We start from the raw sequence: 114,278 nt of genomic DNA, 5'->3' as shown, positions 1-114,278 counted from the left end.
GATCACGGCTCCGCGGGGGCGGATGAGGTGAAGGGGGAAGCTGTCATGGCCGGTCTCGACGGCGTCGCGAAGCTGCTGCATCTGGCGCGCGGTGGGGAGGTCGGGGAACCCCACGAAACCCCGAACACCGTGCTCGAGGACGCGCCACATCGTCAGTTGCGGCGCTACGGCAGCGTCGAGCAACTGACGTCGGCCCGCCGGTCGTCGCAGCGACCGGTGCTGCTCGTCCCGCCACTGGCGGTGTCCACGGACTGTTACGACCTCGCGTCCGGCCTCAGCGTCGTGGAGTACCTGCTGTCCACTGGCCGGGTGCCCTACGTGCTCGACTTCGGGGACATGAGCCGGGACGACCGGCACCTCGGGTTCGCCGACTTCTTCGCCGACATCGTCCCCGGTGCGATAGCCGCGACCCTGGCGGATTTCGACGAGGGGTCATCGGGCGGCGGCGGTGTGGACCTGCTCAGCTGGAGTCTCGGCGGCACCATCTCGTTCCTGACCGTCGCCGCCGACCCGGCTCTGCCGGTGCGGTCCATCACCGCGGTCGGTACCCCGCTGGACTATGACCGCGTCCCGCCGTACCCGCTGGTGAAGACGCTGATGCGGCCCCTCGGGCCCAAACCGGTGTCTCTCGCGCTGCGGGCTCTGGGCGGTATCCCGGCCCTTCTCGTGCGTACCGCCTACCGCGGTACCGCCTGGCAGCGCGAGCTCAAGAAACCCGGCTACATCATCCGCAACGCCGACGACACCGAGGCCTTGACGAGGATGAAGGCCATCGACCGCTTCCAGGACACGATGCCCGGTTACCCCGGCAAGGCGTCCGAAGAGATGTGGGAGAAGTTCATCATGCACGGCGACCTGGCCCGCGGCGTGCTGACCTTCGACGACGTCACGGTCGAGTTGTCGAAGGTCGCGGTGCCGGTGCAGCTGTTCGGCAGCCACCGCGACGCCATCGTCAGCTGGGAGGCCGCCCACCACGGCGTCGACCTGTTCACCGGGTCACCGCGCGTCGAGTTCACCACCGTGGAGACCAGCCATCTCGGGCTCATCGCCGGATCGGCCGCCGTCGAACAGACGTGGCCGCGGATCGACGAGTTCCTGTCGAGCCTGGACTAGGGGGCGACGCTCAGCCAGTCGGCGAAGCCCGACGGGTCGTGACGGCCGAGCGCGCCGTGCTCGAACAGGCCCCAACCGGTTCGGGTCGTGCCGTCGCCTTCCCGGCAGGTCGCCCGTCCGACGTGGTCGATGACGCCGAACGGCATGCGCCCGATGATCTCCGGGCTGGTCATGTCGTAGGTGAGGCGCTCGGTGAAGTCCTCACCGCGCCAGACGCCGTGGAGCCAGTCGGGATCGCCGCCGTACCCGCCGCCGACGTGGATCGGGACGGGCAGCAGTGACTCCGCCTCGAACGTCACCACCGACCCGTCCGATGCGGTGGCGGAAATGGTTGCACCGGTGGGAATCCGGGTTCCCGAGGCGTAGTGCACCGAGATCCTCGGCCAGCCGAGTTGTTCGACGCGGCCGTCCTTCCACACGCGGGAGCAGTCGTTGAGGGTGCGGAACCCGTTCGGGTCCTCCTGCACGATGAGGACGAGCTGGAAGTCGTCGAAGGCCATCGGCACGTACAGCCACCACATGCCCTCGAAGGGCGGATCTGCCGGTCGCCCTGCGGGTTCCGGTTCGCCCACCGGCCGGATGCCCCAGGACCGGTCGCGGGTCCCGATCCACGTCGACGGGTCGACCGCGATGTGTTCGCCGTCGACGGTGATGGACCCGCGCCAGGTGCCGACCTGGGCGAAGCGTTGCGCGTCGAGCGTGACCTTGGTGCCCTGCCTCATGATGTGGGGTTGCTCCAGGAGTGGGTCGAACAGGCCTTCCCAGTGCAGGTCGACGGCGATGCCCTCGGTCTCGGCGAGCGTGAGATGCAGTGTGCGCAGGGGCTCGTCGACAGACAGTCGGTACGCCCCGACATGCTGGTCGAGTCGGTCGCCGTCGATGGCGTCGGACAGGTGCACCGCGGTCTGGGTGTCCGGGCCGTCTTCCTGCCGGCGTCGGATCAGGACGAAGGCATCCTTGACCCCGAGGTTCGGGTAGTAACCGATGCCGGTGATCAGGAAGATGTTGCCGCTGCGATCGTGGGCGTTGAGATAGGCGCGGTCGTAGAAGTTGCGGTCGGAATTCGCCGGCCAGGCGATCGGTTGCGGCAGTTGATGAATCGGGAACTCGTCGAGTGGTCCGAGACCGGACATGGGATCAGCCTTCCTCGAGCAGACGGTCGAGCAGCGGACGGTGGTAGAAGAGCGTGCCGTCGACGTCGTCGGGCCGCTCGAGTTCGCCGAAGTGCACGCGTCGGGCGCCGGTGCGCATGAAGACGCAGCACCACTGCACGGCGGCGTAGACGTAGAACCAGCGCAGGTCGCCGAGTTCGGCCCCGGTCCGTTCCCGATAGGTTGCGCGGACGTCCTCCTCGCGAAGAAGGTCGGGGAGGCCGGGCAGCCCGGCCATCGTGGCGAGCTCCTCGAACACGCTGTGCGCGAAGATCACCCACGCCACATCGAGTTCCCGCGGGCCGATCTTCGCCATCTCCCAGTCGAGCACGGCGGTGGGTTCGAAGTCGACGAACATCATGTTGCCCAGGCGGGAGTCGCCCCACGACAGCACCGGGTCGGCGGAGGCGGCGTCGTCGGGGAAGTTCGCAGTGAGCCACTCCAGCGCCCGTTCGACGAGGGGCGAGCGGCCGATGCCCTCGACCGAGAGGTCGTACCAGTCCTGCAACCAGGCGAGCAGTCGCGCCAGGGTCGAGTCCCCTGCGGGCAGGTCATCGAGCAGGAAACCGAAGTGCTCCGCCGCGTCGGGGATGGCGTGCAGGTCGGCTATGACGTGGACCGCGGCGTCCTGCGCACGGCGTCGATCGACGGGAGTCGCGTCGGCAAACCAGTTGTCGCCGAACGTGTACGGCATGACGTCGGGCGGCACGTCGCCCTCCAGACGGTCCATGAGGAAGAACGGTGCGCCGAGCAGCGATCCCGTCGGCTCGAGGTGATGCACGCGCGGGACCGGGACGTCGGTCAGTTCGGCGACCTTGCGCATCACCTCGAACTGATGGTCCATCCGGTAGGTACGGAACACGGGGATGTCGCCGGCGGCGGGTGCCATCCGCATCACCCACTCGCGGGTGTCCGAGCCCGGCCAGGTCGCGGTGACCGGGATGGTCTCCGACGACATGCCGTTGGCGTCGCCGCCGGCGGCCACCGTCACCTCCGGAGTGGTGTCGGGAGAGTCGGGTTGTTCGGCGAGCCAGGACGCGAGGACGTCCGGAACCGACGTTCTGTCCCTGCTGGAGCGTTGTAGATGGTCGATGTGTTCGACGGCGGGCTCGGTGGCCACGGGCACCCCCAGGATTCGCTACGGTGAGTAGCGTAATGACAGCAGACAGGTCGCGGACCCCGCAGCGACTTCGGCAAAATCGCGACTGCGACGAGAGTTGGTCTCATGGACGCTGGACCCGACGGGGCTGGTCTCGCCGCCGGCCTCGACGGCGCGGGACCGGTCGAGGCGACAGCCGGGCGGCCCCGCGACGCGCGGATCGACTCCGCGGTGCTCGACGCCGCGGCCCGACTCGTCGTCGAGGTGGGTTATCACCGCCTGACGATGGCCGCGATCGCCGAGCGGGCGGGCACCACCAAGACGGCGCTGTATCGGCGATGGTCGGGTAAGGCCGAGCTCGTACACGACGTGGTGTTCGCGCAGATGACACGTCTACCGCCGTCGAGCGGCGAGATGGAGGCCGATCTGCGGTTGATGGTCGACGCCGCTCGAGACCTGTTCGCCCGACCGGTGACCCGTGTCGCGCTGCCCGGCCTGATCGCGGACATGTCCGCTGACCCGGCTCTCGCCGCCCGCGTCCACGCCGGTTTCGCCGCGGTGTTCGGGGGTGTGCGCGAGAGACTGGTGGTCGCGGTCGAGCGCGGCGAGGTGCACCCCGACGTCGACCCCGACCGTCTCATCGAGGTGGTGGGCGGATCGGCGATGCTGCACGTACTTCTGCTGCGGGACCAGGATTTCGACGACGACTGGGCAGAACGATTGGTGGCCATCGTCCTTCACGGCGTGATGCGCTGACCCATCCGATCGCCGGTGACGTGGCAAATCGTCCGGCGTGGGCACCTACACTCGCTCCATGGCTACCCAAGACTCCGCCGACACCCGCACCACGGACGAGATCGTCGAGAAGATCCTGTCCACCTACGACACCATCACGGTGGTCGGTGCCAGCGCCAACACGGCCAAAGCCGCCAACGAGGTACCCGCGCACATGAAGCACCTCGGGTGGCGGATCATCCCGGTCAACCCGACCGCCGACGAGATCGTCGGCGAGAAGGTGTACCGGTCGCTCACAGACATTCCCGAACAGGTCGGCCTCGTCGACGTGTTCCGCCCCGGACCCGAATGCGCCGACGTCGCGCGCGCCGCGGTCGAGGCCGGCGCGACCGCGCTGTGGCTGCAGCTCGGAATCCGCTCCGAGGAGGCACGCAAGATCGCCGAGGACGCGGGACTGCTCTACGTCGAGGACCGCTGCTTGATCATCGAGCAGCGGCGCACGGGCATCGTGCCCGCATGATGAGGAGTGAATGAACGGTGGAGTTCCTCGATGATCTGACCCATCAACGACTTCCACTGTTCCTGCTGTTCGCGTCCTTCACGGTGACATTCGTCGTGACGCGGGTGATCACGCGCCTGATCCGTGCAGGCAAGGGGCCGTTCAAGAACAACGTGTCCGATGGCCTCCACGTCCACCACATGGTCCCGGGGCTCGCCCTGATGATCGTCGGGGCGTTCATCTCCGTCGGCGTGAACGGCGTCGAGCCGGGTGCGTCGATCAGTGCTGTCCTGGTCGGGATCGGCGCATCGCTGGTGCTCGACGAGTTCGCGCTGATCCTCCGTCTCCAGGACGTGTATTGGTCACGCGAAGGCCAACTCTCGGTGCAGGTCGTCGCCCTGACGGTGGCCGCCCTGGGGATGGTCATCCTCGGCTTCAACCCGTTCAACGTGGAGGCGGACGTCGAGTTCGGCCCCATCGCGTTCGCCCTGACCGCACCGATCAACATCGCCGCCGCCATCTTCTGCGTCGTCAAGGGCAAGTACTCGACCGCGATCGTCGGCGTCTTCATCCCGATCTTCGCCTGGTCCGGCGCGATCCGACTGGCTCGACCGAAGTCCCCGTGGGCGCGTCGCCGGTACTCACCGGAGAAGTTGGCGAAGGCGACTGCTCGGGCGCAGAAGTTCGACCATCGTTGGGGCCGACGCGGATTGAGCATCGGCGACTGGATCGCGGGCGCACCCACCGATGATCCGGTGGACCGGGCCGTTCGGGAGAAGCCGACGGACGAGACCGGGGACGCGCTGGCGAGCTGAGTCCGCCGCGTCAGCCCGGACCGAGGCCGAAGGCCTCGTGGGCGACGTCGACGAACCGTCGCGTCGCGGGAGACGGATCGCTTCTCCACAGGAAGCCGAGTCGTGCGCGGACGTCGACGCCCTCGATCGGCAGGCCGGTCACCCGATCGTCCGCCGCGGCGATGGATGCACTGAGGATGCCGGTTCCCATGCCGCCGCACACCAATTCAACGATCGCGTCGGGAGACGACGCCTCGATCGCGGGTCGGATGGGACCGCCCTGCGCGACTGCGGCGTCGTCGAAGACGGCCCGGATACCCGCGCCGCGCGGCAGGCAGATGAGAGACCGTTGGCGCAGGTCCGCAAGCCCGGTGGAGGCGCTGTGCTCGACGTCGGCCGGGACCACCGCGACGACGGGTTCGGCGATGACGGTGAGTGATTCGATGCCGCGCGGCAGCTCGTCGCCGTAGCCGGCCAGCGCCACGTCGAGACTGCCGTCGACGACCGAGGAGACCAGTCGATCCGATGGGGCTTCCTGCAGGCTCAGAGCGACTTTCGGATGGGCGGAACCGAAGGTGCCCAATGCGGCGAACAGCGGTGCGATGGTGCACCCCTCGACCATTCCCACCGACAGACTCCCGCGGAGCAGGCCGCGAACCTCTGAAACCGCATCGGTCACCTCTCGGGCCGCAGCCAGAGCCGCGCGAGCTGCGGGGAGGGCGGCCCGCCCGGCATCGGTGAGCCGGACCGACCGTGCGGAGCGATCGAAGAGCGCTGATCCCAGCTCGCGTTCGAGGCCGCGGATCTGTGCGCTGATGTTGGGTTGCGTGGTGTGCACCCGCTGCGCCGCCGCGGTGAAGCTCTCCTCGTCGGCCACGGCGACGAAGTACTCGAGCTGCCGCATCTCCATAACCGAGGATGATACCCGCCATCAAAATCATCACTTGGACTTATTCATGCTGGCGACGCATGGTGAAGGAGCCTTGGAAAGTACCGTTGAAAGGAAGCCATGACCAACCGCGAAACCGCCCGCACCCCCGAAGACCTCACCCGACTCTTCGTCGAGTTCTCCAACGCCGGCGATGCCGACGCCGTCGCCTCGCTCTACCACGAGGACGCGGTCATGGCCTTCCCGCCGGGGCAGGTCACCCGGGGCAGGGCGGCGATCCGGGACCTCTGGGCCTCGGTGCTCGAACACCGGCCGACCTTCGTCGCCGAACCCCCGCTGCCGACGCTCGTCTTCGGCGATGATCTGGCCTTGACCTCGACCCCGCCGCGCGACGGCGCAGGTGCTCGCGCACAGGTCGTCACCCGACGATCCGACGGATCCTGGGTGCGCATCATCGATCAGCCGGAATTCCAGACCCCGGCGCGCTGACGCCGGGCCACCGCGGCCGTTTTTCTGACAGTGGATTCAGCTTCCGTGCTAGCTTCGCTGTGTCGGGGATTACACCGGCACAGCAGTCGATCGGTGCGCGAAGGGACGGGTCTGCGTGGGAGTGCCTGAGGCCGGCGAAGTGGCCGCACGAGTCGCCGAACGGCTCAGCGCGACGCGAGGAACCCCGGTGTCGGTCGAGGCCGCCCGACAACTACCTGCGGGCGCGAGTCGCGCGACCTACGCCGCGTCTCTGGTAGACGCTGCCGGCTCACCCGAACCGATCATCATCCGCGCCGTTCCGGCCGCCGAGGATGACGGCGGACTCGGTGCCGAAGCCGAGGTCCTGCGTGCTGCCGCCGATGCCGGGGTCCCGGTGCCAACAATCCTCGACGCCGGTCTCGACGACGACAGCGTCCTCGGGTTTCCCTATTTGGCAATGAATTTCATCGGTGGCGAGTCGATCCCGCGGCGGATCCTCCGCGACGACACCTATGCCGCAGCGCGCGGCCGGTTCGTCGAACAGTGTGGCGGGATCCTGGCGCGCGTCCACCGTATCGACGCCACACAGACGCCGGGGCTCGAGGAACTCGTCGACCCGGTCGAGGCGCTGCACACGCTGTTTCCGCGTGAGTTCGACGCGATGCCGGCCGGGCTGGTTCTCGCGACCCAGTGGCTCGTGGCCAACCCACCGCCGGCGTCCCCCGGTTCCTGCGTCGTGCACGGTGACTTCCGGCTCGGCAACCTTCTCGTCGACGCCGATGGTGTTGCCGCAGTGCTCGATTGGGAACTGGTTCACATCGGTGACCCGGTCGAGGATCTTGGCTGGCTGTGCGCCAAGGCCTGGCGTTTCGGCGGTTCCGCCCCGGTCGCCGGGATAGGTGGTCGCGCTGCGCTTCTCGATGCCTATGCCGAGGTGGCCGGGTGGCGTCCCACCGAAGGAGCACTGCGCTGGTGGGAGCTGTACGCCACGGTGAAGTGGGGTCTGATCTGCGCGGTGCAGGCCAATCGGCATCTCGACGGCGTCGAACGGTCCGTCGAACTCGCCGCGATCGGACGACGAAGTGCCGAACAGGAATTCGACGCTCTGCTCGATCTCGGGATCGTCTCGCCGGAGGTGGTGCCGGACCCGCTGGACGGTGACACGCCTGGTTCCGACGAGGAGCCGCACGGGTCCCCGTCGTCGCTCGAATTGCTCGGCGCACTCGCCGGATTCCTCCGCTCCGACTCCGTGACCGCCGAGATGTCACCGCAGGTCCGGTTCCACACCCGCGTCGCCGGCAACGTGGTGGACGTCGTCTGGCGCCAGATACTGCTCGGCGCGACCCACGCCGCGGAGTCTGCTCAACGCCTGGCCGCGCTGGGTGTCGCCGATCAGCGCGCCCTGTGCGACGCGCTGCGGACCGGCGAACTCGACGGCGCCGACGAGAAGGTGCGTGCGGCGATCGCCGCCGACGTCCGCGCGCGGTTGCTGGTCGCCAACCCGAAGTACTTCGCGGTCCCGCATCCGTGACCGCGCACACCCGACCGAGAAGGATTCACCGTGGACTTCGCACTGCCCGAGTCGCTGAGCGACTACCTGGAGGAACTCGACGCGTTCATCGAGGCGGAGATCAAGCCGCTCGAGCAGGCCGACGACAACATCCGGTTCTTCGACCACCGGCGTGAGGACTCGCGCACGGACTGGGAGCGCGGCGGTCTGCCGAACGCGGAATGGGAGGCGCTGCTCGGCGAGGCGCGCCGGCGGGCCGACGCCGCGGGCCACTTCCGCTATCCCTTCCCCAAGGAGTTCGGTGGCCGCGACGGATCGAATCTCTCCATGGCGATCATCCGCGAGCACCTCGCGTCGAAAGGGCTGGGCCTGCACTGCGATCTGCAGAACGAGCACGCCATCGTCGGCAACAACATCGGTCTGCTCCTGATGCTGGAGTACGGCTCCCCCGAACAGCAGGAGGAGTGGGTCGAGGGTCTCGCCGCCGGTACCAAGTTCTTCGCCTTCGGAATCACCGAGCCGGAGCACGGTTCCGACGCGACGTACATGGAGACGACCGCGGTTCGCGACGGTGACGATTGGATCATCAACGGCGAGAAGACCTGGAACACCGGTATTCACGCTGCCCACCGCGACATCGTCTTTGCCCGCACGAGCGGCGAACCCGGTGACGCGCGGGGCATCACCGCGTTCCTCGTCGACCCGCAGGCGCCGGGTTTCGCCGTCGAGGAGTACCTGTGGACGTTCAACATGCCCACCGATCACGCGCACATCAGCCTGCGCGATGTGCGGGTGCCGGACTCGGCGGTGTTCGGTGAGGAGGGCGCCGGCCTGCAGGTGGTGCAGCACTTCTTCAACGAGAACCGGATTCGGCAGGCCGCGTCGAGTCTCGGTGCTGCGCAGTACTGCGTGAACCGGGCCGTGGAGTACGCGAACGAGCGGGCGCCGTTCGGCAAGAAGCTCTCGACCAACCAGGCGATCCAGTTCCCGCTCGTCGACCTGCACACCCGCTGCGCGATGGTCCGCGCGCTCATCCGGGAGACGGCGTGGAAGATGGACACCCACGGCAACTTCGCCGCGTCGGCCGAGGTGTCGATGTGCAACTACCAAGCCAACCGGTTGTGCTGCGACGCCGCCGATCAGGCGATGCAGGTGTTCGGCGGCAAGGGGTACTCGCGGCACGAACCATTCGAGCACATCTACCGTCACCACCGCCGTTACCGCATCACCGAGGGCGCCGACGAGATCCAGATGCGACGGGTCGCCGGGTACCTGTTCGGTTTCATGTCGGGCAAGGCGCCCAAGGGAGTGGGCTCGGCCTGAGTAGGCTGGGCATCATGCGAGATCGTGTGCGAACCGTGCCGAATCGGGTGATCCGGCCATGATCGCGGTCATCATCATCGTCGCGACCGTGGTGGTCGCACTGTTCGTCCTGGGCGGTGCGGCGTGGTTCGCCTGGGACTCTGACAAACGGGTGCGCAACTTCGCGCGGTCCACCGACCTCATCCCGGGTCGGCCCGGGCGCGCACCGGAGAGCTGGACCACCGACAACAGCCGAGAAGCTCTGCTGCATCGACGTGTTCGTTATGCGATCGCCGACGTACACGCCAACCCCGCCATCCCCCTCGATGAGGAACTGGTGTCGGCGCGGGACCGGTTGGACGACGCGGTGTTCGAACTCGACGACCGGCTCATCGCTGCTGCCGGCGCCGGGGGCGACGAGGCCACCGAAGTCCTCGACCGCGCCGAATCGGCGGTCAAGGCGCTCGAGGCGTTACCCAAGAAGTTGTGGGAGGCGCCCAAGTCGGACCAGCTCGCCGACCTGGACCGTGTGACTCGGGTCCTGTCGCGCGGCTGACGCTCAGATGACGGTCGGGCGCGGCGGCGGGTCGGGCGCGGGCGGCGTCGGTTGTGGATCCGGCACCGGCGGGGGCGTGGGCGTCGGGATCGGTGGTTCCGGCGGTGGTTCGGGTATCGGTTCCGGCGCCGGCATCGGGTCTGGAGGCGGTGGGGGCTGAGGTACCGGCTGGTTCACGAGGGACTCCTCTCGACGTGCGCGTCTGGCGTCCAGTTCTCAACGCTACGCCCACACCGATCGTCCGGCCAGGCTCGTCAACCCTTGGTGAGGTCCAGCAGTTTTCGCACGGTGCGCAGGTTGCGGCCGGTTCCCTGCACGCCGAGTCCTCGGGCGATGGCGGGCGCGGTCAGTTTCGACTGACCCGCACCCTCGGCGTAGCGGATGTGGAGATCGGAGCCGATCACGCGCCGGACGTCGTCGCCGAAGTCCTTCTCCTCGAAAGCGGCAGCCTTGTCGGCATCGGGTTCGGCGGCGAGAAAGTAGACGTAGGAGTACCTGTCGTCGATGACCTCGAAGGGGTGCGCGTCCAGTGCGGTCCGTACCTCGGCCGGGGTGCGGCTGATGACCTCGCGGAAGAACCCGTAGCGCTTCTCGATCTCGCGCTCGAGTGCGCGGTCGAACTCGGCAGGGTCGCCGGGCGGTGAACAGAGCAGGTTGCCCGACGCGATGTACGTCGAGACGTTCGTGGCCCCGAGTTCGGTTGCGATCGCGCGTAATTCGGCCATCGGCAGCTTGGCGCCGCCGACGTTGATCGCTCGGATGAGGACGATGCGTACCGCGTCTTTGCTGCTCACCGCTCCATGATGGCAGCGGCCTCACAACTTGGACAGGTCGGTGCGCGCCAGCATCACGTTGTAGTCGTCCCAGCGGGACACCACGAAGTACAGGTTCTTTCCGCTCGATCGCGGATGAATGTAGGGCGTGTACAACCCGTTCGATTGTTTGTTGGAGATGAGGACGCGTTCGCCGCTCCATGGACCGACCGGGGTCGGGGAGCTGCGCATCATGACGGTGCCGGCGCGCTCGGTGAGCATGACGAACTTCTTGAGGTACGTGTTGTACGCCACCGACATCTCGCTGACCGGCCGCCCGACGATCGGCGTGGCGTCCGCCGGGTTCGGCGACCAGGCGTTGCCGCCCCGGAAGTATTGGTAGCGATTCAGATTCAGGATGTCGGCGGGCCGGAAGCGGGCGACGAATGCCGATCCGTGCCGGCCGTTGGGAGTGCCGTACTGGTAGATGTAGTCGCCGCTGCGCAGGAAAGCGCCCATCTGGAACCGGCTGTGCCCCTGCGCGATCTGGGGAACGCCGGGCACGGTCAGTTCGAGGTTCGCCCGAATCGTGTTGTTGTCGACGGTCCAGGTCTGACCGTTGTTGCGCGACACCGCGATCGCCGAATAATTGGTGGCCCATCGTCCCGGACCCAGCCACTTGTGGATCGACATGAAGCTCAGGAATTGGATGCCGTTGATCGAGATGCCGCCGGTCGGGATGCGTCCGACCTCGGTGTTGCGGACGCCTATCGCATTGAACATCGGCTGCGAATAGGTGGGATGCGCGGGCGTGACCGAGGCGCCGGAGCGGACCGATCCGGGGATGGCGGTCGGGAAGCGGATGGCCTTGTCGAGATTCGAGTTCGCGTCGCTGCGGAGCATCGTGTTGTGTCGCCACACCATCTGGCCGGCGCATCTGCCCCAGGTGTCGCCGAAGGCCAGGAGGATCTGACCTGAACCGTTGTCCCAGGGCACGCCGACGTCGGTGGCCGTGATCCCGAAGCGGGCGTCGGTGCGTTCGGGGCTCCGTGGCCCGGTGACCCACGAGACGGCCGTGGTGGAGCCCTTGAGCTTGGGCAGCGGCCCCTGCGGTTTCTTGCCGTCGGCGCGGTAACTACCGAAGTCGATGCTGCCCCAGCCGAGATCGCTGGACCCGGAGCTAACCTGTGCTGCCGACGTCGCCTCCCGTGATGCCGGTGACGTTGCAGACCGCCCCGGCGGCGGGGGAGGCCGTCGCCGAGAGGAGGCTCGCGGTCAGTCCAACGGTTACGCCACCGATCGCAAAGGCGCGCGAGAGCGGGCGCAGGCGTACACGGCTGCGTCGGGACATGCGGACCCCCTGTGGCTACGGCTGATGTCAGTGTTGCAGAAGTGACGGGTCCGAGCGGTGGAGGCGGCCAAAGCTTGACCGGGGCGTGACCTGGGAGCCGCTAGTGGCGCGTGGCGACCGCGAAGGCGCGTCGGAACGGCATGAGGGTGCCCCAGTCGTGCCGGGGGTAGGCCTCGGCGAGCCGTCGCTTGAGTTCGGTGACGAACTCCTCGCGCAGGTGGGTGGGCAACGCCTGCAGGTACGGCCGGGCGCCGGTCCCGGAGATCCAGTCGAAGACCGGGTCGTCGCCGTCGAGGACGTGCAGGTAGGTGGTCTCCCAGGCGTTGACCCGGAAACCACGGTCGAAGAAGAACCTCAGATAGTCCTCGGCGTCGAGGCGGGGGAGCTGTCGGACTTCACTGAGTGACTCCGCGAACGGGTCGGTGGCGGCGAGCTCGGCCAATACCTTGCGGAACGGGGCGTCGTGACCGTTGGGGACCTGGATCGCGAAGGCTCCGCCGTCGGAGAGATGGCCCAGGAGGCGGTCGATGACGCCGAACTGGTCGGGCACCCACTGGAACATGGCGTTGGAGATCATCAGGTCGAATGTGCGGTGCGGCGTCCAGTCGATCACGTCGGCGACGTCGAAATTCGCGCGCGGATCGAAGTTGTCGCTGATGGCACGGTCGATCATCGCGGCGGACTCGTCGATGCCGAGGATGTCGGCTGCCGGCCACTGCGCGCGCAGGTGTTTGGTGAGATGCCCCGGTCCGCATCCGAGGTCGACGATGAACGACGGGTTGGTGGGTATCTGAGCGATCAGGTCGAGAAAGGGTCTCGACCGGTCGTCGGCGAATTGCAGATAGCGTGCTGGATCCCAGACAGCCATGCGTCCACAGTAGGGGCCGGCGGTGGTGGTGTCACGGAGAGTCGAGATCGACGCAGCGTGGTTTCGTGACGCGATCGCCTCTGATGGGGTGGTCACGGTGCTGACGTAGGCTTCCGTGCGTGACAGATCCCGTGAACCCCGCTCCCGAGAACCCGACCGGCCCCGACGACGCGGTCGTGGAGATCTCCACCGACGGCGCCTGCCTCGGCAACCCCGGCCCCGGCGGGTGGGGTGCGGTGCTCCGGTACAAGGGCAACGAGAAGCGGATCTCCGGGTCGGACCCCGACACCACGAACAACAAGATGGAGCTCACGGCGGCCATCGAAGGGCTCGCCGCGCTGACCAGGCCGTCGAAGGTGATCATCTACACCGACTCCACCTATGTGCGGAACGGCATCATGAAGTGGGTCGCCGGCTGGCAGGCGAACGGCTGGAAGACCAAGGACAAGAAGCCGGTGAAGAACGCCGACCTGTGGCGCCGCCTCATCGAGGAGGAGAAGCGTCACGAGGTCGAATGGCGCTGGGTCAAGGGCCACGCCGGTGACCACTTCAACGAGATCGCCGACGAACTCGCCACCACCGCGGCCCGGGCGGTCTCCCGATGACCGCTGTTCACGTCGCCGTCGAGCCCACCCACGACGAGCATCTCGTCGCCGCGGTCGAGGGCGCCGGCGGGAAGATCGTGGGGCTCGACGACGCGCGGGTCCTGGTCTGGATCGGCCCGCCCGCCGAGTTCCCCGAACTACCGGATGCCGTCGAGTGGGTCGCCCTCAAGACGGCGGGTATCGAGGACTTCCTGAATGCCGGGCTGCTCGACGACCGCCGGGTCTGGACCAACGCCTCCGGCTTCTACGCCGAGAACGTGGCCGAGCACGCGCTCGCGCTGCTTCTCGCCGGACTCCGGCAGATCAACACCGCCGTCACGCGACATTGGGACAAGGAACGGATCGACACCTCCGTGCGGTCGCTGCACGGCTCCACGGTCGCCATCGTGGGTGCGGGCGGCATCGGCGCGTCGCTGGGCCCGCGGCTGAAGGCCTGCGGTGCCCGCGTCGTCGCGGTGAACCGGTCGGGCCGCGAGGTGCCCGGTGCCGACGAGGTTCGGCGCTCCGCCGAACTGGACTCGGTGTGGTCCTCGGTCGATCACGTGGTGCTCGCCGCTCCGTCGACGCCGGAGACGCGGCACATGATCAATGCCGAAAGCCTTGCCGCGCTGCCGGATCACGCATGGATCGTCAACGTCGCGCGCGGCCCGCTGGTCGACGAGGAGGCCTTGTACCGGGCGCTGGTCGGCGGCGAGATCGCCGGTGCGGCGCTCGACGTGACCGATCCCGAACCGCCGGCCGAGGATCACCCGCTGTGGTCGTTGCCGAACGTCATCATCACCCCGCACGTCGCCAATCCCGCCTCGGGCCTGACACGCGAGATGGCGCCGTGGCTGGCCGAGAACGTGCGTCGCTTCGCGGCCGGCGAGGAACTGATCTCGGTGGTCACGCCCGGCCGAGACTACTGACCGGGACCATTTTCTAGAACACGTTCTCGTTTTGCGGCCGTTCGTGGCAGAGTCGGGGAGTGATTCTCGACAGATTCCGTATCGATGACCATGTCGCCGTCGTCACCGGTGCCGGTCGCGGCCTGGGTGCGGCCATCGCCGTGGCCTTCGCCCAGGCGGGTGCCGACGTGGTGATCGCGGCGCGCAGCGAATTCGACCTCGACCAGGTAGCCGGACAGATCGCCGACGCCGGGCGTCGCGCCCGCGTCGTCCCGGTCGATCTCAGCAACGCCGACGCCACGGCCGCGCTCGCCCAGACCGCGGTCGAGGAGTTCGGACGGCTGGACACGATCGTCAACAACGTGGGCGGCGCGATGCCGCGCCCGCTCCTCGACACCACCCCCCAACACCTCGTCGATGCCTTCGACTTCAACGTCGCCAACGCGCATGCGCTCGTCGTAGCCGGCGCCAAGCAGATGCTCGCGACGACCGGTCACGGTTCGATCATCAACATCACCTCGGCCGTCGGCCGGGTGCCGGGTCGCGCGTATGCCGCCTATGGAACCGCGAAAGCCGCTCTGGCGCACTACACCCGGATCGCCGCGATGGACCTGAACCCGAAGATCCGGGTCAACGGGATCGCGCCCGGGGCGATCCTCACATCGTCACTCGAGATCGTGGCCGGCAACGACGAGATGCGGACCGCACTCGAGAACGCCACCCCGATGCACCGGCTCGGCGACCCCGAGGACATCGCTGCCGCGGCCCTGTACCTGGCCTCACCGGCGGGTGCCTACGTCACCGGCAAGATCCTCGAGGTCGACGGCGGGATCATCGCACCGAACCTGGAGCTGCCGATCCCGGATCTGTAGGGGTTTCTTGTCGCGCAACCACTCTCGCCGCTCGTCGAGGGTCTCGGCGACGAGCTGATGCGCGCCCGGATCGGCCGTGCGTTCACCCTGATCGCGGGCGGTCGGTCTCGGTACAGTTGACCTGTGACGGGCATCCTCGAGTTCGCGAGCAACAACTGGTGGTTGATCTTCCCCATCGGTGGCGTCGTCGGCGGCTGGGCCGGGTCGGTCGCGAAGTACAACGAGAAGCGGCGCAAGGACAAGATCGAACTGGCCCGGATCAAGGCCGCCGCCCAGACCGAACAGCTGAAACTGACCACGACGTCCGTCGAGCAACTCCGCAAGACACTCAAACAGCACGATGCACTCAACGAGAAGTGGTTCGCCTACGAGCTCGACCTGGCCACGCTCATCGAGTACCCCCTCATGACCGACATGCGAGAGCCACTCACTCTCGCCTTCCATCGCGCGCGGGTCCACGCCGACGACCTGCGCCCGGAACCCCCGCGTGCAGGCGATACCGAGACGACTCTCGCCCCGGTCGACTTCGCCGACTACCGCGAGGCGGTCGGTGACTATGCCGCGGCCTTCGACGCGGCCGAACGCGAGGCACGACGCCGCAAGCAGGCCGGGTTCTCCCCGATCGAACGCGAAGCGCTCGACCGCGCCCGCAAACTCATCAACATCGCCTCCGACTCCGGTGCCACCGCAGCGGAACGCCAGGCCGCCTACAAGAAGGCGCGGTCCGAACTCGACGGCCTCCTCGACGTCCCGCCCCTTGCCGCCGAACGCCTCGAACGCCAGATCGCCGGTGCGCTCGAACGGGGTCGCGGGGACTGAGCTCCTCGCACCTCAGCCGGAGATCCATCCCCGTCAGCAGTCTTCGAGGGCAATATATGCCCTCGAGCGACACTCACGGGGACGGCGATCATCGACGGTCCGCCGAAGTGAAGTCGCATGCGACATCGCTTAGGATGTACGAGCTCGATCGAGGTCGTGCCGACGGGTTGATGTCGCACGCGACTTCATTCCGACTGTGGTTGCGTAGCAGGGTAACTCGCCAGCCCTTCGAGGCTCGTCGCTAGCGCTCCTCGCACCTCAGGGAGCAGGGGGGCTGTCGCTCCTCGCACCCCAAGAAGCGAGGGAGTCGGCGCCAGCGCATCGCAGCGTGGGGCTCAGCCCGCCTCGATCGCCGCGGTGAACTGGCTCTGGTACAGCCGGCAGTACGCGCCGCGCGCGGCGAGGAGTTCGTCGTGGTTGCCCTGTTCGACGATGTGGCCGTCTTCCATCACCACGATCACGTCGGCGTCGCGGACCGTCGAGAGACGGTGTGCGATCACGAAACTCGTGCGATCGGTGCGCAGGTTGGCCATCGCCTTCTGGATGAGCAGCTCGGTGCGGGTGTCGACGGAACTGGTCGCCTCGTCGAGGATGAGGATCGTGGGCCGGGCGAGGAACGCCCGGGCGATCGTGATGAGCTGCCGCTCACCGGCACTGACGCCGCCGCCCTCGTCGTCGAGGACCGTGTCGTAACCGTTGGGGAGAGTGCGGACGAAGTGGTCGACGTGACTCATCCGGGCGGCCTCGAGGACCTCTTCGCGGGTGGCGGAGGGGTCACCGTAGGCGATGTTGTCGTAGATCGTCCCGCCGAACAGCCACGAGTCCTGCAGCACCATGCCGGTGCGCTCACGGAGATCGTCGCGGGTCATCTCGGCCGAGTCCACGCCGTCGACACGGATGGTTCCGGAATCGACGTCGTAGAACCGCATGATCAGGTTGACCAGGGTGGTCTTGCCGGCGCCGGTCGGTCCGACGATCGCGACCATGTGTCCGGGACGCGCTGTCAGGGTGAGGTTCTCGATCAACGGCTTGTCCTCGACGTAGCGGAACGAGACGTCGTCGAACTCGATGAGCCCGTTGTCGACCGGCGGCGTCTTCGGGTTCGCCGCGTCCGGGGTCTGCTCCTCGGCGTCGAGGATGTCGAAGATGCGCTCGGCGGACGCGACGCCGCTCTGCATCAGGTTGATCATCGACCCGATCTGGGTGAGCGGCTGCGTGAACTGGCGGGAGTACTGGATGAACGCCTGCACCTCACCGAGGCTCAGCGAACCCGACGCCACCCGCAGGCCACCGACCACGGCGACGGCCACGTAGTTGAGGTTCCCGAGGAACATGATGGTCGGCATGATGACGCCGGAGATGAACTGCGCCCGCCAACTCGACTGGTACAGCTTCTCGTTGCGCTCGTCGAAGGTCGCCTCGATCTCCCGCTGACGACCGAAGGCGGTCACCAGTTCGTGTCCGGTGAAGGCTTCCTCGACCTGGGCGTTGAGGGCACCGGTCGACGCCCACTGTGCGGAGAAGTGGGGCTTGGAACGCTTCGCGATGACGGCGGTCGCGATGATCGCCAGCGGCACGGTCGCCACCGCGATCAGCGCGAGGAGCGGCGAGATCCAGATCATCATCACCAGCAGCGCGACGACCGTCAGCACCGAGTTCACGAACTGGGCGATGGTCTGCTGCATGCTCTGTGACAGGTTGTCGAGGTCGTTGGTGACCCGACTGAGCAGCTCACCGCGCGGCATCGTGTCGTAGTACCGCAGCGGCAGGCGGTGGACCTTCTCTTCGACCTTCGCGCGTAGGTCTCGGATCGTCTCCACGACAATGATGTTCAGCAGGTAAGCGGCCAGCCAGGCCAGTCCCGACGCCACGACGTACATCACCAGGGTCAGAAGCAGGACGCGGCCGACGTCGCCGAAATCGACCCCGACACCGGGCGTCACGTCCATCGACGAGACCATGTCGGCGAAGGTGTCGTCGCCGCGGTCGCGCAGGCCGGCCACCGCCTGGTCCTTCGACTGCCCGGCGGGCAGCATCCGGCCGATGACGCCGTTGAAGACGAGGTCGGTGGCGTGACCGAGGACGCGCGGTGCGACGGCCAGCAGGATGACCGATCCGACGATCGAACCCAGCGTCACGGTCATCAAGCCGCGGTATGAACCGAGTTGGGCGACAACCCGTTTGATCGACGGCCAGAACGAGCGCGGCTTGGACTCGGGACCGCCGGCGGCCATCGGTCCACCCGGGCGGGTCATGCGCGCTCCTCCATGGCCAGCTGGGATTCGGCGATCTCAGCGTAGGTGGGACACGAGGCCAGCAGGTCGTCGTGTGTGCCGATGCCGACGATTCGGCCGCGGTCGAGGACGACGATCTGCTCGGCGTCGACGATGGTCGAGATGCGTTGCGCGACCACGATCACCGACGCGTCGCGGGTGGCCGGTCGCAGCGCCGCCCGGAGCTTGGCGTCGGTGGTGAGGTCGAGCGCCGAGAACGAGTCGTCGAACAGGTAGACGGCGGGGCGCCGGACGAGTGCACGGGCGATCGCGAGGCGCTGTCGCTGTCCCCCGGAGACGGTGGTGCCGCCCTGGGCGACGTGGGTGTCGAGGCCGTCGGGCATGGCCGATACGAACTCGTCGGCCTGGGCGATGCGCAGCGCCTCCCAGATCTCGTCGTCGGTGGCGTCGGACTTGCCGTGCAGGATGTTCGACCGGATGGTGCCGGAGAAGAGGTAGGGGCGCTGCGGGACGAGGCCGACCACCGAGCGCAGTTCGTCGGGGTCGAGTCGCTTCACGTCGGTGCCGCCGACGCTGACCTTGCCCTCGGTGGCGTCGATGAGCCGGGGTACGAGTCCGAGGAGTGTCGTCTTGCCGGACCCGGTCGATCCGACGATGGCCGTCGTGGTCCCCGGTGTGACCTCGAAGCTGATGCCACTCAGCACCGGGTCGTCGGCGCCGGGATAGCGGAACTCGGCTGCGTCGAACTTCACGGTGCCGGGATGGCCGGCGAAGCCGATCGGGTCGACGGGGGGATGCACCGAGGTCTCGGTGTCGAGGACCTCGGTGATGCGCTCGGCACAGACCGCGGCGCGCGGCGCCATCATGGCCAGGAACGACGCCATCATCACCGACATGAGGATCTGCATGACGTAGCTCATCAGCGCAGTGAGAGCGCCGATCTCGACCGTGCCGTCGGAGACGGCGTGACCGCCGAACCAGATGACCGCGACGATCGTGACGTTGGTGATCACCATGACGAGCGGGAACATCAGCGCCATCAGCTTGCCCACCCGCAGCGTGGCGTCGGCGAGGTGGTCGTTGGCGACGGCGAAACGCTTGCGCTCGTGCTCCTCCCGCACAAAGGCGCGCACCACGCGGATTCCCGTGATCTGCTCGCGTAGAACACGATTCACCGAGTCGATGCGTTCCTGCATGGCCCGGAAACCGGGGATCATGCGTGCGATGACGAGGCCCATCGCCAAGCCGAGGATCGGTACCGCGATCGCGATGACCCACGACAACGCGGGGGCCTCCCGGATGCCCATCACGATCCCGCCGATGCACATGATGGGCGCCATCACGAGGATCGCGCTGCACATGACGATCAGCATCTGCACCTGCTGGACGTCGTTGGTGGTGCGCGTGATCAACGACGGGGCGCCGAACGTGCCGACCTCGCGGGCGGAGAACGAGTTGACCCGGTGCAGCAGGTCGCTGCGGATGTCGCGGCCCACCCCGAGCGCGGCCCGAGACCCGAAGAACTGGGCGATGATCGTCGCCACGATCTGCACGATGCTCACCAGCAGCATCCAGCCGCCGATGCGCATGATGTAACCGGTGTCGCCGGTCGCCACCCCGTTGTCGATGATGTCGGCGTTCAGGCTCGGCAGGTACAGCATCGCCGCGGTGGCGACGAACTGCAGCGTCACCACCAGGACGATGTTGATGCGGTACCGCTGCAGGTACGTACTGATGAGGCGGGTCAGCATGGCACGATCACCTGCGCCAGACTAGTTGCCTCGGCTAAAAGGCGTACGTCGGTCTCCCGTCGATCAGCCGCCGAAGAGGGCGACGGCTGCCTCCCCGGTGTGGGTGAGGTAGGTGAACGATTCCTGGAAGTACAGATTCACCACGTCGGCGTCGTGGGAGTCGTAGCCGATCGACACGTCCTGGCCGATGGTCAGCTCGAAGTCGCCGCCGCGGGTGCTCATGACGAATGCGCCGCGGATGGCCGGCGCCCAGACGATGTCCCCGTCGAGGAGCCGCTGGATGTGCTGGCGGATGGGGTAGCCGTGGTTCGACGTCTCGTTCACCTGTGTGTACACCTCCGCCGACATGGCGACGGAGTACGGCCCGTCGACGGAGGCGAGCCGCAGAGTGGTGAGTGCCTGGCTGACGGCTTCGGGGTAGTCGCGGACGTCCTCGGGCAGCTGGATCGGGGTCGCCGTGGCCTCGGCGCGGATACCGCTGATCGATGCGGCGGCGTAACCCTCGAAGATCGCTCGGTCCTCGGCGAGCGCGAGTTGGCGCGCGGCTTCGACGACCGGATCCCAGTCGGAGTCCTGAGCGCCGCGGTCGACGTCGTCGATGGCCTCACGGGAGACGGTGAACGGTACCTTCAGCTCGACCAGCGACTGGGTTCGGCGGATGAAGGCCTGGATGCCGTCGGCCGGGGAGTCGATCTTGCTGCGGTGGCCCAGGGTGACGGCTGCGGTGTCCTGACCCATCGGTCCCTTCACGTCGACGAGTCGGCGACCGGCGATGTTCCGCTTGAACGACCGGGTGGCCTCCTCCTCGATCTCTGCCCAGGCGGCCTCGGAGATGGGGGCGAGCTCGCGGTGCAGGTTGTTCATGGGGGCCTCCTGGTGCGGTGGTGTCGGGCGGTGGTCGGTCTGTGGCGGGCTAGTGCAGGGAACCGATCCCCAGGGATCCGTCGGCGCGGCGGACCGGGGTCTGGGCGGCGGGTTCGGCGGCGCCGGGTGCGGGCGGCAGGTCCTCGAGGAAGTCGAGGGTCGGGGTGAAGAACTGCGACCCGGTGACGGCGGTGGTGAAGTCGAGGAGGCGGTCGTAGGTTCCCGGGGGGTCGCCGATGAACATCTTGCGCAGCATCTCCTCGGTGACGTCGGGGCCGGCGGAGTAGGCGATGTAGAAGGTGCCGTTCTCGCCGTTCCCGGAGACATCGCCGTAGGGCATGTTGTCGCGGACGACGTCGATCTCCTCGCCGTTCTCGTCTTCGACCTTGTTGAGGGCGATGTGGGAGTTGGGCGGTTTCACGTCGTCGGACATCTCGACGTTGTCGAGCTTGGTGCGTCCGATCGCGGCTTCCTGCTCGCTCGTGCTCAGGTCGTTCCACGACGACAGGTCGTGGACGTAGCGCTGGATGGCGACGTAGCTGCCGCCGGCGAAGTCGGGGTCCTCGTCACCGACGGTGATGGCGTCGATCGCGGCCTGTCCGACGGGGTTCTCGGTGCCGTCGACGAAGCCGATGAGATCACGCAGGTCGAAGTAGCGGAAGCCGTGCACCTCGTCGACGACGGTCACCGCGTCGCCGAGGGCGTCGGTGATGAGGCGGCCGAGCTCGAAGCACAGGTCCATCTGGTCGGACTTGATGTGGACCAGCAGATCCGCGGGGGTCGCCGGCGCGGTGTGGACCGCGCCCTCGTAGGGGACGAACGGCCGCAGCGAACGCGGGCGGGGGCCGTCGAACAACCGGTCCCAGGCGTCGGAACCGATCGAGACGATGCCGGCCAGCGCGGCCTCCGGGGCGCGCGAGGACACCGCATTGTTCAGGCCCGGGATCTCCTCGAGCACATCACGAACCGTGTCCTCGCCACCGTCGTCGATGGTGAGGACGAGAAAGATCGCCGACTTGGTCTTACGCGTCAGGATCGTCTGCGGCACGGGCACGCCCAATACCCTAGCCGACGCATGTCCGAAATGGGATCGCGGACCGTGCCGTGAAAAAGTAGGGCAGGCAACCCTTTTCGGACCGTCTCGAAGGGCGTGTCCGGACGCCGAGATCAGCTGCGCGCGACGGCCCGTCCGGCTGCACGCCCGGAGAAGATGCACCCGCCCAGGAAGGTGCCCTCGAGGGCGTTGTAACCGTGCACACCGCCGCCACCGAAACCCGCGACCTCGCCGGCCGCGAACAGGCCGTCGAAGGCGCTGCCATCGGGGCGGAGCACCTGTGAGTCGAGGTTGGTCTCGAGGCCGCCGAGGGTCTTGCGGGTGAGGATGTTGAGCCGCACCGCGATCAGCGGACCGTGCGCGGGGTCGAGGATGCGGTGGGGCTTGGCCACTCGAACGATCCTGTCGCCGATGAACTGTCGCGCGTTGTTGATCGCCATCAGCTGGGCGTCCTTGGAGAACTTGTTCTCCACCTCGGCGTCGCGGGCCGAGATGACGCGTTCGATGAGCGCGAGGTCCAGTTCAGGGCCGCGTGCGATCGCGTTCATCCCGCTGACCAGTTCGGGCAGGTTGTCGGCGACCACGAAGTCGATGCCGTTGCGCACGAAGGCATCCACCGGTCCGGGGGCCCCCTTGGCGAGTCGGCTCTTCGCGGCGAGCTTCAGATCCTTGGAGGTGATGTCGGGGTTCTGTTCGGAACCCGACAGCATGAACTCCTTCTCGACGATGGACTGGGTGAGGATGAACCACGAGTAGTCGTGGCCGGCGGCGAGGATCGCCTTCATCGTCGAGTTCGTGTCGAAGCCGGGGAAGTTCGGCGGTGCGAGGCGGTTGCCGTTCGCGTCGAGCCACAGCGACGACGGTCCCGGGATGATCCGGATGGCGTGGTCGGGCCAGATCGGGTCCCAGTTGTGGATGCCCTCGGTGTAGTGCCACATGCGGTCGCGGTTGACGATGTTTGCGCCGGCATCCTCGCTGATCTCCAGCATGCGGCCGTCGACATGCGCCGGGACGCCAGAGATCATCGTCTTCGGTGCAGGACCGAGACGGTCGACCGGCCAGTTCTTGCGGATGAGGTCGTGGTTGTGGCCGATGCCGCCGGACGTCACGATCACCGCTCCGGCACGAATCTCGAAGTCGCCCACCACATCGCGGTTCGACGCCTTGCCGCGATCGAGGTCGGTCGGCGCGAGGGTGGCTCCCCGCACGCCCACGGCGGCACCGTCTTCGACGACCAGTTCGTCGACCCGATGCCGGAACCGGAACTCGACCAGCCCACGTTTTTCGGCCTCGAGGACCGGTTCGGCGAAGATCCGGACCACTTCGGGTCCGGTGCCCCAGGTGAGGTGGAAGCGCGGCACGGAGTTGCCGTGTCCGTCGGCGAAGCCGCCGCCGCGTTCGGCCCAGCCGACGATCGGGGTGATGCGCAGCCCGAGATCGTGCAGATACTGCCGCTTCTCGGTGGCGGCGAAGTCGACGTAGGCCCGGGCCCACTGACGCGGCCAGTAGTCCTCGTCGTCGCGGTCGAAGCCCGCCGACCCCATCCAGTCCTGCAGAGCGAGGTCGGCGGAGTCGGTGATGCCGAGCCTGCGCTGTTCGGGGGTGTCCACCATGAACAGTCCGCCCAGCGACCAGAAGGCCTGTCCGCCAAGATTTCTGCGGTTCTCCTGATCGACCACCACCACGCGTCGGCCCGCCTTGGTGAGCTCGTATGTCGCGACCAGACCCGCCAGACCCGCACCGACGACCACCGCGTCGGCCACCTGCTTCGTCACGACAACTCCTCACCGTCGATCTGCCGCGTGCCCCCACCCGGACATGCGATCCCGAGAGAACATTAGCGCCGCGTCACATCGAGATGTCGGCGTACCGGTGGAACCACGGCGCGGCGTCCTCGAGGGATGCGGCGAGAGCCAGGAGGTCACCGTCGGCGCCCAGACGGCCGACGAACTGGACGCCGAGCGGGAGCCCGGTCCCGGTCCAGTGCAGGGGCACGCTGATCGCCGGACGTCCGGTCATGTTCGCCAGCTGGGTGTAGGGCACCCAGCCGAGATTCTCCTCGACGAGCTGGTCGACGATCCCCACCCGCGACATCACCTTGCCGATGCGGGCGCGGGCCGCGAGCCGCGCCGCCTGCTGGAGGAGCGGCGGGGTCGTCATCGACCCGACGGCCGGCGGCGGGACGGCGAGGGTCGGGGTCAGGAGCAGGTCGTGGGTCTCGTGGAAGCGTTCCAGAGCACGAACGTGGTGGTTGACGTGGTCGAGCGCGCGGAAGAGCGGCACCACCCCGGCCGCCCGGCCGATCTCGGCGAGGGCGAGAGTGTCCGCCTCGAAGTCGGCGTCGCCGGCACCGGACAGGCGCCGCGCCTCGTCGACCTGGGCGGCCGCCTTGGCGAACCAGATCTCGAGGAAGTCGCGGGCAAGCTCCGCATCGTCGTGCGGCGGGTCCACCTCGTCGACCTGGTGGCCGAGTTCGGTGAGCAGTTTCGCGGCGTGTTCGACGGCCGCCACCGCTTCGGGGTGCGGTGCTGGGTTGATGGCCGAACGTGTGGTGTAACCGATCCGCAGCAGCCGCGGTGGAGAGGCGATCCGCGTCGTGAACGACTCGGTGTGGAGGGGGGCGGGATAGGTCGACGACGCGGTGGGGCCGATGATCGCGTCGTAGAGGGCGGCCGCATCGCGCACCGTGCGGGTCACGACACCCTCGACGCCCATCCCGAAGAGCGGCTCGCCGGTGGCGGGCCCGAACGGCATCAGGCCGCGTGACGCCTTCAGTCCGACGAGCCCGGTACATGCCGCCGGGATGCGGATCGAGCCGCCGCCGTCGTTCGCGCCGGCCGCGGGCACGACGCCCGCGGCCACGGCCGCGGCGCTGCCCCCGGACGAGCCGCCGGGGGTCACGTCGAGGTTCCAGGGGTTGCGCGCCGGACCCCACAGGACGGATTCGGTGATCGCCTTCGAACCGAACTCCGGGGTGTTGGTCTTCCCGAAGACGACCAGACCCGCATCGAGGAATCGCCGGACGACCGTCGCGTGCTCGGTGGCGACGTGCCGCGCCAACGATCGAGAGCCACGCGTCGTCGGATAGCCGCGGTAGTCCTGGGCGAGGTCCTTGATCAGGAAGGGGACGCCGGCGAACGGCCCGGTCAACTCCGTGCGGGCCCGGTGGTCGGCCTCGGCCTCGATCGGGATGACGATGGCGTTCAGGTCCGGGTTCACCGCGGCGGCACGGGCCCGGGCCAGGTCGAGGAGTTCGGCAGCCGTGACCTCACCCGATGCGACGAGTCCGGCGAGGGCGGTCGCGTCGGCGCCGAGGTATTCACCCATGTCCACGGCCCCGACCCTAGTGAGTACGGGGTCGGGGTGCGGCCTGGTTGGCCGATACGACCGCCTCGGAGATCGAACCGATTCCCACATCACCGTTAACCACCCCAAACGAATAACGGTGCGGTCGCGGCAATTTCGTCCGTTCGGAGGGCAGAATCGGACAGTTGTGCCGCGCATGGCCCATATGGGCTGTTCACAACGGGGCAAATGTGACACGCACCACTACCCGTATGCGTCACGAAGGTCAGTCCAGCCTTTGCCGCGACGTTATCGTGCCGTTACACTTCTCGACGACGGGTACCGCTCCCGACGGGGATCAATAGAATCCCCCTACGTACGACTTCCGCAGTACCCGGTAGGGAAGACCCAGAAGCGGCCGACTCCGGCCGAGATCCAAAGGAAAACTGACGAATGCTGACTCGCGCCCGTAAGCGCCTCGTCGCCGGACTCGTGGCTCTCGTGGCCGTGTCAGGTGCCACGCTGGTCGCAGCTCCGCCGGCGTCCGCAGCCAATGGTTGCAACGTCGAATACGTCCGCTCGAACGCCATGAACCGGACCGTGCCCGTGTGCATCGTCTCGGCCGGCGGCGGCGGACCGAAGCCGACGCTGTACCTTCTCGACGGCCTGCGTGCCCCCAACAACAACAGCGGTTGGCTGATCAACACCGATGTCGCCCGCTACATGGCCGGCAAGGGCACGAACGTCGCCATCCCGTTCGGCGGCGGCGGCAGCTTCTACACCGACTGGCAGTCCTACGACCCCAAGCTCGGCAACAACAAGTGGGAGACCTTCCTGACCCGCGAGCTGCCGGGGTACATGGCCGCCCGCCATGGCAGCGACAACCGTCGCAACGGCATCGCCGGCCTGTCGATGTCGGGCACCTCGGCGCTCAACCTCGCGTCGCGCCACCCGAACTTCTACAAGGCAGTCGCGTCCTACAGCGGGTACCCGACGGTGACCCTGCCGGGCTTCACCCAGGGCATCCAGGCCTCGGTCATCGAGATGGGCGGCAACCCCAGCAACATGTGGGGCTTCTACCCGGCCGGCAGCTGGTTCCAGAACGATCCGTTCCTGAGCGCGGGCAACCTGGCCGGCAAATACGTCTACGTCTCGTCCGGTAGCGGCGTCGGCAGCAAGTACGACTCGTCGGTCAACCCGACCAGCGCCAACTTCGACCCGGTCAAGTTCGCGCAGATGATCCCGCTCGAGGTCGCCGCCTCGACCAGCAGCCAGCTGTACGTCGGCCGTGTCGCGCTCGTCCCGGGCGTCAAGCTCACCACCCGGATCACCCCGGACGGTGCGCACTGGTGGGACTACTGGCAGAGCACCTTCAAGGAGTCGTGGGTCAAGACCTTCCGCCCGGCGTTCTTCTGAGCCGAGCAGACGGTCTCGCAACTCCATAGAGACAACGGCAAGGGCCGGTGACCTTCGGGTCACCGGCCCTTGTTGTGTGTGGCCCGGGGGGCTCCGTGCGCCGCAGGAGGTGGGTGGCACTCATGCCGCGCGAGGGGGCGGCGCCCCGTCGGGTGGCGCGCGTGCCGCCCGTCAGGGGCGCCTGCAGGGTGGGTCGTCCCCCGGCCGTCGGGTGTCCCGGGACAGCTGTAGCGGATCGTGTCGCCCACCCGACACCTTCCGCGGCATCTGAGACCCAGACGAAAACACCGCGGGCGCATCCGGTGAATCCGGATGCGCCCGCGGTGGTCGTTGTCAGCAGTCGGGCCTACTCGGGCGGCGGCTGCTTGCGGAAGGAGCGGGTCGACGAGCCGTCGGCCGGCGGTTCGCCGCCGTCGACCTTCGGGATCTGCTCGGTCGGACGCTCCCACGGGTTGCCGGCCGACGAGGCGGTACCGGCTGCCGGTGCGTCCCGCTTGATCACGGAGGTTCGACGCTCATCTGCGGCGGGCGCGGTGGCAGCCGGGCCTGCGGTGGCCACGGCGGCGTCGTCGTCGCGGCGTCCGCGGAGGAACATGAAGACCGCCAGTGCCAGCATGATCACACCGAGCACACCGAGCACGATCGGCAGCCAGAAGCCCAGGAGGTTCAGCTGCGTCACGTAACCGCTGGCGATGTCGGTCTGCTTGGTGACGATCCCATCACTCCACTTGAACGTGCCCTTGAGCGCGTCCATGCGGAAGTTGCGCACGACCTCGGGGTTGGACTCGCTCTGGTCGGGCGACTTGAAGTACTGGTGCTGATCCTCGCGGCCGTCGACGATGGTGCCGGTGATCGGCTCGACGTAGACGTGGCGCACGGCCGACGCGTGACGGTGCATCGTGATCGGATCGTTCGGGCGGACGCCCGGACCGCTGATGCCCCACCACTTGGCCGGCATCGTCAGCATGGTGCCGAGGGCGGCTTCGCCCTGTGCGTTCGGCAGGCTCGAGAGGTCCTTCTCCGGGACGTCGCAGGCGAAGTGAAGGGTCTTGACGCCCTTGATCTCCACCTCATCCTGGAACTTCGCGTCGCAGTCCTGGCGGGTGTTGAGGTCGTAATACAGGTAGTCGCGCTGCTGGACGTCGAAGCCGAACTTGTACTGGAAGCCCTTGCGGTTGTCGAGGGCGACCGAGACGTCGTTCACGTTGCCGCCCGGCGGCACGGCCTCGAGCTGCAGCGAGCTCACGGCACCGTTGGGTACCGACGTCTTACGGTTCACCGACACGCGGTCGATGGTCGCGGTGAGCAGGCCGTCCTTGCAGGTACGGGCCTCGCCTGCCGCGGCGACGGTCGGTTCGGTCTCCTGACCGTCGGCGTCGCGGATGCGGTCGATCAGGACGGTCTGCGCGGACTGCACAGTCGCCTGGCGGCTGTCCGACGGTTCGATGATCACCGATCGGCGCTGCTGCGTCAGATGTGCCTCGAAGGTGCGGGCACGATCCTCCGACACCGAGCAACGATCGAAGATCACCGCCGGGAACCGGTCACCGGTGGACCCGTCGGCGGCGACGGTCGTCGCATCCGAGGTGATGTCGAGGTCGAGCGGCACCACCTTGAGCGTCGGCACCAGGTACAGCGGGATGGCAATGGCGACCGCGAGGAACGCGGCACCAAAGAAGGCCAGCAGTGCCGGCACGAAACGTCTCATGTGTGACTCCTGTGAATCAGCAGCGTAATCGGTATCACCCTAGCGGGCGTCTCGCGTTCCGTACGCGTCAGTAGGCCCGACATGCCGGGATTTGCGATCATGCATCAGTTCGTGCGGGTCCGATCGGCGCGCCGATCGCGTTCGGCCTCCTTCAGGATGCCGGCCATGTACCCGTAGATCTCTTTGTCCGACATGGCTTTCCACCGCGGGGCGAGGAGCTTCATGTACTTCTCGACATACAGCAACTGCTTACCGACGAGGACCAGCTCGCGGGGGAGGCGGGCATCGTGGGCCTTGGCCACTGCGGCGAGCTGTCGGCCCAGGTCGGTGTAGGACATCGAGCCCAGGTCGGTCGTCGACAGCGGGGTCGTCACCTTCTTGATGTCCTCGGCGCCCTTGGCCGTCGATCCGGGTTTGTGCACTGCGCCGAGCAGGAAGATGGCGCGACCTGCGGATTCGTAGTCCGCCCGAACCACCAGGTCGACGACGAGCTGACGAAGTATGCGACGGGTGCGGGGGGTGAACCGCCCGACGATGCCGAAGTCGAGCAGCACAATCTTCCCGGCATCGTCGACGAGGACGTTCCCGGCGTGCAGGTCGCCGTGGAAGAGGCCGCCGTGGAATGCCGAGTCGAGCAGTGAGAGCAGCAAGTTGCGGCACAGCGCGACGCCGTCGTGCCCGGCCGCCCGCACCGCCGCGGCGTCGTCGATCCGGACTGCGTGGATGCGCTCCATCGTGAGCACGCGTGGCGTCGTGAACTCGTCGTAGACCCGCGGGACGCGGACGCGGTCGCCGAAGGGGCCCGGTTGCAGGCACTCGAACCACTCGCGCATGGTGTCGGCCTCGATCCGGAAATCGAGTTCGGCGTCCAGACCGGCCGCGAAGTCTTCGACGACGTGCCGCGCACTGAGCATTCGGCCGTACTCGGAGATCTCGACGAGTCCGGCGATCCGCTCGAGGATCGCGACGTCGGGTGCGAGGCGGTCGGCGATCCCGGGCCGCTGGATCTTGACGACCACCTCTTCGCCGCTGTGCAGGGTTGCGGTGTGGACCTGCGCGATCGACGCCGAGGCGATCGGCACCGGATCGAACCGGGCGAACACCTCTTCGGGTGGGCGTCCGAGTTCGGCGACGAACTGTGCGCGCATGGCGTCGGGATCGGCCGGCTTCACGCGGTCGAGCAGCGTCTCGAACTCCGAGGAGAGAGCGTCGGAGAAGACACCGGGGCTGGATGCGATGAGCTGCCCGAGCTTCACGTAGGTCGGGCCGAGATGTTCGAAGGTGGAGCGCAGTTCGTGCGCGGCGCGCGCAGCACTGGGTGCGCGACCGCGAAGAGCGTCGCCTGCCGTGTGGAGGACGAACCGTCCGAGGCCCGCAGCCGCGTGCGCGGTGGTCGTCCCGAATCGCGTGACCTCGGCGATGGGCGACACCGGATGCAACTGCGTGCGCCGACCGTCGTCGACCGAGCTGTTGATGGTCACCGTCGGCCATTGTAACGATCATCGATGTCCGATCCAGTGTCTCGACGGGCTGAGTCGACCTCCCGGCGTGCGCTTGTGGCGGAGATGCGCAGACGACGGCAGACTTGTGCGGTGCCGACCCATGCGCTTTCGTGCATCGGTCCTTCGACCGCGAACGTTGTCGACACCCCGAACACCCACACCTAGGAGATTCCCGTATGCCCACGACGGTCAACGCGTACATGGCCACGGCAGCAGATCGCCCGCTCGAACCGGCCACGATCGAGCGGCGCGACCTCGGCCCGAACGATGTCGCGATCGCCATCGCCTACGCCGGCATCTGCCACTCCGACATCCACACCGCGCGAAACGAGTGGAACGGCACCACGTTCCCGGTGGTGCCGGGGCACGAGATCGCCGGCACGGTCTCGGCGGTCGGTGACAGCGTCACCCGCTACGCCGTCGGCGACCGCGTGGGCGTCGGCTGCTTCGTCGACTCCTGCCGCGAATGCGAGCCGTGCCGCCTCGGCGAGGAGCAGTACTGCGAGCGGGGTAACACCGGAACCTACAACGCGGTCGGCCGCGACGGGCAGCGCACCCATGGTGGATACAGCACGTCCATCGTCGTCGACGAGAACTATGTCTGCCGCATCCCGGAGGGCATCGCGCTCGATGTGGCGGCTCCGCTGCTCTGCGCAGGGATCACCCTGTATTCGCCTCTGCGGCACTGGGAGGCGGGCCCCGGTAAGAAGGTGGCCATCGTCGGGCTCGGCGGCCTGGGGCACGTCGGCGTCAAGATCGCGCACGCACTCGGCGCGGAGGTGACGGTGCTGTCGCAGTCGCTGAAGAAGATGGAGGACGGCCTGCGTCTGGGCGCCGACCACTATTACGCGACGAGCGATCCGCAGACCTTCCGTGAGCTGCGGGGGCGGTTCGACCTCATCCTCAACACCGTTTCGGCCAACCTCGACATGGGGAAGTACCTCGGCATGCTCGCGCTCGACGGCACGCTCGTCGAACTCGGTCTGCCCGAACATCCGATCGAGGTCCCGGCCGGAGCCCTGATCGGCAAGCGCCGCAACTTCTCCGGTTCCATGATCGGCGGGATCGCGCAGACCCAGGAGATGCTCGAGTTCTGCGCCGAACACGGTATCGGTGCCGAGATCGAGGTGATCTCCGCGGACCAGATCAACGACGCCTACGACCGCGTGGTCGCCTCGGACGTGCGCTACCGCTTCGTGATCGACACCGCCACACTCTGATCACACTCTGTCCGACGACGCGTCTCGGCCCGGCCCGCTCATCCTGCGGCCGGGCCGGATGTTTGATGTACTCGTGGCGGGGAATCCGATCGGGGAAACTTCCCGCACCAACCTCGAGGAGGCGGCCGCGCATGACGTCAACGGAACTCGCGCCGGTCGAGCAACGTACCGATGCGCCGCGACACGTCCAGCTCCCCAGCACGCACGAGGGGGCCACCACGGAGCTGATGGCGCCCTGGCGCAACGTAATCCAGCACTCCAGGCCCTCGACGATCCTTCCGAATCGTCGAGGAGCAGATCGAATCTCAGAACACCATGGCGATGAGTCCGATGATGATCACCACCATCGCGATCACCAACAGCCCGACACCCCAGAAATGCGCCGACCCCGCCGGCCGGGAAGCGTTTGGTCCGATCGGGTTGTTCATGCGAAAGGCCTGACGTCTGAGGGGTGTCGGGAGGTGTGTCGCCGGGGGCGACGCCGCCACCGGCCTCGAGGTCGGGTGTCTCTTCCGGTGCCGGGTCCATGGACCCGCGTGGTTCATCTGACATGACGGTCGCATACCCGGGTCACCGCCGGCCCACACCTCGGCCGCAATCGCAGGTCTGTCGTGCGGCGTTTGGAAGCCATCCCCACCGGGAAACCGGACATCTGACGGATACCCGAAACGGATTGGTGGTGAACGCCCTACATGTCCGAAGAGCTACCGATGGAGCCGGCTGAGACCGGCACACCGGACCAGACCCCCGACGACGCGCGCCGCAAGGTCGACGAACTCGAGGCGGAACACGTCGATGAACCCGACGAGAAGGGGGCGTCGGCCGAACCGAGCTCAGCATCCGACGACGAGGACGACCTCGAGTCGCCGGCCGCCGGAGACCCCGAGCCGCCGGACTGACGTCGCCGAGGAGGTCGTCGTTGGATCCCACAACCGTCGAGCGCCAGGAGGGCAGGAGTATCCCGAGTCTGCGCATGGTGGCCGAACACGGATTGCCCGAAACCCTGATCACCAACGGGGAAGAGCGAATTCGCGGCATCGCCGAGCGGTTCGGTATGGACTACCGCGGAGTCACCGTCACTCATGACACGACACTGCAGATGACCCCGCGCGGTGATCTGGAGACCGTCTGGGGATCCGACCGCATCCCGGACGAGGTCGTGGTGTTCGTGACGGAGATGCCCCGTCTGTTCAGTGGGCGCGGCGGTCCAGGACGTTCCCGGGACAGCGTCGTGCTGGCGGAGCTCGACCGGGAACGTGGTGCCGCGGTGATCTCCCTGCCCGCCCTCGGCCCGTCGCCCCGCCGACGTCTGGGCAAGCTGATCGAGACGGTGGTGTCCTCACTCGAGGATTCCTCGACCGAGCCGTTCGAACTGTCTCGCGGTCTGCGCGTCGAACGGGACGGCGAAACGGAATACGTGGTAAGCGAAGGTGTTTACCCGCGTGTGTTGCTGACCGCGGGGATGGTTCGCGGCAATCGGCCGTGGCGTTTGATCCCGACACTCACGGGCATGACGGCGGCAGCTGCTGCGGCGGCGTCGTTCGGTGTCTTCTTCTCCACCATCTGGTCGATGGCCAACGCGCTCAGCCCATGGCGTCTGGCCGCCATCTCGATACTGTCGATGGTCCTGGCTGCACTCTGGCTGATCGTCAACAACCGACTCTGGGAACGGACCACCGACACCTACCGGCCCCGCGCCCGCCTCTACAACATGGCCACGGCCTGCACCGTCGTCTTCAGCGCGGTGGTCCTCTACGTAGGTTTGTTCCTCGCTGTCCTCGTCGCCGCGATGACCGTCATCGACGAGACATTCCTGTCCTCGCAGCTCGGATTCGAAGCGGGTTTGCACAATTACCTCAAACTGGCCTGGCTGGCGACCTCGATGGGGATCTTCGCCGGTGCGCTGGGGTCCAGCGCCGACAGCCACGACGACGTGCTCCGGGCGACGTACGGCTATCGGGAGCGCCTGCGACGCCGTGCAGCGGAGTCGTCGCAGGGCGGCGAGATGAGCGAATCGAGCTGAGCCGCTGTCGGTTCCGTTGAGATAGTTCAGCCGGGCTGGCGTTCGGCGAGCATCGCCAGGCGGGTCAGGCACTCGTTCAGTCGCGGCGACATGATCGTCTGCTGGATCACCGGAGGAATCCACTTCAGCGGTGCGGTCTCGACGAACTCCTCCATGCCGATGATGGAGCCGTTGCCGTTCTTCTCGATCGTCATCCTGATGCGGGCTCGCCCGAACGGCCATCCGGCCGCGGACAGCTCCAGCAAACCGGCCTTCGATTCGCGCGACTGGGTCTCGTCGTTCAGCAGTGCCGGCCAGATGCCCACCGAGTGGTGGATCTTCGACCCCGCCTGCGGCCAGGTGGGGTCGACGTCGCGGATCCGCGATGCGCCGACCACCCAGGAGGCGTAGAGCCAGCCATCGGACAACACCGACCAGACCTGTGCCGGGGTGGCGGACGTGTGGCGTTCGACGCGATACATCGGTGCTCCGTTCATTCGTGATCGGGTGCGTGAGATCTCAGGTGTGGCCGGGTGTGTCGGTTCAGCTGTCGGAGGAGTCCTGCGAGAACAGTTTTCGAGTCGCAGGGCCTTCGAGAACCTCGCCGGAATGGCTGAACCGGGAGCCGTGCAGCGGGCAGTCCCAGGACTGCTCGGCGTCGTTCCAGCGAAGCACGCCGTACAGATGAGTGCACAGCGGTGCGACGGACTGCGTCTGTCCCGCCACGGTGCACACGCCCTTGGGCGAGATTCCGGAATGCCCGACGCTGCCGTCGCCCTCGGCGGGTGAGGAGTTCGCCGGCTTCAGCAGACCGAGGTAACCGCCCACCATGTACGCCGCGACCTGTGCGTTCGCCGATGCCGCCGACGCGAGCGATCCGGGCTTGGTGATCTCGGAGGAGCGCCAGGGTCGAACGGTCTTGGACCAGTGGGGTTCCGAGCCGAGGATGCGCCCGGTCATCGACAACGCTGCCGCGACGCCGTTGGTGAGTCCCCACTTCGCGAATCCGGTGGCGACCTGGACGCTCTCCATCGTGGGCAGAAGTGGTCCGACGTAGGGCACTTCATCGATCGTCGTGTAGTCCTGTGCCGACCACCGCGCCACCATGCGGGCGGTGGGGAAGTGCTTCTCGGTCCACGCGATCATGTCCAGGGCATGCTGCCGTTCGGATTTCGTGCGGCCCACCTCATGTCCGAAGCCGCCGACCAACAACAGCTCGCCGTCGTGGCCCGGGCGGGTCGCGGTCCGCAGCGAGACCGACGGGTTGTCGGCACCGAGGTACATCTCCCGCGGGATCTCCTCGTCGACGGTGAAAGCCGCCGCATACGAGCGTTGTGGATGCACCCGCGCGAAGAACCCGCCGCGATCGAGGAACGGGACGCCGGTCGCGATCACCACCGACTCGGCCCGGACGTCACCGGCATCGGTGGTGAGGGTGTGGGGCGTGCCGTGGCGCAGACCCTGCACGCGGACTCCCTCGTACAGATGGCCGCCGTGGCCGCGCAGGTCGTCGGCGAGTGCGCGGAGCACCACCATCGGGTCGATCTGCGCCTGACCCTCGAGGCGGATGGCCGTCTTGACGTCGAACGGGAGTTCCGGGACGTCGACGTGCTCGACCGGGATGTCATGCGCTCGGCAGGCCTCGAACTCCTTCTCCACGGTCTTCGCGCCCGACTCGGTGGCCGCGAACGTCAGCGCCGCGCGCTCGTCGACGTGCAGGCCCCGGTGGGTGAGGTAGTGCCGGAGCCAGGCCTGTCCCTCGCGGTTCGCGTCGACGTAGTCGCGCACCGCGGACTTCCCGTGCCGGCTCGAGATCGACGACAAGCGCGTGCCCTGCAGCAACGACAGCTTGCCGGTGGTGTGGCCGGTCGCGGCGGCGCCGATGTGGCGCGCCTCGAGGACGGCGACCTTCTGTCCGGCCCGGGCCAACAGGAGTCCCGTGGTCAAACCGGTGATGCCGCCGCCGACGACGATCTGGTCATAGGTGTCGACGGTGCCGAACGGGGTGGTCTCGGGGCGCACGTCGGGGAGTCCGGCGTGATCGGAGTCGTTCGCCGGGTCGAACCAGAGCGTTTTCATGCTGGTCGGGGTTTCCGCGGACATGTGTGATCAAACATTTCGCCGGCGGGAGCTGCGGGGTAGGGTTTTCGACTGGGAATCGAAAACACCTCGCCGGAGTTGAGGGAGTACGACCGGCGAAAGGCGGATGACATGAGTACGTCCACATACGGACCGGGCGCGGACGAGGCTGTCGCGGATCGTGCCGATCTCGTCGTGGTCGGGGCCGGGATCGCAGGTCTGACCGCCGCACTCTGCGCCGCGGAAAGCGGACTGTCGGTCGTCGTGGTCAACAAGGGCCCCAGCTGGCGTCCCGACCGCGGGGAGCAGCCGACCTCGACGTTCTACGCCCAGGGTGGCGTCGCGGTGGTCATGCCCGATGTGCGCTCGACCGGCCCGGACGACGTCGATTCGATCGATGCGCACCTCGCCGACACGCTCGCCGCCGGCGGTGGCCTCACCGACCCCGCGGCGTCGCGCCCGATCCTGGCCGACGGGTGGTCATCGGTGTCCACGCTGATCGGGTGGGGCGCCGACTTCGACCGCGACGCCGACGGCCGACTCCTGCGCACGCGGGAAGGCGGTCACTCGGTACGACGGATCATCCATGCCGGCGGTGATGCGACGGGCGCCGCCATCCAGCGCGCGCTCAACGACGCCGTCGCCAAACGGGAAACCGGCCCCGGGCAGTTCATCCGCTTCCTCGACGACGCGATCGTCACGGAGGTCAGGGTCGTCGACAGCCGGGTCACGGGGGTGGCCTATCTGCAGAACGACCGGTTGGGCTCGGTCGACGCGCCGACGGTCCTGCTCGCCACCGGCGGTGCGGGCCATCTCTACGCGGCGACGACCAATCCGTCCGGTGCCACCTGCGACGGCATCGCGCTGGCACTACGAGCGGGTGCGCACGTCGCCGACCTCGAATTCATCCAGTTCCACCCGACGATGCTCTACACGCCGGGGGCCCGCGGACGTCGAACGCTCATCAGTGAGGCAGTGCGGGGGGAAGGCGGTCGGCTCGTCGACGTGCACGGACGGTCGGTGACCGACGGCGTGCACCCGATGGGCGACCTCGCGCCCCGCGATGTGGTCGCGAACGCCGTGGAGACCGCCATCGAGCTGACCGGACACCCCTGCGTCTACCTCGACATCAGCGGGGTGCCCGACTTCGAGCGGCGATTCCCGACGGTCAGCGCCGGAATCTGGGCGGCCGGCCTCGACCCGGCCGACAACCGCATCCCCGTCGTACCGGGCGCCCACTACCTCTGCGGTGGCGTGGTGACCGACGACGAGGCGCGCACCGCCGTCGACGGTCTCCTGGCCGCCGGGGAGGTCGCAAGGACCGGCCTGCACGGGGCCAATCGGCTGGCATCGAACAGTCTGCTCGAAGGCCTGGTCATGGGCCGGCGTGCCGCGACGGTCGCCGTCGGACGACGTGACCTGCGGCCGGACGGGCGTCCCGTCGCGGCGCCCGGGCCGGTGCCGATCCTCGACCGCGATCTGCTGCAGGACACGATGTCGCGACGGGTGGCTCTGCGCCGATCCGCCGCCGGGTTGTCACACGCGGCCGAGACGATCGCGAGTGCGCCGCGGCGGGTTCCCACGACGGTGCGCGAGGTCGAGGACGCCGCACTCACGCTGACCGCGTCGGCGGTCATCGCGGCGGCCACCGCTCGCACCGAGTCACGTGGCGCTCACGTCCGAACGGACTTCCCCCTCACGGTCGAGATCGGCGAATCCCACACGTTCCGCCTCGTCGACGGCGAGATCCAACAGTTGGGATTCGCCGGCATCGCGGTCTGAGCGCAGGCCCGCGCCGCGTACTCGAGCGCACAAGTGGATGCGGTTGTCGGATTCCAGCGATACATTGGCGCCGATGACCCAGAGCTCACCAGACGCGCGCGACGCCGAACCCCACGCCGACTCCGACGCCGCCGACGCCCCGCGACACGAGACCATCGACCTCGGTCACATCACCCTCCACGCGCTGGAGTGGGGTCCGGTCGACGGCCCGGTTGCGGTGTGCCTCCACGGTTTTCCGGATTCGGCGTGGACGTGGCGTCTCCTCGCCCCCGAACTCGTTGCCGCCGGGTACCGCGTCGTCGCACCGTTCACCCGCGGATACGCACCGTCGGACATACCGCGCGACAGGGACTTTCATGTCGCGGCTCTCGCCTACGACGCCCGTGAGATCCATCGGGCGGTCGGCGCCGGACCCGACGCGGTACTCATCGGGCACGACTGGGGTGCGCTGACGGTCAACGCCCTGTCCCACCGCTCGGACAACCCGTACTCGGCGGTGGTCGCGATGTCGGTTCCGCCGATACCCGCGATCCGGAGGGCGGTCGCCGAGGGGCCGGGTGCAGTTCGACTCCTGGCGCGGCAGGCGGCCATGAGCTGGTACATCGGATTCAACCAGTTGCCCTGGCTGCCCGAGCGGAGTCTCGGCTGGTTGATCCCCCTGCTGTGGCGCCGCTGGCGGTTACGGCGCCCCGGGACGCCGCGACCGAACTACGACCTCGACGTCGACCGTGCCCTCGCCGCGCTACCGACGCGCGCGCATCGCGCTGCCGTCCTGGGTTACTACCGTGCCATGCTCCGGCCGCGGGTCGACGCGCGCTACGCGGACCTCAGCCGCGACTGGTTGCGTGAACCCCGTTGCCGCACCCTGTATCTGCACGGTGCCGACGACGGCTGCATGCAGTCGAGGTTCACCGACCACGTGCGCGGCGTGTTGCCCGACGGCAGCGCCACCGCGGTCATCGCGGACGCCGGACACTTCCTCCACCTCGATCGCCCGGAGGAGGTGAATCGCCGGATCGTGATGTTTGTCGCCGGGACGCGCGGAGGCCAACAGGGTGACACCGGACCGGCCTCCTTCGTAGACTGACGCCCGGGATCTTCACAGCACCGCGGCCACCGGGGGCGCCGCGGCGCTTTCCGGGGGGGCGAGCCGTGATCGGCACGAACACTCGAGAACCACTGCGAAGACCGGCGTGGCATGGCCGGGACGGCGCGCATAGACGTGAAGCACTGCAGGTATGAAGGGGAGTCCGTATGAACGGCGAAGGCTGTTGGTCGACGGTGGTGTGCCGACCGACCGAACGGGCGGCGCTGGGACTGTCGGGTGACTCCGATTGGTTGCTGCAGTGTCGTCTCGCGATCGGCCATCGCGGGAATCACGCGACGGATGCGAGCACCCACCCGCGGCACGACCGCCGCCTCTGGCTCGAGTGGAACGACTTCGACGATCGCGCGCAGTCACTCATCGAACGCAACCCGTGCCCGGTCCCGTCGCCGGAAGGTGCCGGGTGTGTCTTCTTCGTCGGCCACGGCGGACCCCACTTCTTTGCACACTCGAACGGGCACGCGCCATCGGTGATGTCGGGTGCCGGAGCAGGCAATCATCAACGACCCGCGTCCGGTCCCGGCCGGACGGGTCTGCAGCCCCCGACCCCGAATCCCCAGCGGATGGGGTCACACCGGTTGCCGGACTCGGATCAACCGCCCGCTCCGCTGCCCCCCGCCGGTGGGCCGGCGTCCGGGCCCGCTCACGGTGCGACGCCGGATCCCCCTCCAGAGCCGGGATACCGCGGTGGCCGCCGGTCCACGAACGCCGAACCGCTCGTTTCCGAGGACTATCACGGCCAACGCCACCGGTCCGACGCCCCGGGCCAGGCCGCTGCCGGCCAGGCGGTGCCCGATATCGCAGCACCCAACCCGGCATCACCCAACCCGGCAGCCCCCGGGCCGGTGGTGCCGAAACCGGCGCAGACAAACCCGGCGACACCGGCTCACGCCGTGCCGGCGCTCCCGGACGTCCCGTCGCCGACGGGTGCCGTCCTCCCGCCCGTCGGTGTCCCGGATGCACAAACAGATGCTGCCGACCACGCCTCGGCGCCGATCTCCGAAGCGGAATCCGCACGTCGCGCCGAGATCAGCGCGGCCCTCGACGACGTCGCCGTCGCCCTGGCGCGCCTCGCCGCAGCCCTGCGGCCGTAGCTCCCACTGGTCTCTGAGCCCCGCGCGGCGGGGTTTCGTGCTGTTTGCGTTCCGGCCACCGGGCCGGAACCGCATACGGTAGGGGGGTACCGTTGTCGCTTGGATGCTGGTATACCTGATGGCGCATACCCCTGAGGGGTACCCGTCACAACAGGAGCGACATGGACGAGCACCAGCACGGCTACATCGGCCGCAAGGACGACTACCTCAAGCGACTTCGCCGCATCGAGGGTCAGGCACGCGGACTGCAGCGCATGGTCGAAGAGGACTCGTACTGCATCGACATCCTCACCCAGGTGTCGGCCATGACCAAGGCCCTGCAGGCAGTCAGCCTGGGTCTGCTCGAGGAGCACATGGCCCACTGCGTCGTACACGCCGCGCAGGAGAGCGACGCCGCCGGCAAGGAGAAGGTCGACGAGGCCATGGCCGCGATCGCCCGACTCGTGAAGTCCTGACGTCGACCGAAGAACCACACCACGAGACAGAGCAAACGGAGGAGCACCGATGAGCACCACCAGCACCTACACCGTCACCGGCATGACCTGCGGCCACTGCGTCGCCTCCGTCCGCGAGGAGATCGAGGAGATCGCCGGCGTGACCAGTGTCGACGTGGCCCTCGAAGACGGAGCCGTGCGCGTCGTCGCCGACCGTGAGATCCCGCGCGAGGAGATCGCCGGAGCGGTCGCCGAAGCCGGGTACTCCCTGGTCTGACATGAGCATTCCCAAGGGTCCCTTGGCCTACGTCGTCGCGCTGATCGCCGCGTTCGCGATCGCCTTCGGCGTCGGCCGGGCATGGGGACCGCAACCCGAACCGGGCACCCACGACGCACCCTCGCACGGCGTCGTCGAGACGACCGATCAGGATTTCGCCCCACACGACGACACGACATATGGAGGTGACCACTGATGTCCGCGAGTCCCGGCCTACAACTCGTCGATCTCGACATCTCCGGCATGACCTGCGCGTCGTGTGCGAACCGCATCGAGCGTAAGCTCAACAAACTCGACGGCGTCACCGCCTCGGTGAACTACGCGACCGAACGCGCCCATGTCGAGGTGCCCGCCGGTCTCGCCGCCGACGACCTCGTCGAGGTGGTCCGAGCCGCCGGCTACGACGCCGCGCCGATCCTGCCGGACCCGCCCGCCGGGTCGGAGGCGGACACGGCCGACACCTCACCGACGGCAGACCCGGAACTCGACGCGCTGCGGCAGCGGCTGATCGTCTCGGCAGTGCTGTCGGTCCCGGTGATCGCGCTCGCGATGATTCCGGCCTGGCAGTTCACCTACTGGCAGTGGCTGTCCCTGACGCTCGCCGCGCCGGTGGTCGTGTGGGGCGCCTACCCGTTCCATCGCGCTGCATGGATCAACCTGCGCCACGGCGCGACCACGATGGACACCCTGGTGTCGGTCGGCACGCTCGCGGCGTTCGGCTGGTCGCTGTACGCGCTCTTCCTCGGTACCGCCGGGACGCCCGGCCTCACCCACGGGTTCGACCTGCTTCCCCAACGCACCGACGGGGCGTCGCACATCTATCTCGAGGCGGCCGCGGGCGTGACGACCTTCCTGCTGGCGGGTCGTTACTTCGAGAAGCGGTCCAAGCGTCGGGCGGGTGACGCGCTGCGTGCGCTCATGGACCTCGGGGCGAAGGACGTTGCCGTCCGACGGAACGGAGTGGAGAGTCGAATCCCCGTCGGTCAGTTGGTCGTCGGCGACGAGTTCGTCGTGCGGCCGGGAGAGAAGGTAGCGACCGACGGCGTCGTGGTCGAGGGTGCCTCGGCGATCGACGCGTCGATGGTGTCCGGGGAATCGGTGCCGGTCGAGGTGACCGCGGGCGATGCGGTCATCGGCGCCACCGTCAACACCAGCGGACTGCTCGTCGTCCGGGCAACCGCCGTCGGTTCCGACACCGCACTCTCGCAGATGGCACGCATGGTCGCCGCCGCGCAGGAAGGAAAGGCCGACGCGCAGCGTCTCGCTGACCGCATCTCCTCGGTGTTCGTCCCCGCGGTGATCGCGATCTCGGTTGCCACGCTTGGCTTCTGGCTCGGCGCGGCGTCGTTGGACGAATTCGCGGGTGGCGACGTCACCTTCGCGTTCACGGCCGCGGTCGCGGTCCTCATCATCGCCTGCCCGTGTGCGCTCGGGCTCGCCACGCCGACCGCCCTCATGGTCGGCACCGGCCGCGGCGCACAGCTGGGCATCCTGCTGAAGGGGCCGGAGGTGCTGGAGTCCACGCGCCGCGTCGACGCCATCGTGCTGGACAAGACCGGCACCGTCACCAGTGGTGACATGTCCGTGTCGACTGTGATCGCCGTCGACGGTCGGGACGAGTCACAGGTCCTCGCGTGGGCGGCTGCAGTGGAAGCGGGGTCGGAGCACCCGATCGGCCGTGCCGTCGTCGAAGCGGGTCGTGGGCTGGTCTCCGAGAAAGCCCGGGATTTCGTGTCCACGCAGGGCGCCGGTGTTGCGGGCACCGTGGGTGACAGGCGAGTCCAGGTCCTCTCACCCAGCACGGTGACCGTGCCGATGCCCGCCGACCTCGCGCACGCGGTGTCGACTGCCGAATCAGGCGGTGCGACTGCCGTCGTCGTCCTCGTCGGAGATGCGAACGAGGATGCAGCCGAACCGGTTGCGGTCGGTGTCATCGCGGTGGCCGACCGCATCAAGGCATCGTCGGCCGAGGCCATCGCCGAGTTCCGGCGCCTGGGCCTCACGCCGAAGCTGCTCACCGGTGACAACGAGGGTGCAGCCCGCGCGGTGGCGGCAGCGGTCGGGATCGACGACGTGACCGCGGGGGTCAGTCCGCAGCGCAAGCTCGAGGTGATCGCCGAACTCCAGGAACAGGGTCACGTGGTGGCAATGGTCGGCGACGGCATCAACGACGCCGCGGCACTGGCGCAGGCCGACCTCGGTCTGGCGATGGGAACCGGCACCGATGTGGCGATGGCGGCCAGCGACCTCACGGTCGTGAGCGGTGACCTCCGCGTGGTCGCCGACGCCATCCGATTGGCGCGGCGAACCCTCGGCACGATCAAGGGAAACCTGTTCTGGGCCTTCGGTTACAACGTCGCCGCGATCCCGCTGGCGGCCGCCGGGATGCTCAACCCGATGATCGCCGGGGCCGCAATGGCACTCTCCTCGGTGTTCGTCGTGGGGAACAGCCTGCGGTTGCGGAGGTTCTCCCCGGCCCGCTGAGAACCGCCCTGGAGCGCGCCCCAACGAGAACCGCCACTGGGAACGACTCTCCGAAGCGGTGCCGGCGACGTAGCGTCGCCGGCCCCGCTCCACAGGGCGCCTTCCAGGGGGCGGTTCTCGGTGAGTGGGTACGTCAGCTCACGCGCGCGAGGTCACCTTCGCCGCGGCGTGACGACCGGCGCGGCGGCCGAAATACGACCCCTCACCCCAATTGCGTTCCGCTGCAGTATCCCTTGCAGTCCTGGGCGATGTTGGTGGCACTCGCCCCGGCGGCGTAGAGGCCCTTGATGACCGACCCGGACTCGTCGAGCACTTCGCCGTCGAGTGAGGTGGCCATGCCACCCATGGTGAAACCGGCGTAGACCGCCTTGCCCAGTGAGAGGTCATAGGCGGCCCACGGACCCTTGTCCTGCGGTTCGAGGAACTCGGCCGCCTTGTGGAAGTCGGGATCCTCCTTCTTCGCGGCGTTCTCGTTGTACCGCGCCATCGTTCGCTGCAGATTGCCCTCGGGGATGCCGAGTCCGGCCTCCATCTCCGCGACGGATTCGTAGCCGTCGATGAACTTGATCAGGTAGTTGTGCTCCTGATTCATGTGCGATTCGTCGACGATGAGGTATGCCGTCGAATCCGGTTGCTCGAGAATGAATCCCGAGGTGCGCGCGTGATAGGAGTCCTCGGTGACGAATCGTTCGCCGAACTTGTTCACGATGACGCCCATGACCATGCTGGCGGGCGGATAGATCGGCGCGGTGATGAACGCCTTGTCCATGTACTTCAGCTCGGCGCCCACCGATCGGCCCATGCGCAGTCCGAGACCGTCGTCGTAGGTGTTGCCGAGGACGAACGGCTTCTCGGCGAGGTGCGGCGTGTGCTCGGCGACCATCTCGGGGTTCATCACGAAGCCGCCCGCGGCGATGATCACCGAGGTGGCGCGGATGACGCCCTCCTCGCCGGGCTTCTTCCAGGTCACGCCGGCGACCGTTCCGTCGGAGTCGACGACGAGCTGTCGCGCGCCGGTCTCGTAGCGGACCTCGACGCCGAGTTCGCCGAGACGCTTGACGAGCAGGTCGATCACCAGGGAAGCGCCGCCGGTCTCGCCGGGGACCGGGACCTTGTGACCGCGCGGGGCGGGCACGGCCTGGTCCTTGAACGGCCAGACCTTCTCGTTGCCGGTGTACATCAGGCCTTCGGTGCCCGGCTGGATGACGGCCTTCTCCGGGTAGAAGCTGCGCTCGAAGGTGAAGCCCAGCCCCTCGAGCCAGTTGAAGTGGTCGACGCTGTCGACGCAGTACGCGTGGATCTTGTCGACCTCGGGGTCGATGGACACCGCGGTCAGGTACTTCTCCATCTCCTCGGGCGAATCGTCCTGACCAGTCGCCTTCTGGACGGCGGTGCCGCCACCGAGATAGAAGAAACCTCCCGACAAGGAGGTGGTGCCGCCGGCCGCGGCGGCGCGTTCGATGAGCAGGACGCGCGCCCCGTTCGCGGCGGCCTCCGCGGCGGCGCATCCGCCCGCGATGCCGAATCCGATCACGACGACGTCGACCTCGTCGGAGAATTCGGTCACCGATTCGAGTGCGACGGTCTCCGGGATCTCGGTACTGGTAGCCATGCGGCCAGATTAGCGGACAAACTAGAACCTGTTCTAGTCTTGGCGCCCATTCGGCGGGAGGTCGCCGGGTCGTGGCCGAATCAGCAGGTCAGCCGATCGATCGTCGGGTGAACAGCGGGCGTTGGGTCAGGATCCGCCGCCGTGTGCGCGAACTCCGGTATCAAGAAGTGTGACCATCTTGTCGACCCCCCGCGCACACGCCGCCGCCCCTTGGCTGGCGGGCATCGTCGCGGCGGGTGCCGGGCTGGCGGCGGGGGAGATCGCCGCGGTCCCGGTGTCGCCGGACGCGTCGCCGTACTTCGCGGTCGGCTCGTCGGTGGTCGGCCACTCGCCCCAGGCGGTCCGCGAATGGGCCATTCAGACCTTCGGCATCGCCGACAAGGTCGCCCTCTTCGTCGGGATGGGCATCATCATCGCGGCGATCGCCGGCGCCTGCGGGTACCTCGAGCGGCGGCGTCCACCGCTCGGGTCCGCGATCATCGTGGTCTTCGCGGCCGTCGGAGTGCTGGCGGCGGTGAATCGGCCCGGTGCGTCGTGGACATATGCGCTGCCCTCGGTTCTTGCCGGGGTCGTGGGCATCGTCGTACTGAGGCTGCTGCTGGCCCAGCTCGACGACGAGCCGCCACCGGTCGCGGATGGTGATGCGGAAGATCGCGTCCACCAACCTCTTTCGCGCCGGTTCGTCCTCGCGGCGGGTGGCGTTGCCGTGGCGGCCGTCGCGATCGGCGTCGTCGGCCGTCGCATGCTCGCCGATACCGCGAGCACGCTGGCCGACCGCGCGCGGATTCTGCTACCGAAACCCGTGGACCCGGCGCCGCCGATACCGCCCGGAACCGAGCTGAATCTCTCCGGCGCAACATCTTTCGTCACCGGTAACGACGACTTCTACCGTATCGACACCGCGCTCCAGGTCCCGACGCTCACCACCGTCGACTGGCGACTGCGGATACACGGGGAGGTCGACAGGGAGGTGACTCTCACCTGGGACGATCTGCTGGCGATCCCCATGACCGAACGGTTCGTGACGCTCGCGTGCGTGTCCAATGACGTCGGGGGAGACCTGATCGGCAACGCCCGGTGGCTCGGCGTGCCGATACAGAAGGTCCTCGACCTCGCCGGCGTACGACCCGGAGCCGACATGCTGTTGTCCACCAGCGTCGACGGGTGGACTTGTGGCACACCCATTTCGGACATCACCGACGGCCGCGACGCGCTGCTGGCCGTCGGCATGAACGGCCGGCCACTGCCGATCGAACACGGATACCCGGTCCGTCAGGTGGTTCCCGGTCTGTACGGATACGTTTCGGCGACCAAGTGGGTGGTCGACTGGGAGATCACCAGGTTCTCCGAGGCCCGGGCGTACTGGACCGACCGCGGGTGGTCGGCGCTCGGACCTATCAAACTGGCCTCTCGGATCGATCGCCCGGCCCGGGGCACGTCACATCCTGCGGGTGAGGTCGTCATCGCCGGAACCGCATGGGCACAGCACATCGGTGTCGAGCGCGTCGAGGTCCGGATCGACGACGGGCCGTGGCAACCCGCGGAACTCGCGACCGAGTACAGCGTCGACACCTGGCGTCAATGGAGATTCGTATGGCAAGCGGGCAAAGGTGACCACACGGTCACATGCCGTGCGATCGACAAGCAGGGACGCCCACAGGTCGAGCGGTACCAGTCTCCCGCGCCCGACGGCGCGACCGGGTTGGATGAACGTAGATACACGATTGCCTGACCGTCTCACCAGCGGATTGTGGCCCCGCCAAGTCTTCGGTAAAGGTCATGATCAATATGTTGTCAAGGGTTGAGTGAGGTATCCGACTCTCCTGAGCTGACGCTGAGAGCCCGTGTTATGTTTTTCGCACCTCTATATGTGAGCCGGGTGACAGTCATCGCTGTCGACGCCCGAGCACTTCGTGACCTGCGTCAGGTCGTCCGCACCGCCGACACATGGCGGAGCTGCACGATTTGCACGCAGGTTACGGCGTTGTAGACATGTGCGCCGACGAAGGCGCCGAAACAAGGCGGCGCCTACCGGCGTCGCCGCCAGACAGGGTGAGTGAAATGACAGTGGGTGTCGTGCGCGAGACAGCCCCGGGGGAGCGCCGCGTGGCGCTGGTCCCGAAGGTGGCTGCCTCGCTGGTGGGCAAAGGTGTGCCCGTCGTGGTGGAGTCGGGGGCCGGTCTCGGCGCCCTGATCCCCGACGAGGCGTACACCGAAGCCGGGGCCACGATCGGAGATCCGTATTCGGCTGACGTGGTGTTGCGGGTGTCGCCGCCGTCGGATGACGAGATCGGCAGGCTGCGCAGCGGGCAGAAGCTGATCGGTTTCCTGGCGCCGCGCAATGCCGACAACAAGATCGGTGCCCTGCGCGCCGCGGGCGTGGAAGCCTACGCGGTGGAAGCGATTCCGCGTATCTCCCGCGCGCAGGTGATGGATGCACTGAGTTCGCAGGCCAACGTGGCCGGTTACAAGTCGGTGATCGTGGCGGCGGACCTGTCGACGCGGTTCTTCCCGATGCTGACCACGGCGGCGGGCACGGTGAAGCCGGCGACGGTGCTGGTGCTCGGTGTGGGCGTGGCCGGTCTGCAGGCGCTGGCCACGGCCAAGCGCCTCGGCGGCCGAACCACCGGTTACGACGTACGCCCCGAGGTGGCCGAGCAGGTGCGGTCGGTCGGTGCGCAGTGGCTCGATCTCGGTATCGATGCAGCCGGCGAGGGCGGTTACGCCCGCGAGCTGACCGAGGAGGAACGCGCGCAGCAGCAACAGGCGCTCGAGGACGCGATCAAGGGTTTCGACGTGGTGGTCACCACCGCGCTGGTCCCGGGCCGTCCGGCCCCGCGCCTGGTGACCGCAGCCGCGGTCGAGGGCATGAAGCCGGGCAGCGTCGTGGTGGATCTGGCCGGTGAGACCGGCGGCAACTGCGAGCTCACCGAACCCGGGCAGACCGTCGTGAAGCACGATGTGACGATCACCGCGCCGTTGAATCTGCCGGCGACGATGCCCGAGCATGCCAGCGAGCTGTACTCGAAGAACCTGCTCGCGCTGATCGAGCTGATGCTCGACGACAACGGTGCGATCACTCCGGATTTCGATGACGAAGTGGTGGCTGCCGCGTGCGTCACCCGTGCAACCACTGAGGGGGTGTCCGCCTGATGTACGCCGGACTTCTCGCAAATCTCGCGATCCTGGTGCTCGCCGGATTCGTTGGCTTCGCGGTCATTTCGAAGGTTCCCAACACCCTGCACACCCCGCTGATGTCGGGTACCAACGCCATTCACGGCATCGTCGTGCTCGGCGCGCTGGTGGTCCTGGGCAAGTTGCCCGCCGACGCCGGATGGGGCGTGCGGATCATCGCGTTCGTCGCGTTGGTGTTCGGCACGCTTAACGTCATCGGTGGCTTCGCCGTCACCGACCGGATGCTGGGCATGTTCAAGGGTAAGAAGGAGGCCGCCAAGTGATCGGCTCGCAATTGGTGCTCGCGGCAGGCGCCCACACTCCGAGCGAGGGCCTGTCGTACCTGGTCATGGCGCTCTACATCGTGTCCTTCTCGCTGTTCATCTACGGCCTGATGGGTCTCACCGGTCCCAAGACCGCGGTGCGCGGCAACTGGATCGCCGCGACCGGTATGGGTCTGGCGGTGGCGGCGACGCTGCTCTACATCTACAACGCCGGCGCGGTCGGCGACGACGGCCATTCGACGGTGGGCGTGCCGACCATCAACTGGGTCCTGATCGTGATCGGTCTGGTTCTCGGTGTGGTGCTGGGTATCCCGCCGGCGCTGAAGACCAAGATGACGGCCATGCCGCAGCTGGTGGCCCTGTTCAACGGCGTCGGTGGTGGCACCGTCGCGCTGATCGCGTGGGCGGAGTTCATCGAGACCTCCGGGTTCTCGGTCTTCCACAACACCGAACCGGCCTCGCCGCTGGTGGTGGGTTCGCTGATCGCGGCGATCATCGGTTCGATCTCGTTCTGGGGATCGTTGGTGGCGTTCGCGAAGCTGCAGGAGATCATGCCGAAGGGTCTGGAGAAGACCTTCGTGGCGAACGCGAAGTTGTTCCAGGCCGCCAACATCGTGCTGCTGCTGGTCGCGCTGGGTCTCGCGATCTACCTCGGTGTCCAGGCCTCCGACGGTGGCGGGGCGAGCGTGTGGTGGATGGTCGGGCTGCTGCTCGCCGCCGGCGTGATGGGTCTGTTCGTGGTGTTCCCCATCGGCGGTGCGGACATGCCGGTGGTCATCTCGCTGCTCAACGCGATGACCGGTCTGTCGGCCGCTGCCGCGGGTATCGCCTTGGACAACACGGCGCTGATCGTGGCCGGCATGATCGTCGGCGCGTCGGGTTCGATCCTGACCAACCTGATGGCCAAGGCGATGAACCGGTCGATTCCGGCGATCGTGTTCGGCTCGTTCGGTGGCGGCGACGCTGCCGGCGCCGGTGGACCCGGCGCCGAGGGCGGCACGGTCAAGGCCACCTCAGCCGCCGACGCCGCGATCCAGATGGCGTACGCCAATCAGGTGATCGTGGTGCCCGGTTACGGCCTGGCCGTGGCCCAGGCCCAGCACGCGGTCAAGGAGATGGCGAGCCTGCTCGAGTCCAAGGGGGTGGAGGTCAAGTACGCCATCCACCCGGTGGCCGGTCGTATGCCCGGGCACATGAACGTGCTGCTGGCCGAGGCCGACGTCGAGTACGACGCGATGAAGGAGATGGACGACATCAACGGCGAGTTCGGCCGTACCGATGTCGCGATCGTCATCGGCGCCAACGACGTCACCAACCCGGCCGCCCGCAACGATCCCTCCAGCCCGATCCACGGTATGCCGATCCTCAACGTCGACGAGGCGCGGTCGGTGATCGTCCTGAAGCGGTCGATGAGTTCGGGTTATGCCGGCATCGAGAACCCGCTGTTCTTCGCCGACGGCACCTCGATGCTGTTCGGTGACGCGAAGAAGAGCGTCGACAGCGTCATCGAGGAACTCAAAGCGCTGTAGGCGCTTCCGGTTTCGACGACAGACCCCCGGTCCCGCGAAAGCGGGTCCCGGGGGTCTTGTCGTCGGATCAGGGCAGGATGTCGAGGGCGGCGGAGACGATGCTGTCGGTGTCGATGCCGTGATGTCGGTAGACGTCGTCGAGGGAGCCGACCTGACCGAACCGGGAGACTCCGAGATTGCTGCTGCGCACCCGGTTGATGGCGGCCAGGAACGCCAGGGTGTGGGGATGCCCGTCGAGGACCGTGACCATCGGGGTGGCACGGTCGCTCGGGAAGAGCTGATCGAGAATCCAGGTCTCACCGTGGCCCCGTCCCTGGCGCGCCTGCCAGGCCTCGAACAGGAGCCCGGGACTGGTGATGCAGAGGATGTCGGCGTCGATCCCCTGCTGCTGCAGACGATCTGCGGCGGCGAGGGCCTCGGGGATCAGGGCCCCCATCGCCACGACCGTCACCTGTGCGTTCTCGCTCCGTCGAAGTGGGTAACCGCCGGCGACCACCTGGCGGCGTCGACGTTCACGCGCTGCCGGGTCGGTCGGGACCGCGGCGAGGGACTGATCGACCGGACGGGTCGACAGGCGTAGATACGCCGACGTGCCGTCGGGGCGGCCGAGCCGGGACAGGGAGGCCAGCAGGGTCCACTCGACGTCGATCCCGAATGCCGGTTCGTAACTGACACAACCGGGTTGCTCGAGACCGATCGACGGCGTCTTGATCGACTGGTGTGCACCGCCCTCGGCCGCGAGCGTGACCCCGGACGGGGTGCCGACGAGAATCGACTGGCCTCCGGCGTAGATGCCGTACGACCACGGTTCGAGCGCACGTTCGACGAAGGGGTCGTAGAGCACGCCGATCGGCAACAGCGGCTGTCCCCAGCGGCTCCACGTGGCTCCGAGTTCGCCGATCAGACCGACCAGATTGGTCTCGGCGATACCGAGTTCCATGTGTTGCCCGGTGGGCCGTTCGTTCCAGTGCATGATCGTCTCGGGATCATCGGCGAACCAGTTGTGCCGCTCGGTGGGCGACCAGACGCCGACCTTGTTCACCCAGCCACCGAGATTCGTGGTCGAGCTGACGTCCGGGCTGACGGTGACGACGCGCTTCGCCGCTTCGGGCGATTGCCGGGTCAGGTCGAGCAACGACCGACCGAGCGCGGCCTGGGTGGTACTGGTGCCCTTCGGGGTACGGCCGAAGTCGGCCGGGATCTCGACGTCGGGCAACGGAGGCGCCGGATCCCGCAGAAGGCGTTGTGCTGCGGCGGCACACAACCGGCCTGCCGGGTCGTCGTCGGCGAACCGGCCCCACGGTCGGTCCGGGTCCGTCCCGAGGGCAGCCGCGAGCTGCCGGTACTCCTCGACGGTCAGCAGCGCCGAGTGATTCTGTGGGTGGCCCTGCGTCGGCAATCCGTAACCCTTGATGGTGTAGGCGATGATCACCGTCGGGCGGGTGTCGTCGATCTGCCGGTACGCCTGCGACAGCGCCTGCAGATCGTGACCGCCGAGGTTGCGGACCGCTGCCAGGAGGGTCGCGTCGTCCAGTGCGGCAATGAGTTCGCCGATCTTCTGGCTCTCGACACCGTTGCCGGGCAGACGGTCGCGAACCTCGTCCGCGGTGCAGCGGAGCAGTCGCTGATACTCCGGGTTCGGCATCTGCAGGATGCGGGTCCGCAGCGCGTCGCCGCCGGGGCGGGCGAAGAGAGATTCGAGCAGTTCGCCGAACCGTACGGGGATGACCTGCCAGCCGGCTGCCTCGAACATCTTCTCCAGACGACGGGCGGCGATGTTCGGCACCACGCGGTCCAGGGACTGGCGGTTCAGGTCGACGATCCACACCACCTCGCCGAGATCGGCGATCCCCGGATCGAGGATGGCCTCCCAGACGGCGCCCTCGTCGAGTTCGGCGTCGCCGACGAGCGAGTACTGCCGGCCGCGGCCGGTGTCCCCGACGTGGGTGTCGACGTACCGTCGTGCCATCGCGCCCCAGATCGGGGCGGTCGCGCCGATCCCGACCGAGCCGGTGGAGTAGTCGACGGTGTCCGGATCCTTGGAACGGCTGGGATACGACTGCAGGCCACCGAACTCGCGAAGCGTGGTCAGGTACTTCTCGTCGAGCTGCCCGAGCAGATAGTTGATGCTGTGGAGCACCGGCGAAGCATGGGGTTTCACCGACACGCGATCACCGGGGCGCAGGTGCTCGAACCACAGCGACGTCATGATCGAGACCATCGACGCGCACGACGCCTGGTGGCCGCCGACCTTCAACCCGCTGGGATTCGGCCGAACCCGGTTGGCGTGGTGGATCATCGAGGTCGACAGCCAGAGCACACGTTGCTGGATCGACTCGAGTGCGGCTTGCTCGGGCGCGGCGCCGCCGAGCGTCGGCGGTGCGGGGACGGCATCGGAAAATGCGGACTGGGACACGGGAACTCGCTTTCGAACACCACCCACGCGAACCGCGATACGGCGTGCGGATGTGAAGGTTTGATCGTCGCCTGGGCGGCGGCGACGGATCGGTCGCGGCCGGTGGGGCGAAATCCGGGTCACCGCCGGGATCGTGTTCCGTCGAGGCTGGCCGGTTCTACGAACAGGGGTGATGACAGTCCAGCAACGCAAGTCTGTTTGCGCAATACTTGGCGTCGCAACTGGTCAATATGCACACCTTCACCGGAGGTGTAGGGAATGGAGGTTGGCATCGTGCCAAGCGAACACCGGGCCGACCGGATCGACGCCAAGATCCTGACGGCTCTCGCCGACGACCCGCGGGCGACGGTGATGGCGGTTGCCGAGCGGACCGGGCTGTCCCGCAACACCGTTCAGGCCCGGTTGAGCAAGCTCGACGCCGCGGGCGCCCTGCGTTCCTTCGAACGGCGCGTCGACCCGGCCGTCCTCGGATACCCGCTGCAGGCCTACGTGCTCACCAATGTCACACAACGAAAGCTGGATCAGGTAGGTGCAGCACTCGAGGCGATACCCGAGGTCCTGCAGGTCCACGGCCTCACCGGGGTCGCCGACCTGCTGGTGCACGTTGCCGCGAAGGATGCGGACGACCTGTACCGCATCGCCGGGGACATCCTGGACATCAAGGGCGTCAAGCGCACGACGACCGCCCTCGTGATGAGAGAGATGGTGGACTTCCGGGTTCGTCCGCTGCTCGACGCTCTCGCGGAGTAGTTGCCTCACACAGGTCCTCCGCGAGCCGGCGGGCGGTGCACATCGAGCAGGAATCGAGAAGCTCCCCCAGGTCGTGCCGGATAGCGTCCAGGATGACGGTATCGGGAGCGAATCGGAGGAGGATCATGTCGATCTGGCAGTGGTATCAACGGAAGGTGAACGAGCGCACCGTCAAACGGATCCGCAACAAGAGCGGGACCATGTGGGGGATGGACATGGTCATCTTGCGCACCAAGGGGCGCAAGTCCGGCCAGCAGCGGGAGACGCCGCTCAGCTGGTTCGCGCATGACAACGGCTGGCTGGTCGTGGCTTCCGGTGGCGGAAAAGGCAATCCGGACTGGTATGCGAATCTCGCGGCGCATCCCGACTCGGTGGCCGTCGAACGGCATGGCGAACAGCCGGTCCCGGTCACTCCGGTGGTGTTGACGGGTCCGGAACGGACGGCTGCGTGGGATGCCGTCGTGAGTGTGCAGCCCAGATACGCGAAGTATCAGACGAAGGCCACCCGCGAGTACCCGGTGGTGAAGCTGGTGACCGCCTGACCCGGGCGCGTTACGACCGTCGATGAGTTTCTCTGACGCGCCGTGTCTGTCCCTGCACGACCACCACACCGCTCGACCACCAGGGAGAACATCATGGCCACCGACATCACCACACGGAACGCGTCCGAGACCACAGACGACCGCAACTGGCGCCGCATCGTGGGAATCGTCATCAGCGGCATTGTCGGCGCATTCCTCGCCTTCGACGTCGTCGGGAAGCTGACCCGCCCGCAGGCCGTGATCGACGGCACCGAGAAGCTCGGCTTCGACTCCGACCAGGCCATCGTGATGGGTGTGGTGTTGCTCGTCTGCCTTGTCGTGTACGCGATTCCGCGTACCGCGGTGCTCGGCGCGCTCGGCATCACCGCCTACCTGGGCGGCGCGGTCACCGCGAACTTGAGGATCGAGGAGCCGCTGTTCAGCACGGTTCTGTTCGCTGTCTATCTCGGCGTCCTGCCGTGGATCGGCCTGGTCCTGCGTCGTCCGGAACTGTTGAAGGTCGCCGGCTTGCGCCGCTGACCAGCACGAGTAAGGCGTCGCGACGGCCTCGTGCCCGTTACCGATCTGGAATCGGACGGGTGCGAGGCCGTTGCGGATATCTCGTACTGTTACGCGAGTGACTGGTGTGACCAGAATTAAGCGCTTTCGGCTGGCGGCGGCCGCGACCATCGCGGTCGCCGCGCTCGGCGGTGTGGCCGCCGGGTCTCTCCCCGCCGACGGGGCGAGCGTCGTGACAGTGGCGGACGCCGTCGACCCGGCCGGGCTGTACAACGAGGCCCAGTCGAAGTTCGCGAACGGTGACGTCGCCGGTGGTCTGGCCGCGCTGCAGAAGGCGCTGACCCTGGCTCCAGCGGACACCGATGCGCTTGCTCTGCAGGCGATCTGGGCAGATCAGATGGAGGAGGTGTCGGTCAGCAATGCCGCGCTCGGTCGCCTGCGGGTATTGAACCCTCTCCTCGCCACCACGGCCCGCAACGTGATCTCCGGAGTCGCCACCGCCGCGCAGATCGTCCCCGACACCACGCCCAAACCGGTGTCCGGGCGGGTCGCGATCGTCGTCCTGGGATTCGGGTTGAACGCGAATGGGAAGATGGCCCCCGAGTTGGTGAATCGGGTGACGGCGGGCAAGGCGCAATCCGAGATCACCACCGCCGCACCGATCGTCGTTACCGGCGGGGTCCCAAAGAACGGCATCACCGAGGCCGCCGCGATGAAGAACTGGCTGGTCGAGAACGGGGTCGACACCGGCCGCATCCTGACGGAGGACAAGTCGGGCTCCACCGTGGCCAACGCGCAGAACACCTCGGAGATCCTGCGTGCGAAGGGTATTCGCGACATCATCCTGGTGACCTCGCCCAACCACATCCGACGCGGGGCGGCGGACTTCGGCGCGACCGGGTTGCGGGTCGTCGGAACCCTCACCACCGCCACCGATCTCAGCAAATACCTCACCCCCCTGACCAAGGATCAGACTCGGGGAATCCGGCTCGAGGCCACGCGTGCCGCCCGGATTCCGGCTACCCACCAGCCGGGTGCGCTCCCGCAGAACCTCCCCGATCCCGGGCCCGGTCTGCTTACCGACCTAGGCGGGCAGGTCCTCAAGCAGTTGCTCGACGCCGGGTCGTCGGCAATCGGTTCGGGTACCGAGGGCTGAGTCCTCAGCAAGAGATCGAAGGAGAGTTCGGCTAGAACATGACCGAACGGTAGTGGGTGACGAGGCGTCCCTTGTCGTAGATGTGGAAGGCGATGCCGGGCGGTTGTCCGCGGTTGACGATCTCGGTGCCCTCGAACGGCAGGTTCAGCGTCGAGGCGACGCCCGGCGCGACGCACAGCGGGCGGTCGGCGAACCGGGTCACGGCGGGTGTGTGGGCATGTCCGCACAGGAACGCGACGATGTTCGGGTGGCGCTCGACGAGCGGTACCAGGCGTTCCTCGCCGGTCTGACGGATCGAGTCCATGAACGGCATGTGCAGCTCGACCGGCGGGTGATGGAAGGCGACGAAGACGGGTGTCTGCGGGTCCTCGACTTCGAGCTGAGCCGACATCCAGGCGATCGTGTGGTCGTCGATGTAACCGTCGTTGCGCCCGGGGACCGAGCTGTCGCACATCAGGAACAGGACCTCGCCGACGCGTCGGGCGTGGTTGATCGGTCCGGACGTCTCGGCGCCGAGCAGGGTGGCGCTGAACGGTTCGCGGACGTCGTGGTTGCCCGCGGTGATGAGCATCGGCAGGGGACTCTCGAGAACGCCGTAGGCCTCTCGGTACTCGCTCGGCACGCCCTCGTCGGCCAGGTCGCCGGTGACCAGCAGGACGTCGATCCCGGCCGCGCGTGCGTTGATGTAACTCAGCGTCGACTGGATGCGGCTGCGATTGAACCGCGTCCCATTGAAATGAAGGTCGCTGATGTGGGCGACAACGAACACGAAGAGCTCCTGTCACGGTCACTGACTCCCACGAGGCTAGTCCCAGGAACCGCTTGTCCGTGCACCACGGGGGTGCCGCGAGTCGAAACACACTCCCCTTGCGATGGTGTGGCTCAGTCGTCCCGACGGGCGGTGGGTTCTCTGGCGCACGCTGCCCCGGGCGGCGCTCACGCGGTCAGGGTTCGGCGGAACAGGGCTTCGAGCTCGGCGAAATGGTGTTCGCAGGCCTCGTGGTGGTAGGCGGGGATGTCGGACATGGTGTACCCGTGCGCGGCGCCCGGGTAGACGGTCGCCGAATGTGTGACGCCGCTCGAGATGAGCGCATGCTCGAACCGGGCGACCGCGGTGTGGGGGAGTGAGCGGTCGTTGTCGGCGTGGATCGCCAGCACGAACGCCTCGATGTCGACGAGGTGCAGGTGCGGACTGTCGGGGGCCTCGGTCACCAGGTTGCCGGTGTGGAAGATCCCGACGGCGGCCACGTCGGTGGGACGCGCCGCCGCCAGGTTCAGGGCCAGCCGTCCACCCATGCAGTATCCGGTGACGCCGATCGGACCGGCGGAGACACCGGGCACCGAGCGCAGGGCGTCGAGGTACGCGACGAGGTCGGCGCGGGCGACGTCGGACGTGAGGGTCGATGCCCGTGGCATCGCCGCCCGGAAGAACGCGCCGAGGGTCCCGGGTGACAGCAGGTCGTCGGCCGGCGCCCACTCCTCGGCGGTGCCGAAGCGGTAGAAGAGGTGGGGCACCGCGACCACGTACCCCCACGACGCGATGCGGTCGGCCATCGCGCGGGTCCGCGGGCGGAGCCCGATCACATCGGTGATGAACAGGACGCCGGGCAGCGGCCTGCCGTCGGACCCGGCCGGGCGGGCCACGTACATCTCGGTGTCGCCGTAGGCCGCGGGGACCGTGATCGTCTCGCCGGACACCTCGCGTGTCATGGGTGACTCCTCCTGGTGGGCTGCCGGTTCGGTGCGTTCGTCGACACCGTCAGATCCCGGCCGGTGGCGCCGGGGCCGTCTCGGCGCCCCGGGAGCGATGTCGCGGCAGGAACATCGCGGGAACGAAGATCACCGCCGTGAGTGCGAACGCGACCCAGAAGGCGTAACCGAAGGCGTCCGCCATCAGTGGCCCGATGACCGGCATGGCTTCCGGTGGGACGGAGCCGATCTGGTCGGTGCCGCCCCCCGATGCCGGGATCCCGTTGTTGCTCAACTCGTGGGTAAGGCGCTGGGTCAACGCCGTGACCAGAAGCGCGCTACCCAGCGACGCGCCGACCTGCTGGATCGCCGACAGGGTGGGGGCTGCGCGGGTCACGACCTCCTTGCTCAGATCGCTGTAGGCGGCTGAGATCGTCGGCATCATCACCGAACCGAGGCCCATGCCGCGGACGAACAGGGCGACGCTGAGCCACAGGTAGGAACTGTCGGCCCCGACGTGGGTGAAGGGATAGGTGCCGATCATCGCCAGCACGACACCGACCGGCACCACGTAACCGGCGCCCATGCGGTCGGTGATCCGGCCGCCGATCACCATCGCGACGATCGCGCCGAGGCCCTGCGGGGCGAGTAGCAGGCCCGCGTTGAGGGCTCCCTCGCCCCGAACGGTCTGGTAGTAGAGCGGGAGGAGCAGCATGCCGCCGAACAGCCCGATCGCCACCAGGAACACCGAGACGGTGCCCGCAGCGAACACCCTGTTGGTGAGGAGCCGGACGTCGACGATCGAGTCCTCGCCCTTTCGCAGGCTGTGCCACGTGTAGAGGCCCAGACCCACGGCACCGCCGAGAAGCCACCCGAGTACATCGGCCTCGCCGAAACCGCCGTGGGAGCTCGCGCGCGAAAGGCCGTAGAGCAGGGCGACCAGACTGCCGGAGAGCACGGCGAGGCCGAGGAGGTCGAGGCGGTCACGGTCGGGCGCCTTGTCGCCGAACGGCAGTTTCCACGCTGCGAGTACCACCGCGACGAGGCCGACCGGCACGTTGACGAGGAAGATCCAGTGCCAGCTCGTGTACTCGACGAGCAGGCCGCCGATCACCGGTCCCAGCACGGGGCCGAGGAGCATGGGGACGCCGAGGATGGCCATCGCCCGCCCGAGTCGGTCGGGGCCGGCGGCGCGGGTGATGATGGCCTGCCCCGCCGGCAGGAGCATGCCGCCGCCGAGCCCCTGCAGGATGCGGAACACGATCAGGGTCTCGATCGACCACGCCGCCGCGCAGAGGGCCGACCCCGCGACGAACAGCGTCACCGCGGTGATCCAGGTCGGCTTGGGGCCGAACCGGTCCATCGCCCAACCGGTGAGGGGGATGATCAGCGCGACCGCGAGGAGATAACCGGTGACCACCCACTGCGTCGTCGACAGCGAGGCGTCGAGTTCGGTGCTCAACGACTCCAGGGCGACATTGACGATGGTGGTGTCGAGAACCACCATGATCATCCCCGAGACGATCACGAGGCCGGTCACGATCACGGAGCGATCGAGTTTGTCCGACTGCGGGCGCACGGGATTCGTCATCAGAGATCTCCGGGGAGTTTGTCCCGGCGGATGCCGCGCCAGCTCGGGTGTCGAAGGTGGCCCGCGGTGGTCCAGTCCATGAAGCGCACCTCGCCGACGATCTTGGGCAGCACCCCAGACCGCGCTCGACGCGATGGGGCGGTCGAGCTTGTCCAGGAACGGCGACCGGGAGATCTCCAGCGGCTCGAGTTCCTCGGCGAGCGAGCGCAATTGCGCATCGGTGAAGCCGGTGCCGACGCGTCCCACGTAGCGGAGCCCGGTCTCCTCGGGCAGCCCGAGCAACAGCGATCCGATGGTGTGCGAGCGGTTGCCGCGCCCGGGCCGGTAACCGCCGACCACCACCTCGATGTCGCTCCAGTTCTTGTGTTTGAGCCACTTGGTGGAGCGTCGACCCTGCTGGTACACCGAGTCGCGTCGTTTGGCGACGACGCCTTCCAGGTTGTGTTCGCGGCTGTACTCGATCGCAGCACTCGCCGGCGTCGGAAGCAACGGCGGCACATCGACATACGGCGACCGGCGGAAGGCGGGCGCGAGTTCCTCGAGTAGTTCGCGTCGCACGGACCACGGTTTCCGGAGCAACGACGTCCCGTTGAGGTAGAGGATGTCGAACAGGTGCAGTTTGAGCGTGTACGGCACATCGGTGTGCTTGCGTGACGTGAACAGCGTGAAGTTCGTCCGGCCGGTCGAGTCGATGGCCACCGCCTCGCCGTCGAGGACGACGTCCATCAGCCCGAGATCGTCGGCGATGCCCGCGAATTCGGGGAAGTCCTTCGTCATGTCGATCCCCGACCGGGACGTGAGCCGGAACTCGCCACCGATCGACCGCACCAGGAGCCGATACCCATCCCACTTGCCCTCGAACGCCCAGTCCCGTTCGTTCAGCGTGTCGATCGGGTCATCGGTCGCGAGCATCGGCCGCGGATCGCTGAGACTGTCGGGGACGATGGGGCGCGGCTCGTCGGTCATCAGGTGGGCGAGCCAGTTCTTGTCGCCGGTGCGTATCAGTGCGTACCGACCCTGGACCTTCTCACCGTGCAGGCGGACGATGACCTCTTTGTCCCGCCACTTCTCCAGCTCGAAAGTGCCCTTGTCCCAGATTGATACGTGCCCGCCACCGTACTCCCCGGCCGGGATGTCGCCCTCGAAGTCGGCATAGTCCATCGGATGGTCCTCGGTCTGGACCGCGAGCCGGTTCTGGTCCGGATCGGTGGGCAGGTTCTTCGGGACGGCCCACGAGACCAGCACCCCGTCGTGTTCGAGGCGGAAGTCGTAGTGGAGGCGCCGCGCGTGGTGTTCCTGGATGACGAAGATCGGTTCGCGTGGACCGGTTTCGGGGGCGGTGCCGGCCTCCTCGTCGGATTCACGGAGGCGCTGCCGGTGGTTCTCGTCGCCGAAGGGCTCCGGGGTCTTGGACTCATCCCGCTTGCGGCGGTACTCCCGGAGATTGATGATCCGACCCGGCTGCGACTCCTCGGTGGGGCGATCGTCGGGAGCGAGACCGTCACCGGAGGTGATGTTCTCCCGCAACGTGTCCGGGTCGATGATGTCCCCGTCGCTGTCTTCCGTGTCGGCCTGGTCGGTGTCGTGACCGGCGTCGGTGGCCGGATCATCGTCGTACGGGGCGTCGAGCCCCTCGAGGAGATCGCCGACGTCGGCGACGCGGTCGAGGACCTCGGTGTAGAGCAACTGGGCGATCTTCGGGTCCTCGATCTCGTCCCAGGTGCGGGGAGCGGCGACCCACGGTTGTTCGCGTCCGCGCAACGAGTACGGCGACAGGGTGGTCTTGGAGGCGTTGTTCTGGCTCCAGTCGATGAAGACCTTGTCGTCGCGGATCTTCTTGGACATGTTGGCGGTGATGAAATCGCTGTTCTGCCGGGCGAACTCGTTGGCCACCTCGCGCGCGACCTTCCGCGCCGCCTCGGAGCTCACCGGTTTGGGCAGTCGAGCGTAGATGTGGATGCCCTTGCCGCCGCTGGTCACCGGGTAGGTGGTGGTGCCGCCCAGCCAGTTCCGGATCTCCACCGCCACGCCCGCGGTCTCGTGCAGGGGGACACGCGGGCCGGGGTCGAGATCGAAGACGATGCGGTTGGCCATGCGGTCGCCATCGGGGCCGATCGGCAGTCGCCATTGCGGGACGTGGATCTCGAGCGCCGCCATCTGGGCCAGCCACACGAGCGTGGCGCGATCCTCGGCCAGCGCGTATTCGATGACCCGCTCGCTGTGCTGGATTCCGTACCGACGAACCCAGTCGGGTGCGCTGTCGGGCATGTCCTTCTCGAAGAACGGCGTCGACTCGACACCGTTCGGCCAGCGTTTGCGGGTGACGATCCGATCGCGCAGATGCGGCAGCATGACGTCGGCGATGCGCGAGTAGTAGTCGATGACGTCGTACTTCCGGGTCCCGGTCGCCGGATAGAGCACCTTGGAGAGATTGGTGATCGAGATCCGGCGGCCGTCGACCTCGAGGTTCTCTCCGCCTGCCATCCCCCCATTGTCCACACCCGACGCCTCGAGGCAGGGTCGATCGGCGCGTGGATGTCGGCCCGGCCGTGTTGGGCCCGGTTGACGACGTGCCGTGCGAATGCCTGGCACAATGTTCGACATGCGCTCGATCTGGAAGGGCGATCTCAGCTTTGGCCTGGTGAACGTACCGGTCAAGGTCTATTCCGCGACGGAGAGTCATGACCGGAAGTCGTATCAGGTCGACTCCTCCGACGGCACCCGCATCCGCTACCGCCGCGTGCGGGAGGGCACCGACACCGAGGTCGACTACTCCGACATCGCGAATGCCTACGAGTCGGAATCGGGCGAGACGGTGATCCTGACGAAGGACGATTTGGCCACGCTGCCCGTGCAGAAGAGCCCGGAGATCTCGATCCTCGAGTTCGTGCCAGCCGAGCAGGTCGACCCGATCTACTTCGACAAGCCGTATTACCTGGAGCCGTCGTCGAAGTCGCCCAAGGCCTACGTGCTTCTGGCGAAGGCGCTCGAGGAGACCGATCGTCTGGCCATCGCGTCATTCACCCTGCGTAACCGCACGCGGGTGGCGGCGCTGCGGGTCGTCGACGGCGTGATGACGCTGCAGACCCTCCTGTGGCCGGACGAGGTTCGCAAACCCGACTTCGGGTTCCTCGATGAGGACACCGAGATCCGCGATCAGGAGCTGAAGATGGCGGCCTCGCTGATCGAGTCGATGGCTTCCGACTACGACCCGTCCGAATTCGAGGACCGGTACCAGGAGGAACTGTCCAAACTGATCGAGGCGAAGGCCGAGGGCAGTGAGGCGTTCCCGGAGTCCGACGAGGAGAAGCCCGAGGACGAGGACTCCGAGGTCGCCGATCTGCTTGCCGCGCTGCGTGCCTCGGTGAAGGATCGCGGCTCCTCCGACGACGGGTCGGACGAGGAGAAGTCCACCGCGAAGAAGGCCCCGGCGAAGAAGGCGGCCAAGAAGGCCCCCGCGAAGAAGGCCGCGGCGAAGAAGACGACCGCCAAGAAGACGGCGTCGAAGAGCGGCTCGAGTTCCGATTCCGGCAAGAGCACCGCGAAGAAGGCGCCGGCCAAGAAGGCCTCCCGCAAGGCCAGCTGATGTTGCTCTCCCGACGAAATTCGCTGGCCTGAGACCGGTGGTGTCCGGCAAGCTCGAGAGGTGAGCACCACCGTCGACACCCGTCTGCCGCGCGCCCTGAAGCCCCTGGCGCGGCGGCAGTACCGGCTGTTGGCGTCGGGTCTGGTCCTGGCGATGTTCGGCGACGGAATCTGGACCGTCGCGGTGATCTGGCAGGTCATCGCCCTCGGCGGCGGGCCGGGACAGGTGTCCCTGGCAACCGGGACCGCTGCGGTCGGGATGCTCGTGTCGACCCTGGTCGGTGGTGTACTCGCCGACCGGATCTCTCAGCGCCACATCATGATCGGTCTCGAGGTCACCAAGATGGCGGCCTTCGGCGCCGTGGGTGCGGCCTCGGTGTTCGGTGTCCTCGACCTCTGGATGGTCGTGATGGCATCGCTGCTCGCCGGCGTCACGATGGGCATGTACTACCCGGCGTACTCGGCGTTGCTGCCCGGCGTGGTCTCCGCGTCGGAGCTGCAGGCGGCGAACGGCATCGAGGGGTTCTTCCGCCCGGTGGTGTTCCAGGCCGTCGGTCCGATGGTCGCCGGTGCGGTCATCGCCGCATCCGCGCCGGGCCAGGCGGTCGTGCTGGCCGCCGTCGCGTCCATCGCCTCGGGGGTCTGTTACCTGGTGATGAGCCCGGTGACCTCTCGCCGCCTCGGCGAACCGGAGACGTCGGAGGCGGAGGTCGCGCGCACGAGTGCCCGCGGCAGTGTCGTCGTCGACCTCGTCGAGGGTTTCGTCTACATGATTCGCACGCCGTGGCTGTGGGGAACCCTGTTCTTCGCCTGCGTCCTGGTCCTGGCGACGATGGGCCCGATCGAGGTGCTCGTGCCGTTCGCGTTGCGCGAGCGAATTGACGGAGGTGCCTCCCAGCACGCGTGGGTGCTGGCCGGATTCGGTATCGGTGCGGCCGCCACATCTCTGGTGTTCGCATCCCTGCCGATGCCGCGGCGGTATCTGACGGTCATGTTCGGCATCTGGTCGTTCTCGAGTGTGCCGCTCGTCCTGATGGGTGTCGCCGACGCGACCTGGATGTTCGTCGCCGCCGGTGTCGGCATGGGCGTGATGTTCGACGGCCCGATGGTGTTGTGGGGAACGCTGCTTCAGCGTCGTGTCCCGCCGGCACTGCTCGGCCGGATCGCGAGCCTCGACTTCTTCGTGTCGGTCGCGCTGATGCCGGTGTCGATGGCGATCGCCGCCCCGGTCTCGTCGGCGATCGGCCTGACCGCGACGTTCGTCCTGGCCGGCCTTCTACCGGTCCCCATCGCGTGGGCGTTCTACCTCGCGGCCCGCATGTGGCGCGACGAGATCGAGAACCCGCTGGTCGAGGAGACGCCGCCGACGCTGGTGTCGGTGAACGACTGACCCTCTGGCACGGTCAGCACAGCAACTCCGCGGCCCCGGCGACGATGAGGTCCGTGAGATGTTGCAGCAGAGGCGAACTGAGCTTCCAGTACTGCCAGTAGAGCGGGACGTCGAGGTGGTGGTCGGCGATCAGCCGCACGCGACCGTCGTCGAGCGCCTCCCGGATCTGGACGACAGGGACTGTGCCCCAGCCGATTCCGAGAGACACTGCGCGGTGGTACTCGGTGGAGGCCGGGATGTAGGCCGCCGGTGGGTCGACGGCGCGGCCGGCCAGCGCCGAGACCATGTCCAGTTGGATGTGGTCGTTGCGGTCGAACTGGACCATCGGGGCCCTCGCCAGTGCGTCGGCGTCGAGCCCGTCCGGTAGCCAGGTGTCGATGAACTGCGGAGTCGCGACCGGCAGATACCGCATGCTGCCGAGGGACTGCAGGGCGCAACCCCGGATGGCGATGGGTTCCGACGTCACCGCGGCGAGCGCGTCACCCGACTTCAGCAGGGCGCTGCTGCGGGTCTCGTCGTCACGGAACACCTCGACGGCGACCGCGTGCTCACGGTGGAACCGGGCGAGTACCGGGAGCAGCCAGGTCGCGAGCGAGTCCGCGTTCGTCGCGATCGGCAGATGCACACGGGGCCGGGAGGCCACCGGGGCGTCGTCGTCATCGGGTTCGCCGACGAACTCGGCACGCGTCTCGGCGAGCAGCAGCTCCCACTGCCGGGCGAGGCGGACCAGCACCTCGCCGTCCGGCGTCGCCGACGCCGGTTTGGTCCGGCGCAACACCACCCGCCCGACCGCCGACTCCAACGTCTTGATCCGCTGGCTGACCGCCGATGGCGTGATGTGCAGCGACGCTGCCGCGGCGTCGAAGGTGCCTTCGCGGAGTACCGCGGCCAGGGTGCGCAGGCCCTCCTGGCTGATCTCCATGCCATCAGGCTAGATGAAGAACAGCTAATGATTCGTCAGAAACATTTGCTGTACTGATCTATCGGCACCCCATAGCGTTCACCGGGTGTCCAGTTACCTCCTCCCCGCGATCGCCGGTCTGCTCACCGGCGCGGGCCTGATCGTCGCGATCGGTCCGCAGAACGTCTTCGTCCTCCGGCAGGGCGTCGCGCGACGCCACACCGGGGCGATCGTGGCGGTGTGTGCCATCTCCGACGTCGTGCTGATCGTCGCGGGAGTCGCCGGGCTCGGTGCAATCGTCGCGGCGCATCCGCAGGTGATCGCCGTCGCCAAACTCATCGGCGGTCTCTATGTTCTGGTGCTCGGACTTCTCGCCGCGAGGCGCTGCCTGCGCAGCAACGAGGCCATCGCCGCCAATGCCGAGGAGGCGGAATCGGCCGGGCGGTGGGTCGCCGTGGGCACGGCGCTGGCCCTCACGTGGCTCAACCCGCACGTCTACCTCGACACCGTGCTGACCATGGGCGCGATCGCCAACGGTCACGGAAACGGCAAGTGGGCCTTCGCCATCGGGGCCTGCCTGGCCAGCGTCCTGTGGTTCACCACGCTCGGGGGAGGCGCTCGGCGCCTGTCGCATTTCTTCGCCAGCCCGCGGGCATGGAAGATCCTCGACGCGGTGGTCGCGGTGATCATGATCGGTATGGCGGTCGCACTCTTCGCGTCGGTGTGACCTAGCTGTGACATCGTGGTCGTCGATCGCCGTCCGCGACATGCCTAGTCGAGACCTTTTTCCGGTACACCGGACAGGGTGACCCTCAGTTCCTCCGCCCCGCCGAGCGCCCGCGTGCACGGGACGCGGTCGTTCGACGCGCGCGCGGTGCTGTCCGACACACGGGCCGTCCTCGCCCGCGGCGACCTCTCCGCCGCCGCGGCAACGCTGACCTACTATGCCGCGATCGCCGTGGTCCCCTGGGTGCTGCTGGCCATCTGGTCGATGACGTGGGCGCGCGAGGCGTCGTCGGCGAAAGACGAGTGGCTGGGCTTGGGCGTGCTCATCCCCCCGGACATGGGCGGCCGCGTGGTCTTCGACGAGGCAGTGGCGATCGGCACCGGGCTCTCCGCCCTGAGTGCGCTCGTCCTGCTGTTCCCGGCGTCGTTCTACGGCGAGGGCCTCCGGCGGGCCTGCCTGATGTTCCATCCGGAGAAGGATCGTTTCACCGGATGGCGCGCCCGAGTGTCGGTCCTTGCGTTGTTCGTCCTGGTGCCGCCACTGACGCACATCCTGGTCGCGGTAGGCGGTTCGGCCACCGGACTGACGCCCGACGGCGGGGGTTCCGGAGGACTCGGGGACCTCGCGGCGCGGGTGGTGGCCGGATTCGTCACCGTGTGGCTGACCCTCGCGGTGGTCCTGACCTGGGTGTACTGGAAGGTCACGCCCGGCCGTCCGCGCCTCGCGGTCGCCGCGGTGACGGCACTTGGGACGGCCTCGTTCATCGCCGGCTTCGTGCAGGGATTCCTGTTGTTCCTTTCCCTGCCCATCGACGTCGGCATCCCCTACGGCGGTCTGCGCGTCATCGGCGGAGTGGTGGCGGCCGGCCTCTGGCTTTACGTCCTGCATGTGCTGGTGATCGTCGGATGGGCGGTCGGTCAGGCTCTCGACGGGGCTCGGGGGGCCGGAATCCGGGATGACCGTGTCGGCTGAACCGGATCGCCGCGTCGGCGGCTCGACCAGACCGGGTCGCCGCGTCGACGAACGCCACCGCGCACGGCGCTTGCACCGTGACGCCGTGCTCGACGCATGGTCGGAGTTACACGGCGGCATCGATCCCCGCGCGTCCTTCTGGGTCGAACGGTGGGTGCTCCTCAGCAGTGCGTGCGCGCGACCGCTGGTTCGACTGGGTGTCACGCCCAACGTGATCACCGTCTGCGGAGCTGCGGGCACCGCGATCGCGTTCGCGGTGAGCTTCGCCGGGGGCGGGTGGTACGCCGTCGCCGCACTCGTCATCCTCCTCGCCGCGGTACTCGACGGTGTGGACGGCGCGATCGCTGCCCAGACCGGTACGGCGACGCAGTGGGGACGGGTCCTCGACACCATGGCCGACCGCTGGTCGGACATCTTCCTCGCCGGGATCGTCGTAATGGCCGGGGCGCCGCCGTGGCTGGGTGTGGTGATCGCCGTCCTCACCCTGTTCCTGGAGGGCACCCGCGCGACGGCCCAGGCCGCCGGGATGAATGGGCCCGGAACCGTCACGGTCTGGGAGCGGCCTTCCCGCGTGATCCTCGCCTTCGTCGCGATGATCGTGGCCACGGTCATGTGGGCCATCGGTGTCTCCGACGGAACCGCAGGGGTGCTGACAGCGATCATCGCCGGGACCGGTGCGATCCTGGCGATGATCGGCCTTCTCCAGCTGTTCGTCGCGGTGTTCCGACAGACTCGCGGCCGGCACGCCTGAGTCAGGCTCGGCGCAGCCGGAGGTCGGAGACGGCGAGCAGGATGGCGCCGATGCCGAGCCAGCCCAACAGAACCCACAGCGGGCCGGCGATCGCGGCGTCGGGGAAGTAGGCGACCGAGCGGGTGAGGGTGCCGCCGGCGCCGGTCGGCAGCCACTGGCCGAGGGCTCCCCACGGAGCCGGGAGCAGGTACGGCGACGATGCGAGCCCGGACAGTGGGTTGGAGATCAGCATCATCAGGATCGCCGCGATGCCGACGCCGGGCGCGCCGAGGAGTGCGCCGGCCCCGGCGGTGAACCAGGAGATCGCGCCGATCATGAGGGCGAGTGCCAGGGCCACCGGCAGCACGCGCCCGTCGATGACTCCGAGCCACGACCAGACCGCGGCAAACCCGAGTCCGGCGATCAGCGGACCGATCAACACGACGGTGGCCTGCATCCACACCCGTCCGGCGAGGGCGATCGCCGACGCCGCGCCGAGGGCGATCCCCGCGATGAGCAGTGGGAGCAGTCCCGCTGCGAATCCGGTTCCGCGTACATCGGTGGCCGGCGGGGCGACGACGGACTCGGTGGTGACCGGCAAGGACTGCGCGGTGGCGATCCCGGTGCCGACGCCGGCGACGATCCCGGCGAGCGCCGGGGACCCGGCCTCGGCGGTCAGGACGGTGACGCCCTGCGGGCCGACGGCGATGGCGCCGACGATGTCCCGGGATTCGATGGCTCTCCGCGCAGCGGCGGGGTCGGCGAACTGCTCGACCGCGAAGGCATCCTCACCTGCGCGATCGGCCAGCGCTGTTTCGATGGCAGACGCTGCGGGTGCCGGTGCGACCAGGCCGAGCGGGACGTCGTGCGGCCCCGGGTCCACCGCCAGGGAGACGAACATGGCCGCGATCGTGCTGACCACGATCGGTATCGCCAGGATCAGCGCGACGACGGTGCGCCACGACGCTGCGTGCGAGGGGGACGGTTCGGATGGCCGATCCTGCGTGACGAGTTCTCGATCGGACGGTTCGGTGTACGCGGTCATCACGGCCTCCAAAAAGAACGAACTCTCGTTTTTTGAAGTATGCGCCGGGTCGCTCCGCTAATCAAGAACGAATATTCGTTTTAGACTGGTCGAATGCCGAAGATCAGCGCGGAACGCAAGCTCGAGCGCAGTCAGCAGATCCTCGATGCGGCTCGCCGCTGCTTCGCCGATAAGGGGTTCCACCGGGCGTCGATGTCGGACGTCATCCGGGAGTCGGGTCTGAGTGCCGGGGCGGTGTACTCGTACTACTCGTCGAAGGAACAGCTGATCGCCGCGGTCGCGCGGTCGGTGTTCGAGGCGTACGAGTCAGGACTCGGGGGCTTCGTCGACGGCGACGGCGCGCCCGCGTCACCCGAGGACGCCGTCCGGATGCTCGCGGCGCATGTGCTGGCCGAGATCGCGCCGCTCACCGACGACTTCCGGATGGTGATGACCATCTGGGGCGAGGCGGCAAACAATCCCGAGCTGCGCGAGATCGTCCGTGAGATCATCCTGGGCCTGCGCAAGGTCTTCGAGCGCGTCCTGGTCCGCTGGCGCGACGCCGGCCACGAACTGCCTGGTGAACCCGCAGAACTGGCGCTGCCGATGGTGTCGGTGATGCAGGGCATCGTAGTGCAGCAGTCACTCGTCGGCGACGTCGACCTGGACGCGTATGTGGACACGTGGTGTGCCCTGATGCGCGCCGCGGGCTTCGGCGACCGAGGCTGACCCGCCCCACACTCCCTACCATCGAAGCGAGGGCGCCGATTCTCGTTGCCCGGCGCGTTCTCTCCGGCGCTGTTCGGGGACCGGCCGGCCCATCCGGAGGGCGCTTCGGTGACGAACAATGGGCGAACCTGGCTCGACCCACGATCTCGACTTTGATGAGGAACTGATGATCAACGACTCGGTGGTTCTCGCCGATGCCGACGGCCGCCCCTGCGGCACCGCCGACCGCGAGGGCGTGCACGGCGTCGACACGCCGCTGCACTTCGCGTTCTCGTGCCACCTGGTCGACGCCGACAACCGGATCCTCATGACCCGTCGCGCCCTGTCCAAGCGCAGCTGGCCCGGCGTGTGGACCAACTCGTTCTGCGGTCATCCGCGTCCGGGCGAGGCCGTTGTCGACGCCGTGCACCGGTACGCGCAGCGTGAACTGGGCATCGACGTCGACGAGGTGCGGTGCGTCCTGCCCGACTTCCGGTACCGGGCCGTCGACGCGAGCGGCATCGTCGAGAACGAGATCTGCCCCGTGTTCGTCGCCCGCCCGGTGGGTTCGCTGCAGCCGAATCCGGACGAGGTCGCCGAATACGCCTGGGCGGAGGTCCCGGATGTGTGGGACCTCGCGTCCCGAACCCCCTGGGCGGTCAGCCCCTGGTTCGCCGACCAGGTGCGCGCGCTACCCGGACCCGACCCCCACGGACTCGCCGCCGCCCCCGCCGTGGTCGCGACCCATCCGAACACCGTCCGGGTGTCGAATTCATGACATACCGAACCCCACTTCACACCGCAGGAGCCACCGGATGATGCATCTACCCGGTCATACCGAACTGGTCCCGCCGCATCGGCGGTACGACGCCGTCGCCGAGGCGAGCGCGGCGCTGGTGATCCGGTCGTACTCGAGTTCCTTCGGACTCGCCTCGCGCCTCCTCGCCCCCGCCATCCGCCGCGACGTTCGCAACATCTACGCGCTCGTCCGCGTCGCCGATGAGATCGTCGACGCGCCGCGCCCGGAGCAGGGACTCGTCGACCGCAGCAACGAACTCGACCAGCTCGAGGAGCAGACCTCGGCGGCGATGATCACCGGTTCGAGCAGCAACCTGGTGGTGCACGCCTTCGCGCGGACCGCCCGCCGGGTCGGCATCGACCTCGACCTGGTGGCGCCGTTCTTCGCGTCCATGCGTTCGGACCTGACCCAGGTCGAGCACGACTTCGAAAGCCTCGCGTCCTACATCTACGGCTCGGCCGAGGTCGTCGGGTTGATGTGCCTGCGCGCGTTCCTCGCCGAGGAGGCGAAAGCCGAAGCGCGCTACGACCACCTCGCACCCGGCGCGCGTCGTCTGGGCGCCGCCTTCCAGAAGATCAACTTCCTCCGCGACTTCGGTGAGGACAGTGACGGACTGGGCCGCCGGTACCTGGTCGGCCTCGACCCGGAGAACCCGGACGACGCAGCCTGGTCGCTGTGGCTCGACGACATCGATCTCGACCTCACCGCCGCGGCAGCAGCCATCCCGCACCTGCCGGCGAGTAGCCGCGTCGCGGTCTGCACCGCACACGACCTCTTCGCGGAACTCACTGCGCGCCTGCGTGAATCGTCGGCGTCCGAGGCCAGGCTGAACCGTGTCCGTGTTCCCAACGCGGGCAAGGCCAAGATCGCGGCAGCCGCCGTCGCCCGCCGTGGGATGCCGCGCACCGCACCGGGAGTGAACGCATGACCCCCCGCAAACGCATTGTCGTCATCGGCGGCGGAGTCGCCGGACTGTCCACCGCCGCGCTGCTCGCCCACGACGGCCACCACGTCGAGGTGATCGAGAAGAACGACGACCTCGGCGGGCGCGCGGGGTTGTGGAGCAAGGACGGATTCCGCTTCGACACCGGACCGTCGTGGTGGCTCATGCCCGAGGTCTTCGACCATTACTTCGAGATGCTCGGCACCTCCACGAAGGAACAGCTCGATCTCGTCCGGCTCGATCCGGGTTACCGAGTGTTCTTCGGGGAGAGCGGTTCCGGCGAACCGCCACTCGACATCTTCGGCGACTACGAGCGCAATCGCGAGGTGTTCGAGAACATCGAACCCGGTGCGGGAGCGGCCCTCGACTCCTATCTCCAGACGGCACGCCAGGCGTATGACCTCGCGGTCGAACGGTTCCTGTACACCAGCTTCGACTCCGCCCGCGCGTTCCTGAGCCTGCCGGTGCTGAAGAACGCGCCGACGCTCGCGAAACTGCTGACCCGATCGTTGCAGTCCTTCATCTCGTCGAAGTTCAGCGACCGGCGCCTGCAGCAGGTGCTCGGCTATCCGGCCGTGTTCCTCGGTTCGTCGCCGGAGCGGACACCGTCCATGTACCACCTGATGAGCTGGATGGATCTTGCCGACGGCGTCCGATACCCCAAGGGCGGCTTCACGACTCTCGTCGATGCTCTCGAGCGCGTCGCTCGCGAGCGTGGCGTCGTCATCCACACCGGTACGGTCGCGACCTCTGTCCTCACGCGGAAGCGATCGGGTCGCCGGTTGCGCCGTCGCGCCGAGGTGGTCGGCGTTCGCGTCCAGGCCGCAGACGGGACCACGCGGGATCTGCCCGCCGACATCGTCGTCGGCGCGGCCGATCTTCACCACCTCGAGACCAAGCTCCTGCCCGGGGAGCTGCAGACCTTCCCGGAGCGTTACTGGGAACGAGCCACCTCGGGGCCGGGCGCCGTCCTCGCCTATCTCGGCGTCAGCGGTGAGCTGCCCGAGCTGGCCCACCACTCGCTGTATTTCACCGAGGACTGGAAGGCCAACTTCGACGCCATCTTCGAATCACCCACGCGGGTACCCGATCCGGCGTCGTTGTACGTGTGCAAGCCGTCGGCGACGGACGACTCGGTGGCCCCGGACGGTCATGAGAACGTCTTCGTTCTCGTCCCGGTACCGCCCGACCCGGGCCTCGGGCACGGCGGCATGAACGGCGCCGGTGACCCCGACATCGAGAAGGTCGCCGATCGGGCCATCGCCATGATCGGCCAGTGGTCCGGGGTCCCCGACCTCGCCGATCGCATCGTCGTCCGACGCACCGTCGGCCCCGCGGACTTCGTCGTCAACGTGAACTCGTGGTGCGGCGGTGCCCTCGGGCCGGCACACACGTTGCGTCAGAGCGCATTTCTGCGTTCGACGAACCGCTCGCGCAAGGTCGAGGGGTTGTACTACGCGGGGTCGAGCACACGCCCCGGCATCGGCCTGCCCATGTGCCTCATCAGTGCCGAACTGATCCGCAAGCGACTCAACGGAGATCACTCCGTCGGTCCGACGCCGACGCACTGACGCCGAACAACAAGGAACAGCCCCGCTTCCGGCGGGGCTGTTCCGTTCTCCGCGGACTCCGGACGCTCCTCAGGGGGTGGGTGAGCCGGCGATCAGATCCGCGACGATCTTCGCCGACAGCATCACCAGCGGGAGCCCGCCGCCGGGGTGCGACGACCCGCCGACCAGGTACAGGCCCGGGATCGGCGATGTGTTCTTCGGCCGGAGGAAGGCGGCGCGCGGACCGTTCGACGACGAGCCGTAGATCGAGCCGCCGGGAGTCATGGTGCGGCGCTCGAGATCTGCCGGCGTGACCAGCAGTCGGTGGCGGACCTGGTCGCGGACGTCGAGGCCGCGGTCGGCCATCACCTGCATGATCTGGTCGGCATACTTGTCCGCAAGTCCTGCTGCATCCCAGTCGACTCCGTGCTCCGGGTCGTGCCGGGGGGCGTTGACGAGCACGAACCAGGCTGCGGTGCCGGGGCCCGGGACGATCTCCGGATCGTCGGGTGCGGAGATGTACACGGTCGGACGGGCGACGGGTCGCGGTGGGCCGTTGAAGCCGAAGACGGCGTCGAACTCCTCGTCGTAGTCCTCGGCGAACAGGACGTGGTGGTGAGCCTGGTCGGCGGGCGGGTTGTCGAGCGCGAGGAGCAGGACGAAGCCCGACAGCGACGGTGTCGAACGTCGTAGCAGCGCAGACGGGATGCGAGCGGAACGGCGGGGGACCAGTCGGTCGAAGACCTGGCGCGCGTCGGCGTTCGCCACGACGAGATCGGCGGAGCGGCAGCTGCTGTCGGCGAGCACGACGCCGTCGACGCGGCCGTGCTCATCTGTCGACACCCGGGACACCGCGACGCCGAACTCGATATGTCCGCCCAGGGCGAGGAACCGATCCCGCATCGCGGTGGCGATCCGGCCGAGGCCGCCACGGACATACCAGGAGCCCCAGGCCTGCTCGGCCCACGGAACCGAAGCCAGGGCCGCCGGGGCACGGCGCGGGTCCGAGCCCGTGTAGGTCGCGTAACGGTCGAGCAGCATCGCGAGCCGGGAATCGCCGAGATACTCGGACCCCAGCCCGCGCAACGTCTTCCAGGGTGCCACGGTGCGGACGTCGGAGGGTGTGGCGATCCCGCCGATCATCGTCCGGACGCTCATCGGCGACTCGAGGAACGGCCCGTGGGTGACCTCCCAGATCGCTTGCGCGCGATCGAGAAACGACGACCACTGGTCGCCGGAGCCGGGCCCGAGAGCGTTGTCGAGGGCGGCGGGGATGTCGTCGAGCGCGTCGGGAAGGTCGAGGACCGTGCCGTCGGGGAATCGGTAGCGCGCTGCTACCGGTAGGCGTTCGAGCTCGAGGAACTCGTCCAGCGGGGCGCCGGTCTCGTCGAACAACTCGGTCAGGACGTGAGGCATGGTGACCAGCGACGGGCCGGTGTCGAAGACGAAACCGTCGTGCTCGATGACGCCGAGCTTGCCGCCGACGGTGTCGAACTGCTCGAGCACGGTGACGTCATGGCCGGCCGCCTGCAGGCGCATCGCCGTCGCAAGACCGCCGACGCCGGCGCCGATGACGATGACCCGGCTCATCGGGAAACCTCGAGAGTGCGTCCCTTCCACTGCAGTTCGCCACGGTGACGGGCGATCGTCGAATCCGCTGCGAGGAAGGCGAAGAGTGCGATCGACACGGGATGGACCAGGGCATCGGGTAATGTGCGTCCTCCGGTGGTCCGCGCGGACACGAGCCGCGAGGCCACGCCGGCGAGGTATCCCACCAGCCCGGTGCGCGAACCGGTCAGAGCGGCCAGCGCCGGGATCACGTACATGAGACACAGGCCGGCGGTCACCGCCGACGTCCCGGCGGGCGACCCGAACGCGGACCACAGCGACTTGCGGTATCCCGCACGGACTTCGTGCCAACCGTCGTACATGTGGCAGGTTGCCACCGTGCTGCCTTCGGCCACCACACCCCGACCACCCGCGGCCTTGATCGCGCGCAGGAGTGCGATGTCCTCGAGGACGACATCGCGCACCGTCCCGTGTCCTCCGGCTCGGCGGTAGGTGGCGGCGTCGACCATCAGAAACTGGCCGTTCGCGGCGGTCAGCGATTCACGCGGGGAACGTTCGGCGAGGCCCAGCGGTAGCGTGCTGAGCCACGACCACTGCAGCAGGGGCTGCACCAGACGCTCGGCAGCACTCGTCGCGATCTGCCGCGGGTAGGGGCTCACGAGATCGAGACCGGCGTTGCGCAGCAACGCGAACGACGAGGTGAACGCGTGGGGTTCGACCACGACGTCGGCGTCGACGAAGGCGAGGATTCCGTCGGGGGAGGCGTTGTCGGCCAACTGCCGACAGGCCCAGGATTTCCCGAGCCAACCCGGCGGTGGCGGGGAGCCCTCGAACACCTCGAGCCGGTCGTCGTGGGCGGCGAGCCGGGCGAGGAGAGCGTCGGTGCCGTCGACCGAACCGTCGTCGAGCACGAGGACACGGGACGGGCCGGGCCACCGGTCGACGGCCTCGAGGACGGCGGTGATGCAGCGTTGGGCCCGGGCGACCTCGTTCCGCATGGGGATCAGCACCGAAAGAGGCTCGGCCGCAGGGATGTCCGCGAGACCTGGTCGGCGGACGCGGATCGCGTTGTCGACGGTGAGGGCGAGCGACGCCAGTGACAGGCCGGTCCCGACCGTCACCGTCCGGCGCCAGAGGTCAGACGCTCGCACCATGTCTCCTCGACCGGAACGCCCGCACCTCGAGGACGAGCACCGGGATCGCGACGGCGCCCATCACCACGGCACCGGTCAGTGCGACCGTCGGACGACCGAAGAACATCGCATGCGCCATCACCGACGAGAAGTAGGTCCACAGATAGGCGGTCACCGGGACCGCATCGTCGGCGTCACCGGCGCCGATCAACCGATCGAGGATGGCGATCATCAGGAACGAGACCAGAAACCAGCCCGCGAAATTCGTCAACGGGATGTCGTCGACGCCGGGTAGCGACGGAGTGGGGAACGACCAGGTCCAGTGCCCCTGGTCGACCATCTGCGGATCGAGGAAGACATCCCAGGCCGTCAGGGCGTACGCGCCCAGCAGGGCCGTCACCACGCGAGCCCGCGTACCGGACAAGCGCGTGGCGCCGACGAGTCGTCGCGTCACGGCGAGTGCCGGCCACGACATCATGATCCAGGCCAGCGGCACCAGGACCGGGACGCCGAGAACCTTCAGTCCCAGGCCGTCGGTGTATGCGTATGTGCCGAACGGGAAGCCGGTGCTGACACCGATCGCTTCGGCGAGAAGACCACCGCCGCCGGCGATCACGACCAGCGCGATCGCGGCCCCGAAGCCGCGCGTCGCGGCGAGGTGCAGGGCGGACGCCGACGCCAGCAGCACGACGCTCGCGACGGTGAGCGGGAGCGTGCCGCCACCGGTGAGCGGGAAGGCGATCTGTACGCCGATGGTCGCGGCGAGGAGAACCCACGCGACCGGGATGAGGTGGTGACGGAGAGATGCTCGCACCTCAGGCAGCGGGGAGGCTCCTGCTTGCGCTCCTCGCGCCCCGGCCGGCGAAGGTGATTTGGTCGTGCTCATGCCGATCTTCCCTGGTAGGTCCCGGTCACGTCGAGGACGGCGAAGCGGGCGAACAGTTCCTCGGCATACCAACGGGCGGGTTGGGGTGCGCGAGATGGCGGACTTGTGTGCGGGCGAGTGATAGGCGAAATGGGTGAGGTCGCGCGTGGAGTCCCAGAGGGAGAAGGTCCCCTGGACACCGATCGGCAGCTCGCCGACGCCGAGCGCGAGCCGATTGCCCTGCGCCCCGGCCAGTTCCGAGGCCACCGGCGGGACCGCGCGCCAGAAGGAGGCCATCGTCGTCGGCCGCAGGCGGGCTCGGGTGAGTGCGGCGACCGGGCCCGTCCAGTTCCGTGCACGGTCAGCCGGTCGATCCCGGCTCTCGTGGCCGAACGGGTCGACCCGCGACCACCGACCCTTCGATCGGAGCGGACGCATCGTGATGCGCAGTTCCTCGGTGCTCGAGTCCTGCCAGCGTCGCAGTACTCGTGAATCCGCCGACGCGCGAGCGGCATCGTCGTCGTGCCAGACGGTGAGCGCCGCCCAGTGCCGCAGGTCGGCGCTTTCCATCGTGAAAGTCTCTGCGGTGCCGGTGCCGAGCAGTTTGGCGAAGCGGAGTCCGGGGGTGGCGCGCAATGCACGCCGGCCCGACGCCATCCGGCCGAGCGCGGGCATCACCCGGTCGACGCCCCAGATGCGCAGCTCGACCGTCGGAGCAGCAGATGGGGTCATGAGCGGCGCCACACACAGCGTTCGACGAGGGAGGTCAGGGCCTGACGGGTCTGTTCGTCCACCGATGCGTCGGCGACGACGCCCAGGGCGTCCTCGGCGAGTTCGACGATGCGCTGTTCCACACGTTCGAGGGCGCCGGTGGATTCCACGACGTTGCGCATCTGTGCGGCACCGGCGGCGTCGAGGTCCGGGTTGCCGAGGCAGTTGGCGATGATCCGTCGTTCCGTCCAGGTGGCGGACTCCTCGGCCAGCGCCATCAGCATGGTGCGCTTGCCCTCGCGGATGTCATCGATCACCGGCTTCCCCGTCACCTTCTCGTCGCCGAAGACTCCGAGGATGTCGTCGCGCAGCTGGAATGCCTCACCGGCGCTGATCCCGATGCGGTCGTAGTCGGCGAGAAGGGCGGCGTCGGCGCCGGCGAGCGAGCCGCCGAGTCGAAGCGGCTGGCCGATGCTGTAGCGGGCGCTCTTGTACCGGAGGACGCGTTCGGTCCGATCGGGATCGGTGTGGTCCTCGGTCTGGCTGAGCATGTCCAGGTACTGACCCGCATACGCCTCGTCGCGCATCTCGGTCCAGGTCGCGCGGACGGCCTGGCGGGTGTGGCGGTCGACGGTGTCGACCGCTGCGGCAACCAGGTCGTCCGACCACGACAGGCACATGTCGCCGACAAGGATGGCGACCGCGGTGCCCCAGGTGTCGGAGTCGCCCCGGCGACCGGCTGCGCGATGGGTGTCGCCGAAAAGGCGGTGGATGGTGGGCAGGCCGCGGCGGGTGTCGGAGTCGTCCATGACGTCGTCGTGGACCAGGGCGGCGAAGTGGAACAGTTCGATCGCCGACGCCAGTTCGACGACCCCGGGGACGGCTTGCCCACGAGCTGCGCCGCGCGCTCCCCACAGACAGAATGCGGCGCGCAGGCGCTTGCCCCCGCCGATCCGGGCAGCGATGGCGTCCGCCGCCGGAGAGAGTTCGGCACCTACTTTGTGCAGCGTGAGCGCGTGGCGGCGGAAGTGCGCGGTCAGCACCTCCTCGACGAGTTCGAGGTCGGTCGTCGCGTCGTCGATCGCGCGAAGGCCGGTGTTGGTGTCGAGGACAGGCCGGTGGGGGAGGGATGAGTCGGTCATCTCGGCGGTCTGTGTCATGGCGAGGCCCTTCGGGGTGCGGGGTCGGCGCGGGTTGCGGGTACCCGGTCTTCGGTGCGGTGACACCCGTCGGATGGGTCGGGGGCGCGACGATGCCGGTAGGTTGGTTCGCATGGCAGTGGATGCAACGGTGCCCGTGGTGGCGGTGGGTCTGGTCGGCGGCTTCGCGGCGGCGCGCTACAGCGGTCGACGAGAGCTCGGCGGGGTGGTCCTCGCGGCGGCGGGTGCCTGGTGCACCCGGCAGTGGGCGGTCAAGCAGGGTCCGGTGGTGGCCGGTGGGCTGCTCGCCGGATATCTGGCGGCCTTCGGCGGCTCGCATCCGCTCGCGAAGAAGATCGGCGCGTGGCCGTCGGTCGGTGTCGTGACGGCCGCCGCGGCCGGTGCGACGGCTGTCGCCATACGCTGACACCCCGGTCCGGGAATCCTCCCCGGGTCCGGCGATGCCGACGTTACGATCGGCTCCCATGACCACGGGATACGGGCGGGCGCGGCAGAACGACATCTACACCGCTGGTGTCCATCGTCGAAAGCCGCGCGTGCCAACGGATTTCGCGGAACTTGAACGTCGCGCCAAGCGGTCGATGTCGGCTCGGGCGTGGGCGTACATCGGTGGCGGCGCCGGCGAGGGCCGCACCATGACGGCCAACCGGCAGGCCCTGGACCGCTGGGCGATCGTGCCGCGGATACTCCGCGACGTCTCCACGCGGAACCTCGAGGTGGAACTGTTCGGACGTCGCATCCCGGCGCCGGTCCTGTTCGCGCCCGTGGGCGCCGGCTCGCTCGCCGCGCGCGAAGCGGACCGTCTGATCGGTCACGCTGCCGCGGAACTCGGTGTGCCCTACATCTTCTCGAACCAGGCGAGTGTGCCGATGGAGACGGTGGCGGCCGAGATGGACGGCGTGACGCCGGGAGCCCCCCGCTGGTTCCAGCTGTACTGGTCCACCGACGACGACCTGGTCGACAGTCTGCTCGCCCGTGCGGCGGCCATCGGGGCCGATGCGGTGGTCGTCACCCTCGACACCACCATGCTCGGCTGGCGGCCGCAGGATCTGAACCTGGGATCGCTGCCGTTCGCGCGGGGCGAGGGGATAGCGCAGTACACCTCCGACCGGCGCTTCGTCGACATCGTCGCCGACCGCTTGCGCACCGCTGCCGAGGAGCGGCCGGAGATCTCACTCGGGGCCATCGCGACCCTGATCTCGATCACCCGTAACGCACCCGGACGCTTTCTCGCGAACCTCACCTCGGCCCAACCGCGGGCCGCGGTGCAGACCTTCCTCGACATCTACTCGCGTCCGTCGCTGAGCTGGGACGACCTCGCCGGTCTGCGCGACCGCACATCGTTGCCGATCGTCCTCAAGGGTGTGCTGCATCCCGACGACGCCCGTCGCGCCGTCGACGCCGGGGTCGACGGGATCATCGTGTCCAACCACGGCGGACGCCAGATCGACGGCGCGATCAGCACCATCGACGCCCTCGACGAGATCGCACCCGCGGTCGACGGTCGGATCAAGGTGCTCGTCGACTCCGGGATCTACACCGGGTCGGACGTGTTCAAGGCACTGGCGCTCGGCGCCGACGCCGCTTGTATCGGCCGGCCGCACATGTACGGGCTGGCGCTCGCCGGTGCCGACGGCGCCCGGGATGCGGTGGCCGACATCATCGCCGAACTCGACCTCACGCTCGGCCTGGCCGGCCACACCGATGTCACCGCTCTCGGTCGCGAGGCGTTGCGGAGGGTCTGAATCGAAAAGCGGTCCGAACCGAAAAGCCCGTCCCGCTCGAGATGAGCGGGACGGGCTTCCCCCAACCGGGACAGGGAGCTCAGACCAGGGGACGACCGGTGCGCATCCGCCAGCGGACGTCGGCGAGCAGCAGGTTGAACGGGAAACTGCGGACCGGCCTGGGTGCGCGGGTGATGATCGCCCGCAGGACCGCGTTGTGCTTGGCGAAGAACAGTTCCTGCCACGGGGACAGGCGGACGTCCATCTTGCGTCGGAAGTCCTCCGGTAGGAATCCGATCGCAAGGATCTCGAAGTACCAGCCCAGCAGCTTGGCGACGACCGGCCCCAGGAACTCGGCGCGGGCGATCTGCAGCAGGTACCCGCGGATGACCGGGTCGATCTCGAGGGTCTCGACGGTGGAGTTCCAGTACTCCTCGAAGGCCTCGCGGTCGGCCGGCCAGGCCTCGCGCGGAACCTGCAGCGTGGTGCCCAGGACGGCGCCGGCCTGGTAGAACTCATCGGTCACCTCGGTCATCCCGCCGAAGATCCGATGGACGTCCTCGGTGCCGCGGTACAGACAGGCCGCGACCCAGAGCTGCAGCTTGGGGTCGAAGGCGTTGTACTTCACCGGGCTGTCGGCGGTCGAGCGGACCTGCGCGTGGGCCTTGCCGATCGCCTTGCGGTAGGCCTTGCGATCCTTGGCGCTGCCCAGACCCGCGACCGCGAGGTAGCTCAGCGTGGTGCGACCCCGCTTGAGCGGATGCTTGAAGAGATTGCCCGAGTCGACGCGGCTCTCATAGACGCCGTACCCCACCGCGGGCAGGCTCAGCTGCATGATGACGTTCGCCGCGCCGGCGATGACACCGATGCCGAGTGGATCGAGATCCTCCGCGGACGGGAGGGCGTCGAGTTCGGCGCGGGAGACGCGTGCGGTCGACGGCAGGAACTCGGTATCCGGCCGGTCGGCGGTGAGGAATTCGGCGACCTCGGCGGTCACATCGTCCGGCGTCTGCGGCGAGAGGGCCGAGCTTCCACTGGTGATAGGCTCCGTTGCCATCGAACCCCTCCTGGTCGGATTTAGGAAACGTGTGTTTCCCGTTTTATAAAACATGATCTCGCCGGGGTGTCAAGATAGGAACCATGGGAAGAGGACCTTCGAACCCGGACGACGGGTCCGGCACTGCTGCGTCGGATTCCGCGGCTTCCCTGCGCGCCTACGGCGGCGAGGGCGGTGACACCCGGGTCGCTCGACGCCGCGCGTCGCTCATCGACGCAGCCCTCGACCTGCTCGGAGCCGATGACGCGGAAGCGGTTACGGTGCGCGGTGTCTGCCGGCGGGCCGGACTGACCGCACGGTACTTCTACGAGAGCTTCGAGTCGGTCGATCAGCTCGTCGAAGTGGTGTACGACGAGGTCATCGAGGAGATCGCCCACTCGGGTCTCGCGGCATTCTCCGAGGGCGCGACCATGCGCACCAAGGTGTCGGGAGCGGTCGCCGCGATCGTCGACCTCATCGACCAGGATCGACGCAAGGGCCGTCTCCTATTCTCGCAGGCCCTGCTCAGCCCGGTGATCGCGGCGAAGCGGATGGAGTCGACCGCACTGTTCGCCGGCCTGACGCTCCAGAGCGCCTCGTCGGTTCTCGACGTCCACGTCGGCCCCGCCCAGGCCACCGGCGTGGCGCACTATCAGGTCGGAGGGCTGAGTCGCCTGCTCGCGGCGTGGCTCGAGGGCGACGTCGAGCTGTCCAAGTCCGACGTCGTCGACCTGAGCATCGCGTTGCTCGTGTCCCCAGCGGAGATCCTGGAGAAGAGCCTGTCCCACGGCAGCGCCGATGGTGAGTAGTGCTCCGTAGGCAGATATGGTCGATCCCATGAGCAGCGGAACCGGTGAAACCGACGTACGACCGGCGAAGCAACCTCTCGGCGCCTGGCGTGACTACGGCGAGCCCGGGCTGCCGATCCCGTTGGCCGCAGCCCTCGAAGCGTTCGCCGAGCAGGGTTACCACGGCACGTCGGTGCGTGAGATCGCCGCGCGGGCGAACCTCTCGGTACCGGGGCTGTACCACCATTACCCGTCGAAGCAGTCGCTGCTGCAGGGCCTGCTCGAACGCACGATGACCGACCTGCTGGCCCGCTCGGAGGCGGCGATCCTCGAAGCCGGCCCGGAACCGGTGAAGCAGTTCGATGCGGTCGTCGAGTCGCTGCTGCGGTTCCACATGTACCGGCGCGAGCAGGCCTTCGTCGGTTCCACCGAGATCCGGAGCCTCGACGACGACTACCGGCCGAGGTACATCGGCCACCGCGACCGTCAGCAGCGGATGGTCGACGAGATCGTCTTCGCCGGTGTGGAGGCGGGCGACTTCACCACCGAGTATCCGAAGGATGCGGCCCGGGCGGTGGCGACGATGTGTGTCGGGGTCTCGACCTGGTTCAAGCTGGACGGTCTGCTGGGGCCGGACGAACTGATCTCACGAAACCTCCAGCTCGCCCGCGCCCTGGTCGGTTACCGCACCAACTGAGGGCACGGATTTCATCCGGTCCGCCTTGACCGGGACCGCATCGCCTGGCAAGGTATGGACGGCCGAACGATCGCTCGGTCGGCGTCGGGGTGAGTTTCCCGTCGGTCCAGCCAAAGGAGTCACGATGCCCATAGACCTGCGCCACGATCCTGCCGTGGTCGAGCTGGTCGAGAAGACCGAACGCTTCGTCCGCGACTACGTGCTGCCGCTCGAGGACGCGCACGGTGGCGACATCACCGCGGCCGGTGGCGACGATCTTCGTCGCGAAATGAACGCAAAGGCCAAGGCCGAGGGCATCTTCGCACCGCACGCGCCGGTCGAGTTCGGCGGTCTGGGACTGGACATGGCCGACCGCGCACCGGTTTTCGAGGCTGCCGGCTACTCCACCTTCGGTCCCGTCGCGCTGCACATCGGTGCGCCCGACGAGGGCAACATCCACATGCTCGAGCGCATCGCCAGCGAGGAGCAGCGACACAAGTACCTCGCTCCGCTCGCCACGGGTGAGGTCCGTTCGGCCTTCGCGATGACCGAACCGGCACCGGGTGCGGGTTCAGACCCCAATGCGCTGCGCACGCAGGCGGTCCGCGTCGACGGCGGCTGGAAGATCAACGGCCAGAAGCACTTCATCACCGGTGCCGAGGGCGCGGGCTTCTTCATCATCATGGCCCGCACCGCGGGGTCGCCGGGCGATCGCGGCGGCGCCACGATGTTTCTGGCTCCGGCCGGCACCGCGGGCATCACCGTGGGCCGCCACATCAACACCATCGACAAGGCGATGATCGGCGGACACTGCGAGGTCACCTTCGACGACGTCTTCGTCCCCGACGAGGACATCCTGGGCGAGGTCGACGAGGGCTACCGCTACGCTCAGGTCCGCCTCGGTCCAGCCCGCATGACCCACGTCATGCGCTGGCTCGGCGCAGCGAAACGCTGCCATGACGTCGCCGTCGACTACGTCTCGCGCCGTGAGGGATTCGGTGGTCGCCTCGGCGACCTCGGCATGATCCAGCAGATGATCGCCGACAACGAGATCGACCTGGCGGCCGCGCGTGCATTGCTGCTCAAGGCATGTCACGAACTGGACCTGGGCAACCACGCCTCCGACGAGACCTCGATCGCCAAGACCTTTGCCGGTGAGGCGTATTCGCGGGTCGCCGACCGCAGCATCCAGATGTGCGGCGGTCTCGGTGTCTCCGCCGATCTGCCGATCGCACGCCTGGCGCAGGAGCTCCGCCCGTTCCGTGTCTACGACGGACCTTCCGAGGTCCACCGCTGGGCCATCGCTCGCCGCGCCATCGGCCGCGCGAAGAAGGCACAGGCCGCGACGGGTGCGAAATGACCGGGGCCGGATCAGCCCTCGAGGCGGACAAGCTCCGTCGGCTCCTCATGGACAACGGTGTCGAACTCGCCGGTGACCTCTCCATCGAACTCATCAGCGGTGGCAAGTCGAACCTCACCTACACCGTGACCGACGGCGTGACCTCGTGGGTGGCGCGTCGCCCACCGACCGGCGGTCTCACCCCGTCCGCGCATGACATGGGTCGCGAGTGGGCCGTCACCAGTGCGCTGCAGTCGACCTCGGTGCCGGTCGCCAAGACGGTCGCCTTCGACGCCGACGGATCGATCATCGGGGCACCCTGCACCGTCGTCGAATTCGTCGACGGTCGGGTGGTGCGCACGGCCGAGGATCTCGCCGCGTACTCCGACGACGAGGTGGCCGCAAACCTCGACGGCCTCGTCCGGACCCTTGCCGACCTGCACGCCGTCGATTACCAGGCGGTCGGCCTCGGCGAGTTCGGCCGTCCCGCCGGATTCGCTGCGCGACAGGTGAAGTTGTGGGCCCGTCAGTGGGGTCACGTGAAGACCCGCGACCTGCCCGACGTCGACCGGCTCGTCGAGGCGCTGTCCGAGCGGGTTCCGGAACAGGCCCGGGAATCGGTGGTGCACGGAGACTTCCGTGTCGACAACACCATCGTCGACGCGAACGACCCGGCGACGATCGCCGCCGTCGTGGACTGGGAGATGTCCACCCTCGGTGACCCGATCACCGACGTCGCGCTGATGTGCGTCTATCGCTCCGGTGTCTTCGATCAGGTACTCGGCTTCTCCGCGGCGTGGACCAGCGACCGCTACGCCTCCGTCGACGAGATCGCGCAGAAGTACGCCACCGCAACCGGTTCCGACCTCGGAGACTGGGACTTCTACCTCGGCCTGGCCAACCTGAAGCTCGGGGTGATCGCCGAGGGCATCACCTACCGTGCGCTCTCGGGTGCGTCGTCGGGTGACGGGGCCGAGCGCGCGGGTGAGGCCACTGCGGCCTTCATCGCCGCCGGCCTGCGTCACCTCAGCTGACCCGACACATCCGACAGAGAAGAAACACGGGGGGCAAGTGCATGAGTGAAGTGTCGAACACCAGGGTCGCGCTGGTCACCGGCGCGTCCCGGGGTATCGGGGCGGCGATCGCCGAGAAGTTCGCGGCCGACGGCTGGGACCTGACGATCAGTGCCCGGGGCCGGGAGGCATTGGAAAAGAAGGCGGTCGAGCTCCGTGAGCGCGGCGCGGGCCGGGTGGAGGTCGTCCCGGCCGACATGACCGACGCCGACGCGATCACCGCACTCGGGACCGCCCACGCCGACGCCTTCGGGCGCTGCGATGCGTTGATCATCAACGCGGGCATGGGGTCCAAGGGTGCGGTGGCTGAGATGCCGGTCAAGCGATTCGACCGGCTCTACGAGGTCAACGTGCGGGCGCCGTACATCCTGCTGCAGTCGGTGCTGCCGACGCTGCGGGCAACCGCGGAAACCAACGGAGCGGCGAAAGTGATTGCGGTGGTGTCGATCACCGGTGTCTACCCGGAGCCAGAACTCGCCGCCTACGGTGCGACCAAGGCGGCGCTCATCTCCCTGTGCGAGACGTTCAACCTCGAGGAGTCGGAGAACGGCGTCAGCGCGACGACAATCGCGCCGGGTTACGTCAACACCGACATGACAGATTGGCTCAAGGACAAGCTCGCTGCCGAAGAGATGATCACCGCCGCCGACGTCGCCGTCGTCGCACATTCGGTCACACAGCTGTCGCGGTACGCGGTGCTCCCGAACGTTGTGCTCACCCGCCCGGGCACCAATCTGCATCGGGCGTAGCGGGGCCGCCTCGGTACGCTCCTCTGTCGCTACTCGGCCGGTGGTAACCCGCTGGCCGAGCAGGTCCGAGGGGTTGCCCGAGGGTCGTATCGGAGACCCGCTGCGCCGCCGGTCTTCTCAGCGGAAGGTCGAGATTCCGCCCTCGCGGTCGGAGAGGTGACCGTGTTCGTTGAACGACACGACGGTCACACCCTGCCGGCCCACGATCAGCTTGGTGATAGAGGCGTTGACCATCGAGCGCGCCATCTTCGGCCACTGGTCGTCCGAGATGCCCCAGAGTTGGGCGATCCACTGCGTGATGGTGCCCGCGGAGGAGACCACCAGAACCGTCTGACCTGATCCGGCCATCTCTGTCGCTCGTGCCGCGGCGTCGCGCACACGTGCCTGGAACTGCGGGTAGCTCTCGGTGGGCCCACCGTCGGGCCCAGGCTCGGGGTCGTGTTCACCTACGGCGATCCACGCGGCGAGCCCCTTGTCCAATTGTTGCTGGTAGTTGCGCCCGTCGCGGTACATTTCCGGCGACGCGTGTCCCACGAGTGCGGGGAGCGAGTACTCGTTCCAGCCGGGATCCACCTGCGTGTCCGGGCGCGCTTCGAACGCGCCGAGGACGCCGTTGAGCGTCTGGCTCTGCCGGGGCAGGTCGCCACTCACTGCGGCGGTGAATCCGCCGATCTGACCGGAGAGGAATGCACCCGACACCGCGGCCTGGGTGTCACCGGTCGCGGTGAGTCCGCCGGGCCCGTTCCGGAGGTCGTCCGTGGCATCGGATACGCCGTACGCCAACGCATTAGCCTGACCGTGCCGCACAAGATAGATGACGCCCATGAGTGCACACTATTAGACGCCGATGAGTTCCCTTGCGCGGGCTGGTCTGTATCGGGTGAGGCCCTCTCCCGGCCGGCGATTCGGAGGCGTCCGGACAGGTGGGGCAGAGACCCGATCTCGACTGGAGGCCGCCCGTGGCATCGATGCTCTTCGTCAATCTGCCGGTCGCCGACGTCGCGCGGTCACGACGGTTCTTCGGCGCGCTGGGTTTTCGATTCGACGAGATGTTCTGCGACCCGGCCACCGTGTGTATGCCGATCAACGACGCCGCGATGGTGATTCTGATGCAGCGCCGACGCTTCGAGGTGTTCGCGGCCGGGAGCATCGCCGAGCCCGCACAGGGGCGTGAGGCACTCGTCTCGTTCTCCGCCGACAGCCGGGAGCACGCCGACCACCTCGTGAGCGCTGCATTGTCAGCCGGTGGCACACCGCTGCGTGAACCCGAGGACCTCGGGTTCATGTATTGCTGCAGTTTCTGCGATCCGGACGATCACGCCTGGGAGGTGGTCTGGATGGACGCCTCCCAACTGCCACAGAACTCCGAGGGCTGACGGGTCGCCGATCTCAGTGCCAGGGGCCGGGCGCGGTCCGTGTGGGTGCGTCGTACGGGGTGGCGGGGAGCCCGAACCTGGCGAAGTCCTCCTCCATGGTGTCGCTGAAGAAGGCCACCACGTGCCCGACCTTCCTCGTCACCGGATCGATGTCGAGGACCTGGAGCTGGAACGGCCGATGAACCCCGTCTGGTTCGCGCATGTACAGCCCGAACGCCGGTTGCCCGTTGGCGACCGTGGGCAGCAGGATCTGGTCGCCGGCCTTCTCTGCCGGGCAGTTCTTGCGGATGAGGGTCCCGATGGCCTCCGGGCCCTGGTACCAACCGGTGAACGGCGGCATCTCCCAGATCGCCTTGTCGGTGAACATCGCGGCGATCGCATCGACGTCGTAGCGCTCGAAGGCCGACACATACCGGGCGAGCAGTTCCCGCTTGGCGTCGTCGTCGAGGACCGACGGGTCCGAACTCGAAGACTCCGCCTGGGGCCGGGCGGTCTTGAGCTGCTCTCGGGCGCGCTGCAGAAGACTGTTGACGGTCGCGGTGGTGACGCCGATGGTGTCGGCGACCTCGGCGGCCCGCCACTGCAGGACGTCGCGCAGGATCAGCACCGCACGCTGCCGTTCCGGCAGGTGCTGCAAGGCGGCGATGAACGCCAGTCGCACCGATTCCCGTGCGCCCACGACGAAGGCCGGGTCGGCGTCGTCGCCGGGGGTGATCTCGTCGACGGTGCCGGCATACGGCTCCAGCCACGGCACCTCGTGGTTCTGGAGCAGGTCGTCGGTGGGGTCGAAGGCGTCGCCACCGAGCCCGGACGGAAGCGGGCGACGCTGTGAGCTCTGTAGTGCCGTGAGGCAGGTGTTGGTCGCGATCTTGTGCAGCCAGGTCCGCACCGAGGAGCGGTGGTCGAATTTGGCGTAGCCGCGCCACGCGCGCAGGAACGTCTCCTGGGCGAGGTCCTCCGCGTCGTGGTGGGAGCCCATCATCCGGTAGCAGTGGGCGATGATCTCGCGACGGAACGGTTCGGCGATCCCGAGGAAATCGGCGTCGTGGACGGACTCACCCGCGGTTGTGGTCATGGTCACAATTTACCGTTGGCCACCGACATACTCGACTCGGAAGACCCAAGCTCCCCGAACCTGGTCCGGACGGGACGCGGACCGGGTCGGTGCTGGGTGCGGATTTGGAATCACGGTGAGTGCAACCCGGCGAACGCCGGCGGGCGGGTGGAGTTCGCCGGTGAACGCGTGTGCCGTCCGGGTCTGAAAGCTCCATTACCTGGAGGAACGGGCTTGCCGCGTCGGGGTGGCCGTTGCTAGTTTGATCGGCATGACGAGTGTCGACCGCAACCTGTCGGAGGTCACCTATGTGACCACCGCTCTGGGCTGCCGTCTGCCGCTCGCTCGCGTTCTCTGTTGTTGTCGTCGAATGCGCTGAGCCGACGCCTCGTTCCGGGGTGTCGCTCCAAGTCTCTTTTCCCGAGCACTTCAGCCACCCTGCCCCGCCGTGTAGAGCGCGGGGATTTTCGACGAGGACATCATGACCGCAATTCTTCCTGAGATCTCCGGCCGTACCCTGCGCACCGCACCCACGCCGTTGACCCGCCGACCTGCATCGCGTCCGGTGCGCCGCGGACCGCAGGGCCATCACCAGCCAGTACCGTTGTCATCCGTACCTTCGTCGGTGCTGTCGCCCCGGGTCCCGGGATCGGCCGCGGACCGACGCGGCTTGAACAGGGGGGACCAGCGGGTGCACGTCTCGACGCCGCGCCTCGAGCTGTCGAACAAGCCGGCCGCGCTCGTCCTCCGGGCCGCGCGACTGGCCGGCCCGCTGTTCCGCGACGATGCCGCCGAGCGCACCGGTCTGAGTATTTCGACGGTCAACCGCCAGGTCAGTGCCCTGCTGAAGGCCGGTCTGATCCGCGAACGCGCCGACCTGGCCCCGTCTGGAGCCATCGGACGCCCGCGCCTGCCCTTCGAGGTCAACCTCGCCGAGTTCCTCACCCTCGGTATTCACATCGGCTACAAGGTCACCTCGATCACCACCCACGACCTGCTCCACCGCGTGGTCGGTGCGATCCAGATCCCGACCCCGGAGGCCGACACCCCCGAGGAAACCCTCGCCGCGATCGGTGTGAGCGCTCGCCGCTTCGCCGAGCGCTGGAACGGGAAGCGCGTGCTCTGGGTCGGCGTCGCACTCGGCGGCCGTGTCGCCGAGGGCGGCATCGTCGATCATCCCCGCCTCGGCTGGGAAGGCGCGCCCGTCGGACGGGTCATCGCCGAGGCGGTCGGACTGCCGGTGTCCGTCGCCTCGCACGTCGAGGCGATGGCAGCCGCCGAGTTGGTCCTGAACCCCGACGACGAGCAGTCGAGCTTCCTGTACTTCTACGCCCGCGAGATGCTGGGCATCGCTTTCAGTGTCGGCGGAACCGTGCACACCCCGACCGCGGGACCTCCGGTCATCGGACACTTTCCGACCGGTGCCACCACACTGCTCGACCCGCACCGCACGGGTCGACTCGAGCCGGCGGTCAGCGACACCGGCATCGTCGAAGCCGCTCAGGCGCTGGAACTTTCGGTGACCGACGTCGAAGGTCTGCACGGCCTCGCCCGTACGGGCGATGCCACCGCGCGCGCCCTCTTCGAGGAGCGCGCCGAGGTGCTCGGCCGCACGGTCGGCCTCATCGCCGACATCTTCAACCCGGACCACATCATCCTCGGCGGTCAGGCGTTCACCGACTACCCGACCACCCTGCCCACGGTGGCCCGTGCGGTTCGTGAGACCTCGATCGTCGCCAAGCGTGATGTGCGAGTGTCACATTCGGGAGCCACGGTGCAGCAGCAGGCCGCGGGTGCGGTCTCCCTGGACGCGATCTACAGCGACCCGCTGCAGGCAATCACCCTGACTGCCTGAACGGGCCGCTGTAGTCCCCTCGATGTCCTGGCGGTTCAGTCGATGGTCCGCTTGTTGTAGGCGCGCAGGGCGAACGGTGCGAAGATCAGGGTCAGCGCGACCGCCCAGATGATGGTCGAGATCACCGGATGCTGGAGCGGCAGTGCCGAACCCGGACCGAACTCCGGACCGTTGCCCCACAGGACACGCAATGCCTGGACGAGTGATGACATCGGGTTCCATTCGGCGATCGTCCGCAGCCAGGTGGGCATCGGGTCGGTCGGGACGAAGGCGTTCGACAGGAACGTGATCGGGAACAGCGTCGAGAACATGAAGCCGTTCACCGCCTCCACGGTGCGCAGCCATGAGCCGATGAGAATGCCGAACCAGATCATCGCGAAACCGAACAGGAGTAGCAGGCCGTACGCGAGAACGGCTTCGACGAACGACCCGCGGATACGCCATCCGATCGCGAGACCGGTCAGCGACATCACCACGATTCCGATGGAACTGTGCATGACACTCGCGATGCTCCGGCCGATCAGCACTGACGACCGTCGGATGGGTAGCGACCGGAACCGGTCGATGATGCCCTTCTCGAGATCGGCAGTGATTCCCGACGCCACGATGAACGCCGTGAACACGATCGTCTGCCCCATGATGCCCGGCAGCAGGAACTCTTTGTAGGACGCGCTGTCGGTCTGGATCGACGCTCCGAACACATACGCGAACAAGACCACGAACATGATCGGCTGGATCGTGACATCGGAGAGCATCTCCGGCATGCGTCTGGTGTGGATCATGTTGCGCTTGACCATGATCCAGGACTGTTGCCACAGGGTGGTCGGATGGACGCGCGACGTGTTCGCGACCACCGCGTCTTTCTCGGCAGTGGTGGTCATCAGGCGGTCTCCTCGTCGGTGGTGTTGGTGGTGTCCTCGGCGCGGTGGCCGGTGAGGGACAGGAAGACGTCGTCGAGGCTCGGGCGTGCGAGGCCGAAATCGTCGACGGCGATCCCGCTTTCGTCGAACCAGGCGGCGACGCGGGGGAGGTCGCCGAGGCCGCCGGAGGCGGTGGTGAGTCGGCGTGCGGGGACGTCGACGAACACCTCGGCACCGTTCTTGCGCAGCAGCGCCTCGGCCGCCGGGAGATCTTCACCGCGGGAAACGGTCAGCACCAGGCTGGCCGAACCGGCCTGCTCCTTGAGCTGCAGCGGTGTGCCGTGGGCGATGATCTTGCCTTTGTCGATGACGACGATGTCGTCGGCGAGCTGGTCGGCCTCTTCGAGGTACTGGGTCGTCAGCAGGAGAGTGGTCCCGTCGGACACGAGGTCACGCAGGACATCCCACAGTTCCGAGCGGCTCCGCGGGTCGAGGCCGGTGGTCGGCTCGTCGAGGAACAACACGGGTGGCGATGCGAGCAGGCTGACCGCGAGGTCGAGTCGGCGGCGCATACCGCCGGAGTACGACTTGACCGGTTTGTTCCCCGCTTCGGTGAGGGAGAACTGCTCCAGGAGTTCGTCGGAGCGACGGGTCAGGGTCTTGCGGCCGATGCCGTAGAGGCCACCGATCATGCGCAGGTTCTCACGACCGGTGAGGATCTCGTCGACGGTGGCCGCCTGGCCGGTGAGGCCCATGTTCTGGCGGACCATGCCGGGTTGCTCGATCACGTCGTAGCCGGCGATGCGGGCGGTCCCACTCGTCGGCGGCGACAGGGTGGTCATCATCCGGACAGTGGTGGTCTTGCCGGCGCCGTTGGGGCCGAGTAGACCGAGCACGGACCCGCGCGGGACCGTGAAGCTGACACCGTCGACCGCGGTGAAATCGCCGAAGCGTTTGACCAGGTCGATGGCCTCGATGGCAACATCGGACGTCGCGACATCGCCGGGCGCGGCGGCGGGAACTGAGACTGAGTTCATAACTCTCCACGGTATCTATGGGGTGTGACAGGGGCGAACGATTTTCTGGTGTCTCCGGGTGTACATGGGTGACAACTCAGGGCACGTCAGGGGACTCCGGTGTTCCTCGAGATGACAGACCGCGGGCGCCCTCATAACTCATCGGTCCTGCGGCCCGAACTCCGACGATCGCTGTGACGTAGACGCTAGGACCTCAAGCCAGCTTGAAGTCAAGAAGACGCTGGCGTTCGCATCTGCGGAGTATAGACGCGATAAGGAACGCAGATGCGGATAGAGTGTCGTCGTGACCGCGATACGGATCAAGGATGCCGCTACTCTGCTCGGCGTCAGTGACGACACCATCCGTCGATGGGTCGCGTCCGGGGTGCTCGAACTGTCCGAGGACGGCCCGGTGGCGATGGTCGACGGTGCCCGTCTCGCGGAGCTGGCACGGGAGCGTGCGGTCGCCCCCGATGACGGGGCGCCCGTTTCGCGGTCGGCCCGTAACCGTTTCACCGGTCTCGTCACCGAAGTGCTGATGGACGGCGTCATGGCGCAGGTGACGCTGCAGTGCGGGCCGTTCGAGGTGACCTCGCTGATGAGTGCGCAGTCGGCGCGTGAGTTGGAGCTGGCGCCGGGATCGGTCGCCACCGCGATCGTGAAGTCGACGAATGTCATCGTCGAGACGACGCGGGGCGACCGATGAGGAGGTCGGCGGTCGCTCTGGTGGTAGCCGTGCTGCTCCTCGTTGCGGGCTGCTCGGCGGATACGGGTTCGGAGGATGGGTCGACTCTCGACGTCTCTGCGGCGGCGTCGCTGAAGAAGGCCTTCACCGCGATCGCGGAGGATTTCGAGAAGCAGCATCCCGGCGTCGATGTGCGCCTGTCCTTCGACGGTTCGTCGACCCTCGCCAACCAGATTCGGCAGGGGGCGCCCGCCGATGTCTTCGCAAGCGCAGACGAGAAGAGCATGGCGAAACTCGGCAGACTCGCCGTCGACCCGAAGATCTTCGCGACCAACACCCTGGTGATCGTCACCGCGCGCGGAAACCCCTTGGGTATCGGCTCTTTCGCGGATCTCGCGAAGCCCGGCGTGACTGCAGTGGTGTGTCAGTCCGCTCAACCGTGTGGAGCCGCGACCGACGTCGTGGAGAAGAACACGGGCATCACTGTCGACGCGGTGTCGCAGGAACAGTCGGTGAGCGCCGTGCTCACCAAGGTCACGACCGGGCAGGCCGACGCCGGGGTCGTGTATGTGACCGACGCCCGCGCAGCCGGTGACCAGGTGGCCATGGTGGCCGATCCGGCGTTCTCGGAGGTGGTCAACGCGTACCCGATCGCGACGGTCGACGGTGCCGATCACAGAGAGCTGGGTTCGCAGTTCGTGGATCTCGTTCTCGGCGAGACCGGTCAGCGCATCCTGCGCGACGCCGGTTTCGGGGCTCCATGACCATGCGTGCGGGACTCGCTCGTCGTGATCCGACGGGCTTACCGGTTTGGACGTACGGGCTGGCCGCGCTCGGTGTGCTGTTGATCGTCCTGCCGCCGTTGGCGTTGCTGTTCCGGTCGCCCTGGGGCACCTTCGTGGAGCAGGTGACGTCGCCGTCTTCGCTTGATGCGCTGCGGCTCTCGTTGGTCACCGCGATGATCAGCACGGTCTGCTGCCTGCTGATCGGTGTGCCGATGGCGGTGATCTTCGCGCGTCATGACGGGGTGGTCGTACGGGTGGTGCGATCGCTGGTTCTGCTGCCGCTCGTCCTGCCGCCGGTGGTCGGCGGCCTGGCCCTGCTGTACACGTTCGGTCGGCTCGGGATCGTGGGAGAACATCTGCACGACGCCGGGATCGACATCGCCTTCACGGTCACGGCGGTGGTGCTGGCACAGACCTTCGTCGCGCTCCCGTTCCTGGTGATCAGTGTCGAAGGTGCTGTGCGCGTGGTGGGTACGAGGTACGAGGAGGTGGCTGCGACACTCGGTGCGGGTCCGACCCGGACGTTGTGGCGGGTCACGCTGCCGCTGGTGGCGCCGTCGCTGCTCGCCGGTGTGGTGCTCGCTTTCGCACGCGCACTCGGCGAGTTCGGTGCGACGATCACCTTCGCCGGCAACGCGCCTGGCATCACGCAGACCGCACCGCTGGCCATCTATGTTTCGGCGATCGACGACCCGCAGGCCGCGATCCCCTTGTCGCTTGTCCTGGTGGTGATCTCATTGGTCGTCGTGGTGGGCGTGCACAGTCGGCGGCGCCGGGCCGGGGCGGGTGCGCTGTGAGTGGTGAGGACCTGGTGGTCTTCATCGACCAGGCGGTGCCGCCGTTGACCGTGGAGCATCGGTTTGCCGCCGGCCGGACCACCGCGGTAGTCGGCCCCAACGGTGCGGGAAAGTCGACGATGCTGCGGATGATCGCGGGGCTGCTGCGTGGGGACGGTGCTTCACGAATCGCTCTGGGGGGTGACGTGTTTCGCGATCGCCGGGTTTTCGTCCCGCCCCATCGACGCGGCGTCTCGCTGCTGTCGCAGGATGCGCGATTGTTTCCGCATCTGACGGTCGCCGAGAACGTGGCGTTCGCGCCGTCGGCGCAGCGGTTGTCGCGCGCCGAGGTTCGTGACCGGGTCGAGCGGTGGCTGGCCGCGACGGAGGTCGTCGAGTTGGCCGACCGTAAGCCCGACGAGTTGTCCGGCGGCCAGGCTCAACGCGTCGCGATCGCTCGGGCGCTAGCTGCCGAACCGCGGATTCTGTTGCTGGACGAGCCGTTCCGCGCGCTGGACGTCGACGTGGCAAGCTCGGCTGCGCGCGCTGCTCCGAGGTCTGCTCGTCGATCACGGCCGCACCACGATCATGGTCACTCATGATCCGGTGGACGCCCTGGGGCTTGCCGAGGAGATCGTCGTCCTGGACCAGGGGAGGATCGTCGAATCCGGTTCCACGCGTGAGGTGTTGACGAATCCGGGGTCGAGGTTCAGCGCGTCGCTGTCGGGGCTCAACCTGTTCGTGGGGCGTGTCGCTGGGGCGTCGGCAGTGGTTGATGCAACCGGTAACCAGGTCGTCGGGTTGGTGGGGGAGGACGTGCCGGCCGGTGGCCTTGTCGGAGGTGCGCCCGCTGCGGCGACTTTCTCCCCGCGCGCGGTCGCGGTGTATCTCGAAGAGCCACACGGCAGTCCGCGAACGACGCTGCGGGCTACCGTCCGCGACGTGGTGCCACGCGGTGACCACGCGCTGGTGAACACCGACGTCGGTGATCAGGTCGTGTCCGCCGAGGTCACCTGGGCGGCTGTTGCCGATCTGGGGTTGGTCGCCGGGCTCGAGGTCGTGCTCGTGGTCAAGGCGAGCGAGGTACGCATCAGTGCGGTCGCCGAGCGGTGACTGCCAGACTTCATTTCGATGTTGCGACTTCGATTGAAGTCGCAGCGCCAAAATGAGGTCTGAGAGTCGCAGGCTAGGAGAACAGTCTCTGGCCGACGACCAGTCCCGCGAAGAACGCGGCGATCGACGGCGTGGCGATGAGCCGGTACTTCAGCGGTTCCCAGACATGGGCAAGTACGTACGACGAGTCCCGCGGAGTGTAATTGGAGAGGTGCCGTGGCTTGTAGCGGCGTTTGCCGCGCACGATGTACGGACCGGTGTAGGGATCCTCCGCCATCACCGGACCGTCAGGTAGGCGACGAGTAACCCGCCGGCGAAGCTGAGGACCGGATAGGTGACGAGCATCGAGAACCGGCCGGTGAGGTACGTCGTCGGCCGGCGCCAGCGGCTGGTGGTCGTGTCTTCGGTCATCTCACTCTGCAATCCTCTCTCCTCAACCCCACATGCTGACGCCGGCGAAGACCCCGAGCACGAACCCGATGAACGACGGCGAGCATTCCAGCCAGAGCTTCACACGCTCCTCGATCTGGCCGACGAATTCCTGGCGCGCCCGGTCGCGACGCCCCGCCCGCTTCTCCTGCGGTGTGCGGGTGTCGACTCCGCGGTGCCGTCCGGTGTAGCGGCGCCTGCTTCGCCAGTCGTCCGATCGCCCTCGGTCCAAGCTGTCCTCTTTCCTCGTCGAGACAGCATAGTGTTCGCGGCGAGGGGGCCATGCGAAACGACGTCCACAGGCGACCGCCGAACCTCAACTCGACACACAGACCTCGATCGAAGTCTGCCGGTCGAGCCGAAGTCTGCCGGTCAGTCGTTGAGCGGGCCGTCGCGATGGCTTTCAAGCACGCGCGCCTTGAGGTGCTTGTATCCCCGGACTCGCAGGGAAGGCATCGATTTGAGGTAGAACCGGTCGTCGGCGCTGATCTCGTCGGCGATGGTGTCATCGATGAGAGTGGTGCCGGGCCGGGCCGAACTCGCCAGCCGGGAGGCGATGTTGACGGTTTCGCCGAAGACGTCGCCGAGACGTGTCAACACCGGACCGCGCGCGAGTCCGACGCGGAGCGGCGGCAGATGGTCGTTCTCGGACAGTTCGTGGATTCGGATCGCTGCCGCCGCCGCGGCATGAGCATCCTCGAACGTGAACATCACCGCGTCGCCGAGAGTCTTGACCACGCGACCGCCATGATCGACGACGACGTCGAAGGTGTCGTCCTCGAAAGACCCGAGAAGAGCTTCGAGGTCGGCCAGATCGATACGGCGCGAGAGGCTCGTGTACCCGACGATGTCGGCGAATCCGACGATCAGATCGAACTGTTCATCCGCGGAGTGATCAGCGTGGCGTTCCAACGCCAGTGCCATGTGGCGTCGCCAGATGAGCTGCTGGACCTGGCCCAGCGCGGCACTCATCTGGTCGAGGGACCAGGGGATGTCGGGGTCGTCGGCGATCTCGCGAAGTTGGTCGGCCTGCCAGTCGGCCAGACGCGACATGGTCTGGCCGATCGCTCGTGCCATCGCGATCTGAGTCGACTCCGGCATCGCCGCCGACGACGCGGCGAACATGCGGAGCGCGGCGACGTCACTCTCGGAGGCGACCTTGTCGCTGGTCGAGCGTCGCACGAAACCGAAAGCGTTCCACGCTTTCTCCGCGAAATCCGATTCGATGCCGAGCTCGGCGATCAGTTCGTTGCGCGTGTAGCGGGGTTCGTTGGCATCGTCGGCGGTGAGAGAGGGGGCGTCTTCCGGCATGCAGAAAGTGTCTCGCACTGCCGGGCCGTTGGGGAGCGCAACGGCGCCAGGGCAGTCAGATCGCCAGCACGCCCTTCATCAGATAGGCCATCCGAGCGGCGAACTGCGGGCTCTGCGCTCCTCGGCGCATCCGCACGGCGTCGTTGACGACCGACAGCGCCGCGTGTACGGCAACCGCGCCCTGGTCGCGCTTGAGCGAAGGATCCACCTCGACGAGCAGATCGATCCAGCGGGCGACGTAGCGCCGCTGGATGTCGAGGAGGTCGGTGGCGCCGGGTTGCCCGGCGAGCACGGACGAGTTGTTGAAGCTGACCGAGAGGTCGGGCGTGCTGGTGATGACGTCGACATAAGAGTCGACGAGTGCCGCCAGGAGCTTCGCCGGGTCGTCGGTTGCGCCGTACGCCGCCATCACTCCGGCGTCGAGGCGCGCGCCGCTGCGATAACCGATGGCTACCAGGATCGCCATCTTCGACGGAAAGTGTTTGTACACACTGGGTCCGGCGATTCCGACGGCCCGTCCGATCTCGTCGACGCCGACATCGGAGTAGCCGCGGTCGGCGAACAGGGCGGCCGCGGCGTCGAGGATCTCGTCGCGACGCGACCGTGTGACACCGGTTATGACCGGTGCGGTGTCGAGGGTCGGTGCGGTCGCCGGACTCAGGGTCAGCAGGCGGCGGACCAGCTTTTCGATCTCCTCCTGGGCGCGGGCGCTCGACATTCGCGTGTGATGGACGGTCAAACTGCCGCTGACACTCAGTATCGCCCACGCCAACTGGACCGCCTCGCGCTCGGTCAGGTCGTCGCGGTCGGTCAGGATCGCCGCCGCCCACTGCCCGATCACCTCACGGGTGCGGAGCGCGACCTGCTTGTTCTGCTCGACGGTCAGGTAGTTGCTCGTCCAGCGCCAGAGCGACGCCGTCTGCGGGCGCTGGACCGCGAGCGCGCACACCGTCGAGATCAGCGTCGCGGCGTCGTTTCCGTCGCGGAGTGCTCGAGCGGTACACGCTTCGAGGTCGTCGACGCCGGCGAGGACGGCCTGCTCGAGAAGTGACTGTTTGTCGTCGAAATGCCTGTATACCGAGGGTGCGGTGACCCCGGCGGCGCGGGCGATGTCGGCTACCGACACCTGTGAGTAACCGCGCTGGACGAAGAGCGTCGCCGCAGAGTCGACGAGCTGTCGCTTGCGGTCGGCGCCCTTGGTCCGGGTCGTTTTTCGGTCAGGCATGGTGAACAGACCATAGCGCACATTCACAGCAAATCTAGACCCGTTGACCATGGGGTATAGCCAAATAAGTGATTCCGCGTTAGCCTCGGGGAGTAACCAACTGGTGGTTCGTGTGAAAGGAACACTTTCGTGCCTGATCAAGCATTCATCTACGAGGCGATCCGCACGCCTCGTGGCAAGCAGCGCGGCGGTGCGCTGCACAGCGTCAAGCCGGTCGACCTGGTCTCGGGTCTGATCGACGAGGTTCTGGCCCGCCACGGCGGCCTCGATCCCGCCGACGTCAACGACGTCATCCTCGGTGTCGTCTCGCCGGTCGGCGAGCAGGGCGCGGTCATCGCACGTACCGCCGCCCTCAACAGCGGCCTCCCGGAGACCGTCCCGGGCACCCCAGATCAACCGCTTCTGCGCCTCGGGCCTGGAAGCCACCAACCTCGCGGCCGCCAAGGTCGCCTCCGGTTTCGACGACCTGGTTCTCGCCGGTGGTGTCGAGTCGATGTCGCGCGTCCCGATGGGCAGCGACGGCGGTGCACTCTTCACCGACCCCGCCACCGCGTACGACCACTACATCGTGCCGCAGGGCATCGGCGCCGACCTGATCGCCACCATCGAGGGCTTCTCGCGCGAGGACGTCGACGCCTACGCCGCCGAGTCGCAGGCTCGTGCCGAGAAGGCTTGGACCAGCGGCTACTTCACCAAGTCCGTGGTGCCGGTCAAGGACTTCAACGGCGTCACCATCCTCGACCACGACGAGCACCGTCGTCCGGGTTCGACGGTCGAGAGCCTCGGCAAGCTGAAGGCCGCCTTCGCCGCCCTCGCCGACATGGCCGGCTTCGACGACGTCGCGCTGCAGAAGTACCCGAGCGTCGAGAAGATCAACCACGTCCACACCGGTGGCAACAGCTCCGGCATCGTCGACGGTTCGGGCCTCGTGCTCGTCGGTAGCGAGGAGGCCGGCAAGCGCAACGGCCTGACCCCGCGCGCCCGCGTCGTCTCGTTCGCCGAGGTCGGTTCCGAGCCCACCATCATGCTGACCGGTCCGACCCCGGCCACCGAGTTGGCGCTGAAGAAGGCCGGCCTGACCGTCGACGACATCGACGTCTTCGAGCTGAACGAGGCCTTTGCCTCGGTCGTCATGAAGTGGATGAAGGATCTGAAGATCCCGCACGAGAAGGTCAACGTGAACGGTGGCGCGATCGCCATGGGTCACCCGCTCGGTGCGACCGGCGCGATGATCTACGGCACCTGCCTCGACGAGCTCGAGCGCACCGGCGGCCGCTACGGCCTGATCACCCTCTGCATCGGTGGCGGCATGGGCGTCGCGACCATCATCGAGCGTCTCTGACGACCCGCTCCCACTTCACGAGAAAGAACTCTGCGAAACACCATGAGTGACAACATGATCAACTGGGAGAAGGACGCCGACGGCGTCGTCATCCTGACCATGGACGACCCCAACCAGGGCGCCAACACCATGAACGCGCTGTACCAGGAGTCGATGGCTGCGACCGTCGACCGCCTGGAGGCGGAGAAGGACGACATCACCGGTGTCATCCTGACCTCGGCGAAGAAGACCTTCTTCGCCGGCGGCGACCTCAAGGACATGACGAGCGACCGCTCGAACGTCTCCAAGGCCGAGATCGCCACCCAGATCACCGAGACCACCAACGCCATGAAGAAGGTGCTGCGTCGTCTCGAGACCCTGGGCAAGCCCGTCGTCGCGGCCATCAACGGCGCCGCCCTCGGTGGCGGCCTGGAGATCGCGCTGCACACCCACTACCGCATCGCCGCGGACGTCAAGGGTGTCCAGATCGGTCTGCCCGAGGCCACCCTCGGCCTGCTCCCCGGTGGCGGCGGCGTCGTCCGTACCGTCCGCCTGCTCGGTATCCAGAACGCCCTCATGGGTGTCCTGCTGCAGGGCCAGCGCTTCAACCCGACCAAGGCCAAGGAGACCGGACTGGTCAACGAGGTCGTCGGCTCCATCGAGGAACTGATCCCCGCCGCCAAGGCATGGATCAAGGAGAACCCCGAGGCCCAGCAGCCGTTCGACGTCAAGGGCTACAAGATCCCGGGCGGTGCTCCCACCAACCCGGCCTTCGCCGCGAACCTCCCGGCTCTGCCGGCCCTGCTGCGCAAGCAGATCAAGGGCGCCAACATGCCGGCTCCGCGGGCCATCCTGGCCGCAGCCGTCGAGGGTGCCTACGTCGACGTCGACACCGCCGACATCATCGAGACCCGCTACTTCGTCTCGCTGGTCACCGGCCAGGTCGCGCAGAACATGATCAAGGCGTTCTTCTTCGACCTGCAGCACATCAACGGTGGCGGCTCGCGCCCCGAGGGCTACGACAAGTACACCGCCAAGAAGGTCGGCGTCATCGGCGCCGGCATGATGGGCGCGGCCATCGCGTACGTCTCGGCCAAGGCCGGCATCGAGGTCGTCCTCAAGGACATCGACCTCGAAGCAGCCAAGCGCGGTAAGGGTTACTCCGAGAAGCTCGAGGAGAAGGCTCTCGCCAAGGGCAAGACCACGCAGGAGAAGAGCGACGCGCTCCTCGCCCGCATCCACCCGACCGTCGACCCCCAGGACTTCAAGGGTGTCGACCTCGTCATCGAGGCCGCCTTCGAGTCGGTCGAGGTGAAGCACAAGGTGTTCCAGGAGATCGAAGACATCGTCGAGCCTGACGCCATCCTCGGTTCCAACACCTCGACCCTGCCGATCACCATCCTCGCCGAGGGTGTGAAGCGGTCCGAGGACTTCATCGGTATCCACTTCTTCTCGCCGGTCGACAAGATGCCGCTGGTCGAGATCATCAAGGGTGAGAAGACCTCGGATGCCGTGCTGGCCAAGGTCATCGATTACACCTTGCAGATCCGCAAGACCCCGATCGTCGTCAACGACAGCCGTGGCTTCTTCACCAGCCGCGTCATCGGCACCTTCATCAACGAGGCCATCGCGGCCGTCGGCGAGGGCGTCGAGCCGGCGTTCATCGAGCATGCGGGCACCCAGGCCGGTTACCCGGCCGCACCGCTGCAGCTCATGGACGAGCTGACCCTGACTCTGCCGCAGAAGATCCGCAAGGAGACCGAGGCAGCGCTCAAGGCCGCGGGCAAGGAAGTTCCGCAGCACGGCTCGAACGCCGTCGTCGATTGGATGGTCGAGAACGGCCGCACCGCCAAGAAGGACGGCAAGGGCTTCTACGACTACGACGAGAACGGCAAGCGCACCCAGCTCTGGCCGGGCCTGCGTGAGCAGTTCAAGTCGGGTACCACGGAGATCCCGCTCGAGGACATGAAGGAGCGCATGCTCTTCGCCGAGTCCCTCGAGACCGTCAAGTGCTTCGACGAGGGTGTGCTCACCTCCGTCGAGGACGCCAACATCGGTTCGATCTTCGGCATCGGCTTCCCGGCATGGACCGGTGGTGTCATCCAGTACATCAACGGTTACGAGGGTGGCGTGCCCGGCTTCGTCGCGCGTGCCAAGGAGCTCGCCGGCAAGTACGGCAAGCACTTCGAGCCGCCGGCCTCGCTCGTCGAGAAGGCCGAGCAGGGTGTCACCAAGCTGACCAACGAGAACCTCGCTGCGAAGTAAGGCTCTCGCTGGGTAGCCAGCAGACATCAAGGGCCCCGGCCGGATTCGTTCCGGTCGGGGCCCTTCTTGTCGCGATCACTGTTTCCGTTCGCGCTCACCCTTCAACGGTGAGCGCGAACGGAATCGGTGATCGCGATTAGGCTGCGACTAGGCCGAGCTTCTCCAGCTGCGGACGGAGAAGCGGTACCAACTGTCGGCGCTCGAGAGTGGCCCAGGTCCAGCGCGTGACGGTGAGACCTTCGGCCCGGAGGCGATCCTCGCGCAGCTTCTCACGAACGACGACGTCCGTGGCTGTTTCGTCTGTGCGCCGCAGGCGACCGTACTTGTGCAGGCCGTCGAACTCTCCGATGAGCAGTCCGTCCCAGTCGAAGTCGCTGCGGTACCTCTGCCCGTCGATGATGAACTCGCGCTGCAGCGTAGGGATCGGGAGACCCGCATCGATGATCTGGGCACGGCTCCAGGATTCGCCGACACTCTCGGCCTTACCGTCGGCGAGAGGTAGTGCGCGCTTGGCATTTCGAGCGCTGGTTCGTCTGCGTCGAGACAGCGTGTCGGCCAGGACGTCGGGATCGGCACCGCGTCGGAGGGCGGCGTCGAAGACGACGATCGCTTGTGCAAACGTGCCCATGCACGCGACGTCGACCGCGGTACGTTCGACGGATGTCACTCGGACACCGTCGACCTCGGTGATCTCCTCGGGTTCGAGAGGCGCGGCGTGGAGGTGGCGTTGTCTTCGGATGGACCCGCCGTAGGGCCGGCCCGTGGTGACATGCACGACATTCAGATCGGGATGCAGCATCGAGAGTCCGTGAACGGCAGCGGCGGAGACGTGGCTGAGCGGATGGGCGCGGGCCGGACCCGACGTGGCGACCGCCAGTGCGCGCAGGCGATGCAGACTCTCGGCCGCGTCCGGCCCGTGCGGTCGGCCTGAAGACGTGACCCAGACGCCGGGGTGGACTCGGACGAGGTCTCCGCGCTCGACTGCGCTCGCCAGTTGTTCGTCGGAGAACCCGGCATGAAGGGCTGCGTCGCGATGGACGAGCCCGTATCGGTCGGTGGGGAATGAAGACATGCAGATTCGACGCGGGAAACCGGAGCGCGGTTCCCTGCGGAGCGCGCGATCACGTATTCCGTTCGCGCTCACAGTTTCTGGATGATCGCGAACGGATGTCGTGAGCGAAACTCAGTCCCCCGACGGCGCCGGGTGGGCGTCGAGCAGGCGACCTGCATTTGCGAGTGCCCGCAGCAACGGATGTGGCGGAACCGTTCGACGCCGCGATGCGTCAAAGTACGCATGACTCCCATCACGACAGACCGGACGGGCCTGATCGCACGCGAGGATGCGCTGCTTGCCGGTCTCACTGATCAAGATCTCGACGACGAGGTGTCGCGGAACCACCTCGTGCGGGTCGGGCCGGGGATCTTCGCGCTGGCGTACGGATACCTGCTGTGGTCGCGGAAGGGGTGAGCCTCGGCGGCGGGAGGCCCACGCCGTTCCCGCGAAACGGGCCGGCCGGAAGGGAACGGCGCCGCGGGAACGAATGGTCAGCGGGTCAGGAAGGAGGTGACCGTCGCCTCGAAGGCCTCCTTCGCCTCGATCATCACCCAGTGACCGCACTTCGGGAAGATGTGCAGTTCGGCGTCGGGGATGAGGCGCATGGGGACCATCGCCATGTCGGGCGGGCTGACGCGGTCGTCGCGGCCCCAGGTGAGGAGGGTTGGGCAGGCGACCTTGTGCATCGACGCCCAGTAGGGAGGAGTGTCGGAGGCGGCCATGAATTGCTGCTGCATCTCGAAAGCCGCCGAGCCGTACATCATCTGGGCGGTCTTCTGAGCGTCGGGGTTGATGGCGGCTTCCCAGCGCTCTTCGATGAGTTCCTCGGTGACGAGGGAACGGTCGAAGACCATCGAGTTCAGCCAGCGGACGAGCTTGTCCTTGTCGGGGGCGTCGGTGAACTCCTGCAGGAGTCGCAGGCCCTCGCTGGGGCTCGGGCTGAATACGTTCGGGCCGACGCCACCGATGGTGACGAGCTTCTCGACCCGATCGGGTTTCTTGATCGCCAGGTTGACGCCGACGACGCCGCCCATCGAGTTGCCGATCATCGGGGCCTTGTCGATGCCGAGCGCATCCATGAACCGGATGACCGAGCCGCCGGCGGTGAGGACCGGGTGACCCTCGACCGCGTCGCTGACGCCGAAGCCGGGGAACTCGATCACATAGCAGTGGTGGGTCTGCGCGAAGTGGCCGAGGTTGCCGCGGTAGTTGCGCCAACCGGTCACCCCGGGCCCGGACCCGTGCAGGAGGATCAGCGGCGGCGCATCGGCGTCACCGGCCTCGTGGTAGCGCAGGGTGCCCTGGTCGGTCGTCAGTTCCCGTTTGGTCGCATCGTAGGAGACATCCACGCGACTAGATTAGAACGTGTTCTAATCCGTTGTCACGGGTGTGCGTGATCGTGTTCTTGACCTGCGGAGATGTGGCCAACTCCGATGATGTCGTGGAGGATGCGATGCACGATCGCGTCGCCGACGACCTCGTAGTGGACGCTCCGGCCGACCTTCTCCGACCGAACCCACCCCTGGTCGCGGAGTGCCCGGATCGACTGCGAGGCGGCGTTCTCGGTGATGCCGATCGAGGCGGCGAGCTCGGCGACCGTCGAGCCCGGATGGGCGTGCATCTCGGCGACGAGTCGCAGTCGCGTCGGGTCGCTGAGCAGCGTGAAGCGCGCGGCCCATGAGTCCGCGTCGAAGTCGGTCACCGATGCCTCCTCTGCTCGTCCCGCCCCCTCGAATTACACCACCGGCCGTGGATGCCGGGGCCGAGTGGCGACAGATGTATGTCTGGGAGAACATATGTCTGTGACGACACGTGTAGGCCGCCGGCCCCTCGGACGCCGCGGACGGCCGGTGATCGTCGTGGTCGCGTCCATGTTGCTCGCCGGAGTCGCCCTCGGGGGATGCGCCCTCGGGCAGGATGCCGCGACGTCGGAGCAGATCGTGCTCGCCGAAAGCCAGGACCTCGGGCAGTTCAACCCGATGCTCGGCTACGGGCAGTTGGGTGTGTCGCCGATCTATGACGGACTGCTGGCTCCCGCGGCGGACGGTGACGACCGCGTCCCCGACCTCGTGCCCGCGCTGGCCGCGTCGGCGCCCGAACGCATCGCGCCGCGGACCTGGCGGGTGCCGCTGAAGGACGGCGTCACCTTCTCCGACGGCACCGCCTTCGATGCCGTCGACGTGGTTGCGACGTATCGCGCCGCGGTCGACCCGAAGGTGGCGTCGGGCATCTCCACCGACTTCGCGCCGCTCGCCTCCATCGAAGCCGATGGGCCACGGGCGATCAGGCTGACCATGACCACAGACGCAGACCCCTCGCCGTACCTCCTGCTCGGCATCGTCCCGTCGGAGAAGGTGGAGCCCGCCCCCGCGGCGAGATGGGCACTCAACACCGAGCCCGTGGGAACGGGGCACTATCGCCTCGAGTCTCTCGACCCCGACCAGGCGGTCCTCGTCACCCGGGATGACCGCGCGGAGTCGACGGCGGTGCGCAAGATCGTCTACACCCATGTGCCCGACGACAACTCCCGTGCGCAGCTCGTGCAGACCGGTGAGGTCGACGGGGCCGGCCTTCCGCCGCGACTGGCCGACGGGTTCGCCGACCGTTCCGGTGTCGATGTCGCAGTGGTGGCTTCGGCGGACTGGCGGGGAGTCTCGCTGCCGTCACGCAACGCCTTCACCGCCGACCCCGCCGCGCGCCTGGCGATGAACCTCGGCGTCGACCGGGACGCGCTGGTGGACAACGTCCTGCTGGGCAAGGGGGAGCCGGCGAGCACGCCGATCGCAAAGGTCTACGGCGATGCCTTCGACGCCGATGCCCAGTTCGCGTACGACCGTTCGCTGGCTGAGTCGACCCTCGACGCCGCGGGTTGGCGCACCGGTTCCGACGGCGTACGCGTCCGGAACGGGGTTCGCGCGTCGTTCCCGCTGCTCTACAACGCCGAGGACACCCTGCGCCGCGACCTGGCGGTCGCCTTCGCCGCCTCGATGAAGGGGGTCGGCGTCGAGGTGCTGACACGAGGCACCAGCTGGGACGAGATCGAGACCAAGATGGACACGGCCGGTGTGCTTCTCGGCGGCGGAGCGACCCCCTACAGCATCGATTCCCAGGTCTACGACGCCCTCCACACCCGTGTGCCGGATTCGTCGCCCTACTCCAACCCGGGCAACTTCACCGCTCCCAGGCTCGACGAAATGCTGGACGCTGCAAGGGAATCGGCTGCGGGGTCCGAGAACGACGAACGGTATCGCCGTATCCAGCAGATCTACGCACGTCAGCCGTCCCAGGTGTTCCTCGCCTTCGTCCACCACACCTACGTGGCCCGCAGTGCGGGGTGGAAGCATGATGCCCCGATCCTCGAACCCCACTCGCACGGCGTGACCTGGGGGCCGTGGTGGAATCTGCCGTCCTGGGCGCCGACATCGTGACCACGTGGATCCGGCCGGACGCCGAGCGGCCCGCGGCGGGCCCGCGTCCCGAACCGGAGAATCCGCTCGGCACAAGCGAATACGGTCGACGCCGGGGTGGTTCTCGAACGGCCATGCGACTTCTCGGACGCCGGTTCCTGGTGATGATCCCGACCGTGCTTCTCGTATCGCTGGGGGTGTTCGCGCTCGCCGCGGCCTCGCCGTTCGATCCGCTCACGGCGCATCTCGGCGACAGGTACCAGTCGGCGACGCGGGCGCAACGGGACGCCATGACGCAGGCATACGACCTCGACGACCACTGGTTCACGGCCTGGTGGAAGTGGTGGGGTGCGGTGTTCCGGGGAGACCTGGGATGGTCGTCGACCATGCGTCAACCGGTGGCCGACGTGATCGGTCAACGGCTCCCGTTCACATTGGGAATGTCGTTCGCGGCGTTGCTGTCTGCTGCGGTGATCGCGATCGTCCTCGGTGCCGTGGTCGGCATGCGACGCGGCGGTCTGCTCGACCGTGCCTGCACCTCTCTGGCTGCGATACTCGCCGCGACACCGCCGTTCGTCGTATCCCTTCTGCTGGTCAGCGCTTTCGCTGTGGGGCTGGGCTGGTTTCCCACCTCGGGCGCACGACGTCCGGGCGATGGCTACTCGCTCGACGGTCTGCTCACGCACGCGGTGCTGCCCTACCTCGCGTTGACCATCTCGATGATCCCGTGGTTGCTGCTGACGATGAGGTCGGCGGTCGTCGACGCTGCCGCGTCCGACGCGGTGCGGGGCGCACGTGCCCGCGGCGTGGGCGGATGGAGGTTGTTGCGCGGACACATCGTGCCGGTGTCGGTGCTGCCGACCCTTGCGCTGCTCGGAACACGGCTGCCGGAGCTCATCGCCGGTGCCGCCATCGTCGAAACCGTCTTCGGCTGGCCGGGTCTCGCCGAAGCTCTCGTCGATTCCGCGGTGGCCCTCGACTTCTCACTTCTCGCACCGCTTGCCGTCGGGTCCGCGGTGCTCGTGCTCATCGGGTCGGCGTTGTCGGATGTGGCCGCCGTCTGGATCGATCCGCGGATCGGATTGCGCGCATGACAGCCGTCCATCAATCGACGATCTCCGACGAAAGTCATTGGGCCGTAACCCGCGAGCGATTCACGCTTGTGGCGCCGTGGGTAGTGCTCGGTGTGTTCGCGCTGCTGGCCGTGGGGTGGCCTTTCGTCGCCGGCGATCAGACCGCCGACTTCGCACAGGCCCTGCGCGCCCCCGGCCGTGGCGCACTCCTGGGGACCGATCATTCCGGCTACGACCTCGGCGTCCGCACCGCGGAGGGGCTGCGGATCTCATTGCTCATCGCCATCGCCTGCGCGGTGCTGGCCACCGTCCTCGGTGTGGTCGTCGGAGTCGCGTCGGTGACCGCCGGCGGGTGGGTCGATGCGGTCGTGATGCGTGTCGTCGATGGGGTGAACGCGCTGCCGCACCTGGTCGTGGGTGTCGTGATCGCGGCGATGTGGCGCGGCGAACCCCTCGCGATCATCGCCTCGATCGCGCTCACCCATTGGCCGGCCGTGGCACGGGTGGTGCGTGCCGAGCTGCTCGAGGCGACCTCGGCGGGATGGGTGGAGACCGCACGCCTGGCCGGTGCCTCGCGCGCGTTCATCGCCACCCGCCACCTGCTGCCTGCGGTGTCCGGACAGGTGTTGGTCGCGATGACGGTGCTCCTCCCACACGCGGTGTGGCACGAGACGACGCTGTCGTTCCTGGGCGTCGGCCTGTCTCCGGACGCCGCGAGCCTGGGCACGCTCCTCGGTCAAGCCCGCGGCGACGTCCTCACCGGCGCCTGGTGGACGTTGGTCGTTCCCGGTGTGGCGCTCTTGTTCACCGCGCTCGCGTGCTCGGGAGCGGCTGCCTCGCTGCGACGCGCCACGCTTCCGCCGAGCGGCGAGGTGTGGCGATGACCGCCCGTCTCGATGGGGTGACGGTCGATGTCACCGCGCGACGCCGCCAGCGCGTGCGGGTCCTCGACGACGTGACTCTGGACCTGCCGGCCGGTTCGATGACCGCCCTCGTCGGCGAGTCGGGCTGCGGGAAGTCAATGGTCGCGGCGGCGATCTGCGGGCTGCTGCCGCCCGGATCGAGCGTGACCGGACGCCTGGCCCTGGGCGATGACGCCTTCCTGGGTCACGAAATCGGCGGACGAGACCCGCGCTGGCGGGCGGTCCGCGGCCGTCGCGTCGGGTTTGTGCCGCAGTCGGCGGCGACCTCGTTCACGCCGGTGCGCACGCTCGGCTCCCAACTCGACGAGGTGATCGCCGGCCTCGACGGCGCGCGCGACGCGGTCGAGCTGTGCCATGCGGTGCATCTCGATCCAGACGCGCTGCGGCTCTACCCGCACGAACTGTCCGGCGGCATGGCGCAACGCGCCGCGATCGCCGCAGCCCTGGCCGGCGGTCCCGAGGTCCTGGTCGCCGACGAACCGACCTCCGCCCTGGACCCCGACCTCGCGGCCGCGATTTGGGCACTCCTGACAGAGACGGCTCGACGCGGCGCCGCCGTCCTGGTGATCACCCATGACACGGAGACCCTGCGGAGGGCGGGGTGTGATTCGGTCGCGGTCATGCGCGCCGGCCGCATCGTCGATCATCGTGCGGCCGCTGACCTCGCAACGTCCGACGATGAGTACGTCGCTGCCTTCTTCGAGCCGGTCGCATGACGGCGACACTCGCCGGCAGAGGCCTGACCGCGCGATTCGGTGACCGCGAGGTCTTCGCCGACCTCGACATCGCCGTCGACACGGGCTCGATCACCGGCGTCGTCGGCCGGTCAGGCAGCGGGAAGACGACGCTGCTGCGCATCCTCGCCGGACTGACGGAACCGGCGGCAGGCGCCGTCGAACAGCGTGGTGGGGAACCGCGCCCGGGGACCGTCGGACTCCTCGCGCAGCATCCCCGGGTCGTCGCCAACCCGCGCTGGACCTTGCGGAGGATCGTCGCGGAACCCGCCGCGATCACGCGACGGCTCTGTGACGTGGAGGAGATCGCCGCACGCGTGGGTCTCGACCGCGCTCTTCTCGACCGCTTCCCCTCGCAGGTCTCCGACGGCCAGCTCCAACGCGCGTGCATCGGTCGGCTGCTCGTGCAAACGCCGCGGTTCGTCCTGTGCGATGAGCCCACCGCCATGCTCGACCCGATCTCGGCGCGGGCGGTGATCGGCCTTCTCCAAGAGCTGGTCGACGCCGGGGCCGGGATGGTGCTGGTCAGTCACCAGCGGCGGCTCGTCGACGCTCGGTGTGACCGGGCGGTGGATCTCGACGCGAAGTAGCCGACGCGACTAGTTGGCCCACTCGACGTCGAGAAGCCTCATGGCCTCGACGAGGTCGGGGTCGAACGGATCGACCGGTTCGTTCATCGGTGTCGGCACGATGGCGAGGTCGGTGTCGGCGTCCCGCTCGAACACGCCCCAGAGCCGGCAATTGTCTGCATGACGTGAGCTGAACTCGATTCCCGTGACAGGTCGACCGGTCGGCGTCGCGAGTTGGTCGACGGCGTATTGCCACGGGGTCCATTTCCAGACGTCCGGCCGGTAGCGGACCCGGTGGATCTGTACCTCGCGGGACGCATACGCGATCGAGCCGAGAGCGGACGCTTCGCTCATCCAACCGCGGCAAACTGGCGCGCTGCACCCAGAACCCGGGGTCCCTCGGTGTCCAGGTCCCCGTCACGAAGGGCTCGTGCGGGCGACGTGTCGTCGAGTATGGGATTGAGTCCTTGAAACCAAGCCTGTGCCACGGTGGGACTGTCGCGTTCAGAGATGATCCGGGCCGCGCGGTAGGCGATTCGCAGACGCTCTTTATCGGTCGGGTTGGCGATTGCACGGCTACCGTCGGCCCACTGCCGGACCGCGCGGGTTTCCTTGACGGTGCCGAGATAAGCGACGAGCTTCGCGCCGAGCAGGTCTCGTAAGGCTGATACCAGCTCGGCGTCCGACATGCGGGTTGCCTCGTTGAAGGCCGCGAGATCTGGGTGCGCACCGGTGATTGACACTTCCGATCACCTCCTGGAACACAGGATAGATCACATGTGGAATGCCGACAATTCTCCGATCCACCTGTGTCAGGGCACGCCGGGGACCGTCGACGCGTGGGTGGTGGATCTCGACGCCGGGCGACGAACCTACATCTGCAACCGCACCGCGTCGTCCTCGCCCATGGCGTCCTCGAGGACTTCGGGGGAGTAGTCGACGTCGATGTCGGCGACCGAGCGTCCGCGGGCGGATTCGATGGCGGAGAGTCGGCGTTGGGCGCGGTCGGCGGCGTAGGTGAGGAATTCGTTGTTGTCGAGGCCGAAGGGTTGCTCCTCGAACTGCTGGTTGACCCAGTCGATCATGCCGAGCGCCAGTGGGAGGAGCTCGTCCATGCGTTCGCCGACGGTGGCCCAGAGCGAGTCGTCGGCGGCGACGTGCCGGCGGCAGGTGAAGGTGCCCCACGCCATGTGGCGACGCTCGTCGTCGCTGATGAAGCGGATCAGCTTCTGCATGCCGGGGAAGATGTCGTAGCGCGTGCAGACCTTCTGCCAGGCGTGGTAACCCGTCAGCGCCAGGCTGCCCTCGATGACGTGGTTGTAGGTGACGCTGGCGCGGATCTGGTTGCGTGGCGACGCGTCGTGCTCCAGGGCGTGCAGCGACTCCGGCAGCTCCTCGTAGAACAGCCGGCGATAGAAGGGGTTCTCCGCGACGAACGCCTGGAGGTCTTCTTGGAGGCCGACGGAGTCCATCCACATCCGGAAGACCTGGGTGTGCTTGGCCTCTTCGAAACAGAACTGGGTCAGGTACATCTCGTCGCCGAAGCGGCCCTCGGTGGACATCGCCTTCATGAAGGGCTGGATGTCCTCGGTCACCGCCTCCTCGCCCGCGATGAACTGACTCACGAGATACGTTGCGCTACGGCGTTGCTCGTCGTTCAGCTCGACCCAGTCCTGGGCGTCCCGCGAGAAGTCGATCGCCGTCGGGTCCCAGAAGCGGGCGTTGCCTTTGATGAAGAGACGCAACGGAAACGAGTCCCAGTTGAGACCTCCCGGTCGCAACGAGGAGAAGTCCTGGCGGCCCTCTTCCTTGTGCTCGATAAGCGTCATGAGATCACCAGCCAACTGCCGTGGAGAGTACGAATACCTGACGCTAACGCTTTCCCCTGCGAACAGTGTCAGGTTCAGCGAATTCGCTTGCCGTAGCTCATGTTACGCCTTGTCGAGAACGGGCTCCGGTGTCGTGTCGTCTTCTTCGCGCTTGGCCAGCGCACTCGGCCACCAGATCTTGCGACCGATGTCGAGGGTCAGCGCAGGCACCAGGAGTGTGCGCACGATGAGCGTGTCGATGAGGACGCCGAACGCCACCAGGAACGCCACCTGTGCGAGGAACAGCAGCGGGATCACGGCGAGTGCCGCGAAGGTCGCCGCCAGCACGACGCCGGCCGAGGTGATGACGCCGCCGGTCGCGGTCAGGCCGCGGATCATGCCGATCCGGGTCCCGTGCCGGAGTGCTTCCTCGCGCACTCGGGTCATCAGGAAGATGTTGTAGTCGATGCCGAGTGCCACGAGGAACACGAAGGCGAACAGCGGGACCACCGGGTCTGCACCGGGGAATCCGAACGGACCGTTGAACAGCAGTGCCGCCACGCCCAGCGTCGTCGCGAAGGACAGCACCGTGGTCGCCAGCAGGATGGCCGGCGCCAGGATGCTGCGGAGCAGTGCGACCAGCACGAGGAAGACCACGATCAGCACGATCGGGATGATCAGGTTGCGGTCGTGGATCGACGTCTCGCGGGTGTCGAGGTCGATGGCCGTGGTTCCACCGACCAGCGCGTCGGCGTTCGGGACCGAGTCCACCGCCGAGCGGATGTCGGAGACGGTGTCCTGGGCGGCGAGCGACTCGGCGTTGTCGGTCAGCGTCGCGGTGATCGCGACCTTGCCGTCGACGACCTTCGGGGCGTCGCCTTCGGTGAGCAGTTCGGCGTTGGCCACCCCGTCGGTCGCACGGACCGCGTCGAGCACCGCGGTGCCGGCGGCCTGGTCGGCGATGACGTAGGTGGGCGTGCCGCTACCGGCGTCGAAGTGCTTGGCCTGGATCTCGGCGCCCTCCACCGACTCGACCGTGCCCATGAAGAAGTCCGTCGACGCGATGCCGTCGGCCTTGAAGGTCGGGGCGAACGCCGCGCCGATGAGCAGCACGATCAACGTGCCGGCCCAGATGGCACGCGGCTTGGACGCGACCGCGTCGGCGATGCGCTTCCACAGGCGGTGGGTGGCGCCGCTGTCGGCCGAGGTCTCCGGCGCGTACTTGGGGCGGAGGGGCCAGAACGCGGCGCGGCCGAGCAGCGCGAGCGCGGCCGGCAAAAAGGTCATCGACGCCAGGAAAGACGCGACGATGCCGATCGCGGCGACCGGACCGAGGCTCTTGTTGGAGTTCAGATCCGACAACAGCAGACACAGGACACCGGCGATGACCGTGCCCGCCGACGCCGCGACCGGCTCGATCGTCGCGCGCCACGCCTGCTTGATCGCGGCGTATTTGTCCTCGGTGGCTATCAGTTCCTCGCGATACCGGGACACGAGCAGCAGCGCGTAGTCCGTCGCGGCCCCGAAGACGAGGATGAACAGGATGCCCTGGCTCTGACCGTTGAGGTCGAGCACGCCCTGCTTGGTCAGGAAGTAGACGAGTCCCGATGCGAGTCCGAGGGCGAAAACCGCGGAGATGACCACCACGAACGGCAGGATGGGGCTGCGGTAGACGACGATCAGGATCAGGATCACGACGGCGCCCGCGACCAGCAGCAGCAGGCCGTCGATGCCGGCGAAGGCCTCGCCGAGGTCGGCGACCTGGCCCGCGGGACCGGTGACCGCGACCGTCAGACCGTCCGGTGCGTTCGCCAGCTTGTCGCGCAGGATCTCGACAGTGTCGGCGGGTTCGCCGGCGCTCTGGATCGGGACGAAGAGCTGGGCGGCCTGGCCGTCCTGCGACGGGATCGGCGGGGAGACCGCCGGACCGAAACCGGGCGTGCCGGCCAGGTCGGCCGTGGTGGTGCGCAGGAACTCGAGGTCACCGGGCGTGATCCCGCTGGAGCGTTCCGCGATGACGATGGCGGGGATCTCGTCGGTGTCCTGGAAGTCGGCCAGCAGATTCTGGACCTGCGTCGACTCGGCCGAGGCGGGGAGGAACGAACTGTTGTCGTTGCTCGCGACGCCCGCCAGCTTGCCGGCGAACGGGCCCGTGATGCCGCCGACGATCAACCAGCCCAGAAGGAGCAGGGCGGGGATGAGCCAGCGGAGCCTGCGGGTGGGACGGGGACTCGAAACGGTCTTGTCCGGCATGGGGTCATCGTTCCATGCCTTTTCCGCACGTGCGGAGGAAGGGCTCGAGGGCGGTCGCATGCAACCGATTCGGTGCCATCCGGGAGCCGGATGGCCGCAGTGGGAACGCGTGACACCGATCACGTGAATTGGCTGCGGCGACCGAGGACTTGGACCAACATGTGATGTACGTCGCATAAGCAGACGGCGATATCTAACGCCCTGTTCCGGGGCGGCACGAGCAAGGAGCACACGTGAAGACCAAAGGTGCAGTTCTCCGCAATCCGGGTGAGATGTGGCAGATCGAGGAGTTCGAGCTCGGTGACCCGGTGGCAGGCGAAGTCCAGGTGAAGCTCGTCAGCTCGGGTCTCTGCCACAGCGACCATCACCTCCGCACCGGTGACAGTCCGGCGCCGATGCCGGTGCTGGGCGGACACGAGGGCGCCGGCGTCGTGACCAAGGTCGGTCCGGGTGTCACCCGTCTCAAGGAGGGCGACCACGTCGTCACTGCGTTCATCCCGGCATGCGGGACCTGTGAGCCGTGTTCGCGCGGTCAGCAGAACATCTGCGACGAGGGTGCGCGCCTGCTGACCGGCTTGTCCATCTCCGACGACACCAACCGGGCGCACACCCATGACGGTCTGCCGCTCGTGCAGATGTGCATGCTCGGCACGTTCGCGCCCTACATCACGGTCAACCAGGCGTCACTGGTGAAGATCGAGGACGACATCCCACTGCAGGCCGCAGCCCTCCTCGGATGCGGTGTGGCGACCGGCTGGGGTTCGGCGGTCGAGATCGGCGGCACGCATGCCGGCGACACGGTCGTGGTGGTCGGCATCGGCGGTGTCGGCATCAACTCGGTCCAGGGCGCCGCGGCCGCCGGTGCACGCAACGTCATCGCCGTCGACCCGGTGCCCTTTAAGCTGCAGATGGCCGAGAAGCTCGGTGCGACACACACTTTCGCGTCGATGGAGGACGCGCTCGAAGCCATCGGCGACATCACCTGGGGCCGGATGGCCAACACCACCATCCTCACCGTCGGCGAGATCGACGGCTCGATGATCGCCCCCGCTCTCGCCCTCACCGGCAAGGGCGGACAGGTCGTCGTGGTGGGCATGGGCAACTTCCAAGCGATGGACGCCCAGATGAACCTCTTCGAGCTCACCCTCCTGCAGAAGCGGGTGCAGGGCGCCATCTTCGGTGGTGCCAGCCCGCGGACCCAGGTCCCGGCGCTACTGAACGAGTACCGCGCGGGCAAGCTGAACCTCGATGATCTGGTGACCAACACCTACCGGCTCGACCAGATCAACGAGGCCTATGACGACATGCTGGCGGGCAACAACATTCGCGGCATGATCGTCTACGGGGAAGACGACTACTGATCGTTCTCCGACACCCTGATCAGCGACGCCGGGTCACCCTGCGGTGGCCTGGCGTCGCTGATTGATCAACAGGTTGAGGAAACGCAGGCCGAGCCCGAGGAGTACCAGCGTGCTGGCCATCTGGATCGACACCGCGATCCGTGCCCCCTGCGAATCCGGTGCGATGTCGCCGAAACCCGTTGTCGTGAACACCGTCAGGCAGAAGTACAGGGCGTCGACGCGGGTGAGCTTCTCGTTGAAGCTGCCCGGATCGTATTCGGAGAACAGGTAATACGTGGTGGCGAAGGCGACGATGTAGAACGTCGCCAGCGCCACCAGCATCTCGACCGCGGTCGCGACCGGACGGGTGGACCGCGCGAATCTGCGCACCTCCCACACGCAGAACGACGCGAGCAGTGCCGCACCCAGGACCATCCCGAGGGTGTTGAGATTGCTGTCCTTGTTGATCGGCAGCAGGAAGTATCCGGTCAGCAGGACGATGGCGGCGCCGATGGGACGGAGTAGGGCGACCGTCAGGTCACGTCCCTTCGCCAACACGAAGGAATCCGGCGACCCCGGTCCCGGTGCCGGGGCGCCGAGAGGGCCGCCGGATGCGTCGTTCACCAGATCCGGACCCGCTGGTCCTGCTCCAGATACAGTGCGTCCCCGGGCTTCACGTCGAAGGCCTCGTAGAAGGCGTCCATGTTGCGCACGACGCCGTTGCAGCGGAACTCCGGCGGCGAGTGCGGGTCGATCGACAGACGACGGATCGCCTCGGCGTCGCGGGTCTTGGTGCGCCAGATCTGCGCCCAGCTGAAGAAGACTCGTTGCGTACCGGTCAGCCCGTCGATCACCGGGGGTTCGGTTCCCTCGGTCGCGATCTCGTACGCGACCAGCGCGATGGACAGACCACCGAGGTCGCCGATGTTCTCACCGATGGTGAAGTCACCGTTGACCTTGTGTTCCGGGTCGAGGCCCGTCGGGGTGAACTCGCCGTACTGGTCGATGAGCTTGCGTGTACGGGAAGAGAACTCGCTACGGTCGGTGTCGGTCCACCAGTCGACCAGGTTGCCGTCGCCGTCGTACTTCGCG

At 67.7% G+C, this 114,278-nt stretch carries 103 protein-coding genes and 8 pseudogenes (1 of these 111 only partly in view); 62 read left to right on the top strand and 49 right to left on the bottom strand.

The window, feature by feature from the left end; genetic code table 11:
* Positions 1–45: 45 nt before the first annotated feature.
* Entirely contained in the window at positions 46–1,113 is a 1,068-nt protein-coding gene (locus RVF83_RS04890; protein ID WP_005201632.1) for an alpha/beta hydrolase, read from the top strand.
* Here the strand turns inward: RVF83_RS04890 and RVF83_RS04885 are convergent.
* Positions 1,110–2,246: a hypothetical protein gene (locus RVF83_RS04885; protein WP_005201631.1), complete on the bottom strand. Its 1,137-nt coding sequence runs from the start codon at positions 2,244–2,246 to the stop codon at positions 1,110–1,112. The two genes, RVF83_RS04890 and RVF83_RS04885, sit on opposite strands and share 4 nt — an antisense overlap.
* Positions 2,247–2,250: 4 nt before the next feature.
* Positions 2,251–3,384, bottom strand: coding sequence for a phosphotransferase family protein (locus RVF83_RS04880; protein ID WP_005201626.1), 1,134 nt, complete (start codon positions 3,382–3,384; stop codon positions 2,251–2,253).
* Positions 3,385–3,489: 105 nt separating this feature from the next.
* Here RVF83_RS04880 and RVF83_RS04875 point away from each other — a divergent pair, with 105 nt between their 5' ends.
* The 3 genes from RVF83_RS04875 to RVF83_RS04865 are packed head-to-tail and all read left to right on the top strand — an operon-like array spanning position 3,490 to position 5,412.
* The gene (locus RVF83_RS04875) at positions 3,490–4,119 is read left to right on the top strand and encodes a TetR/AcrR family transcriptional regulator (RefSeq protein ID WP_005201623.1); all 630 of its coding nucleotides are present in this window, start codon (positions 3,490–3,492) and stop codon (positions 4,117–4,119) included.
* Between the two features lie 58 nt (positions 4,120–4,177).
* Complete coding sequence (locus tag RVF83_RS04870; protein ID WP_039881304.1) at positions 4,178–4,618, top strand: CoA-binding protein; 441 nt, start codon at positions 4,178–4,180, stop codon at positions 4,616–4,618.
* 17 nt (positions 4,619–4,635) lie between these two features.
* Positions 4,636–5,412 carry a hypothetical protein gene (locus tag RVF83_RS04865; protein ID WP_005201612.1) on the top strand — a complete coding sequence of 259 codons (777 nt, stop codon included), beginning with the start codon at positions 4,636–4,638 and terminating at the stop codon, positions 5,410–5,412.
* Between the two features lie 10 nt (positions 5,413–5,422).
* On the opposite strand, the gene RVF83_RS04860 is transcribed toward RVF83_RS04865, so the two are convergent.
* On the bottom strand, positions 5,423–6,301 hold the full coding sequence (locus RVF83_RS04860) for a LysR family transcriptional regulator (protein WP_005201611.1): 879 nt from the start codon (positions 6,299–6,301) through the stop codon (positions 5,423–5,425).
* Between the two features lie 99 nt (positions 6,302–6,400).
* Between RVF83_RS04860 and RVF83_RS04855 the strand changes: the two genes are divergently transcribed.
* The 4 genes from RVF83_RS04855 to RVF83_RS04840 all read left to right on the top strand — a co-directional run bounded on the left by RVF83_RS04855 (position 6,401) and on the right by RVF83_RS04840 (position 10,116).
* On the top strand, positions 6,401–6,769 hold the full coding sequence (locus RVF83_RS04855) for a YybH family protein (protein WP_005201606.1): 369 nt from the start codon (positions 6,401–6,403) through the stop codon (positions 6,767–6,769).
* Between the two features lie 115 nt (positions 6,770–6,884).
* Positions 6,885–8,279, top strand: a complete 1,395-nt coding sequence (locus RVF83_RS04850; protein ID WP_005201598.1) for a phosphotransferase family protein — start codon at positions 6,885–6,887, stop codon at positions 8,277–8,279.
* Positions 8,280–8,309: 30 nt separating this feature from the next.
* A complete protein-coding gene (locus RVF83_RS04845) occupies positions 8,310–9,581 on the top strand; it encodes an acyl-CoA dehydrogenase family protein (RefSeq protein ID WP_005201596.1) in 1,272 nt (423 codons plus the stop codon).
* Between the two features lie 58 nt (positions 9,582–9,639).
* Complete coding sequence (locus RVF83_RS04840; protein ID WP_005201591.1) at positions 9,640–10,116, top strand: hypothetical protein; 477 nt, start codon at positions 9,640–9,642, stop codon at positions 10,114–10,116.
* A gap of 254 nt (positions 10,117–10,370) precedes the next feature.
* On the opposite strand, the gene RVF83_RS04835 is transcribed toward RVF83_RS04840, so the two are convergent.
* From RVF83_RS04835 to RVF83_RS04825, 3 genes and pseudogenes are all read right to left on the bottom strand, one after another.
* The gene (locus RVF83_RS04835; protein WP_005201589.1) at positions 10,371–10,910 is read right to left on the bottom strand and encodes a DUF1697 domain-containing protein; all 540 of its coding nucleotides are present in this window, start codon (positions 10,908–10,910) and stop codon (positions 10,371–10,373) included.
* Between the two features lie 21 nt (positions 10,911–10,931).
* Positions 10,932–12,219, bottom strand: a pseudogene (locus tag RVF83_RS04830) (DUF4185 domain-containing protein).
* A 100-nt stretch (positions 12,220–12,319) separates the two neighbouring features.
* Positions 12,320–13,087: a methyltransferase domain-containing protein gene (locus RVF83_RS04825; protein WP_039881301.1), complete on the bottom strand. Its 768-nt coding sequence runs from the start codon at positions 13,085–13,087 to the stop codon at positions 12,320–12,322.
* A 119-nt stretch (positions 13,088–13,206) separates the two neighbouring features.
* Here RVF83_RS04825 and rnhA point away from each other — a divergent pair, with 119 nt between their 5' ends.
* The 4 genes from rnhA to RVF83_RS04805 all read left to right on the top strand — a co-directional run bounded on the left by rnhA (position 13,207) and on the right by RVF83_RS04805 (position 16,270).
* A complete protein-coding gene (gene rnhA, locus RVF83_RS04820) occupies positions 13,207–13,692 on the top strand; it encodes a ribonuclease HI (RefSeq protein ID WP_039881300.1) in 486 nt (161 codons plus the stop codon).
* Positions 13,689–14,600, top strand: coding sequence for a D-isomer specific 2-hydroxyacid dehydrogenase family protein (locus RVF83_RS04815; protein WP_005201584.1), 912 nt, complete (start codon positions 13,689–13,691; stop codon positions 14,598–14,600). The genes rnhA and RVF83_RS04815 overlap by 4 nt, the downstream gene beginning before the upstream one ends.
* A 59-nt stretch (positions 14,601–14,659) precedes the next feature.
* Positions 14,660–15,451, top strand: coding sequence for an SDR family oxidoreductase (locus RVF83_RS04810; RefSeq protein WP_005201582.1), 792 nt, complete (start codon positions 14,660–14,662; stop codon positions 15,449–15,451).
* A 123-nt stretch (positions 15,452–15,574) separates the two neighbouring features.
* Positions 15,575–16,270, top strand: coding sequence for a hypothetical protein (locus RVF83_RS04805; RefSeq protein WP_005201581.1), 696 nt, complete (start codon positions 15,575–15,577; stop codon positions 16,268–16,270).
* A gap of 335 nt (positions 16,271–16,605) precedes the next feature.
* On the opposite strand, the gene RVF83_RS04800 is transcribed toward RVF83_RS04805, so the two are convergent.
* The 6 genes from RVF83_RS04800 to RVF83_RS04775 all read right to left on the bottom strand — a co-directional run bounded on the left by RVF83_RS04800 (position 16,606) and on the right by RVF83_RS04775 (position 25,500).
* Positions 16,606–18,525 carry an ABC transporter ATP-binding protein gene (locus RVF83_RS04800; protein WP_005201580.1) on the bottom strand — a complete coding sequence of 640 codons (1,920 nt, stop codon included), beginning with the start codon at positions 18,523–18,525 and terminating at the stop codon, positions 16,606–16,608.
* Positions 18,522–20,255 carry an ABC transporter ATP-binding protein gene (locus RVF83_RS04795; RefSeq protein ID WP_005201579.1) on the bottom strand — a complete coding sequence of 578 codons (1,734 nt, stop codon included), beginning with the start codon at positions 20,253–20,255 and terminating at the stop codon, positions 18,522–18,524. The genes RVF83_RS04800 and RVF83_RS04795 overlap by 4 nt, the downstream gene beginning before the upstream one ends.
* 63 nt (positions 20,256–20,318) lie before the next feature.
* Positions 20,319–21,119 (bottom strand): family 1 encapsulin nanocompartment shell protein, encoded by an 801-nt coding sequence (locus RVF83_RS04790; RefSeq protein ID WP_005201578.1) that lies wholly within the window; start codon positions 21,117–21,119, stop codon positions 20,319–20,321.
* Positions 21,120–21,168: 49 nt separating this feature from the next.
* Entirely contained in the window at positions 21,169–22,173 is a 1,005-nt protein-coding gene (locus RVF83_RS04785; RefSeq protein ID WP_005201577.1) for a Dyp-type peroxidase, read from the bottom strand.
* A gap of 113 nt (positions 22,174–22,286) precedes the next feature.
* Positions 22,287–23,948 carry an FAD-binding dehydrogenase gene (locus RVF83_RS04780; RefSeq protein ID WP_168432665.1) on the bottom strand — a complete coding sequence of 554 codons (1,662 nt, stop codon included), beginning with the start codon at positions 23,946–23,948 and terminating at the stop codon, positions 22,287–22,289.
* A gap of 73 nt (positions 23,949–24,021) precedes the next feature.
* The gene (locus RVF83_RS04775; RefSeq protein WP_039879906.1) at positions 24,022–25,500 is read right to left on the bottom strand and encodes an amidase; all 1,479 of its coding nucleotides are present in this window, start codon (positions 25,498–25,500) and stop codon (positions 24,022–24,024) included.
* Positions 25,501–25,911: 411 nt separating this feature from the next.
* Here RVF83_RS04775 and RVF83_RS04770 point away from each other — a divergent pair, with 411 nt between their 5' ends.
* The gene (locus RVF83_RS04770; RefSeq protein ID WP_005194843.1) at positions 25,912–26,874 is read left to right on the top strand and encodes an alpha/beta hydrolase; all 963 of its coding nucleotides are present in this window, start codon (positions 25,912–25,914) and stop codon (positions 26,872–26,874) included.
* A 346-nt stretch (positions 26,875–27,220) separates the two neighbouring features.
* On the opposite strand, the gene RVF83_RS04765 is transcribed toward RVF83_RS04770, so the two are convergent.
* Both RVF83_RS04765 and RVF83_RS04760 read right to left on the bottom strand, forming a co-directional pair.
* Entirely contained in the window at positions 27,221–28,582 is a 1,362-nt protein-coding gene (locus RVF83_RS04765; RefSeq protein ID WP_005194841.1) for a DUF3068 domain-containing protein, read from the bottom strand.
* 104 nt (positions 28,583–28,686) lie between these two features.
* Positions 28,687–30,063: an ABC1 kinase family protein gene (locus tag RVF83_RS04760; RefSeq protein ID WP_005194839.1), complete on the bottom strand. Its 1,377-nt coding sequence runs from the start codon at positions 30,061–30,063 to the stop codon at positions 28,687–28,689.
* Positions 30,064–30,260: 197 nt separating this feature from the next.
* Here RVF83_RS04760 and RVF83_RS04755 point away from each other — a divergent pair, with 197 nt between their 5' ends.
* Positions 30,261–31,304 carry an NAD(P)-dependent alcohol dehydrogenase gene (locus RVF83_RS04755; RefSeq protein ID WP_168432664.1) on the top strand — a complete coding sequence of 348 codons (1,044 nt, stop codon included), beginning with the start codon at positions 30,261–30,263 and terminating at the stop codon, positions 31,302–31,304.
* 305 nt (positions 31,305–31,609) lie between these two features.
* Here the strand turns inward: RVF83_RS04755 and RVF83_RS04750 are convergent.
* Positions 31,610–31,832, bottom strand: a pseudogene (locus RVF83_RS04750) (DUF6480 family protein).
* Positions 31,833–31,996: 164 nt separating this feature from the next.
* On the opposite strand from RVF83_RS04750, the gene RVF83_RS04745 reads away from it, so the two are divergent.
* Positions 31,997–32,203: a hypothetical protein gene (locus tag RVF83_RS04745; RefSeq protein WP_005196661.1), complete on the top strand. Its 207-nt coding sequence runs from the start codon at positions 31,997–31,999 to the stop codon at positions 32,201–32,203.
* A gap of 74 nt (positions 32,204–32,277) precedes the next feature.
* Entirely contained in the window at positions 32,278–33,327 is a 1,050-nt protein-coding gene (locus RVF83_RS04740; protein ID WP_039880184.1) for a hypothetical protein, read from the top strand.
* 26 nt (positions 33,328–33,353) lie between these two features.
* Here RVF83_RS04740 and RVF83_RS04735 read toward each other — a convergent pair whose 3' ends face one another.
* Together RVF83_RS04735 and RVF83_RS04730 are read right to left on the bottom strand one after the other, a co-directional pair.
* Entirely contained in the window at positions 33,354–33,788 is a 435-nt protein-coding gene (locus RVF83_RS04735) for an SRPBCC family protein (protein WP_005196656.1), read from the bottom strand.
* A 61-nt stretch (positions 33,789–33,849) separates the two neighbouring features.
* Positions 33,850–35,385: an FAD-dependent oxidoreductase gene (locus RVF83_RS04730; RefSeq protein ID WP_039880191.1), complete on the bottom strand. Its 1,536-nt coding sequence runs from the start codon at positions 35,383–35,385 to the stop codon at positions 33,850–33,852.
* 132 nt (positions 35,386–35,517) lie between these two features.
* Here RVF83_RS04730 and nadB point away from each other — a divergent pair, with 132 nt between their 5' ends.
* The 7 genes from nadB to RVF83_RS04695 all read left to right on the top strand — a co-directional run bounded on the left by nadB (position 35,518) and on the right by RVF83_RS04695 (position 42,561).
* On the top strand, positions 35,518–37,167 hold the full coding sequence (gene nadB / locus RVF83_RS04725) for an L-aspartate oxidase (RefSeq protein ID WP_005196651.1): 1,650 nt from the start codon (positions 35,518–35,520) through the stop codon (positions 37,165–37,167).
* 73 nt (positions 37,168–37,240) lie between these two features.
* Entirely contained in the window at positions 37,241–38,254 is a 1,014-nt protein-coding gene (locus RVF83_RS04720) for an alpha/beta fold hydrolase (RefSeq protein WP_005196649.1), read from the top strand.
* A gap of 167 nt (positions 38,255–38,421) precedes the next feature.
* Positions 38,422–39,366 carry a hypothetical protein gene (locus RVF83_RS04715; protein ID WP_005196647.1) on the top strand — a complete coding sequence of 315 codons (945 nt, stop codon included), beginning with the start codon at positions 38,422–38,424 and terminating at the stop codon, positions 39,364–39,366.
* Positions 39,367–39,527: 161 nt separating this feature from the next.
* Complete coding sequence (locus RVF83_RS04710) at positions 39,528–39,821, top strand: metal-sensitive transcriptional regulator (RefSeq protein WP_005196646.1); 294 nt, start codon at positions 39,528–39,530, stop codon at positions 39,819–39,821.
* 49 nt (positions 39,822–39,870) lie between these two features.
* Entirely contained in the window at positions 39,871–40,077 is a 207-nt protein-coding gene (locus tag RVF83_RS04705) for a heavy-metal-associated domain-containing protein (RefSeq protein ID WP_005196644.1), read from the top strand.
* A gap of 1 nt (position 40,078) precedes the next feature.
* A complete protein-coding gene (locus tag RVF83_RS04700) occupies positions 40,079–40,273 on the top strand; it encodes a hypothetical protein (protein WP_005196642.1) in 195 nt (64 codons plus the stop codon).
* Positions 40,273–42,561: a heavy metal translocating P-type ATPase gene (locus RVF83_RS04695; RefSeq protein WP_005196640.1), complete on the top strand. Its 2,289-nt coding sequence runs from the start codon at positions 40,273–40,275 to the stop codon at positions 42,559–42,561. Before RVF83_RS04700 ends, RVF83_RS04695 begins: the two co-directional genes overlap by 1 nt.
* A gap of 138 nt (positions 42,562–42,699) precedes the next feature.
* Here RVF83_RS04695 and RVF83_RS04690 read toward each other — a convergent pair.
* Positions 42,700–44,173, bottom strand: a pseudogene (locus RVF83_RS04690) (FAD-binding protein).
* 178 nt (positions 44,174–44,351) lie between these two features.
* Here RVF83_RS04690 and RVF83_RS04685 point away from each other — a divergent pair.
* The 4 genes from RVF83_RS04685 (at position 44,352) to RVF83_RS04670 (ending at position 49,160) form a co-directional block, all read left to right on the top strand.
* Positions 44,352–45,905, top strand: coding sequence for a molybdopterin-dependent oxidoreductase (locus RVF83_RS04685; protein ID WP_005196631.1), 1,554 nt, complete (start codon positions 44,352–44,354; stop codon positions 45,903–45,905).
* 329 nt (positions 45,906–46,234) lie between these two features.
* The gene (locus RVF83_RS04680; protein WP_039880180.1) at positions 46,235–47,326 is read left to right on the top strand and encodes a Re/Si-specific NAD(P)(+) transhydrogenase subunit alpha; all 1,092 of its coding nucleotides are present in this window, start codon (positions 46,235–46,237) and stop codon (positions 47,324–47,326) included.
* A complete protein-coding gene (locus RVF83_RS04675) occupies positions 47,326–47,631 on the top strand; it encodes an NAD(P) transhydrogenase subunit alpha (RefSeq protein WP_004020381.1) in 306 nt (101 codons plus the stop codon). The genes RVF83_RS04680 and RVF83_RS04675 overlap by 1 nt, the downstream gene beginning before the upstream one ends.
* Entirely contained in the window at positions 47,628–49,160 is a 1,533-nt protein-coding gene (locus RVF83_RS04670) for an NAD(P)(+) transhydrogenase (Re/Si-specific) subunit beta (protein WP_005196628.1), read from the top strand. Before RVF83_RS04675 ends, RVF83_RS04670 begins: the two co-directional genes overlap by 4 nt.
* Positions 49,161–49,227: 67 nt before the next feature.
* Here RVF83_RS04670 and RVF83_RS04665 read toward each other — a convergent pair whose 3' ends face one another.
* The gene (locus tag RVF83_RS04665; protein ID WP_005196627.1) at positions 49,228–51,576 is read right to left on the bottom strand and encodes a transketolase-like TK C-terminal-containing protein; all 2,349 of its coding nucleotides are present in this window, start codon (positions 51,574–51,576) and stop codon (positions 49,228–49,230) included.
* Positions 51,577–51,849: 273 nt separating this feature from the next.
* Here RVF83_RS04665 and RVF83_RS04660 point away from each other — a divergent pair, with 273 nt between their 5' ends.
* The 4 genes from RVF83_RS04660 to RVF83_RS04645 all read left to right on the top strand — a co-directional run bounded on the left by RVF83_RS04660 (position 51,850) and on the right by RVF83_RS04645 (position 54,522).
* Entirely contained in the window at positions 51,850–52,326 is a 477-nt protein-coding gene (locus RVF83_RS04660; protein WP_006358001.1) for an Lrp/AsnC family transcriptional regulator, read from the top strand.
* 125 nt (positions 52,327–52,451) lie between these two features.
* A complete protein-coding gene (locus tag RVF83_RS04655) occupies positions 52,452–52,868 on the top strand; it encodes a nitroreductase family deazaflavin-dependent oxidoreductase (protein WP_005196624.1) in 417 nt (138 codons plus the stop codon).
* A gap of 93 nt (positions 52,869–52,961) precedes the next feature.
* Positions 52,962–53,387 carry a DoxX family protein gene (locus RVF83_RS04650; RefSeq protein ID WP_005196623.1) on the top strand — a complete coding sequence of 142 codons (426 nt, stop codon included), beginning with the start codon at positions 52,962–52,964 and terminating at the stop codon, positions 53,385–53,387.
* Between the two features lie 106 nt (positions 53,388–53,493).
* Positions 53,494–54,522 carry a YdcF family protein gene (locus RVF83_RS04645; RefSeq protein WP_005196622.1) on the top strand — a complete coding sequence of 343 codons (1,029 nt, stop codon included), beginning with the start codon at positions 53,494–53,496 and terminating at the stop codon, positions 54,520–54,522.
* Between the two features lie 31 nt (positions 54,523–54,553).
* Here the strand turns inward: RVF83_RS04645 and RVF83_RS04640 are convergent, their stop codons facing one another.
* The 4 genes and pseudogenes from RVF83_RS04640 to RVF83_RS04625 all read right to left on the bottom strand — a co-directional run bounded on the left by RVF83_RS04640 (position 54,554) and on the right by RVF83_RS04625 (position 60,286).
* Positions 54,554–55,291: a metallophosphoesterase family protein gene (locus RVF83_RS04640; protein ID WP_005196621.1), complete on the bottom strand. Its 738-nt coding sequence runs from the start codon at positions 55,289–55,291 to the stop codon at positions 54,554–54,556.
* 167 nt (positions 55,292–55,458) lie between these two features.
* A complete protein-coding gene (locus RVF83_RS04635) occupies positions 55,459–56,232 on the bottom strand; it encodes a dienelactone hydrolase family protein (protein WP_005196620.1) in 774 nt (257 codons plus the stop codon).
* A gap of 49 nt (positions 56,233–56,281) precedes the next feature.
* Positions 56,282–57,688 (bottom strand): annotated as a pseudogene (locus RVF83_RS04630) (MDR family MFS transporter); the annotation flags it as partial.
* Between the two features lie 113 nt (positions 57,689–57,801).
* Positions 57,802–60,286: pseudogene (locus RVF83_RS04625) on the bottom strand (ATP-dependent DNA ligase).
* A gap of 109 nt (positions 60,287–60,395) precedes the next feature.
* Between RVF83_RS04625 and RVF83_RS04620 the strand changes: the two are divergent.
* Positions 60,396–61,388 carry a Ku protein gene (locus tag RVF83_RS04620; RefSeq protein ID WP_039880178.1) on the top strand — a complete coding sequence of 331 codons (993 nt, stop codon included), beginning with the start codon at positions 60,396–60,398 and terminating at the stop codon, positions 61,386–61,388.
* Positions 61,389–61,448: 60 nt separating this feature from the next.
* On the top strand, positions 61,449–62,777 hold the full coding sequence (locus tag RVF83_RS04615) for an MFS transporter (RefSeq protein ID WP_005196604.1): 1,329 nt from the start codon (positions 61,449–61,451) through the stop codon (positions 62,775–62,777).
* 13 nt (positions 62,778–62,790) lie between these two features.
* Here RVF83_RS04615 and RVF83_RS04610 read toward each other — a convergent pair whose 3' ends face one another.
* Positions 62,791–63,699 carry a LysR family transcriptional regulator ArgP gene (locus RVF83_RS04610; RefSeq protein WP_005196603.1) on the bottom strand — a complete coding sequence of 303 codons (909 nt, stop codon included), beginning with the start codon at positions 63,697–63,699 and terminating at the stop codon, positions 62,791–62,793.
* Positions 63,700–63,784: 85 nt separating this feature from the next.
* On the opposite strand from RVF83_RS04610, the gene RVF83_RS04605 reads away from it, so the two are divergent.
* From RVF83_RS04605 to RVF83_RS04595, 3 genes are all read left to right on the top strand, one after another.
* Complete coding sequence (locus RVF83_RS04605; RefSeq protein WP_005196601.1) at positions 63,785–64,405, top strand: LysE/ArgO family amino acid transporter; 621 nt, start codon at positions 63,785–63,787, stop codon at positions 64,403–64,405.
* Between the two features lie 78 nt (positions 64,406–64,483).
* Positions 64,484–65,377 (top strand): YhjD/YihY/BrkB family envelope integrity protein, encoded by an 894-nt coding sequence (locus RVF83_RS04600; RefSeq protein WP_005196599.1) that lies wholly within the window; start codon positions 64,484–64,486, stop codon positions 65,375–65,377.
* Positions 65,361–66,128, top strand: a complete 768-nt coding sequence (locus tag RVF83_RS04595) for a CDP-alcohol phosphatidyltransferase family protein (protein ID WP_247602497.1) — start codon at positions 65,361–65,363, stop codon at positions 66,126–66,128. The genes RVF83_RS04600 and RVF83_RS04595 overlap by 17 nt, the downstream gene beginning before the upstream one ends.
* Before the next feature lies 1 nt (position 66,129).
* Here RVF83_RS04595 and RVF83_RS04590 read toward each other — a convergent pair whose 3' ends face one another.
* On the bottom strand, positions 66,130–67,152 hold the full coding sequence (locus tag RVF83_RS04590; RefSeq protein WP_005196593.1) for a hypothetical protein: 1,023 nt from the start codon (positions 67,150–67,152) through the stop codon (positions 66,130–66,132).
* Between the two features lie 93 nt (positions 67,153–67,245).
* Here RVF83_RS04590 and RVF83_RS04585 point away from each other — a divergent pair, with 93 nt between their 5' ends.
* The 4 genes from RVF83_RS04585 to crtI all read left to right on the top strand — a co-directional run bounded on the left by RVF83_RS04585 (position 67,246) and on the right by crtI (position 71,152).
* Positions 67,246–67,860: a TetR/AcrR family transcriptional regulator gene (locus tag RVF83_RS04585; protein ID WP_005196591.1), complete on the top strand. Its 615-nt coding sequence runs from the start codon at positions 67,246–67,248 to the stop codon at positions 67,858–67,860.
* A gap of 166 nt (positions 67,861–68,026) precedes the next feature.
* Positions 68,027–68,617 (top strand): isopentenyl-diphosphate Delta-isomerase, encoded by a 591-nt coding sequence (idi, locus tag RVF83_RS04580; protein WP_039880189.1) that lies wholly within the window; start codon positions 68,027–68,029, stop codon positions 68,615–68,617.
* Positions 68,618–68,654: 37 nt separating this feature from the next.
* Positions 68,655–69,566 (top strand): phytoene/squalene synthase family protein, encoded by a 912-nt coding sequence (locus RVF83_RS04575; RefSeq protein WP_005196587.1) that lies wholly within the window; start codon positions 68,655–68,657, stop codon positions 69,564–69,566.
* A complete protein-coding gene (gene crtI / locus RVF83_RS04570; RefSeq protein WP_005196585.1) occupies positions 69,563–71,152 on the top strand; it encodes a phytoene desaturase family protein in 1,590 nt (529 codons plus the stop codon). Before RVF83_RS04575 ends, crtI begins: the two co-directional genes overlap by 4 nt.
* 69 nt (positions 71,153–71,221) lie before the next feature.
* Here the strand turns inward: crtI and RVF83_RS04565 are convergent, their stop codons facing one another.
* The 5 genes and pseudogenes from RVF83_RS04565 to RVF83_RS04545 all read right to left on the bottom strand — a co-directional run bounded on the left by RVF83_RS04565 (position 71,222) and on the right by RVF83_RS04545 (position 76,569).
* The gene (locus RVF83_RS04565) at positions 71,222–72,721 is read right to left on the bottom strand and encodes a phytoene desaturase family protein (RefSeq protein WP_005196583.1); all 1,500 of its coding nucleotides are present in this window, start codon (positions 72,719–72,721) and stop codon (positions 71,222–71,224) included.
* Positions 72,718–73,851, bottom strand: a complete 1,134-nt coding sequence (locus tag RVF83_RS04560; protein WP_005196582.1) for a glycosyltransferase — start codon at positions 73,849–73,851, stop codon at positions 72,718–72,720. The genes RVF83_RS04565 and RVF83_RS04560 overlap by 4 nt, the downstream gene beginning before the upstream one ends.
* Positions 73,838–74,719 carry a carotenoid biosynthesis protein gene (locus tag RVF83_RS04555; RefSeq protein WP_005196580.1) on the bottom strand — a complete coding sequence of 294 codons (882 nt, stop codon included), beginning with the start codon at positions 74,717–74,719 and terminating at the stop codon, positions 73,838–73,840. The genes RVF83_RS04560 and RVF83_RS04555 overlap by 14 nt, the downstream gene beginning before the upstream one ends.
* A pseudogene (locus tag RVF83_RS04550) lies at positions 74,716–75,430 on the bottom strand (monooxygenase). The gene RVF83_RS04555 and the pseudogene RVF83_RS04550 overlap by 4 nt, the downstream one beginning before the upstream one ends.
* Positions 75,427–76,569 carry a polyprenyl synthetase family protein gene (locus RVF83_RS04545; RefSeq protein ID WP_005196577.1) on the bottom strand — a complete coding sequence of 381 codons (1,143 nt, stop codon included), beginning with the start codon at positions 76,567–76,569 and terminating at the stop codon, positions 75,427–75,429. Before RVF83_RS04545 ends, RVF83_RS04550 begins: the two are co-directional and overlap by 4 nt.
* A gap of 112 nt (positions 76,570–76,681) precedes the next feature.
* Between RVF83_RS04545 and RVF83_RS04540 the strand changes: the two genes are divergently transcribed.
* Both RVF83_RS04540 and RVF83_RS04535 read left to right on the top strand, forming a co-directional pair.
* Positions 76,682–76,975: a hypothetical protein gene (locus RVF83_RS04540; RefSeq protein ID WP_005196562.1), complete on the top strand. Its 294-nt coding sequence runs from the start codon at positions 76,682–76,684 to the stop codon at positions 76,973–76,975.
* Positions 76,976–77,033: 58 nt separating this feature from the next.
* Positions 77,034–78,314 carry an alpha-hydroxy-acid oxidizing protein gene (locus RVF83_RS04535; RefSeq protein ID WP_005196560.1) on the top strand — a complete coding sequence of 427 codons (1,281 nt, stop codon included), beginning with the start codon at positions 77,034–77,036 and terminating at the stop codon, positions 78,312–78,314.
* Positions 78,315–78,393: 79 nt separating this feature from the next.
* On the opposite strand, the gene RVF83_RS04530 is transcribed toward RVF83_RS04535, so the two are convergent.
* Positions 78,394–79,350, bottom strand: a complete 957-nt coding sequence (locus RVF83_RS04530) for an oxygenase MpaB family protein (RefSeq protein ID WP_005196558.1) — start codon at positions 79,348–79,350, stop codon at positions 78,394–78,396.
* Positions 79,351–79,433: 83 nt separating this feature from the next.
* On the opposite strand from RVF83_RS04530, the gene RVF83_RS04525 reads away from it, so the two are divergent.
* From RVF83_RS04525 to RVF83_RS04505, 5 genes are all read left to right on the top strand, one after another.
* Entirely contained in the window at positions 79,434–80,138 is a 705-nt protein-coding gene (locus RVF83_RS04525; protein WP_005196550.1) for a TetR/AcrR family transcriptional regulator, read from the top strand.
* A 28-nt stretch (positions 80,139–80,166) separates the two neighbouring features.
* Positions 80,167–80,814 (top strand): TetR/AcrR family transcriptional regulator, encoded by a 648-nt coding sequence (locus RVF83_RS04520; RefSeq protein ID WP_174351878.1) that lies wholly within the window; start codon positions 80,167–80,169, stop codon positions 80,812–80,814.
* A gap of 124 nt (positions 80,815–80,938) precedes the next feature.
* Complete coding sequence (locus RVF83_RS04515; RefSeq protein WP_005196539.1) at positions 80,939–82,153, top strand: acyl-CoA dehydrogenase family protein; 1,215 nt, start codon at positions 80,939–80,941, stop codon at positions 82,151–82,153.
* The gene (locus tag RVF83_RS04510; protein WP_005196537.1) at positions 82,150–83,166 is read left to right on the top strand and encodes a phosphotransferase family protein; all 1,017 of its coding nucleotides are present in this window, start codon (positions 82,150–82,152) and stop codon (positions 83,164–83,166) included. Before RVF83_RS04515 ends, RVF83_RS04510 begins: the two co-directional genes overlap by 4 nt.
* A 41-nt stretch (positions 83,167–83,207) precedes the next feature.
* A complete protein-coding gene (locus tag RVF83_RS04505) occupies positions 83,208–83,954 on the top strand; it encodes an SDR family NAD(P)-dependent oxidoreductase (RefSeq protein WP_168432662.1) in 747 nt (248 codons plus the stop codon).
* Between the two features lie 117 nt (positions 83,955–84,071).
* Here the strand turns inward: RVF83_RS04505 and RVF83_RS04500 are convergent, their stop codons facing one another.
* On the bottom strand, positions 84,072–84,779 hold the full coding sequence (locus RVF83_RS04500) for a histidine phosphatase family protein (RefSeq protein ID WP_005196374.1): 708 nt from the start codon (positions 84,777–84,779) through the stop codon (positions 84,072–84,074).
* 134 nt (positions 84,780–84,913) lie between these two features.
* On the opposite strand from RVF83_RS04500, the gene RVF83_RS04495 reads away from it, so the two are divergent.
* Positions 84,914–85,330, top strand: a complete 417-nt coding sequence (locus RVF83_RS04495) for a VOC family protein (RefSeq protein WP_005196375.1) — start codon at positions 84,914–84,916, stop codon at positions 85,328–85,330.
* Between the two features lie 13 nt (positions 85,331–85,343).
* On the opposite strand, the gene RVF83_RS04490 is transcribed toward RVF83_RS04495, so the two are convergent.
* A complete protein-coding gene (locus RVF83_RS04490) occupies positions 85,344–86,405 on the bottom strand; it encodes a sigma-70 family RNA polymerase sigma factor (protein WP_039880143.1) in 1,062 nt (353 codons plus the stop codon).
* 670 nt (positions 86,406–87,075) lie between these two features.
* Between RVF83_RS04490 and RVF83_RS04485 the strand changes: the two genes are divergently transcribed.
* Positions 87,076–88,239, top strand: coding sequence for an ROK family transcriptional regulator (locus tag RVF83_RS04485; RefSeq protein WP_005196377.1), 1,164 nt, complete (start codon positions 87,076–87,078; stop codon positions 88,237–88,239).
* Positions 88,240–88,274: 35 nt separating this feature from the next.
* Here RVF83_RS04485 and RVF83_RS04480 read toward each other — a convergent pair whose 3' ends face one another.
* The gene (locus RVF83_RS04480) at positions 88,275–89,120 is read right to left on the bottom strand and encodes an ABC transporter permease (protein ID WP_005196378.1); all 846 of its coding nucleotides are present in this window, start codon (positions 89,118–89,120) and stop codon (positions 88,275–88,277) included.
* Entirely contained in the window at positions 89,120–90,136 is a 1,017-nt protein-coding gene (locus RVF83_RS04475) for an ATP-binding cassette domain-containing protein (RefSeq protein ID WP_005196380.1), read from the bottom strand. Before RVF83_RS04475 ends, RVF83_RS04480 begins: the two co-directional genes overlap by 1 nt.
* A 283-nt stretch (positions 90,137–90,419) precedes the next feature.
* On the opposite strand from RVF83_RS04475, the gene RVF83_RS04470 reads away from it, so the two are divergent.
* From RVF83_RS04470 to RVF83_RS04455, 4 genes and pseudogenes are all read left to right on the top strand, one after another.
* Complete coding sequence (locus RVF83_RS04470; RefSeq protein WP_005196381.1) at positions 90,420–90,821, top strand: TOBE domain-containing protein; 402 nt, start codon at positions 90,420–90,422, stop codon at positions 90,819–90,821.
* The gene (modA, locus tag RVF83_RS04465) at positions 90,818–91,564 is read left to right on the top strand and encodes a molybdate ABC transporter substrate-binding protein (protein ID WP_039880144.1); all 747 of its coding nucleotides are present in this window, start codon (positions 90,818–90,820) and stop codon (positions 91,562–91,564) included. Before RVF83_RS04470 ends, modA begins: the two co-directional genes overlap by 4 nt.
* Positions 91,561–92,382 carry an ABC transporter permease gene (locus tag RVF83_RS04460; protein ID WP_005196390.1) on the top strand — a complete coding sequence of 274 codons (822 nt, stop codon included), beginning with the start codon at positions 91,561–91,563 and terminating at the stop codon, positions 92,380–92,382. Before modA ends, RVF83_RS04460 begins: the two co-directional genes overlap by 4 nt.
* A pseudogene (locus RVF83_RS04455) lies at positions 92,379–93,474 on the top strand (sulfate/molybdate ABC transporter ATP-binding protein). Before RVF83_RS04460 ends, RVF83_RS04455 begins: the two are co-directional and overlap by 4 nt.
* Before the next feature lie 73 nt (positions 93,475–93,547).
* Here the strand turns inward: RVF83_RS04455 and RVF83_RS04450 are convergent.
* From RVF83_RS04450 to RVF83_RS04430, 5 genes are all read right to left on the bottom strand, one after another.
* The gene (locus RVF83_RS04450; RefSeq protein WP_005196394.1) at positions 93,548–93,751 is read right to left on the bottom strand and encodes a hypothetical protein; all 204 of its coding nucleotides are present in this window, start codon (positions 93,749–93,751) and stop codon (positions 93,548–93,550) included.
* A complete protein-coding gene (locus RVF83_RS04445; protein WP_255220647.1) occupies positions 93,751–93,885 on the bottom strand; it encodes a hypothetical protein in 135 nt (44 codons plus the stop codon). The genes RVF83_RS04450 and RVF83_RS04445 overlap by 1 nt, the downstream gene beginning before the upstream one ends.
* Before the next feature lie 22 nt (positions 93,886–93,907).
* A complete protein-coding gene (locus RVF83_RS04440; protein ID WP_005196395.1) occupies positions 93,908–94,135 on the bottom strand; it encodes a hypothetical protein in 228 nt (75 codons plus the stop codon).
* Positions 94,136–94,275: 140 nt separating this feature from the next.
* On the bottom strand, positions 94,276–95,214 hold the full coding sequence (locus RVF83_RS04435) for an adenylate/guanylate cyclase domain-containing protein (RefSeq protein WP_039880147.1): 939 nt from the start codon (positions 95,212–95,214) through the stop codon (positions 94,276–94,278).
* Between the two features lie 55 nt (positions 95,215–95,269).
* Positions 95,270–96,490, bottom strand: a complete 1,221-nt coding sequence (locus tag RVF83_RS04430; RefSeq protein ID WP_005196397.1) for a TetR/AcrR family transcriptional regulator — start codon at positions 96,488–96,490, stop codon at positions 95,270–95,272.
* A gap of 78 nt (positions 96,491–96,568) precedes the next feature.
* Here RVF83_RS04430 and RVF83_RS04425 point away from each other — a divergent pair.
* Positions 96,569–97,781 (top strand): annotated as a pseudogene (locus RVF83_RS04425) (acetyl-CoA C-acetyltransferase).
* Positions 97,782–97,823: 42 nt separating this feature from the next.
* Complete coding sequence (locus tag RVF83_RS04420) at positions 97,824–100,025, top strand: 3-hydroxyacyl-CoA dehydrogenase NAD-binding domain-containing protein (RefSeq protein WP_005196409.1); 2,202 nt, start codon at positions 97,824–97,826, stop codon at positions 100,023–100,025.
* Between the two features lie 136 nt (positions 100,026–100,161).
* Here RVF83_RS04420 and RVF83_RS04415 read toward each other — a convergent pair whose 3' ends face one another.
* Positions 100,162–101,097, bottom strand: coding sequence for a type IV toxin-antitoxin system AbiEi family antitoxin domain-containing protein (locus RVF83_RS04415; protein ID WP_039880148.1), 936 nt, complete (start codon positions 101,095–101,097; stop codon positions 100,162–100,164).
* 222 nt (positions 101,098–101,319) lie between these two features.
* On the opposite strand from RVF83_RS04415, the gene RVF83_RS04410 reads away from it, so the two are divergent.
* Entirely contained in the window at positions 101,320–101,493 is a 174-nt protein-coding gene (locus tag RVF83_RS04410) for a type IV toxin-antitoxin system AbiEi family antitoxin domain-containing protein (protein ID WP_005196413.1), read from the top strand.
* Positions 101,494–101,570: 77 nt separating this feature from the next.
* Here the strand turns inward: RVF83_RS04410 and RVF83_RS04405 are convergent, their stop codons facing one another.
* Together RVF83_RS04405 and RVF83_RS04400 are read right to left on the bottom strand one after the other, a co-directional pair.
* Positions 101,571–102,428, bottom strand: a complete 858-nt coding sequence (locus tag RVF83_RS04405) for an alpha/beta fold hydrolase (RefSeq protein WP_005196414.1) — start codon at positions 102,426–102,428, stop codon at positions 101,571–101,573.
* 32 nt (positions 102,429–102,460) lie between these two features.
* Positions 102,461–102,781, bottom strand: a complete 321-nt coding sequence (locus RVF83_RS04400) for an ArsR/SmtB family transcription factor (protein WP_005196417.1) — start codon at positions 102,779–102,781, stop codon at positions 102,461–102,463.
* Between the two features lie 94 nt (positions 102,782–102,875).
* Here RVF83_RS04400 and RVF83_RS04395 point away from each other — a divergent pair, with 94 nt between their 5' ends.
* The 5 genes from RVF83_RS04395 to RVF83_RS04375 are packed head-to-tail and all read left to right on the top strand — an operon-like array spanning position 102,876 to position 107,806.
* The gene (locus tag RVF83_RS04395; protein WP_210735762.1) at positions 102,876–104,507 is read left to right on the top strand and encodes an ABC transporter substrate-binding protein; all 1,632 of its coding nucleotides are present in this window, start codon (positions 102,876–102,878) and stop codon (positions 104,505–104,507) included.
* Positions 104,504–105,580 (top strand): ABC transporter permease, encoded by a 1,077-nt coding sequence (locus RVF83_RS04390; protein ID WP_039880160.1) that lies wholly within the window; start codon positions 104,504–104,506, stop codon positions 105,578–105,580. Before RVF83_RS04395 ends, RVF83_RS04390 begins: the two co-directional genes overlap by 4 nt.
* Positions 105,577–106,443, top strand: a complete 867-nt coding sequence (locus RVF83_RS04385; RefSeq protein WP_005196424.1) for an ABC transporter permease — start codon at positions 105,577–105,579, stop codon at positions 106,441–106,443. The genes RVF83_RS04390 and RVF83_RS04385 overlap by 4 nt, the downstream gene beginning before the upstream one ends.
* Positions 106,440–107,198, top strand: a complete 759-nt coding sequence (locus RVF83_RS04380; RefSeq protein ID WP_005196426.1) for an ATP-binding cassette domain-containing protein — start codon at positions 106,440–106,442, stop codon at positions 107,196–107,198. The genes RVF83_RS04385 and RVF83_RS04380 overlap by 4 nt, the downstream gene beginning before the upstream one ends.
* On the top strand, positions 107,195–107,806 hold the full coding sequence (locus RVF83_RS04375; protein WP_005196428.1) for an ABC transporter ATP-binding protein: 612 nt from the start codon (positions 107,195–107,197) through the stop codon (positions 107,804–107,806). The genes RVF83_RS04380 and RVF83_RS04375 overlap by 4 nt, the downstream gene beginning before the upstream one ends.
* A 9-nt stretch (positions 107,807–107,815) precedes the next feature.
* Here RVF83_RS04375 and RVF83_RS04370 read toward each other — a convergent pair whose 3' ends face one another.
* The 4 genes from RVF83_RS04370 to RVF83_RS04355 all read right to left on the bottom strand — a co-directional run bounded on the left by RVF83_RS04370 (position 107,816) and on the right by RVF83_RS04355 (position 111,846).
* Positions 107,816–108,139: a hypothetical protein gene (locus RVF83_RS04370; protein WP_005196429.1), complete on the bottom strand. Its 324-nt coding sequence runs from the start codon at positions 108,137–108,139 to the stop codon at positions 107,816–107,818.
* Entirely contained in the window at positions 108,136–108,522 is a 387-nt protein-coding gene (locus RVF83_RS04365; RefSeq protein ID WP_039880163.1) for a hypothetical protein, read from the bottom strand. Before RVF83_RS04365 ends, RVF83_RS04370 begins: the two co-directional genes overlap by 4 nt.
* A 135-nt stretch (positions 108,523–108,657) precedes the next feature.
* Positions 108,658–109,614 (bottom strand): R2-like ligand-binding oxidase, encoded by a 957-nt coding sequence (locus RVF83_RS04360; RefSeq protein WP_005196432.1) that lies wholly within the window; start codon positions 109,612–109,614, stop codon positions 108,658–108,660.
* A 102-nt stretch (positions 109,615–109,716) separates the two neighbouring features.
* Positions 109,717–111,846, bottom strand: a complete 2,130-nt coding sequence (locus tag RVF83_RS04355) for an MMPL family transporter (protein WP_005196433.1) — start codon at positions 111,844–111,846, stop codon at positions 109,717–109,719.
* A 233-nt stretch (positions 111,847–112,079) separates the two neighbouring features.
* On the opposite strand from RVF83_RS04355, the gene RVF83_RS04350 reads away from it, so the two are divergent.
* The gene (locus RVF83_RS04350) at positions 112,080–113,207 is read left to right on the top strand and encodes an NDMA-dependent alcohol dehydrogenase (RefSeq protein WP_005196435.1); all 1,128 of its coding nucleotides are present in this window, start codon (positions 112,080–112,082) and stop codon (positions 113,205–113,207) included.
* A gap of 33 nt (positions 113,208–113,240) precedes the next feature.
* Here the strand turns inward: RVF83_RS04350 and RVF83_RS04345 are convergent, their stop codons facing one another.
* Both RVF83_RS04345 and RVF83_RS04340 read right to left on the bottom strand, forming a co-directional pair.
* Positions 113,241–113,810, bottom strand: a complete 570-nt coding sequence (locus tag RVF83_RS04345) for a potassium channel family protein (protein WP_005196436.1) — start codon at positions 113,808–113,810, stop codon at positions 113,241–113,243.
* Positions 113,807–114,278, bottom strand: the final stretch of a protein-coding gene (locus tag RVF83_RS04340) for a M13 family metallopeptidase (protein WP_039880151.1). The gene runs 1,520 nt beyond the window's last position; only the last 472 of its 1,992 coding nucleotides appear in the window; its start codon lies beyond the right edge, outside the window; its stop codon occupies positions 113,807–113,809. Before RVF83_RS04340 ends, RVF83_RS04345 begins: the two co-directional genes overlap by 4 nt.

The sequence above is a fragment of the Gordonia rubripertincta genome, assembly GCF_038024875.1.
Lineage (GTDB): Bacteria > Actinomycetota > Actinomycetes > Mycobacteriales > Mycobacteriaceae > Gordonia > Gordonia rubripertincta.
This window is presented reverse-complemented; position numbering and strand designations above follow the sequence as displayed.

Bases quoted from the DNA above. Each gene is read 5' to 3' on its own strand.
- RVF83_RS04890 (WP_005201632.1), top strand. From the start codon at position 46: ATGGCCGGTCTCGACGGCGTCGCGAAGCTGCTGCATCTGGCGCGCGGT.
- RVF83_RS04885 (WP_005201631.1), bottom strand. From the start codon at position 2,246: ATGTCCGGTCTCGGACCACTCGACGAGTTCCCGATTCATCAACTGCCG.
- RVF83_RS04875 (WP_005201623.1), top strand. From the start codon at position 3,490: ATGGACGCTGGACCCGACGGGGCTGGTCTCGCCGCCGGCCTCGACGGC.
- RVF83_RS04870 (WP_039881304.1), top strand. From the start codon at position 4,178: ATGGCTACCCAAGACTCCGCCGACACCCGCACCACGGACGAGATCGTC.
- RVF83_RS04860 (WP_005201611.1), bottom strand. From the start codon at position 6,301: ATGGAGATGCGGCAGCTCGAGTACTTCGTCGCCGTGGCCGACGAGGAG.
- RVF83_RS04855 (WP_005201606.1), top strand. From the start codon at position 6,401: ATGACCAACCGCGAAACCGCCCGCACCCCCGAAGACCTCACCCGACTC.
- RVF83_RS04840 (WP_005201591.1), top strand. From the start codon at position 9,640: ATGATCGCGGTCATCATCATCGTCGCGACCGTGGTGGTCGCACTGTTC.
- RVF83_RS04825 (WP_039881301.1), bottom strand. From the start codon at position 13,087: ATGGCTGTCTGGGATCCAGCACGCTATCTGCAATTCGCCGACGACCGG.
- RVF83_RS04815 (WP_005201584.1), top strand. From the start codon at position 13,689: ATGACCGCTGTTCACGTCGCCGTCGAGCCCACCCACGACGAGCATCTC.
- RVF83_RS04800 (WP_005201580.1), bottom strand. From the start codon at position 18,525: ATGACCCGCCCGGGTGGACCGATGGCCGCCGGCGGTCCCGAGTCCAAG.
- RVF83_RS04795 (WP_005201579.1), bottom strand. From the start codon at position 20,255: ATGCTGACCCGCCTCATCAGTACGTACCTGCAGCGGTACCGCATCAAC.
- RVF83_RS04790 (WP_005201578.1), bottom strand. From the start codon at position 21,119: ATGAACAACCTGCACCGCGAGCTCGCCCCCATCTCCGAGGCCGCCTGG.
- RVF83_RS04775 (WP_039879906.1), bottom strand. From the start codon at position 25,500: ATGGGTGAATACCTCGGCGCCGACGCGACCGCCCTCGCCGGACTCGTC.
- RVF83_RS04770 (WP_005194843.1), top strand. From the start codon at position 25,912: ATGCTGACTCGCGCCCGTAAGCGCCTCGTCGCCGGACTCGTGGCTCTC.
- RVF83_RS04765 (WP_005194841.1), bottom strand. From the start codon at position 28,582: ATGAGACGTTTCGTGCCGGCACTGCTGGCCTTCTTTGGTGCCGCGTTC.
- RVF83_RS04755 (WP_168432664.1), top strand. From the start codon at position 30,261: ATGCCCACGACGGTCAACGCGTACATGGCCACGGCAGCAGATCGCCCG.
- RVF83_RS04745 (WP_005196661.1), top strand. From the start codon at position 31,997: ATGTCCGAAGAGCTACCGATGGAGCCGGCTGAGACCGGCACACCGGAC.
- RVF83_RS04740 (WP_039880184.1), top strand. From the start codon at position 32,278: ATGGTGGCCGAACACGGATTGCCCGAAACCCTGATCACCAACGGGGAA.
- RVF83_RS04735 (WP_005196656.1), bottom strand. From the start codon at position 33,788: ATGTATCGCGTCGAACGCCACACGTCCGCCACCCCGGCACAGGTCTGG.
- RVF83_RS04730 (WP_039880191.1), bottom strand. From the start codon at position 35,385: ATGAAAACGCTCTGGTTCGACCCGGCGAACGACTCCGATCACGCCGGA.
- nadB (WP_005196651.1), top strand. From the start codon at position 35,518: ATGAGTACGTCCACATACGGACCGGGCGCGGACGAGGCTGTCGCGGAT.
- RVF83_RS04720 (WP_005196649.1), top strand. From the start codon at position 37,241: ATGACCCAGAGCTCACCAGACGCGCGCGACGCCGAACCCCACGCCGAC.
- RVF83_RS04715 (WP_005196647.1), top strand. From the start codon at position 38,422: ATGAACGGCGAAGGCTGTTGGTCGACGGTGGTGTGCCGACCGACCGAA.
- RVF83_RS04710 (WP_005196646.1), top strand. From the start codon at position 39,528: ATGGACGAGCACCAGCACGGCTACATCGGCCGCAAGGACGACTACCTC.
- RVF83_RS04705 (WP_005196644.1), top strand. From the start codon at position 39,871: ATGAGCACCACCAGCACCTACACCGTCACCGGCATGACCTGCGGCCAC.
- RVF83_RS04700 (WP_005196642.1), top strand. From the start codon at position 40,079: ATGAGCATTCCCAAGGGTCCCTTGGCCTACGTCGTCGCGCTGATCGCC.
- RVF83_RS04695 (WP_005196640.1), top strand. From the start codon at position 40,273: ATGTCCGCGAGTCCCGGCCTACAACTCGTCGATCTCGACATCTCCGGC.
- RVF83_RS04680 (WP_039880180.1), top strand. From the start codon at position 46,235: ATGACAGTGGGTGTCGTGCGCGAGACAGCCCCGGGGGAGCGCCGCGTG.
- RVF83_RS04675 (WP_004020381.1), top strand. From the start codon at position 47,326: ATGTACGCCGGACTTCTCGCAAATCTCGCGATCCTGGTGCTCGCCGGA.
- RVF83_RS04655 (WP_005196624.1), top strand. From the start codon at position 52,452: ATGTCGATCTGGCAGTGGTATCAACGGAAGGTGAACGAGCGCACCGTC.
- RVF83_RS04650 (WP_005196623.1), top strand. From the start codon at position 52,962: ATGGCCACCGACATCACCACACGGAACGCGTCCGAGACCACAGACGAC.
- RVF83_RS04635 (WP_005196620.1), bottom strand. From the start codon at position 56,232: ATGACACGCGAGGTGTCCGGCGAGACGATCACGGTCCCCGCGGCCTAC.
- RVF83_RS04620 (WP_039880178.1), top strand. From the start codon at position 60,396: ATGTTCGACATGCGCTCGATCTGGAAGGGCGATCTCAGCTTTGGCCTG.
- RVF83_RS04610 (WP_005196603.1), bottom strand. From the start codon at position 63,699: ATGGAGATCAGCCAGGAGGGCCTGCGCACCCTGGCCGCGGTACTCCGC.
- RVF83_RS04595 (WP_247602497.1), top strand. From the start codon at position 65,361: ATGACCGTGTCGGCTGAACCGGATCGCCGCGTCGGCGGCTCGACCAGA.
- RVF83_RS04590 (WP_005196593.1), bottom strand. From the start codon at position 67,152: ATGACCGCGTACACCGAACCGTCCGATCGAGAACTCGTCACGCAGGAT.
- RVF83_RS04585 (WP_005196591.1), top strand. From the start codon at position 67,246: ATGCCGAAGATCAGCGCGGAACGCAAGCTCGAGCGCAGTCAGCAGATC.
- idi (WP_039880189.1), top strand. From the start codon at position 68,027: ATGATCAACGACTCGGTGGTTCTCGCCGATGCCGACGGCCGCCCCTGC.
- RVF83_RS04575 (WP_005196587.1), top strand. From the start codon at position 68,655: ATGATGCATCTACCCGGTCATACCGAACTGGTCCCGCCGCATCGGCGG.
- crtI (WP_005196585.1), top strand. From the start codon at position 69,563: ATGACCCCCCGCAAACGCATTGTCGTCATCGGCGGCGGAGTCGCCGGA.
- RVF83_RS04565 (WP_005196583.1), bottom strand. From the start codon at position 72,721: ATGAGCCGGGTCATCGTCATCGGCGCCGGCGTCGGCGGTCTTGCGACG.
- RVF83_RS04555 (WP_005196580.1), bottom strand. From the start codon at position 74,719: ATGAGCACGACCAAATCACCTTCGCCGGCCGGGGCGCGAGGAGCGCAA.
- RVF83_RS04545 (WP_005196577.1), bottom strand. From the start codon at position 76,569: ATGACACAGACCGCCGAGATGACCGACTCATCCCTCCCCCACCGGCCT.
- RVF83_RS04540 (WP_005196562.1), top strand. From the start codon at position 76,682: ATGGCAGTGGATGCAACGGTGCCCGTGGTGGCGGTGGGTCTGGTCGGC.
- RVF83_RS04535 (WP_005196560.1), top strand. From the start codon at position 77,034: ATGACCACGGGATACGGGCGGGCGCGGCAGAACGACATCTACACCGCT.
- RVF83_RS04530 (WP_005196558.1), bottom strand. From the start codon at position 79,350: ATGGCAACGGAGCCTATCACCAGTGGAAGCTCGGCCCTCTCGCCGCAG.
- RVF83_RS04525 (WP_005196550.1), top strand. From the start codon at position 79,434: ATGGGAAGAGGACCTTCGAACCCGGACGACGGGTCCGGCACTGCTGCG.
- RVF83_RS04520 (WP_174351878.1), top strand. From the start codon at position 80,167: ATGAGCAGCGGAACCGGTGAAACCGACGTACGACCGGCGAAGCAACCT.
- RVF83_RS04515 (WP_005196539.1), top strand. From the start codon at position 80,939: ATGCCCATAGACCTGCGCCACGATCCTGCCGTGGTCGAGCTGGTCGAG.
- RVF83_RS04510 (WP_005196537.1), top strand. From the start codon at position 82,150: ATGACCGGGGCCGGATCAGCCCTCGAGGCGGACAAGCTCCGTCGGCTC.
- RVF83_RS04505 (WP_168432662.1), top strand. From the start codon at position 83,208: ATGAGTGAAGTGTCGAACACCAGGGTCGCGCTGGTCACCGGCGCGTCC.
- RVF83_RS04500 (WP_005196374.1), bottom strand. From the start codon at position 84,779: ATGGGCGTCATCTATCTTGTGCGGCACGGTCAGGCTAATGCGTTGGCG.
- RVF83_RS04490 (WP_039880143.1), bottom strand. From the start codon at position 86,405: ATGACCACAACCGCGGGTGAGTCCGTCCACGACGCCGATTTCCTCGGG.
- RVF83_RS04480 (WP_005196378.1), bottom strand. From the start codon at position 89,120: ATGACCACCACTGCCGAGAAAGACGCGGTGGTCGCGAACACGTCGCGC.
- RVF83_RS04475 (WP_005196380.1), bottom strand. From the start codon at position 90,136: ATGAACTCAGTCTCAGTTCCCGCCGCCGCGCCCGGCGATGTCGCGACG.
- modA (WP_039880144.1), top strand. From the start codon at position 90,818: ATGAGGAGGTCGGCGGTCGCTCTGGTGGTAGCCGTGCTGCTCCTCGTT.
- RVF83_RS04460 (WP_005196390.1), top strand. From the start codon at position 91,561: ATGACCATGCGTGCGGGACTCGCTCGTCGTGATCCGACGGGCTTACCG.
- RVF83_RS04450 (WP_005196394.1), bottom strand. From the start codon at position 93,751: ATGGCGGAGGATCCCTACACCGGTCCGTACATCGTGCGCGGCAAACGC.
- RVF83_RS04445 (WP_255220647.1), bottom strand. From the start codon at position 93,885: ATGACCGAAGACACGACCACCAGCCGCTGGCGCCGGCCGACGACGTAC.
- RVF83_RS04435 (WP_039880147.1), bottom strand. From the start codon at position 95,214: ATGCCGGAAGACGCCCCCTCTCTCACCGCCGACGATGCCAACGAACCC.
- RVF83_RS04430 (WP_005196397.1), bottom strand. From the start codon at position 96,490: ATGGTCAACGGGTCTAGATTTGCTGTGAATGTGCGCTATGGTCTGTTC.
- RVF83_RS04420 (WP_005196409.1), top strand. From the start codon at position 97,824: ATGAGTGACAACATGATCAACTGGGAGAAGGACGCCGACGGCGTCGTC.
- RVF83_RS04415 (WP_039880148.1), bottom strand. From the start codon at position 101,097: ATGTCTTCATTCCCCACCGACCGATACGGGCTCGTCCATCGCGACGCA.
- RVF83_RS04410 (WP_005196413.1), top strand. From the start codon at position 101,320: ATGACTCCCATCACGACAGACCGGACGGGCCTGATCGCACGCGAGGAT.
- RVF83_RS04395 (WP_210735762.1), top strand. From the start codon at position 102,876: ATGTCTGTGACGACACGTGTAGGCCGCCGGCCCCTCGGACGCCGCGGA.
- RVF83_RS04385 (WP_005196424.1), top strand. From the start codon at position 105,577: ATGACAGCCGTCCATCAATCGACGATCTCCGACGAAAGTCATTGGGCC.
- RVF83_RS04380 (WP_005196426.1), top strand. From the start codon at position 106,440: ATGACCGCCCGTCTCGATGGGGTGACGGTCGATGTCACCGCGCGACGC.
- RVF83_RS04375 (WP_005196428.1), top strand. From the start codon at position 107,195: ATGACGGCGACACTCGCCGGCAGAGGCCTGACCGCGCGATTCGGTGAC.
- RVF83_RS04370 (WP_005196429.1), bottom strand. From the start codon at position 108,139: ATGAGCGAAGCGTCCGCTCTCGGCTCGATCGCGTATGCGTCCCGCGAG.
- RVF83_RS04360 (WP_005196432.1), bottom strand. From the start codon at position 109,614: ATGACGCTTATCGAGCACAAGGAAGAGGGCCGCCAGGACTTCTCCTCG.
- RVF83_RS04355 (WP_005196433.1), bottom strand. From the start codon at position 111,846: ATGCCGGACAAGACCGTTTCGAGTCCCCGTCCCACCCGCAGGCTCCGC.